70 protein-coding genes (2 of these 70 cut by a window edge) are annotated in these 115,343 nt (G+C 60.0%); 52 read left to right on the top strand and 18 right to left on the bottom strand.

What is annotated here, in order from left to right; genetic code table 11:
* Positions 1–73 carry the 5' end (the start) of an RNA polymerase sigma factor gene (locus Mal15_RS03005; protein WP_147866401.1) on the bottom strand. Its footprint begins 533 nt before the window's first position, so only the first 73 of its 606 coding nucleotides appear in the window; it begins with the start codon at positions 71–73; its stop codon lies beyond the left edge, outside the window.
* Positions 74–448: 375 nt separating this feature from the next.
* Between Mal15_RS03005 and Mal15_RS03000 the strand changes: the two genes are divergently transcribed.
* Both Mal15_RS03000 and Mal15_RS02995 read left to right on the top strand, forming a co-directional pair.
* Complete coding sequence (locus Mal15_RS03000; protein ID WP_147866400.1) at positions 449–2,620, top strand: vWA domain-containing protein; 2,172 nt, start codon at positions 449–451, stop codon at positions 2,618–2,620.
* Complete coding sequence (locus Mal15_RS02995; RefSeq protein ID WP_147866399.1) at positions 2,617–3,468, top strand: hypothetical protein; 852 nt, start codon at positions 2,617–2,619, stop codon at positions 3,466–3,468. The genes Mal15_RS03000 and Mal15_RS02995 overlap by 4 nt, the downstream gene beginning before the upstream one ends.
* Here the strand turns inward: Mal15_RS02995 and Mal15_RS02990 are convergent.
* A complete protein-coding gene (locus Mal15_RS02990; RefSeq protein WP_147866398.1) occupies positions 3,423–4,274 on the bottom strand; it encodes a TlpA family protein disulfide reductase in 852 nt (283 codons plus the stop codon). The two genes, Mal15_RS02995 and Mal15_RS02990, sit on opposite strands and share 46 nt — an antisense overlap.
* Positions 4,275–4,419: 145 nt before the next feature.
* Here Mal15_RS02990 and Mal15_RS02985 point away from each other — a divergent pair, with 145 nt between their 5' ends.
* From Mal15_RS02985 to Mal15_RS02965, 5 genes are all read left to right on the top strand, one after another.
* Positions 4,420–5,058 carry a sigma-70 family RNA polymerase sigma factor gene (locus tag Mal15_RS02985; protein ID WP_147866397.1) on the top strand — a complete coding sequence of 213 codons (639 nt, stop codon included), beginning with the start codon at positions 4,420–4,422 and terminating at the stop codon, positions 5,056–5,058.
* A gap of 129 nt (positions 5,059–5,187) precedes the next feature.
* Complete coding sequence (locus Mal15_RS02980) at positions 5,188–7,374, top strand: serine/threonine-protein kinase (protein ID WP_147866396.1); 2,187 nt, start codon at positions 5,188–5,190, stop codon at positions 7,372–7,374.
* Positions 7,375–7,667: 293 nt separating this feature from the next.
* Positions 7,668–9,857, top strand: a complete 2,190-nt coding sequence (locus Mal15_RS02975) for a sensor histidine kinase (RefSeq protein WP_147866395.1) — start codon at positions 7,668–7,670, stop codon at positions 9,855–9,857.
* Between the two features lie 22 nt (positions 9,858–9,879).
* A complete protein-coding gene (locus tag Mal15_RS02970) occupies positions 9,880–11,919 on the top strand; it encodes a putative bifunctional diguanylate cyclase/phosphodiesterase (protein WP_147866394.1) in 2,040 nt (679 codons plus the stop codon).
* A gap of 229 nt (positions 11,920–12,148) precedes the next feature.
* Positions 12,149–13,534, top strand: coding sequence for a sulfatase (locus Mal15_RS02965; RefSeq protein ID WP_147866393.1), 1,386 nt, complete (start codon positions 12,149–12,151; stop codon positions 13,532–13,534).
* A 482-nt stretch (positions 13,535–14,016) separates the two neighbouring features.
* Here Mal15_RS02965 and Mal15_RS02960 read toward each other — a convergent pair whose 3' ends face one another.
* Both Mal15_RS02960 and Mal15_RS02955 read right to left on the bottom strand, forming a co-directional pair.
* Positions 14,017–14,814, bottom strand: a complete 798-nt coding sequence (locus Mal15_RS02960) for a carbon-nitrogen hydrolase family protein (protein ID WP_147866392.1) — start codon at positions 14,812–14,814, stop codon at positions 14,017–14,019.
* Between the two features lie 1,074 nt (positions 14,815–15,888).
* Positions 15,889–17,322 (bottom strand): IS4 family transposase, encoded by a 1,434-nt coding sequence (locus tag Mal15_RS02955; protein ID WP_147866391.1) that lies wholly within the window; start codon positions 17,320–17,322, stop codon positions 15,889–15,891.
* 835 nt (positions 17,323–18,157) lie between these two features.
* On the opposite strand from Mal15_RS02955, the gene Mal15_RS02950 reads away from it, so the two are divergent.
* The 12 genes from Mal15_RS02950 to Mal15_RS02895 all read left to right on the top strand — a co-directional run bounded on the left by Mal15_RS02950 (position 18,158) and on the right by Mal15_RS02895 (position 39,915).
* Positions 18,158–21,898, top strand: a complete 3,741-nt coding sequence (locus Mal15_RS02950) for a translocation/assembly module TamB domain-containing protein (protein WP_147866390.1) — start codon at positions 18,158–18,160, stop codon at positions 21,896–21,898.
* Between the two features lie 558 nt (positions 21,899–22,456).
* The gene (locus tag Mal15_RS02945; protein WP_147866389.1) at positions 22,457–24,061 is read left to right on the top strand and encodes a protein adenylyltransferase SelO; all 1,605 of its coding nucleotides are present in this window, start codon (positions 22,457–22,459) and stop codon (positions 24,059–24,061) included.
* Between the two features lie 373 nt (positions 24,062–24,434).
* On the top strand, positions 24,435–26,417 hold the full coding sequence (locus tag Mal15_RS02940) for a peptide ABC transporter substrate-binding protein (protein ID WP_147866388.1): 1,983 nt from the start codon (positions 24,435–24,437) through the stop codon (positions 26,415–26,417).
* A gap of 8 nt (positions 26,418–26,425) precedes the next feature.
* Positions 26,426–27,355 (top strand): ABC transporter permease, encoded by a 930-nt coding sequence (locus tag Mal15_RS02935; protein ID WP_147866387.1) that lies wholly within the window; start codon positions 26,426–26,428, stop codon positions 27,353–27,355.
* Positions 27,352–28,578 carry an ABC transporter permease gene (locus tag Mal15_RS02930; RefSeq protein ID WP_233903248.1) on the top strand — a complete coding sequence of 409 codons (1,227 nt, stop codon included), beginning with the start codon at positions 27,352–27,354 and terminating at the stop codon, positions 28,576–28,578. Before Mal15_RS02935 ends, Mal15_RS02930 begins: the two co-directional genes overlap by 4 nt.
* Positions 28,579–28,582: 4 nt before the next feature.
* Complete coding sequence (locus Mal15_RS02925; protein WP_147866385.1) at positions 28,583–29,575, top strand: ABC transporter ATP-binding protein; 993 nt, start codon at positions 28,583–28,585, stop codon at positions 29,573–29,575.
* Positions 29,568–30,572, top strand: a complete 1,005-nt coding sequence (locus Mal15_RS02920) for an ABC transporter ATP-binding protein (protein WP_147866384.1) — start codon at positions 29,568–29,570, stop codon at positions 30,570–30,572. The genes Mal15_RS02925 and Mal15_RS02920 overlap by 8 nt, the downstream gene beginning before the upstream one ends.
* Positions 30,573–30,742: 170 nt before the next feature.
* A complete protein-coding gene (locus tag Mal15_RS02915; RefSeq protein WP_147866383.1) occupies positions 30,743–31,480 on the top strand; it encodes a 3-keto-disaccharide hydrolase in 738 nt (245 codons plus the stop codon).
* Positions 31,481–32,863: 1,383 nt separating this feature from the next.
* Complete coding sequence (locus tag Mal15_RS02910; protein WP_147866382.1) at positions 32,864–34,165, top strand: DUF1559 family PulG-like putative transporter; 1,302 nt, start codon at positions 32,864–32,866, stop codon at positions 34,163–34,165.
* A gap of 59 nt (positions 34,166–34,224) precedes the next feature.
* A complete protein-coding gene (locus Mal15_RS02905; protein ID WP_167546609.1) occupies positions 34,225–35,475 on the top strand; it encodes a hypothetical protein in 1,251 nt (416 codons plus the stop codon).
* A gap of 82 nt (positions 35,476–35,557) precedes the next feature.
* On the top strand, positions 35,558–37,732 hold the full coding sequence (gene pilM / locus Mal15_RS02900; RefSeq protein WP_147866380.1) for a pilus assembly protein PilM: 2,175 nt from the start codon (positions 35,558–35,560) through the stop codon (positions 37,730–37,732).
* Positions 37,733–37,824: 92 nt separating this feature from the next.
* Positions 37,825–39,915 carry a DUF1559 family PulG-like putative transporter gene (locus tag Mal15_RS02895; protein ID WP_167546608.1) on the top strand — a complete coding sequence of 697 codons (2,091 nt, stop codon included), beginning with the start codon at positions 37,825–37,827 and terminating at the stop codon, positions 39,913–39,915.
* Between the two features lie 271 nt (positions 39,916–40,186).
* Here Mal15_RS02895 and Mal15_RS02890 read toward each other — a convergent pair whose 3' ends face one another.
* From Mal15_RS02890 to pgi, 4 genes are all read right to left on the bottom strand, one after another.
* A complete protein-coding gene (locus tag Mal15_RS02890; protein ID WP_147866378.1) occupies positions 40,187–42,040 on the bottom strand; it encodes a tetratricopeptide repeat protein in 1,854 nt (617 codons plus the stop codon).
* 384 nt (positions 42,041–42,424) lie between these two features.
* Positions 42,425–43,453, bottom strand: a complete 1,029-nt coding sequence (gene cydB / locus Mal15_RS02885) for a cytochrome d ubiquinol oxidase subunit II (RefSeq protein WP_147866377.1) — start codon at positions 43,451–43,453, stop codon at positions 42,425–42,427.
* Positions 43,453–44,928, bottom strand: a complete 1,476-nt coding sequence (locus Mal15_RS02880; RefSeq protein WP_147866376.1) for a cytochrome ubiquinol oxidase subunit I — start codon at positions 44,926–44,928, stop codon at positions 43,453–43,455. Before Mal15_RS02880 ends, cydB begins: the two co-directional genes overlap by 1 nt.
* Positions 44,929–45,416: 488 nt before the next feature.
* Complete coding sequence (gene pgi / locus Mal15_RS02875; protein ID WP_147866375.1) at positions 45,417–47,039, bottom strand: glucose-6-phosphate isomerase; 1,623 nt, start codon at positions 47,037–47,039, stop codon at positions 45,417–45,419.
* A 264-nt stretch (positions 47,040–47,303) separates the two neighbouring features.
* Here pgi and Mal15_RS02870 point away from each other — a divergent pair, with 264 nt between their 5' ends.
* The 4 genes from Mal15_RS02870 to Mal15_RS02855 all read left to right on the top strand — a co-directional run bounded on the left by Mal15_RS02870 (position 47,304) and on the right by Mal15_RS02855 (position 52,726).
* Positions 47,304–49,676: a PSD1 and planctomycete cytochrome C domain-containing protein gene (locus Mal15_RS02870; RefSeq protein WP_147866374.1), complete on the top strand. Its 2,373-nt coding sequence runs from the start codon at positions 47,304–47,306 to the stop codon at positions 49,674–49,676.
* Between the two features lie 208 nt (positions 49,677–49,884).
* Positions 49,885–51,303 carry a DUF1501 domain-containing protein gene (locus Mal15_RS02865; protein ID WP_147866373.1) on the top strand — a complete coding sequence of 473 codons (1,419 nt, stop codon included), beginning with the start codon at positions 49,885–49,887 and terminating at the stop codon, positions 51,301–51,303.
* Positions 51,304–51,398: 95 nt separating this feature from the next.
* The gene (gene rplU / locus Mal15_RS02860; RefSeq protein ID WP_147866372.1) at positions 51,399–51,713 is read left to right on the top strand and encodes a 50S ribosomal protein L21; all 315 of its coding nucleotides are present in this window, start codon (positions 51,399–51,401) and stop codon (positions 51,711–51,713) included.
* Positions 51,713–52,726 (top strand): serine/threonine protein kinase, encoded by a 1,014-nt coding sequence (locus tag Mal15_RS02855; RefSeq protein ID WP_147866371.1) that lies wholly within the window; start codon positions 51,713–51,715, stop codon positions 52,724–52,726. Before rplU ends, Mal15_RS02855 begins: the two co-directional genes overlap by 1 nt.
* A 266-nt stretch (positions 52,727–52,992) precedes the next feature.
* Here Mal15_RS02855 and Mal15_RS02850 read toward each other — a convergent pair whose 3' ends face one another.
* Together Mal15_RS02850 and Mal15_RS02845 are read right to left on the bottom strand one after the other, a co-directional pair.
* On the bottom strand, positions 52,993–53,478 hold the full coding sequence (locus tag Mal15_RS02850; RefSeq protein ID WP_147866370.1) for a 6-pyruvoyl trahydropterin synthase family protein: 486 nt from the start codon (positions 53,476–53,478) through the stop codon (positions 52,993–52,995).
* Between the two features lie 94 nt (positions 53,479–53,572).
* On the bottom strand, positions 53,573–55,075 hold the full coding sequence (locus Mal15_RS02845) for a Do family serine endopeptidase (protein ID WP_147866369.1): 1,503 nt from the start codon (positions 55,073–55,075) through the stop codon (positions 53,573–53,575).
* A 429-nt stretch (positions 55,076–55,504) separates the two neighbouring features.
* On the opposite strand from Mal15_RS02845, the gene glgC reads away from it, so the two are divergent.
* Both glgC and Mal15_RS02835 read left to right on the top strand, forming a co-directional pair.
* Positions 55,505–56,785, top strand: a complete 1,281-nt coding sequence (gene glgC, locus Mal15_RS02840; protein ID WP_147866368.1) for a glucose-1-phosphate adenylyltransferase — start codon at positions 55,505–55,507, stop codon at positions 56,783–56,785.
* 360 nt (positions 56,786–57,145) lie between these two features.
* Entirely contained in the window at positions 57,146–58,567 is a 1,422-nt protein-coding gene (locus Mal15_RS02835; protein WP_233903246.1) for a POT family MFS transporter, read from the top strand.
* Between the two features lie 208 nt (positions 58,568–58,775).
* On the opposite strand, the gene Mal15_RS02830 is transcribed toward Mal15_RS02835, so the two are convergent.
* The gene (locus Mal15_RS02830) at positions 58,776–60,446 is read right to left on the bottom strand and encodes a sigma-70 family RNA polymerase sigma factor (protein ID WP_147866367.1); all 1,671 of its coding nucleotides are present in this window, start codon (positions 60,444–60,446) and stop codon (positions 58,776–58,778) included.
* Between the two features lie 879 nt (positions 60,447–61,325).
* Between Mal15_RS02830 and Mal15_RS02825 the strand changes: the two genes are divergently transcribed.
* The 15 genes from Mal15_RS02825 (at position 61,326) to Mal15_RS02755 (ending at position 85,857) form a co-directional block, all read left to right on the top strand.
* Positions 61,326–62,831: a hypothetical protein gene (locus Mal15_RS02825; protein ID WP_147866366.1), complete on the top strand. Its 1,506-nt coding sequence runs from the start codon at positions 61,326–61,328 to the stop codon at positions 62,829–62,831.
* 64 nt (positions 62,832–62,895) lie between these two features.
* Complete coding sequence (locus tag Mal15_RS02820; protein ID WP_147866365.1) at positions 62,896–63,945, top strand: YjbF family lipoprotein; 1,050 nt, start codon at positions 62,896–62,898, stop codon at positions 63,943–63,945.
* Between the two features lie 343 nt (positions 63,946–64,288).
* Positions 64,289–65,119, top strand: coding sequence for a hypothetical protein (locus Mal15_RS02815; protein WP_147866364.1), 831 nt, complete (start codon positions 64,289–64,291; stop codon positions 65,117–65,119).
* 110 nt (positions 65,120–65,229) lie between these two features.
* Entirely contained in the window at positions 65,230–66,831 is a 1,602-nt protein-coding gene (locus tag Mal15_RS02810) for a DUF1549 domain-containing protein (RefSeq protein ID WP_147866363.1), read from the top strand.
* The gene (locus tag Mal15_RS02805) at positions 66,822–68,132 is read left to right on the top strand and encodes a DUF1501 domain-containing protein (protein ID WP_233903245.1); all 1,311 of its coding nucleotides are present in this window, start codon (positions 66,822–66,824) and stop codon (positions 68,130–68,132) included. The genes Mal15_RS02810 and Mal15_RS02805 overlap by 10 nt, the downstream gene beginning before the upstream one ends.
* A 191-nt stretch (positions 68,133–68,323) precedes the next feature.
* A complete protein-coding gene (locus tag Mal15_RS02800) occupies positions 68,324–69,871 on the top strand; it encodes an EF-hand domain-containing protein (protein WP_167546607.1) in 1,548 nt (515 codons plus the stop codon).
* Complete coding sequence (locus Mal15_RS02795; protein WP_147866361.1) at positions 69,868–70,947, top strand: AAA family ATPase; 1,080 nt, start codon at positions 69,868–69,870, stop codon at positions 70,945–70,947. The genes Mal15_RS02800 and Mal15_RS02795 overlap by 4 nt, the downstream gene beginning before the upstream one ends.
* Positions 70,944–71,888 carry a DUF58 domain-containing protein gene (locus Mal15_RS02790; RefSeq protein WP_147866360.1) on the top strand — a complete coding sequence of 315 codons (945 nt, stop codon included), beginning with the start codon at positions 70,944–70,946 and terminating at the stop codon, positions 71,886–71,888. The genes Mal15_RS02795 and Mal15_RS02790 overlap by 4 nt, the downstream gene beginning before the upstream one ends.
* Before the next feature lies 1 nt (position 71,889).
* Positions 71,890–73,959, top strand: coding sequence for a BatA domain-containing protein (locus Mal15_RS02785; RefSeq protein ID WP_147866359.1), 2,070 nt, complete (start codon positions 71,890–71,892; stop codon positions 73,957–73,959).
* Positions 73,956–77,510 carry a DUF4175 family protein gene (locus Mal15_RS02780; protein WP_147866358.1) on the top strand — a complete coding sequence of 1,185 codons (3,555 nt, stop codon included), beginning with the start codon at positions 73,956–73,958 and terminating at the stop codon, positions 77,508–77,510. The genes Mal15_RS02785 and Mal15_RS02780 overlap by 4 nt, the downstream gene beginning before the upstream one ends.
* Positions 77,510–80,119: a glutamine amidotransferase gene (locus Mal15_RS02775; RefSeq protein WP_147866357.1), complete on the top strand. Its 2,610-nt coding sequence runs from the start codon at positions 77,510–77,512 to the stop codon at positions 80,117–80,119. Before Mal15_RS02780 ends, Mal15_RS02775 begins: the two co-directional genes overlap by 1 nt.
* Positions 80,120–80,177: 58 nt before the next feature.
* Positions 80,178–80,561, top strand: coding sequence for a BlaI/MecI/CopY family transcriptional regulator (locus tag Mal15_RS02770; RefSeq protein ID WP_147866356.1), 384 nt, complete (start codon positions 80,178–80,180; stop codon positions 80,559–80,561).
* Positions 80,561–82,591: a M56 family metallopeptidase gene (locus Mal15_RS02765; protein WP_147866355.1), complete on the top strand. Its 2,031-nt coding sequence runs from the start codon at positions 80,561–80,563 to the stop codon at positions 82,589–82,591. Before Mal15_RS02770 ends, Mal15_RS02765 begins: the two co-directional genes overlap by 1 nt.
* Before the next feature lie 103 nt (positions 82,592–82,694).
* A complete protein-coding gene (locus Mal15_RS02760; protein WP_147866354.1) occupies positions 82,695–83,723 on the top strand; it encodes a hypothetical protein in 1,029 nt (342 codons plus the stop codon).
* Between the two features lie 469 nt (positions 83,724–84,192).
* Positions 84,193–85,857, top strand: a complete 1,665-nt coding sequence (locus tag Mal15_RS02755; protein ID WP_147866353.1) for a ThuA domain-containing protein — start codon at positions 84,193–84,195, stop codon at positions 85,855–85,857.
* A gap of 247 nt (positions 85,858–86,104) precedes the next feature.
* Here the strand turns inward: Mal15_RS02755 and Mal15_RS02750 are convergent, their stop codons facing one another.
* From Mal15_RS02750 to Mal15_RS02740, 3 genes are all read right to left on the bottom strand, one after another.
* A complete protein-coding gene (locus Mal15_RS02750; RefSeq protein WP_167546606.1) occupies positions 86,105–89,620 on the bottom strand; it encodes an efflux RND transporter permease subunit in 3,516 nt (1,171 codons plus the stop codon).
* Between the two features lie 5 nt (positions 89,621–89,625).
* On the bottom strand, positions 89,626–90,936 hold the full coding sequence (locus Mal15_RS02745; RefSeq protein WP_167546605.1) for an efflux RND transporter periplasmic adaptor subunit: 1,311 nt from the start codon (positions 90,934–90,936) through the stop codon (positions 89,626–89,628).
* Between the two features lie 417 nt (positions 90,937–91,353).
* Positions 91,354–93,210, bottom strand: coding sequence for a response regulator (locus Mal15_RS02740; protein WP_167546604.1), 1,857 nt, complete (start codon positions 93,208–93,210; stop codon positions 91,354–91,356).
* Positions 93,211–93,725: 515 nt separating this feature from the next.
* On the opposite strand from Mal15_RS02740, the gene Mal15_RS02735 reads away from it, so the two are divergent.
* The 7 genes from Mal15_RS02735 (at position 93,726) to Mal15_RS02705 (ending at position 104,407) form a co-directional block, all read left to right on the top strand.
* A complete protein-coding gene (locus Mal15_RS02735) occupies positions 93,726–95,804 on the top strand; it encodes a TonB-dependent receptor plug domain-containing protein (protein ID WP_147866349.1) in 2,079 nt (692 codons plus the stop codon).
* Positions 95,801–96,400 (top strand): YfiR family protein, encoded by a 600-nt coding sequence (locus Mal15_RS02730; protein ID WP_147866348.1) that lies wholly within the window; start codon positions 95,801–95,803, stop codon positions 96,398–96,400. The genes Mal15_RS02735 and Mal15_RS02730 overlap by 4 nt, the downstream gene beginning before the upstream one ends.
* Positions 96,401–96,405: 5 nt before the next feature.
* Positions 96,406–98,151, top strand: a complete 1,746-nt coding sequence (locus Mal15_RS02725) for an ATP-binding protein (protein WP_147866347.1) — start codon at positions 96,406–96,408, stop codon at positions 98,149–98,151.
* 301 nt (positions 98,152–98,452) lie between these two features.
* Positions 98,453–99,463, top strand: a complete 1,011-nt coding sequence (locus tag Mal15_RS02720; protein WP_147866346.1) for a sugar phosphate isomerase/epimerase family protein — start codon at positions 98,453–98,455, stop codon at positions 99,461–99,463.
* A gap of 38 nt (positions 99,464–99,501) precedes the next feature.
* Positions 99,502–100,914, top strand: coding sequence for a TMEM43 family protein (locus tag Mal15_RS02715; protein WP_147866345.1), 1,413 nt, complete (start codon positions 99,502–99,504; stop codon positions 100,912–100,914).
* Between the two features lie 51 nt (positions 100,915–100,965).
* Positions 100,966–103,122, top strand: coding sequence for a M3 family metallopeptidase (locus Mal15_RS02710; protein WP_147866344.1), 2,157 nt, complete (start codon positions 100,966–100,968; stop codon positions 103,120–103,122).
* Positions 103,123–103,126: 4 nt separating this feature from the next.
* On the top strand, positions 103,127–104,407 hold the full coding sequence (locus tag Mal15_RS02705) for an outer membrane protein assembly factor BamB family protein (protein ID WP_233903244.1): 1,281 nt from the start codon (positions 103,127–103,129) through the stop codon (positions 104,405–104,407).
* A gap of 97 nt (positions 104,408–104,504) precedes the next feature.
* Here Mal15_RS02705 and Mal15_RS02700 read toward each other — a convergent pair whose 3' ends face one another.
* Both Mal15_RS02700 and Mal15_RS02695 read right to left on the bottom strand, forming a co-directional pair.
* Positions 104,505–105,362: a sugar phosphate isomerase/epimerase family protein gene (locus tag Mal15_RS02700; RefSeq protein WP_167546603.1), complete on the bottom strand. Its 858-nt coding sequence runs from the start codon at positions 105,360–105,362 to the stop codon at positions 104,505–104,507.
* Positions 105,363–105,391: 29 nt separating this feature from the next.
* Complete coding sequence (locus tag Mal15_RS02695; RefSeq protein ID WP_147866342.1) at positions 105,392–106,744, bottom strand: Gfo/Idh/MocA family protein; 1,353 nt, start codon at positions 106,742–106,744, stop codon at positions 105,392–105,394.
* Positions 106,745–106,969: 225 nt separating this feature from the next.
* Here Mal15_RS02695 and Mal15_RS02690 point away from each other — a divergent pair, with 225 nt between their 5' ends.
* From Mal15_RS02690 to Mal15_RS02680, 3 genes are all read left to right on the top strand, one after another.
* Positions 106,970–107,518 (top strand): RNA polymerase sigma factor, encoded by a 549-nt coding sequence (locus Mal15_RS02690; RefSeq protein ID WP_167546602.1) that lies wholly within the window; start codon positions 106,970–106,972, stop codon positions 107,516–107,518.
* A 24-nt stretch (positions 107,519–107,542) separates the two neighbouring features.
* A complete protein-coding gene (locus Mal15_RS02685; protein WP_147866340.1) occupies positions 107,543–110,068 on the top strand; it encodes a YfbK domain-containing protein in 2,526 nt (841 codons plus the stop codon).
* Between the two features lie 170 nt (positions 110,069–110,238).
* The gene (locus Mal15_RS02680; RefSeq protein WP_147866339.1) at positions 110,239–111,927 is read left to right on the top strand and encodes an L-lactate permease; all 1,689 of its coding nucleotides are present in this window, start codon (positions 110,239–110,241) and stop codon (positions 111,925–111,927) included.
* 9 nt (positions 111,928–111,936) lie between these two features.
* Here Mal15_RS02680 and Mal15_RS02675 read toward each other — a convergent pair whose 3' ends face one another.
* Positions 111,937–112,512: a hypothetical protein gene (locus Mal15_RS02675; protein WP_147866338.1), complete on the bottom strand. Its 576-nt coding sequence runs from the start codon at positions 112,510–112,512 to the stop codon at positions 111,937–111,939.
* Positions 112,513–112,737: 225 nt separating this feature from the next.
* On the opposite strand from Mal15_RS02675, the gene Mal15_RS02670 reads away from it, so the two are divergent.
* Positions 112,738–113,472, top strand: a complete 735-nt coding sequence (locus Mal15_RS02670) for an ABC transporter ATP-binding protein (protein WP_147866337.1) — start codon at positions 112,738–112,740, stop codon at positions 113,470–113,472.
* A gap of 5 nt (positions 113,473–113,477) precedes the next feature.
* The gene (locus tag Mal15_RS02665; RefSeq protein ID WP_147866336.1) at positions 113,478–115,157 is read left to right on the top strand and encodes a hypothetical protein; all 1,680 of its coding nucleotides are present in this window, start codon (positions 113,478–113,480) and stop codon (positions 115,155–115,157) included.
* A gap of 43 nt (positions 115,158–115,200) precedes the next feature.
* Here the strand turns inward: Mal15_RS02665 and Mal15_RS02660 are convergent, their stop codons facing one another.
* Positions 115,201–115,343 carry the end of an OmpA/MotB family protein gene (locus Mal15_RS02660; RefSeq protein WP_147866335.1) on the bottom strand. The gene runs 724 nt beyond the window's last position, so the window shows 143 of its 867 coding nt (coding positions 725–867); its start codon lies off the right edge, out of view — the gene reads right to left on this strand; the stop codon is at positions 115,201–115,203.

The following is a 115,343-nucleotide window of genomic DNA, read 5'->3' as shown; positions in this document are numbered from 1 at the left end:
CGGTCCAGGCCTGACGATCACGCGGATCGCGGATCCGCATCAACAGGCTCGGTCGTGTGTCAGGAACGGACATTCGGGAAATAGAGTGGGAATGGGGTGGCCGACGCTGTTTTTGAGGGCCGACGCTGTTTTGAGGCACAACTCGGGCGTCTTCACAGAGTCCTACTCACGCGACGGAACCAAATCTGTCATCAAGACGGGCGGTTTTTGTGAAAGATTTCCTTCCCCTGAAGCCATCCTTCGAAGCAAGGGATCGCCGGCCAGCGAGATGGATGTTCAGCATCGCGAGTTAGGGACCGCTCGACCAACCGCATCCGTAGTTTGACAAAGACATTTTGATCCGCCACGCTAGGGGGCCGAGGCGGGCGAGTCGGGTTGTCCTTTTTATCTTATCAATTCGTTTGCCGAGTGACCTGTTTGTTCTGGTGACGGAATCGAGGCACGCGACATGGCTCCTGCTCGGAAACGCTGGCTGACCGACGGACTGGATCTGGACTCGAACTCGCGGGATCCGCTACCGCTGGATTATCCCCCGCAAATTCCCGGGGCGTGTCGTTCGGCTGCCGATTCGGTCGTCTACCGTGGTCCTCCGCCGGTAGCCGATGGTGATTCGCGGTCGGATGATCCGGATCGTCCGCGTGCGTTTCCAATTCCGCTGGATCTCTCGCCACGTCGTCGTGAGTTCGAAAGTCGTGAGAAATCGGCGTGGGTCGGTTCGATCATCGTCCACGCGGCGATCGTGTTGCTGATCGCCTTTCTGATCGCGCCGGCGGACTTCAGCGGCTACACGACGCAAACTTTGGTGATGACACTCAGTGAAGAGCAGCCGGAGATTCCGATCCCGATGATGCTGGTCGACGACGTCGCGTCGGAGGACTCGTCGCTGTTGGCGGAGGTCGAAGAAGATCCGGAGATCGTTAAACCGGTGGAGGTATCACTGGACGTCGCCCGCCCGGTTATCAAACTGGCCGGGATGAAAACCAAGTCCGGTAAATCCGTCGGCAACGTCAGCGGCGGGGCGCGTGGTTCGTTTTTCGGCATCGAAGCGGTCGGACAAGACTTTGTTTATATCGTCGATCGTTCCGGCAGCATGAACGGAGTGCGTTATCGTCGTGCGATCGATGAATTGACGCGGTCGATTCGCGAATTGCGAGAAGACCAGCGTTTCTTCGTGTTGCTGTTCAGCAGTTCCAGCACACCGATGTTCAACGGCGTGCAGTCGATGGACATGATGCAGGCGACCGCCGAGAACAAGGAACGGCTGGAAGACTGGCTGGCGACGATCGGCACCGGCGGCGGAACCAACCCGAATTCGTCCCTGCGAACCGCGCTCCGAATGAATCCGAATGCGGTGTTCATGCTGTCCGACGGCGAGTTTACAGAGACGAAATCCGGCAAGCGTGGCACATTGCTGAAAGCCGGCGGAGACGCGCTCTCGATCGCTCAGGCGTCGGGCACCTCGATCCCGATTCATGCGATCGCGTTTGAAGATCCGCGGAGTTGCAAGAACATGAAAGAATTGGCCGAACTGACCGGCGGCGAATATCGCTTCGTCAACTCGTCCGGCAAAACCCAGCGCGAACTGCTCGCCGATGCGAGAGCCCTGATGGCCGAGCCGAAAAGCAAATCGAGGATGCGTCGGCAAGGTCAACTGAGTCATCAAATCGGATCGATCCAGGTGTCCGAAAAAGCGAAGCAGACCTACGCGGACCTGTTGGTCGACGATTTCGAGGATGCCTACGGCAAGATCGGCGAACCTGACGCGGCCGCTCCCGTTCCGCCATTGAGCGAATTGCTAGAACTCTTAGAAGCACTGGTCAGCAGCGATCCCCGCCGCATCGCGCTCGCGCCTTTGCAAGACAAGGTTGCCGGGGAATTGTCGCGTCGTTTGCACGAGGTGGCGGACACTGCTGAAGTCGAATCCGCCTGTGACGCCATCATCCGATGGCGTGGTTCCCGCGCCGCGACAAGCGTCTTGGACCGTGTTGCCGATCATCTGGCAACATTGAATCACGACGAACCGTCAAAGGCGTTTACCAGACTTCGGTTGATCAAGCGATTGCACCCGCAATCCAAAGCCGTCGACGTCTGCCAAACTCTATGCGATCGAATTCGTGATCAGATCGTCCAACAGAGCAATCAGTTGCTCCAGCGCGGCGATCTGGTGGCCGCGATCCGGATGTTGCGCACGACCAGTTCGGGCGAATTCGATCCGACCGTCCGCTCGTTGACCTATCAAACGCTGCGTGATCTGACGATGAAGCAGTTGGCCGCGGCGCGCGACGCATCGCTAAGCCACAATCGGGAGCTCAAAGATTCGATCAACGCGCAATTGCAGAAAGGATTCGAAAATGATCCGCTGCTTGACCAGTGGCGCAAAGAACGCGTCAGCCGAGAACTCAACGCGCGGCGGATGTTGTTGCAGGTCGGCAACAATCATCGTTACGCGGGGATTAAACAGAAACGACAGCAGCTTCAAGCGATCATCGATCGTTATCCCGAGGCGATCGCGGCAACACAGGCGCAAGCCCAGCTGGATCAATTGCCACGGTGGGAAGCCGCGGTCGAGCAAGAGGAATCGGAGTTGATTCGAATGATGGACGACACGCGACGACGATGACCGAAGCAACGCCACGCAGACCACGGCTGCAACCAAGGTTGCTTTGCGGGGTCGTGTTGATCCATGCGGTCGCCTATTGGGCATTGGTGTTCCAGTGGCAATACGTCGATCAAATTTGGCGAGTGATCGCGTTGGGCATTGTGCTCGGTCAAGGTTCGCTGCTCGCGATGATGGCGATGCTATTCGCCAGATCCATTCCCGTCCGTGTCGCCCTGCCGTTGTCCGCGTCGCTGGGATCTTGGTACGGTCTGGCAAAGATCGCCCAATGGGGATTCGGCGACCCGGGGGCTACGTGGTGGGCCATCGCGATCGCGATTCAAACGATCGTTTGCGTGGCGGGTGCGGAGGTGATGCGAGAGAAAGTCAGGCATCATTTCGCGGCGATTGCAGACGCCGCCGGGACGAGGGAGCCGCCGCTACAGTTTCCGATCCGTTCGCTGATCGCACTGACGACGATGTCGGCGATCGGGTTCGCCGTGATCCGTTATGGGCAGCGGAGTGGTTGGTGGTCGCCCGAATCAATGGACATCGACGAGAACCTGATGATGGCGGTTGTCGGATTGATCCTCGCAGCGGCGGCGCTGATGGTGGTGTTCGGCTTCCTATCGCGAAGGACTCACGTCATCGCCGTACGAATGGCAGCGGTCATCGCGTCGGTGCCGGTGATGGGCTATCTGCTGCACGCCGGAGCGGTCCGTGCGGGATTGAGCGGCGGATCCGATCTCAGGTTAACGATCGTGATGCTGACCGCCCATGTGGCGTGTATCTTGATCACGTGGGTGATCGTCTATCGGTTGCCGCCCTACCCCGCCAGTTTTTCGACGAATGGGATGATGTCTGATTCGTAGGAGAACCCGACCGTGTCACCGGCGTCGACGAATTGTTTGACCAGTTTTCCGTCAGCATCAAAGATCAAGACTGCGGGGATCGACGGAATGTCGACGGTCGCAAACACATCGTCACTGGGAGTGTTGCACAAATAGTTGTCAAATCCCGCCCCCATGGCGTTCAGGAACGCGGTGACCTTTTCCTGGTAGTATTCCGGCGGACGCGATTTCCGCCCGTCGTAGTCCACCGCCACGCCGATGCAGGAAACGTCTCGGGGCATGGATTTGCTCAGCCGGACCAGGCCGGGAAATTCTTTGACGCAGGGTTCGCAGACGGTCGACCAGAGATCGACGACCGTGACCTTGCCGGTCGACTTGGCGTGCGATTCGATCTCCTGCCAGCTGGCGAATTGCAACTGCACGCCGGATTCATTTTCACCGCTGCTGGAAGCCGAATCCTCTGACGGCGGCAGCGCATCCAGGTCGGGCATTTCAATGCCTCCGGCCCCCGGCCCGGTCGGTCCCCCCGGCGCCGTCGAGTCCGCCCCCGGGATTGCTTGATCGGGAAGCTGCATTCCGCCGCCGACGGCATCCGCGGTGGGGGCCGCCGAGGGGGTGGAGGACGCCGATGGGGCGGCCGGCTCGTCGGCGTTTTCCGTCATCGTCGAGTCGGCCGTGCCGCCGATGGCCGGTTCTGGCGTGGGGGCATCGCTCGAATTCCCGCCGCCGCAGCCGACGACCAAGACGGCTGAGAGGATAACAAGAACGCGGGGCAACGTCCGCACCAAGTGGTAAAGCGGCCTTTGATCCGAGGGACACGTGGACATCGTTGAAGTCTGCCGAAGTTTGACGGGGAACGGGTGAAGCGACAAAAAATCGGCGAGCGACACGATCCGCTGGGTTTGGAGTCACCGTTCTTCAGATAAACTGTGTCCGATCCGCCGAGTCCCAACATTGTCCAGAATTCGATAGATGACCGCAACTGATGGAGATATGTCGACGACCGAATTAGTGGTCGCATCCAAAGCGGGCGACAATGCGGCGCTCGGCCAACTGCTCGAGCAATACCGCGGCTACCTGTTGATGTTGGCTCATCGCAACCTGTCCGAACAACTTCGCCGCCGCGTCGATCCGTTCGACATCGTGCAGATCACTTTTTTGGAAGCAAAACGCGACTTGCATTCCTTTCGCGGTGATTCTCCCGGCGAATTCGCCGCGTGGTTGCGCGGGATGTTGAAAAACAACGTGGCCACCGCCGTCACCCGTCACGTGATGACCCAGAAGCGGAGTATCCGGCGCGAAGTCAACGCGGACGCCAAGCAAGGCAATGATTCCGGCGGCGCTCCCTGGATCGCCCAACTACCCGGCAGCACGACCAGCCCGTCCGGCGTCGTGATCAAAGAGGAAACGGCGATCGCGTTGCTCGAAGCGTTGCACCAGTTGCCCGAAACGCAAGCCGAAGCGATTCGGTTGCGCTACATGGAAGGGTTGCCGTTGGCAAAAATCGTCGACCGGATGGGAAAATCCGACACGGCTGTCGCGGGCTTGCTAAAACGAGGTCTGCAAAAATTGCGGACCATCATTGACCCCAAGAACAACCCCTACATGTAAGGCCAGGACACTGTAAGGCCGCCACACTTGGCACGTGCCGACCGGCCCGCGCGCCCCCGGACCGTGGGGATCTGGCCTTTGACTCTGGCCGGTGGGAATCACGCCTTCCTCCTTTCACCAATCTTTTCGATGCCCGTTCCGTCCGAAGCCGACGACCCGATCGACGAAGCGTTCGCAGCCTACCTGCGTTCTTGCGATGAAGGATCGGTCGGATCGCGGGACGAGTTCTTGGCGCAATTCCCCGAGATGGCCGAGGAATTGAGGAGTTTGATGGACGCCGCGGACGCCATCAATCGATTCACCGGGGCGGCCGCCGCCGATTCGGCTGATGTGGTCCAGGGCGGCGCCGCAGCCGACACCGTCGATGTGTTGGTGGCCGGTCCCGACGACTCCGGCGATGACCCGGCGGCGACGTTGCCCGAAGCGCATCGGGCCAAGGGCGACCCCGGTCCGACGCTGCCCTACACCCTGGGCGATTATGAATTGCTGGAGGTGATCGGACGCGGCGGGATGGGCGTCGTGTATCGCGCGACCCAGCGGATGCTCAACCGAACCGTCGCCGTCAAGATGATACGTGGCGGCATGCTGGCGTGTGAAAACGATGTGCGCCGGTTTTACACCGAAGCCCAAGCGGCGGCCCGCTTGCACCATCCCGGCATCGTCCCGGTGTACCAATTCGGTCACGAAGCCGGGCACCATTTCTTTTCGATGGCGCTGATCGAAGGAACCGATCTGCAACGCAAGATCAACGACGGTGAACTGCCGATCGACACCGCAGCACGCTACGTCCGCGACGTGGCACGGGCACTCGAGCACGCCCATCAAAACGATCTGCTGCACCGCGACATCAAGCCGGCAAACATCTTGATCGATCAAAAGGACCGGGTTCACATCACCGACTTTGGTCTGGCAAAGAATCTGGGCAGCGACAGCAGTGTGACCGGCAGCGGCGCGGCGGTGGGCACGCCCAACTACATGGCGCCGGAACAGGCCGGTGGGCACAGTGATCGTGCCACGCGACAAAGCGACGTGTATTCTCTCGGCGCGATTCTGTTCGCTTGTGTCACCGGTCGTCCGCCCCTGGTCGGCGACACGGTGGTGGACACCTTGATGCAGGTGGTTCACGAACCGCCGCCGACGATGCGTGCGTTTCGCAGCAACGTGCCGACCGATTTGGAAACGATTGTCGCCAAATGTCTTGAGAAAGAACCCCGCAAGCGCTATCAGACCGCCGGCGATCTGGCCGAGGACCTGGACGCGTTTCTGGAAGGCCGCCCCATTCTGGCGCGTCCCCGCGGGCGGCTCTTGAAAACCTGGCACTGGGTTTGCGGCGTCCCCCTGGTGGGCGCGCTGATCGGTCGAAAGGTGGTTCGCACCTCGCCGGGGCACCGACGATTCCAAGCCGCGATGCTGCTGCTGTTGGCCCTGTCGCCGTTCTTTTTTGTCATCGGCGCGATGCTTTGGAGCCGCCATATCGAAGCGATGCCGCAACGGGTGGTGTTGGCCGGTGGGCTGAAACAAGGTGTCTACACCGGGATCTCCCAGGCGATCGCCGATCGTTTGCAGCAGTCCGCCGGAGTGGCGGTGCAAGTGATCGAGACCGATGGCTCGTTGGACAATCGCAACCGATTGCTTGATCGTCAGGTCCAGCTGGCACCGATGCAGGCGTCGTCGATCAGCGGCGACGACCTGTGTGTGATCGCCCCGCTGATTTATGAAGCCGCGCATCTGCTCGTCCGCGCGCCCGATCTGGTGCAGCACGACAAACCGCTGAACATGCAAATGCTCGCCGGACGCAAAATCGCCGTCGGCCCCTACGGGAGTGGATCCCGTCGCACCGCGGACATGATCCTCGATTCGCTGAATCTTTCCGGCGATGACACGCCGCGCGAAGTCATCGCGTGGGAAAACTTGCAATCGCCCGACGCACCGGACATCGCCCTGATTTGCATCGGCCGCGGCAGCACGCTCGTTTCGGGTTTGTTGCAACAGCGATGGCGACTGGTCGCCATTCCACAAGGCATCAGCATTACGATGCAGCACCCGACCTTGCGGACGATCACGATCGATCCATCTCATTACCAGAATGCCGACATTCCCGAGGAGGGTTTGGCGACCGTCGGCACCACGGCGTTCCTGGTCACCCGACGTGACGCCCCCTCGGCCCTGGTCCAGACGACGCTGGAGTTGCTTTACCAACCACCGCGGTTGTTTTCCGATTTGATTCCCAGAGAACGCGCCGCCGAATGGCAGGGACTGGATCTCCATCATGCGGCACGACGTTATTTCGAATCGCTGGACACCCCATCGCGTTGACGTGTTGTCGATGGTCCCACGCGACGGGTGAACGCGGCGACACGCAGCGCCCCTCGCTCACGGGTCGAATGAATCAACATGCCGTCGACGGCGGTCGGCCGCCCCCCCGACGGTGCGTGCGACGTCGCCGAATCGTCACAACCTCACGCGATCGGCAAGCCTGCTAACCGTTCCATTCCACAAAACCGGTCTTCACGATTCTCCTCCGGTCGGGTTCGTTGGCGCAGGCGCGTCCAGCTTGATAACGCGAAACCTAGGGTTGGCTAAGTCTTCGGTCCCTAGGAACAAACCGCATGTCGCCGCAACCGCCTTCTCCACACGACGCGTCCACCGCCGAGGATCTCTCAGCGAAGAAGTCGCTCGATCAGTCCGGCGATGTGGCCAACGATCAACGGGATGATTCGGTGGGGTGGACCGACGCGGCCGAACGCCCAGCGGGAATTCAAGGCGAAAGCGAACATTCTCAATCGCTTCGCAGCAAGGTGGTTTTGGCTCTCGCATTGATGCTGGCCGTGGTCGTCGGCATCGATGAAATCGTCCGACAAAAGGTCATCGCGCCGGAATTTGCCAATCTGGAACGCGTCGCTGCACTCAAGGACACCAATCGCGTCCTGTCGGCGATCAACACCGAAGTCGAATTCCTGTCCGAAACGGCATCCCAAGATGCGATCCGAATCGAAACCCATCTTCGCCGATCATCGGCACGCGAATCGATGCAGCAGCTGGCCGCCGAGCTACCAGCGGGACTGCTCGGCCAGGGAAAACGCGTCGAGTGGGCAGCGATCCTCGATCACAGCGGTGAATGGACTTGGCTTTCAACCCGCGAAAGCGACACGGGAAACGCCTCCGAAGACGTGACCGAGACGACTGCATCACCGTCACAGCCGACACCGCCCGATCTGGCACAAATTGTCTTTCCAGGCATCATCCAGCGGATCGGGGCGCAGCGAAATTCGGCCGCCGACTCCAGCGACCTGTCCACCGTGCGCGGGATGACTCGTGGTAGTGACGAGCACTTGTATTTGTTCGCCGCCTTTCCGATTCATCGCAGCACCCTCGGACACTCGCGTCCGTCGGGTGCCGAACCATATTATGTCGTCGGTCGACGATTCGGCGACGCGGTGATGACGGACCTTCAGCAGCGGACCAGTGTCCTGTTTTCGGTCCAGCCGCTTCCCGAAGACGCTTCATTGCAGCAATCGATTGAGGTTGAACCGACCGACAGATCGCTGCTGTGTGTCAATTGGCCGCTGTTGAGCCCGTCCGGTCGCCCACTCGCTGAATTGAAAGTCCGATTGCCGCGAGAGGTCACCAGCCGCAGCAATCGCACCACCGCCTTTGCGCGGTATCTGTCACTATGTGGCGCCTGTGCTTCGCTGCTTTTGCTGTTGCTGCTGCTGCAACGGATCGTGATCGGACGCATCGAACGGATCCGCGAGCACACCGAGCAGATCGCGAGGATCGGATTGATTTCCGAAGAATCCAGTGCACCGGTGCTCCGCGTCGCCGGCCACGACGAGATCGGCCAACTGGCCCAGTCATTCGATCGCATGCGGACGCGTTTGGGAGACGCCCAGCGCCGCCTCTCGGATGCCTCGCACGCGGCCGGGATGAGCCTGGTTGCCGACACCGTGATCCACAACGTCGGAAACGTCCTGACAAACGTCAACAGCCTGATCGAAACCGCGACGCGCCGCGTGGAAGGGTTGCGAATCGAACCGCTGGAAAAACTCGCTGAGCGTCTCCGCGGTGAGGACGTCGACGAAGCCTTGCAAAAAGCGACCCCCGATTATCTGCATCGATTGAGCGCGACGTTGGAGGACGACAAAGACGACTTGGCCGCCCTGCTGCAAACGCTAAACGATAACATCCAGCACATCCATCAAGTGATCCGTGACCAGCGCCGCCATGCCAACCAGCCGATCAAGTGGGTGCACCTGGATGTCAATCGCGTGATTACCGAAGCGGTCCGATGCAGCCAGGCTCGGCTGGAAAAAGACAACGTTCTGGTTGATTTCACCTGCGACGTCGACGCGCGGATCTGGACCGATCGCTCGCTGTTGCTGCAAATCCTGATCAACATCATCACCAATGCCGGCAACGCCACGCAGCACATCCAAAACCGACAGCCGACCCTCGCGATCGATTTGGTCCGCAGGGCGTCGACCGTGCAGATTCGATTTCGTGACAACGGATGCGGGATGGACGAAGCCACCCTGGCACGTGTCTTTGACGCGCACTTCACGACGCGGCAATCCGGCAGCGGATTGGGATTGCACTTTTGCGCGATCGCCATGAAGCGGATCGGCGGGGCGATCCATGCCGAAAGCGACGGGCCCGACCGGGGCGCGACCTTCATCATCGAAGTGCCGGTGAATAAACCATCGTCTCAAAGCGACCCCGATCACGGCAATCCAGACCACTGCAACCAAGATTCAGATCTGGTCAATAGCGCCAACCGATCTCCCGACAGCAAGAACTGACGGGGAATCACGGAGAGAATAAATGACAGATTTCGAAACGGAACGCCGCGTTCTGATCATTGATGACCAATCACAGATTCACGAGACGTTTGCCAGAATCTTTCGCGCCGCGCAACGCAGCGAACACGAATTGGATGATTTCGAAGCGCGATTCTTGTTGGATGACAGCGAACAACCCGAATCGAGGACGACCAGTGCCCCGGTGTTTACGCTCACCCATGCCTACAGCGGCGAGGAAGGCGTCTACGAAGTCCAGAAATCGGTCGACGCGGACGAGCGTTTCTCGGTCGCATTTGTCGACATGCGAATGCCCAAAGGAATGGACGGCTTGGCCACGATCCGGCGGTTGTGGCGGATCGATGCCGATTTACAGGTCGTGATCTGCACCGCGTACAGCGACCATACCTGGGACGACATCGTCCGCACCCTCGGTTACAGCGACCGGTTGTTGTTACTTCGAAAACCCTTCGAACATGACGAGGCGCGTCAACTGGCGTTGGCCCTCAGCGAGAAGTATCGGTTGTCGATCCGCCAACAAGAAAAACTGGAATTGCTGAAAAACGAAGTCAATCGCCGTCGCAAAGCGGAATCAGAGCTGCGTGACATGGCGCATCGTGATGCATTGACGGCGCTTCCCAACCGCCCCTTTCTGATCGAAAAACTGGAACAGGTGCTGGCCAATCAAGGGCCGCGACGGCGGTCCTACGATGCGTTGCTGTTCCTGGATTTGGACAACTTCAAAATCATCAACGACAGCCTGGGACACGAGGCCGGGGATGATCTGTTGAACCAGGTCGCCGCCCGGCTTCAAGAATGTGTCCGCGATCATGACACCGCATCGCGCTGCAGCGATTCGGTCGAAACCCAAGACGACGGCGCCGGCGACGAAACCATCCGTTTGGGCGGCGACGAATTCGTCGTCCTGCTGGAACGCTTGGCCCATCGCGACGACGCCTTGCTGGTCGCCCGTCGTATCGTCCAGCGAATCTGCGAACCCTTTGAACTTGGGGACCGGCTGGTCACCGTCGGCACTAGCGTCGGCGTGGCGTTCATCGATGAATCGTTGACCGACGGCCACGAGGCGCTCCGCAACGCCGACACGGCGATGTACCAGGCCAAAAATTCGGGCAAGGGACAGATCGCAGTGTTCGACCAAACCATGCACGATGCCGTCGTCGCCCGGCACGAACTCGAAGCACAGCTCCGTGTCGCCCTGCGGGAAGAACGATTCGAATTGCGATACCAACCGATCGTGAACCTGAAAACATGCCAGATCCAGGGCGTGGAAGTCTTGTCCCGCTGGCGAGGCGCCGACGGGACCTACGTTCCGCCGAGCGAATTTGTGCCCGTCGCCGAAGAAATCGGTTTGATCAACCACTTCGGCGAATGGGTGCTCGAACGTTCGATGCGAGAATTCAGCGCGATGATGGCGTCGTTCTCCGACGACCAACGCCCCAAGGTCTACCTGGGCGTCAATATCTCGCGACGACAACTCGCCGACCCCTTCTTCATCGACCGACTGCAAGCGATCATCGATCGTACGCGATTCAAGTGGTCGCTGAAATTGGAAATGTCTGAAAACGGTGACTCGCGACACAACGAACGCTCGCTGCAAACGATGCTGGACCTGCACCAGAGCGGTGTCGGGATTCACATCGATGACTTCGGCAAAGGCAACTCGTCGTTGACGTGTTTCCACGACTACCCGATCGAAACCGTGAAAATCGATCGCACCTTTACCGCGTCGATCACCAGTGACCACGGCCACGCGATCATCACCCAGGCGATCGTCCAGCTCGCGCACCACCTGATGGCAAACATCGTCTGCCAGGGCGTCGAGTCGGCCGAACAAGTCAACTTGTTGCAACGCTGGGGGTGTGACCTTGCTCAAGGCTACATCTTTGCACCGCCCCTGGACATCGTCGAATTGGAACGCTTGCTGATCACGCCCGGTGAAAGCGACGGGATCAAAATCTTGAAGTCACTGGCCGCGGCACCGGTGGCGTTGCCCGGCGGTCCGACCACCGGAACGACCGGCGGCATTCAATTGCCGACGCGCTGAATCGTACTTTGTTCAGTTCCGGTCAGACACAGGTGTTCTACCGCAGCTCATTGCTCGGGTTCGTGCCGTAGCGGAAGCCGCCAAGGCTTTTGGCCTCCCGGCACGGCGTCACCGCGCCCGTACGCAGTTTTGGCGAGTTCCGCTACCCGAAACGCGCGGACCCCGCGGCCGTTACAATGACGATCCCGCCGATTCGTCCCACGACACGCCGCTGCCTCTCCCCAAGACCATGATCCCACGACTGTTATTCGCTTGCTTCGTTTTGATTCCCTTCACTGCCGGCACGGCTGTGGCTGATTCTCCCGGCGAGATCAAGAATGTGGTGATGATCGTCGCCGATGACCTGAAAGCAAGCGTGCTGGGGTGCTATGGCGACAACGTTTGTGCCACGCCCCATCTGGATCGTTTGGCCCGTGAGGGGATGGTCTTTCGGCGTGCCTATTGCCAGGGCACGTGGTGTCTGCCGTCGCGGATTTCGTTCATGTTCGGCCGCTATCAAGACAAGCAGAACGTGACGCTCGGCCAGCATTTGCAACGCCACGGGCTTAGCAGCACGCGAGTCGGCAAGATCTTTCACATGCGCGTCCCCGGTGACATCATCGCCGGGACCGACGGCCAAGATCATCCGGAATGCTGGTCCGCGCGCTTCAATTCCCCCGGCCCCGAGGCCCACACACCGGGCGAGTATGCGTGTTTGAACTTGAACGTCGTGACGCGTGATCTGGAAAACCGCCAATCGACCCGCATGCCGCATCGGATGTTCGTCTCGGTCAAGGGCGACGGCGACGGGCGTGAACAACCCGATTACAAATCCGCCAGCAAAGCGATCGAGTTGCTCGAACAACCGCACGATCGCCCCTTCTTCCTGGCCGTCGGACTGGTGCGACCGCATTACCCGATGGTCGCCCCCAGCGATTACTTCGATCCCTACACGATCGATCGCATCAACATGCCCGCCAACTGGCACGACGACACCAGCGACATCCCCAAGCTCGGAATTGCCAACACCAACAACCTGAAGAACTCGATCGGAAAGTATCCCGACAACCAGAAACGGATGTGGGCCGCCTACTACGCCAGTGTCACGTTCATGGATCGTCAAGTCGGACGCATCCTGGATGCCCTGGACGATTCACCGCATCGCGATCAGACCGCAGTGATCTTTACCAGCGACCACGGTTACCACCTCGGGGAACATGGGTTCTGGCAGAAAAGCAACTTGCACGAGGAAGTGATCCGTGTGCCGCTGGTGATTCGCGCCCCCGGAATGCCGTCGGGACAGACCGATTCGATCGCCGAGTTGGTGGATCTGTATCCGACGACCTGCGAGCTTGTCGGGGCGTCCGTCCCGCCGGCTGCCGAGGGGACAAGCCTGGTGCCGGTGCTGGCCGACGCAACCGCAACCGTGAAATCCGCGGCGTTCTCATTCCAAAATGGAATTTCGATTCGTACCTCCCGCTGGCACCTGATGCGCTATCGTGACGGCACGGAGGAACTGTACGACATGGACAACGATCCCGGTGAGACAGAGAACTTGGCCGGCGATGACCGATTCGCCGACGTGCTCACGGCGCTGCGGAAGCGGGTCGATCAGCGAAAGGCCCCCGGCCGATAGCGGCCCGCGAATGGCCCACCAATGCTCCAACGCAAAGCGGTGCCACAGCACAGCCCACGGTCGCGAAACGCACCGTTGATGGTGGATTCCAAGGATCGCCGCGCGTTGCATCCGGTCGGTATGTCTGTTGGTGAAAGAAGAACACCAAACCAGGGAACGACCTGTAGCCCAAAAAACGCGTATTGGGTCGCCGAGACGAAACGCGATAGTAGCCGAATCCGATCAAAAGAGCGGTTCCCGATGACAAGAAATTATTCGACATGACGATTATGGAACGTCCGGCCGAGAAGGGCCAACGGTATGCTGGCACATCGAAGCGAAACGATCGCCGAAAGCGAGGCTTTGTCCCTCAACCCGGCAAGGGTCGAATGTGGTAGCGGAATTCGCCAAGAATTTCGGCTTTTCCCGTGTGGACTGCTGCGAGTCGAAAGCCTTGCCGGCTTCCGCTACGGGTTGAGGGACAATGCCTAGCGGCGAGCCCGTCAAAGCGGTGAGGTCCGGCATCGCGAAGCGAGTAAACCAGTCGCAGCGCTGAGGTCGATGTCGGCCACAAGCAAACCCTCCACTCCGTAAGGTTGAAAGCACTGGACAGACCCATCCGGGCGCACGACGACCGACGTGGTTCCAGACCCGCTGCTCGCGGCGTTGACGGATGCGATATAGCACGTGTTTTCGGCGGCCCGGCAAAGCAGCGACTTCTCGTGGAACGTGTTCGCGGGGTCCGCGAAATCGACGGGGCGGTAACTCCCAGGCTCTGCAACGTGGGCGTGGGGGTGAAACACGACCTGCGCTCCCCGCCGCACGGCCCACCGCACCGTCTCCGGATACCTCCACCCCTCGTGGCAAATCACGACGCCAAAGGTTAACGGGCCTGTTGTGAAAACCCGGCGTCCGGTCCCATACGCGGGATATGTCGGTTCCTCCGAAGGGTCCAGTTGGACCTTGTCCTGCCAACCCAGCACGGTGCCGTCCGGTCCGAAAACACAAGCGGTGATCTGTAGGCCGCGTTCTGTCACGCGCTCGGTGCCCAAGATGACCGAGACATTTGCGTCTCGGGCAGCAGTGGCGATGTCGGCCCAAGCCCGCTGCAGAAACCCGGGATCGGGAGGTGGCAACTTGGTGCCCGGCCATCGATAACCGGGAACGAAGCACTCGGGAAAGCAGACCAAGACGGCTCCCCGTCGCCCTGCCTCGGCGATCGATGTTGTCGCGATCAGGACGGATTCGTCCGGGGTCGCGGACGCTCGAACGTTGGCGAGCGCGATACGGACTGTACTCATTGAAGCGTTCTGCTCAGACATAAGAGAAGGATACCGCGTTACCAGTGGCAGAAAGCATGGGTTAACCGGGCCCGAACGAGGGACCGTGCTTTCACAGTGCGGGTGAATGAGGGCTCCGGTTCAATCCTTTGGTATGCCTGCCCCGCCGACCATCGGCGAACTTCGCTCACTCATTTCGGGGCACACCAGTCACTCTCAAGTATCTTTCGTGCGTGATTTCCCAAGTCGTCGTTTTGTCTTGATTTGCGTTGAAGATTTCCAGCCGCACCGTGGCCTCGCTTCGGCCAGCCATCATGCGGAGACACTCCTGAAGGCTTTTTCCGCGGACACTGATGCCATGGATTTTCGCGATCGTAGCGTCCGGCTTCAAGCCCGCCTTTCCCGCTGGTGATGTTGGCCACACCGTTGTGATTCACGGCAAGCCCGATTCTTCATCCTTGTCCTATGCAAATCCGAGTCCGACTGTCTGGCGAACCCAATTGGTAACATTCTCATGTGTTACCCGAGAATCAACGTGCCAATGTAGATCGAGATGCCAGTCGTAAGAGAGTGCCAGCAATTGTTGACGAAGTATTTCCAACGGACGACGTGGAATCCGCAGGTATCTGAATCAATCATCTTGTTGCCTGACGTCAAGCGATTCGCCATGCCCGCAGCCGGCAAGGTCCTTGGCATCTGTCCAAGACCAACGCCTGGCTCACCGCGCAAGGCGTTTTGAGTTGCAAGAGCGGTAGGCCGAGTTTGCTCACCAACGCTCTACCGCCGTATGCAGACCCGCACGTCCGATCGATCGAGATTCATCTAGTGGGAGAACGGCCTGTGGTCACCGCGCCGGCGCGATCGACCTAGATTCAAAACAAATTCAACTCGCCGACTGCGGTGCACCATCTAGTTCGGGCGGTCAGCCACGACGACAGCTTGAGCCATCTTCGCTGATGGCCAATGCATTCGATTGGAAACACCCTGGGACATTCCACTTCGATGACGCTGCCGTTTTTCTGTACATGCGCAATGAAGCCCGGAGGGCTGGCACAGTGCTTGCCGGTGGTGTCAACCCTCGTTGTTATACACAATTCATTCCCCTGATCTGGTTGCATTTGGACCAAAGCTTCGCCAACAACTACTGATGTCGTAGAGTCGTTCCATGCCGCGCATGACCGTATCGGTGCCAGGTTCGTCATGTCGTGGTCGGTCGATGTAGCCGCCAAGCCGAGCGATCATGCGGACGATCTCCTTCAACGTCGGTGGTTTCTTTGGCGGATCTTTCCCGGTGACGATCTTGTATACCGGCTGCCATTCGTCGGCTACGAATACTGCTTCACAGCTGACGTCTGGACATTGGCGACCGATCCGCACGCTGTAGAACGTTCGCCACGCCAAGATCATCGAAACAGCGAGACAACGCTCGAATCGTTCGATCTTTTCAAACCGCTTTGCTTCGATGCGAGTGCCTGATTTGAGAGTTCGGAAGAATACTTCGATCAACCAGCGAATGCAGTAGTAAGACAACACCAGCTCAATCTCTTCCTTGTTCGAAATCGGCATATTGGTCAGCAACAGCCAACTGATAGGCGTATCCCCTTCAGGCGGATCGATCTCGTGAGCCCAAATCGCGTTGACTTTCGTGGGCCGTAGGTGTCGATCGGGCCGATAGGGGTTCTTCAGTGTCAGCGTCGTTGCACGCACCTCGAGTTCGCATTGGCGTGCCTCTCGCGGTTGATTGCGTGCTCGTTTGTCACAGGCTAACTTGGGTTGGTGCGAACGAATCGTTATCGCTTTGGTGTAGCGTACTTTGCTCGCGGCGAGTTTTTCATGCAGATTTCCTGATGGCCGACCGTGCTGATCAACGATCGAACGGTCATAGCAACTGCGAATAATCCACCAAAAGTTCTTTGGAGAATCGGAATTACACTCGATGACTTCAAAAATGTCCGCTTCGCTGTCAGCCACGCAGACAACTTGCGTTTCGGGGTGCTCGCTAGCGATTAACTGTGCTTCGCGGTGGTTTTCAAGCCATCGCAGAGACTCCTTCTCTTCAATCGGCACTTTCTTTCGATCATCGGCTTTTGACGGACCTTCCTCGCGAGTCCAAAGTTCTGCTGCAACGGTTCCTAAGGGCGTGCCGGTGGGAGTGAACGCCATCAGCGGGTGAAGCAACTCGCCGTAGCGTGAACTGCCATCTAGCGGACCGGCCCCTTCTACTTGCGTGTTAGGTTTCGTCAAATCCAGTTCCGTCGTATCGTGAGCCAAGATGACAACTTCTTGCTCAGCAAGACGCTTATAGCAGGCATCTATATGGGGCGCTAAAATGTCCTCAAAGCAGATCGCATCGTTATCAAAAAGTCGGTAGGCTGCCGTTGTTTCGTTGTGTCCTGCGCCGACTGCAGCAGGAATGCTCTTGCTCGGCAAACCAGCCATGGCGGAGAGCACTTCGGCAAGTCGTTCATTTCGTCTCTTGTCGCCAAGATCCACCGTTTCTAATTCGTCAATCACCCATTGGCTCACCATCGCAAACACTCCGTTGCTAGCTGTCGTGCACCTGAACTCCCTGTGAGCAACAGTTTGAGCGATTTCGCGAATCAATACATCATCAAAAATTTGTGTATAACAACGAGGGCGGACGCCACCGGCAAACACTCTACCGGCCCTCCGGGCCTCAGACACATCACCCGGGTAGCCGGTCCGTTGGATTCAGCAATCACTTTACGGTCGTCATCTCAGGCGTGGGTTTGTCGACTTCGGCCGAGTCGACCGTGCACCTGTCGAACCGTGACTTCAGGAGCGAACAACAGGAAACAGAGGTCTGATGAAATCCCGGTGGCCGCAAGCTCGGGTACTGGCATTAGCGCTCATCGGTGTTCATTAGCGGTGCCAAAACGCCGAAAACACGAACCGCTAATCCAAGCGAATGAACGCTAATCTCGGAACCCGATTCAAGCAGTCGAGAGCGTGAACAATCAATTATTGGTGGTCCGACCGAGGAAAAAAGCACGTATTCCGTGGTTGGACCGCGGAACACCTCCCGCCACCCGATGGCAGGGGCTGGCGGTGTCGCGGTCAAGGTTGGGGCTTCGGGTTCGCGTTGAAGCGGTTCAGACGCGACGGGCCTTGGTGGCGGATGAGGCCATGAATTGGAGGGAAAGAGGGTCAAAAGATGAGCGCGGTGGGGGGAGTGATTTTTTGACCACCCCATTTTTTGCCCCCCATTGCCGCGTCCGCTCCGACACCGCCGACGCTCCGCCGGATTGACCTTGCGCTGGAGCCGCGTTTCTTCGTACCCTCGCCCAAAGCGCTTTTTCGGGAAATGGATTATCTGTGCGGCAGGCACAAGGATGTGACCGTGGTGAGAGACGACTATTTGCTGGATGATCTCGAGCGATCGCAGCTCGACGCCACTCGGCGGCGACGTGCCAATCGCTCCCGACGCTATTATCGAATGCTCTTGCTAGCACTCGGATTTCTCGCCCTGCTCGCGCTCGCCGCCCCCAGCCTGGTCAGCCACACCGGGATCGCGCGCTCCATCCTGGCATCAAACGCCGGGACGTATGGCTGGACCGCATCGGCCGAGTCGATCGATGTCGGCTGGATCACGCCGCTGTCCATCCGAGGATTGAAGCTGACCGGCCAATCGGGCGAAACGATCGTGCAGATCGATCGCGCCGACACCGCGTTGACGGTGATGCAATTGCTGAACCTGAATCCGGCGTCGATCGGCGAAGTGTCACTGCGCGGCGTCGCGCTGGCTTGCAGCGTCGCCGATGGTCGGTCGTCGATCGAGTCGGACTTGGCGACTCTGCTGGAGCCGAGCGATCAACCGCAGACACTGGTCCGTGCGTCGATCCAAATCCAAGACTTCGGTGCCACTGCGACCGATTCGATCACCGGCGACGCCTGGTCGCTGAACCAATCGAATGTGAACGTCAGTCTTGATGGCAACCGGATCACCGCAGAGGTCGCCGGGGTGGTCAATGAACCGGGCGGCAGCGGCGGCGCGATCCAAAGCCAGTTCGTCTGGCAAGACGGCTCGGAGGACCTGTGGAATCTTTCGTTCGATACCGAGTCGTTTCCGCTGTCGGTCGCCAATCTCGTCGCGCGACGATTCGCCGGCGCGGTCGACGGACTGCCACAGCAATTCTCCGGCGACACGACCGGCCGCTTGAAACTGGTCGGTGCCCCCGACGGGGCCGTCAAAGCCAGTTTGGGTGACGTGCGGATTCGCAACCTGAAAACACTCTTCGCGTCGACCGGCGATGCATCCGGGCAAGCAGGGACCGTGCAAAAACAATGGAACAACGAACTGGCGACACTCGACGGCGACGTCGCACTCTCGGGCGGTTGGTTGCTCGGCCAGGGGCTGGAGCTGACCACCGACTTCGCCTCGGCGACACTCGACGGTTCGTTTCCGACCACGATCTCCCTGGTCGGCTCGGACGACAATCCGCTCAGCTGGCTGCAAGCCCTGGACGGTAAAGCGCGCGTCGACGTCGATTTGGCGTCACTGGATCAAGCGCTGCCGGGGCTGATCCCGCTGCGCAGCAACGTCACGTTGGTGTCCGGTCGGGCAAGTGGCATCATCGACAACAGTGCCGCGTCATCTGGATCCGGCAGCGCAGCGACGCGGCGCAGCAATCTGACATTGTCGAGCAACTCGTTGCGCGCCCGCGCCGACGGACGGATCGTGGTGATCGATCCGATCGAATTGTCGGCCACGGTCACCGACGACAAGGGGGCGCTTCGTGCGGAGCGATTCGACGTCAAGAGCTCGTTCGCCAACGCATCGGGATCGGGGACACTGCAAGACGGAACGGCGGAATTGCGAATCGATTTCGGTCGGCTGTACACGATGCTTCGGCCGGTCATCGATCTGTCAGACCTTTCACTCGGCGGGACCGCCGACGCCCAGGTGCGTTGGACCGTCAATCGCACTCCCGATGGACGATCCGACCAGTGGGATCTGATCGGCAACGGCGAAGCGAACAACTTGTTGGTCACCCTGCCCAGCGGACACCGTTTCAAACGCACGATCGTGCAGGGCGACGTGGCGGCCAAAGGGCAATGGAACGGCCGAACGTTGGAGCAGTTGAGCAGCGCCGACGTCGGGATCCGCAGCGGCGGTGTTTCTTTACGCGCCGCATTGCTCTCGCCGGTGTCGCGGCCTGACGCCGATTCGATTTACCCGGTTCGATTGGAGACCGATGGACGGCTGGAGAATCTAAGCGAATCGCTGCGGCCCTGGCTGCCCGACCCTCTTCGCAGCGCCGAGGGCCGATTGACGGGATCGGTAATCGCCAAGGTCAGCCGTTCGGGCGGCTCGCTTTCCAAAGCCGAATTCGTCGTCAGCCAGCCACGCGTCAATTATGACAGCCACTGGTACGTGCAGCAGAGTGTGACGGTCAATTTCAACGGAGTGCTCGACTGGCCGAGCGGCAATTTTGCCTCACAGGAACTGACGGTGCGCGGCGAAGCGTTGTCGTTGGCGGTGCGCGGTGAAGCGAGTCGCGAGAAAACGAACTTGGACATCGCATGGAACGCGGACTTGAAACGGTTGCAAGAAAGCATTGGGGCGACGATCGCACGCGCGGCATCGACCAACGTCGCCCGGCCGATCAGTTACCGGCCGGTCCAGGACAACGCCTACATCGTCAGCGGATTGTCCAGCGGAAAACTGAATCTGACCGGCGGTCCGGTCCAGTGGAACATCGACGCATCGGCCTCTGCGACCAACGTCTCCATTCACTCGCCGTCGGACCAGCGCAACTACCCGCCGGGGACGCCAGCGGGGGCTTACGGCCCGAACCCGCGACCGACGTTCGGCCAAGGTTTCGGAAACACGCAACAGACCCCGACGGGAGATCTGTTGTGGCAGGAACCTCGGCTGAAAGTCGACGGTCGGATGCAATACAACACCGAAACCGGGATCCTCGGGCTGCCGGAACTGCAAATCGCCAGCGACGGCTTTGCGGGCACGTTGACCGGCGAAGTGACGACGAAAGGAGAGGCGTCTTCGGTGCGGCTGTCCGGCCCCTCGCGTTGGAAGATGGACGTCGTGGCCGCGCGGCTGGCCAATTTGTTGGGAACGTCGATCCAGGCCAGTGGCATCCACGAAGCGCCGATCGAATTGCTGTGGTCGACGTCGGCTGCCCAAGACGCGTCCCTGCGGATCAAGGGAGAACTCGGTTGGGACCAATGCGAAGTGGCTGACATCCGTATCGGGGCAACAAAGCTGCCGTTCCAGATGACCGATCAATCGCTCCAGATCAACCGCACCACGTTCCCGATCCTTTCGCTCGGCACGACCAGTTCCGCCGCGACCACCGAAGCGGGCCAAGTCGAATTGGCCGCTCACGTCGATTACACGGCCAGCCCGATGACCGTCCGACTGGCGCCGGGGGCCAAAATCAAGTCGCTGCGGATCACGCCGTCGACCGCCGCGGGATGGTTGAAGTATTTGGCCCCGTTGGCGGCCAACGCGACCAGCATCGACGGGGCGATCGCCGCCGAGTTCGACGACGCGGTGTTGAATGTCGACGATCCCTACGCAAGTGTGGTTCGCGGCCGGATGGACATTCAAACGATGCGACTGGCATCGGGGCCGCTGGCGAATCAGTTGATCCAAGGCGTGGAGCAGATCAAGTCACTGGCACGACTGACCGGTGGGCAAGCCGAACCGGCGAGCGCGAAGACGTTGATCGAGATGCCGCCCCAAAGTGTCGAGTTCAGTTTTGAAAACGGAGTCGCCACCCACCAGCGGATGTATTTCAAAATCGATCGCGCGAATTTGATGACCAGCGGACGCGTGGCCACCGACAGCAGCATCAATCTGGTCGCCCAAGTTCCGCTGGATGCCCGTTGGCTGGGCAGCGATCTGAAAGGCTTGGCCGGTCAGACCTTGACGTTCCCCATCACCGGAACGCTCGATCGCCCCAAGCTGGACGACACCGCGGTCCGCGCCGTGATGACCGAACTGGGCAGCAAGGCCGGCGCCGAAGTGATTCAAAACCGGCTCGACGGGCTGATCCAAAAACAACTCGGTTCGGGGATGGAGCAACTTAATTCAGGGCTGGAAAAAATCCTTGGGTTTTGAGGTGGCACGTGGAGGCAAAACCTTCCCTGGCAGTGGGCTGGCGAAAATCAATGCAACTTGGAACGTTGCGTAGGTTCGGGGACTTTCAACGATTCTGCTGGATCCCTTGATTGCAAATTGCAAACTGTTCATTGCAAATTTCAAATTTGCCGGGAATCGTCGCTCAAATCATTTCGCAATTTGCATTGTTCATTTTGCAATTTTCAATCGTTGCCGGTTCACCAGTTTTCAACGCCACGTACTTTTCATCAGGCCACCCTGGCAGGGAGGGTGTCGCCTCTTAACTTGACGCCGATGGGGTCGGGCGTCGCGCGAAGGGAGTGGCGGACCGTAGGTGGTAAAGAAAACCCACGGATGGCAGAGCGTACCCACGGATGGCCGGCTGGTATTTGTCGCGATGCGATGGGAGCATGGGTTTGCTGGGGACCACCTTCTGGCGAAGGTAGCTACGTTGGCCCTTGAGTGGGCGAAAGTCTTGGCGAGTTCCGCTACGGCCATTTTTCTGTCCTTCTCCACCCACCACCTGCCACAACCTGTCCTCGTCCCTAAACTACAGGCATGTCACAACAACAATGGATTGATGCCTGGGAATCACTGACCTTTGACAACCGCTTCACGCGGCACTTGCCGGCTGATCCGGATCAAACCAATCAGATTCGGCAAGTGCGCGGGGCGTGCTACTCTCGGGTGCTGCCCAAACCGGTCGCGGCGCCGCAGCTGATCGCCCACTCGCGTGAAGTCGCCGAGCAGTTGGGGGTGACGGAGGAGTTACTGCAGTCCCAGCAGTTCGCCGACGTGATGGGGGGCAACGCCGTCCATCCGGCGATGGACCCGTTTGCGATGTGCTATGGCGGGCACCAGTTCGGAAACTGGGCGGGCCAGCTTGGCGATGGCCGCGCGATCAACCTGGGCGAAGTCATCGATGTTCATGGGCGTCATCAGACGTTGCAGCTGAAAGGGGCCGGTCCGACGCCCTACTCGCGTTTCGCCGACGGGCTGGCGGTGTTGCGCAGCAGCGTCCGCGAGTTTCTGTGCAGCGAAGCGATGCACCACCTGGGCGTGCCGACGACTCGGGCGCTCAGTCTGGTCCTGACCGGCGACGCGGTGACCCGCGACATGTTCTACGACGGCAACCCGAAGCAGGAACCCGGCGCGATCGTGTGCCGTGTCGCGCCGTCGTTCGTCCGGCTGGGGAACTTCCAAATCTTCGCCAGCCGGGACGATGTCGACACGCTGCGGCGCCTGGCCGACTTTACGATCCGCCACGACTTTCCCCACTTGGGCGAACCTTCGCCGGATGTCTATGCGGAGTTCTTTGCCGAGGTCTGTCAGCGGACGGCGGAGTTGATGGTGCACTGGATGCGGGTCGGTTTTGTGCACGGCGTGATGAACACCGACAACCTGTCGATCTTGGGGCTGACGATCGACTACGGCCCCTATGGTTGGTTGGAAGATTACGATCCGGGTTGGACACCGAACACAACCGACGCCCAAGGGCGACGTTACCGCTATGGGCACCAACCCCAGGTGGCCCAGTGGAATCTGGCCCAATTCGCCGGATCGCTGTTGCCGCTGGTCGATCAAGACGTCGACGTACTGCAAAAGGGATTGCATCTGTACGTCGAAACCTTTGACGACGGCTGGAATTCGATGATGGCGGCGAAACTGGGTTTGGACAAGTTTCGCGGTGAGTCGGATCAGCGATTGTTCGCAGAGCTGTTGGATGTGTTGCAGATGGCCGAGACCGATATGACGCTGTTCTATCGACGGCTGGCCGATGTGCCGAGTGGGAGCGATCCCGATTCGGTGTGCGAGCGGTTGGGCGAAGCTTACTACCGGCCTGAACAGATCGACGACGAAGTCCGCATGGCGACGGCCGACTGGTTTGCGGGCTACCAAAGTCGGCTCGCGGATACCGGCGTGTCGGATGAAAAACGTCGCCAGCGAATGAACCGCGTCAATCCGCTGTATGTGCTGCGAAACTACTTGGCGCAATTGGCGATCGATCGCAGTGAGCAGGGCGACCATGCGGGGATCGCAGAGCTGCTGGAGGTGCTTCGTCACCCCTATGACGAGCAGCCCGGGCGCGAAGCCTATGCCGAGAAACGTCCCGAGTGGGCTCGGCATCGCGCGGGGTGTTCGATGTTGTCGTGTAGCTCGTAGCCGCTTGCGGAAATCAGGTAGGAAGATTTCGGAGGTAAGAAGATGATGAAATGCACCATCGATTCGATGCAGCGAATCTTCCTACCTCCAAAATTTTCCTACCTCTCTACTTGTCGCGTCGAAGGGGACAGGAGAGGAATGGCAGAATCATACGGGGCAGAATGATGGAATGCCCGTAGGGGACGCCAGACGGCGGATCTCACCTGAACGCTGGTCGAAAGCCTTGGCGGCTTCCGCTACGGATTGGCGTAGTCGTTCATCGGAGCCATTGCGCCGATTGCTCTCCACTCGCTCTCGCACTAAACCGGCCAAACCCGCTAAACTGCCACGGCCAGCTTCGTTCGTTTGTCCTTAACCCAGAAGAGACACGCTCGTGCCCCCGGAAGTTCGCCGTGGATTCGTGATCGTTGCGGGCCTGCTCGCTGTCGCCGCAGTGATCTGGGCCGCGCGAATGGACCATATCCCCCCGGCCGACTTTGCGTTTCAAAACGGCACCGACCCGAGCACGCTGGATCCACACCGGGCCACCGGCCAACCAGAAGGCCGTGTCATTTTCGAGCTGTTCGAGGGTTTGTTGAGGATGCTTCCCGAGGGGGAGCCGGACCCGGAGACGGGCATGCAGCCGTTGACGCCTCAACCGGCGATGGCGGAGCGGTATGAGATCTCCGAGGACGGCAAGACCTTCACGTTTCATCTGCGTGAAGGCATCCGTTGGACCGATGGGACACCGATCACCGCCCATGATTTCGCCTGGTCCTGGCTGCGGATGCTGCACCCGGCGACGGCCTGCGAATACGCTTACTTGATCAGCGAAGTCCGTTTGGCGACCGAATACAACGGTTCGGTCGTCAACATCGGCGACAAAGTGGAAGTCGAACTGTGGGACCGCCCCGGCGAGACACTGACCAGCGAAGCCAACGTCCAGCACTTTCCCCGCGGGACGATGAAGTACGGAACGCTGCGGGGGATCATCAAGCCCGACTCCCCGAAACTGGCCGAGAACGCGACGGACGATCAACGCGAGCAGGCGCAGCTCGATTGGGAGGAACGCTGGATCTATGAGATCGACGTTGCCGATCCGAATGCGGAGGGCGATGGGCAGGCGACGCTCGAGCGGTTTGCGATGTCAGCGGAGGTGGCTGCGAGCGACGAGACAGTCCAGCGGATGCACGGCGTGCTGGTGGATTTCAAACACCACGGGGGCGCCCAAGCGATCGACGACCGAACGTTCGTCGTTCACCTGAACAACTCCGTCCCCTACTTTCTGAATCTGGTCGCCTGGTATCCGCTGTTTCCGGTCAACCAAAACTGCGTCGAAACACATGGCACTCCCTTGTGGACGAAGGCAGAGAACATCGTCACCAACGGTCCGTACAAATTGAAATTCCGCCGCTTGCGTGATCGCATCCGGGCGGAAAAGTTCATGGACTACTGGCGTGCCGATGAAGTCTCCTTTGAAACGATCGACTTCGTGTCGCTGGAAAGCCAGAACACGGCGATGAACATGTACGAGACGGGACAACTGCAGTGGGTCTATGATTTGCCCGCTGCCGTGCTGGAGGAATTGAAGGACCGAGAGGATTTTCACAGCGCGCCCAAATTGTCGATCTATTTCTACAAGCTCAATAACGACGTCCCGCCGCTGGATGACATCCGAGTGCGCCAGGCGATCAGCATGGCGATTGATCGACGTCAAATCGTTGAACAGGTGACCAAGGCGGGTGAGCAACCGGCGTTTACCGTCGTGCCACCGGGCATTGCCGGCTACAAAGGCCCCGAGGGTCTGAAGGGAAGTGTCGAGCAGGCCCAGGCCTTGCTCGCCGAAGCGGGTTTCCCGGGCGGACGCGGTTTTCCCAAGATGTCGTTGATGTACAACACCAGCGAACGGCATCGACCGATCGCCGAAGTGATCCAGCAACAGCTTCAAAATAACCTGAACATCAAGCTGGAACTGAAGAACATGGAATGGGGCAGTTTCGTCGAGACGGTCCAGCAGGAAAAGTACGAGATCGCTCGCTACGGTTGGGTCGGCGACTATCCCGACCCCAACACGTTTTTGGATCTGTGGGTGACCGGCAATCCGCAGAGCAACACCAATTGGAGCAATCCGGAATACGATCGATTGATCAAGGCGGCCAGCAGCGAATTGAATCCGCAGCGGCGGATGGAATTGTTGCGGCAAGCCGAATCGATCCTGTCGACGGAGTTACCGATCATTCCGATCTTCTTTTACACGTCCGCCGAGATGGCCAAGACGAATATCGTGGGGTTTGCACCGTCCGCCCAGGACCTGCACCCGCTGTCGGTCTTGCGTTACCGATCTGACGACGCGGCGCCGGCGCACTCCCAGGACTGACATTCGACATGCGCAATCTGATTGGCTACCTGCTCAAGCGAGCGGCATGGATGATCCTGACGCTGTGGGCCGTTTACACGGTTTCGTTCATCTTGATGCGCAGCGTGCCGGGCAACCCGTTCAGCGGCGAGCGGAGTTTACCGCCGGCGATCGAACGACAACTCAAAGCACGCTACAACCTGGACGCACCGCCGCTACAGCAGTACTGGGATTACTTGGTGGGCATCGTCACCCGGTTCGACTTGGGATGGTGCATGGGGCTGGAAGATTACAGCGTCAACCAGGTCTTGGCCGAAGGGTTTCCGGTGTCGGCGACATTGGCGATCTTTGCGCTGGTGTTTGCGATTCTTTTGGGCGTCACCGCCGGCGTCATCTCGGCGGTCTATCGCCGTACCAAGGCGGACGTCATCTTGATGTTCGCCGCGGTCTTGGGTATCGCGATTCCGAATTTCGTGTTGGCCAGTTTGGCGATCTTGCTGTTCGTTTTCATGATCCAGATCTTTCCGGCCGGCGGCTGGGGAACGCTCCAGCAAATCGCCCTGCCGGCGTTCTGCCTGGGGCTGCCAGTGGCGGCGTACATCGCCCGGCTCAGTCGCACCGGGATGTTAGAGATGCTGACGAAGGATCACGTCCGCACGGCGATCGCCAAGGGATTGCCGCACCGGACAGTCATCCTGCGACACGTCTTGCCGGGCGCCTTGCTGCCGGTGGTGTCGTATCTGGGCCCTGCCGTCGCTCGCGTTCTGACCGGTTCGTTGGTGCTGGAAAAAATCTTTGCCTTGCCCGGCATGGGCAGCCACTTCATCAACGCCGCGACGCAGCGTGATTACACGCTCGCGATGGGCATGGTTTTGACCTACACCGTCATCCTGTTTGTGATGAACACCCTGGTGGACCTTGCCTATGCCATCATCGATCCGAGGGTCAAATTACAGTGAAGTCCGAAGCGGATCGCGAAACTCTGGAACGGATCCTGGCCGAAGCGCGGGAGGTCCACGGCGTGTCGTTGTGGCAAGACGCCTGGAAACGTCTGCGTCGCAATCGCACCGCGATGATCTCGCTTTGGTGCCTGCTGACGCTTTCGGTGCTGGCATTCCTGACGCCGCTGTTGCCGCTGCAAAGTCCGATCGACAAGGATTTGGACAACCGACGTTTTCTGCCGCCGAATTTCAGTTCGGTCGTGATGGGCAGCCGCCCGGGGTTGAAGTTTGCCGGTGGAACGCTGACCGGCGAACTGGCCGAATTCAACGAATCGATCGAATCGTTGCGGGCACAGTTCGCTTCGGACGGTCCCGATCAGCAACGCCAAATCGAGGTCACGATCGCTGACCGCATCGAGGTCGAACACCCCTTCAATCAAATGTGGAACAACCTCGGTCCGGTGGCTTGGTGGATGTGCGAGATGCGGGTGGCGATTTTCGGCGACTACGCGATCCCCAGCTTGTTCGGCACCGACAAACTGGGACGCGACCTGCTGGCCCGCGTCTTCTGGGGCGCTCGCGTTTCGTTGATCGTGGGAATCGTCGCGACGCTGGTCAGTTTGATCATCGGCGTCAGCTATGGCGCGATCGCGGGTTACTTTGGCGGAAATGTCGACGCGGCGATGATGCGGCTGGTCGACATGCTGTACTCCATCCCGTTCATCTTTGTCGTGATCTTTCTGGTCACGTTTCTGGGCGAAGACTCGGTCAAGAAGAAACTGGATTCGGTGGGCATCGACCAGATCACGATCTTTTACATCGTGATCGGTGCGATTTATTGGTTGACGATGTCGCGTGTCGTTCGCGGTCAAGTGATGTCGCTGCGTCATGAACAGTTCGTCGAAGCGGCACGGACGGTCGGTGCGTCGTCGTGGCGGATCGTGTTTCGACATCTGGTGCCAAACGTGTTGGGCGTCGTGATCGTCTATCTGACGTTGACGATCCCCAGCGTGATGTTGTTCGAAGCGTTCTTGTCGTTTTTGGGTCTGGGCGTTTCGCCGCCGGACGTTTCGTGGGGATTGTTGCTGAACGACGGCGTCGAAGCATTGTCGATCGTCAAGGTGTTTTGGTGGGTCGTCGTGTTTCCCGGCGGTGCTTTGGCGGCGACCTTGTTTGCATTGAATTTTCTTGGCGACGGCATCCGTGATGCGCTCGACCCGAGGATGAAGAACCGAGATTGACGCCATGAGTGAATCCCAGCCGCTATTGAAAGTCGACAACTTGCAGGTCAGTTTCAAGACCGACGACGCCCAGGTCCGCGCCGTGCGCGGCGTCTCGTTCGATGTCTATCCGGGCGAAACGGTGGGGCTGGTCGGCGAGAGCGGCAGCGGAAAGAGTGTGACCAATTTGGCCTTGATGGGATTGGTCCCTAAACCGCCGGGCCGCATCGACGGCGGCACGGTCCTTTATCAGGGAAAGGACTTGCTGACGCTGACCGACCAGCAAATGCAATCGATCCGGGGCCGGCGGATCGCGATGATTTTTCAAGATCCGATGACGGCACTCAACCCGCTAATGACGGTCGGACAACAACTGACCGAAATGACGCGGCTGCATTTGGGACTGAGCCGCAAAGAGGCCAATCGCCAGGCGGCCGAGATGTTGGACCTGGTCGGGATCAGCGGCGCGGAGAAGCGGCTGCGCGATTACCCGCATCAGTTCAGCGGCGGGATGCGGCAACGCGTGATGATCGCGATGGCGTTGTCGTGCGAACCCGACCTGTTGATCGCCGACGAACCGACGACGGCGTTGGACGTGACGATCCAGGCCCAGATCTTGGACCTGCTGCGTGACTTGCAACAGCGTCGCGGCACCAGCATTATCATGATCACCCATGACTTGGGCGTCGTCGCAGAGATCTGTCACCGGGTGCTGGTGATGTATGCCGGACGCGTCGTCGAAAAAGCGGACGCCGATGCGTTGTTTGCCGATCCGAAGCATCCCTACACGCAGGGCTTGTTGCGCTCGCTGCCCCGGTTCGATCAAACGGCCGAGACGTTGCAAGCGATCCCCGGCCAACCGCCCGATCTAGGCCATTTGCCCGACGGCTGTTCGTTCCGGCCGCGTTGCCCCGTCGCGATCGACGCGTGCAAGACGCAGGATCCCGCGCTCGTCAATCTGGACGGTCGCCGCGAGGCCGCGTGTCTGGTTGCGCAACAGGAGGCGATCGATGTCTGAAGTCATTCAATCACCCACGCCGCTTCTGTCGGTTCGCGACCTTCGCGTTCATTTCCCGTTCAGCCGCGGTTCGTTCCTCAGCCCACAACGGGGCGTGATTCGCGCCGTTGATGGTCTGTCGTTTGACATCGCCAAGGGCGAAACGTTGGCGCTGGTCGGTGAATCAGGATGTGGCAAATCGACCACCGCTCGGGCGATCATTAATTTGGTGCATCCGACCAGCGGATCGGTTCGGTTGGAAGGCGTCGATATCACGCGGCTGGGCGACCGAGAGATGATGCGGTACCGCCGCGTCGTGCAGATGGTTTTCCAAGACCCGTTCGCATCGCTGAATCCACGGATGACCGTCGGCAGCATCATCGGCGAACCGTTGGCCGTGCACGGATTGGCGTCGGGAAAAGATCGGAAATTGGAAGTGTTGCGGTTGATGGATCTGGTGGGGCTGAACCCGAGATTCCTGAATCGCTACCCGCACGAATTCAGCGGCGGCCAACGCCAGCGGATCGGGATCGCCAGGGCGTTGGCTGTGGAGCCGAAATTGATTCTGTGCGATGAACCGGTCAGTGCCTTGGACGTTTCCATCCAGGCTCAAATCATCAATTTGCTGATGGATCTGCAGCAGCGGTTGGGGCTGTCGTATCTGTTCATCGCGCATGATTTGAGTGTGGTTCGGCACATCGCCACGCGCGTCGGTGTGATGTACCTGGGGCGGTTGGTCGAACTGGGCGAAGCGGAATCGGTGTACGCCAATCCGACGCACCCGTACACCGAGGCGCTGTTATCGGCGGTGCCGATTCCTGATCCGTCCAAGGCCGCATCGCGCCAGCGGATTCGCTTGGAAGGCGAGGTCCCGACGCCAGATCGCGAGCACGTGGGGTGTTCGTTCGCCGATCGCTGCCCCCTGGTCGTCGACAAATGTCGATTCGAGCGGCCGCCGCATGAACAGGTTGAATCAGCGACCGAAGTGCACACGGTGGCGTGCTGGGAACGCGGGTAGGTGGTGGGAAGCGGGGAGGGACAGAAAAATGGAGGGCAGAAAAATGGAGAGAAGGGAAAGTAGAAAAAAAATGTCGGGCCAACCTGAAACCTGAAACGCTGGCACGTCTCGCCTCTCCCGGTCATACTACCGGGCTCGAAAAAAACTCCCTTTCCTACGCGAGACCCATCATGCTTCGCTCTTTCCTGTTTGGCACCTTTTGTTTGGTCGTTTCTGCTTGCGTTGCCGAGTCACCCGCGGAGAGTGCGCCGCCGGAGCCGGACGGCATGAGCGTGCTGTTTGACGGAGAAAACTTGGAGGGTTGGGACGGCGACCCGAGGTTGTGGAGCGTGCGAGAGGGCGTGATTCATGGTGAGACGACCAAGGAGGTTTCCACCAAGGGCAACACGTTCCTGATCTGGAAAGATGAAGTCGCGGATTTTGAGCTCCGATTGTCCTTCCGTTGCACCGCGACGAACAACTCGGGGATCCAGTATCGATCCCAACGCGTGACCTCTGGGCGCGGAGCGTCTAACCAGTGGGTGCTGCGTGGTTATCAGCACGAGATCCGCAACGAAGAAGACCTGCCCAACGTGCCGGGATTCATTTACGACGAAAAGGGATCGCGCGGGCGGATCTGCCTGGTCGGCGAGAAAGCGGTTTGGAACGAAGACGGAAAGCAGGTCCAAGGCGAGCCGCTGATCACGAAAGAGGAGTTCAAGGAGTTGATGAAGGTTGACGATTGGAATGATGTCGTGATCATCGCCAAGGGCAACCACATCCGCCACTACCTCAATGGTCGCTTGGTGTTGGACTTCACCGACAACCACCCGGAGAAATCGTTCGCCAAAGGCATGATCGGATTGCAACTGCACGCCGGTGCACCGATGTGGGCGGAATTCAAGAACATCCGTCTGAAGACCCTGTAGGGGAAGCCGCCAACGGCTTTCGACCTTCCCATCTCCCTCGTTCCAAGGCTCCGCCTTGGAACGCGTTGCCGGTGTGGCTCCTGCCACACACACTGCGTCCGCCCCGAGGCGGAGCCTCGGAGAACTCCCGTCCCCAGGCGGAGCCTGGGAACGAGGCAACACGCGTGACAACAGTCGCCCCCTCGTTCCAAGGCTCCGCCTTGGAACGCACTGCCGGTGTGGCTCCTGCCACACGCACACTGCATTCGACTCGAGGCGGAGCCTCGGAGAACTCCCGTCCCCAGGCGGAGCCTGGGAACGAGGCAACATGCGTGACACCAGCCGCCTCTCCCTCGTTCCAAGGCTCCGCCTTAGAACGCACTGCCGGTGTGGCTCCTGCCACACGCACACGGCGTTCGACTCGAGGCGGAGCCTCGGAGAATACCCGTCCCCAGGCGGAGCCTGGGAACGAGGGAGCACGCGTGACATTAGCCGTCTCTCCCTCGTTCCAAGGCTCCGCCTTGGAACGCACTGCCGGTGTGGCTCCTGCCACACGCACACTGCATTCGACTCGAGGCGGAGCCTCGGAGAACTCCCGTCCCCAGGCGGAGCCTGGGAACGAGGCAACGCGCGTGACAACAGTCGCCCCCTCGTTCCAAGGCTCCGCCTTGGAACGCACTGCCGGTGTGGCTCCTGCCACACACACTACATTCGACTCGAGGCGGAGCCTCGGAGAATCCCCGTCCCCAGGCGGAGCCTGGGAACGAGGCAACGCGCGTGACGCCAGCCGGTTGCCCCTTCTCTTTGTGAAGATTGCGTTAGCGCCGCGTTGCGTTTTGGCGCAGGATTCGTTGCCCGGACCCTGTCATGGCGCGCCGTATGAAGCCGTTGCGGTGTGAATGCGAAGGAACGATGAAGGTTGAAGCAAATGCAGCGGTTTGCGATTGCGGCTGACCGATGGCTCGTTTGAATACGCGTGTCAAAGCGACCGGGTTCGCGGAAAGCGACTTGGGCGGCTGAAGACACGGAGCGAGATTCATCGACTTCTCATCTTCAACCCATCAAGGCTTCGCCGGGATCTGGTTCACTGCTTCTTGTCCACGGCCAACTGATTTTGGTGCGATCCACGATCGGTTTGGCCGCGGAGCGGAAGCTCTGAAATGGAGCGTTTTTCCGGTGGCGTCACCGGGGCTCCCGAACCGCACATGGGCGTGGCGTTCACGCCGTGTATTTGGAGTTTTAAGAAAAAAAGAGAAGCCGGCCAGCAGGTCACGGCCAGACGCGATCACCGCTAAAGATCCCGCGTCGCATGCCGTCAGACCGCCAGCCGACTACTCCGGTTGTTTCCCCATTTTGGGCGGGGGGTGTTTCCCTGTCCATAGAAATCCAAACAAGGAATTCGAAATGTCGCGTATGCGAAAATCAGGTTTCACCCTGATCGAACTGTTGGTGGTCATCGCCATCATCTCCCTGCTGGCCGCGTTGGCGTTGCCGGCTCTGACCAAGGCTCGCGAAGCTGCCCGTCGTACGCAGTGCACGAGCAACCTGCGTCAGTTCGGAATCGGAATGTACACGTTCGCCGAACGTGACCCGCTGGGCCGCATGTGCACCGGTGCCTCGGACTTCGAGCGTGACGGTGACATGGACACCTACGGCTGGGTCGCCGACATGGTCAACAGCGGCTCGGCTTTGCCGGGCGACATGCTGTGCCCCAGCAACCCTGCCAAAGCATTGGAAAAGTTGAATGACCTGCTGGGCATTTCGACGTCCGGAAATGCCGCGACGATTGCACCATCAGCTGGCAACACTGAGGCGCGGATGCGTGAAGGTTCGGGTCGATACCTGATGCAAGTCGGCGGAGCAGCAGGCACGTTCCCCGTGACCGTCCAGCCGCAAAACGTTGAGTACCAAACGCGCCCGGAATTGGTCGGTGCACTGTACGTTGACAAGGGCTACATGACCAACTACGCATCGGGTTACTTCTTGGTTCGCGGTGCACCGGTCACGAACGAAGACGGGCTGAGCCCCCCGGTGGACATCATTGCCAGCCCGGGCGGAGCGTTCAAAGAGCGACTAGGCACCACCGGCCCGCTGCTGGCGGCAACCCTGGACCGCAGTCGTGTTGCGACCCAGAACATCCCGCTGTTGGGTGACGCAGGTCCTGGCGACATCGACGAAGCGGTTCTCGGTGCCGACGTGCCGAATGCCAAGGTCGAACTTCCCAGAGGGATGTTGCTTGCCGAGGCCTTCAACGACGGCCCCGCATACTATAACTCCAGCAACAACCGCATCATCCTGCTCGACGCATCGGTTCAGTTGACCGATCAAATCAATTGCGAACGTGGCCAAGCGACGACGGTTGGTTGCACCGCACCGGTTTCGGCTGGAGTGCGAGGCGATTTCAGCTCCGAGCCTTCGACGCCCGCCGACCCGACCGACAACGCGACTTACCTGCAAGACACCCGCGACTGGTTCGCGATCCACGCCGGTGCTTGCAACGTCCTGATGGGCGACGGTTCGGTCCGGTCGTTCTACGACAACAATGGCGACGGATACCTGAACCCCGGGTTCCCCGTCGACGACACCCAAAGCGACTACTCGAACATCGGCTACACCAACTCGGACGTCGAACTGACTCCGAGCGAGTGCTACAGCGGATTGTTCCTGGATGACGCCATCTTCAAGGGCACCTTCGAAGAGAACTGATCGATTGGTTCTGCCAAGCCTTTACTTGGCGATCCACCTCCATCAATCAGAGGGCCTCCATGGCGATTTCGCCATGGGGGCTATTTCGATTCAATCACCGATTCTTTTATCTGCACGGTATGAACCAGTTTACAAAGCGGTTGCTGATTTTTGCGGCCCTGGTCGTCGGATTCGCTTCGATGGCGGCGGCACTCAGCCAGATGGTCACCTACAAGCCCTGGGGCGTTCCAGATAGCAAACGTGATACGTACGACAAGCTCTTGGCCGCGCAGGAAGAAAATCGCAAACTTCGGCAAGAATACGCCGACAAGCCAAGGCCCCAGGCCAGCACCGTCGTGTCCAGCCATGACTTCGGCTGGATGAATCCCGGCGAGTCGCGAGAGTTTCAGTTCCCCATCCGCAATCTCGGCGCTGTGGAATTGACGCTGCAAGTGCGTGACGTGAGTGACGAGCGGATTTCGGCGACCCTGGCCCGGGAGGCACTGGCCCCCGGAGAAGAAACGTTTTGTGTGGTTTCGCTGACCGCCGGTGCGGAGGCCGAAGGGACGCTGCCGACATCGACCGCAACGATCGTGACCAACGATCCGCTGAAACAGTCGATCGTCCTGGGCGTCGGTGGGAAAATCACTTCCGAGTTGGTGGTCCCGGAAAAAATCAGTTTCGGCCGACACGACATCACCGAAGCGGCGACCGCGGAGTTCTGGATCTACAGCCAACGCAGCGAGCAAATCCAACTGCATGATGTCTCGAGTGATCACTACCAGATCCAGTGGGTTGAACTTCCGCCGGATCCGCCCGCTGCCGAATTGCAAGGGAAATCGGCGACGGCGGCCATTCGTGTCGCGGCGACGATCCAGCCCAAGGACTATGGCAAGTACACCGATTCGCTGAAGTTGACCGTGGGCATGGACGGAATCAAGAAACACGTGGAAGTCGCCTTCGACGGACGTGTGCGTCCGCCGATCGCGTTTTACGGCCCGGAAGTGGACCGTCGCAGCGGCGTCGATTTCGGAACGATCAACCGAGGAACAAAAAAAGAGATCTTTGTGGTGGTTCGTTCTCGCGGTGACAGTTCGCGGCGCATCGAAGTGCTGGACTACGAGCCGAAGGACCTGGAAGTCGAAATGCAACCGCAAAGTACCGAAGGCACGTACCGTCTTCGACTGTGTGTGCCGGCGGATTGTCCGAAGTTGCAATTCAACATGGATTCCCATCGTGGATACGTCTCCATCGGAGACCCCGACGCCGAGGCCTACTCCAATTGGCTACCGATCTATGTCCAAGTCGTCGATGTTGAAAAGAAAAAGTGATTCAGTCATTGGTCCGAGTTCCGGCTCGGTATTTGTCTGAGCAACGTGATCACGTCTCGTATTTATTGAAGATCGTTTCGAAATGTCAGGTTCATCCTTTGTCGACCAAGCGGGAACCATCCCCACCCATCCGCAAAAGTCGGATGTGATCGTTTGTGGCGCGTGTGGCAATCCCAATGCCTCCGGTGGCCAATTTTGTGCCGATTGTGGCCATTCGCTATACGAACCGTGTGCCGAATGCACCAAGCCTGTCTTGCTGTCCCAATCGTTTTGTGGCAAATGTGGCTGCGACCTCGTTGCCGCGCTTGGCAAGCGAAAGAGCGACTTGGAATCCAAAATCGCCGACGCCATCGACGCGGCGAAAGAACGTGATTTCGAACGCTCGCAAGGTTTGCTGGCCTTGGTGACGCGGCAAACGGACTACCGGCTCAAGGATGTGGTTGCCAAAGCCAAAACCGCACAACAGAAAATCGATCTCGTGGCGGAACAGGAATGCGAATCGGCTTCCGATCGGATCGCCGCGGCGCAGCAGGCCTACCAAGCCGGTGATTCGGCGCGGGTGGTCGACTTGCTCGGATCATTGCCACCCAAGCTTTTGACGCCGGAGGCATCGGGCAATCTGGAACGCTCCAAGGCCCGCCTTGAACAACTCGAGCGGGCTCAGGCGTCGCTTCAGGAAGCCTTTCAAAAGCGCGACTGGGCGTCGTCGGGGGTGATTCTTGAGCGGTTGATGGAGCTGCAACCCGACGATGAATCGGTGGCTAAGCTGGCACTCAAGGTGGGAAAGAAATTAATTTCCAAAGCCACGGGTTTGCGCGAGACCCACAAGTATCGTGCGGCATCCGAGTTGCTGCAATGTGTGCCGTCCAATGCGCGCGGCGAAGCCTTCGATCAGCTCAGCGACGTCGTGGATCAAATCGGTTGGTTTGCGAACCAGTTCTCGGCCGAACCCTTTGCCACCGCGACACTCGGACGACTCGCCAAACAGTGGGCCGAAAAATCCGGCGGTGATCCCAGGGCGATCAAAACGCTCAGCCGGATCAGCTCGCGAATCAAAGGTCCCAAATCGTCTTCACGCGAATTGTTCGCGCCGCTGGAAGCAAAATCGGTCAGCTGGGTCGGCGGGCCGGTCGGGATGCTCGCGTTCCCTGAAGGTGTAGACATCGTCGACAACGGTCCGTTGCAATCTGCGCCGGGACAATTCAACGTCGCAATCGGATTGGCCCTCCAAGGTCTCGGCCATGGGAGAATCACCGAGGACTTTTCGCCGAAGAAAGGCTTGCTTCAACGATTGGGACGCAAGAAGTCGAATCGTTGTTGGGGGCTCGATCTGGGGACATCCGGGCTGAAGGCGGTTTGTCTGGAAACGGTGGAGAACGAGCGTCCACGGTTGGTCGAATGCTACAAGTTTGCCTTCAATACGCCGCTGACTCGCACGACGACCGATGCCAACTTGAACGATGCGATCCGTGAAGCGGTCGAAGGATTCCTAGAGCGACACGACGTCGAATCGACACCCGTTTGGGTCAGTTTTCCCGCCCGCGAGTTGGTTTCGCGTTTTGTACGATTGCCTCCGGTCGCTGACAAACAAGCCAAGACGCTGTTCGAGAAAGAGGTCGAATCGCGGATCCCGTTGCCACTGGACGAAGTCGTCCGCGTCAATTGGGTCGCACCGCTGCCGAGCGAAGAGCTGACGTCGACAGGTCGCCCCGCGTTTGTTTCGGCAGCGAAGCAGCAATTTGTCGATCGCTATCTTGAAAACCTGACGGAAGCCGGGTTAACCGTCAGTGGTCTTCAAGCCACACCGATCGCGCTGCTCAATTTTGCGTCGGTGGAATTTGACCCCCTGCTGAATCCCGATCAGGAAGACGACGAAGATGTGGAATCGAAACTGCCCACCGTCGCGTTGGTGGATTGTGGTGCAGAAATGACCATTGTGCTGATGATCAGCTCCGCCTCGTGTTGGTTTTGGTCCTTCGAATCCGGCGGCAACGAGTTCACCCGGTTGGTCTGTCGCGGTACCAAGTTGACGCACAGCGAAGGCGAAAAACTGAAACGCAACCCGGCCGCGATGGAGCATCCGCAGGTCCAATTCGAAACGGTGGAGCAGCGCATGGAGGAGATGCACGGGCGGCTCCGCAAAGTGATCGCCGACGTGGCAGACCAGCATGCCGAATTCGACGTCCAACAGACGTGGTGTTGTGGCGGGGGAACACTCACTCACGGGTGGGTCAAACGAATCTTGTGTGAGAAATGAACAAACCCAAGCGAGAAATTGTTGTGTGTCGTACAGATGGTCGTCTTGATTACCCGATCAAAGTCCTCTTCTGGAGCCTACTACTGGGACTGATGGGCTGTATTCAGGGATGCGGCGAGAGTCAAGAAGACCTGTTCATGAAGCACGCCAAGCGAAGTCGTAGCAACGATGACGCCGAAACAGTCGAGGCGCCGGCGAAAGCAGTCGCGGCGCGTCCGGCGAAACCACAGCCAGAGGAACAACCCAACGTTGCAGTGGCAAAGCCACAACCGCAAGCGGCGACTGCAACTGTTGAATCAGCACCCAAAGGTCCAGAAGTCGATCACACACCTCCTCCGGCCTCCCTCGCCGAAGAGTTGGGCATCCAGCCGATCTCCGAGAGGAAACCCGATGCGGAATTGAGTGTTGCCGAACGGCGACGTCGGTCGGTCGCGAACATGACGAAGATCTATGAAGCGCTCGATGCATACCGCTATCAACACCGCGGCTATTTACCGCGAGCCTTTAGCCTCAGCGCCGGCGGGCTTCCTACGCTTTCGTGGAGAGTTGAGATTCTGCCGTTTTTGGGATACCAGAAACTTTACGAAAAGTTCGACTTCAGCCGTGGCTGGAACGTCTCGCCCAACAAAGAACTGCTCGAGTTCATTCCGGATGAATACGCGTCAGTGGAACGATTTGATACCAAGACGAATTATCTGGTTCCATCTGGCGGAGGGCATCTGTTCGAAGTCGGTTCACAGAGCGATCCGACCCGCATCGACGACGGTTTCGACAACACCTTAATTTTGATTGAGGTCAATGACAGCCAGGCGGTCAATTGGACCGAACCAAAGGACTTTAACCCGCCCGATGTGAACGCCTACGAAAAATACCTGGGGAAACTGCGTGAGGATGGCACGTTCGCCATGTGGGCCAACGGTTTGCCCGTCCTGCTGGCATCGGGCCTGGAGCCGATGCAGATCCGAAAAGCCCTCACCCACAGTGGAGAAGAGGCGTTGCGGGCGGTCGATATTCATCGTGCGATCGCCATCGAAGAGGTCGAGGGGGATCCCGAAACAGATCTGGACGAATCGATGGATCTGCCCGAGACAAGTGAGGTCGCCGGAACCCCCACGCAGGCTCCGCAATTGGCACGCCCCGAGATCCAGGAGGCGGAGTATCAACGCGAGCCCGTTCCCGTTGCAATCGAAATCGCGACCGCTCAGGAAAAACTCCGCATGCTCTTTCGCGACCGAATCGCAGAAGCGAAAAGCAAAGGCGACAAATCGAAACTGGCGGCGGAATTCCTGGCCACCGGTATAGAGATGGATGCCGATGCCGCTGGGGCCTATGTGCTTCAGGAGGCCGCGTTGCGGACGGCCTGCGAAATCGGCGATGACAAAATCTTGATCGAAGCGATCGATCAACGCGTCGCACGATTCGACGTCGATTCCTATCGAGAGAATCTCAATTGGATTCGCGATTTCGGACAATCGACCGCCAGCCGTGACGAAAGTGGCCTCAAAAGCACCACCTTGTTGCAACGCGCCATCCCCGTCATTTTTGCGGGCATTCACGAAGACGAATACATGGAGGCCAGCGCGGTGGCTCGGATCGCCAATCGCTACACATCGAACAGTCGCGATGATGTCATCCCTCGGCTGTTCACGCGGTTGAGAACGCAACTGGGGATCGCCAAACGGGAGTACGACAAGTCGGTCGACTACCTGCAACAGTACCGAAAGAATCCCGAGAACCGCCGTGCCGGGGCGGCCTTCGGTAACTATCTCTGTTTCATCAAGGGCGACTGGGAGAAAGGGATGGATTTGATCGCCCAGGGAGAAGGCAACGACCTCGTCGAAGTCGTGCTGCTGGACCGCCAGGGTGCGGGGTCGGCGCACGAGCAAGTGACACTGGGCGATGCCTGGTGGGAGCTAAGCCGTCGCGGCTCTGGTGCGTATCGACAAGGTGCGCAAGACCGCGCGGTCGCCTGGTACACGCAAGCGCTCGAGCGATTGCCGGATTCGCTCGACCGCATCCATGTCGAAAACCGATTGCAGGAAGCCGAAGCAACCATCGGTCACAGTCCCATCGCATTGTGTCTTCAGCTGGCCGAGGAATTGGGTGTCGACCTCAATCAGAGCCTGACGTCACTTGCCGTCGACGGAAATCGCTCGTTAAGAAGAGACGACGATGACGACTGAACGTCCGGGCTTTGTACCTAAACCCGTAGCGGAAGCCGCCAAGGCTTTCGGCTCGCAGCAGTCCACACGGGAAAAGCCGAAATTCTTGGCGAATTCCGCTACCACATACGCCCCTTGCCGGGTTTAGGGACAAAGCCTAACTGGACAGCGCCACTTTGGCGTAGCTACGCTCGCCAGAGCGTGGGAAACCCCGGGGATCCACCTTCTGGCGAAGGTAGCTACGTTCGACCGGCGATTCACGGTGTTTCTTGAGCAAAGTGGCACTGTCCAGCTAGTCTTTCAGGTTTGTGAGCACTTTTAGGTTTTGCAGGGCGACCACGTGGTCGCCTTGCAATCTCAGCGACGCCTTGTAGCACTCGATCGCTTTTTGATAGTTGCCTTCTCGGGCGTACAGATTGCCGAGATTCGTGTGCGCATCGGGGTTGTCCGGCCAGATCCGCAGCGAAGTTTCAAAATGCTCTCTCGCCTCCCGCGGGGAGCGAGACGAGATCACGCCGCCTAAATTGTTGTGTGCTTCCGCGTAATCGCTCTTCAACCGGATCGCTTCGCGGTAACATGCTTCTGCTCGCGAGGCGTCGGACCGTCGGAGCAAGTTTCCGAGGTTCAGAAACGCCGCAGCAAACGACGGGTCGATTTCGATCACCCTGGCAAAACCGTCGATCGCTTCACGGGTCCTCCCCAGTTTTGCCTTGCACAACGCAACATTGTAGACGGCAACAGGATTACGCACCTGGGTCGAGTTGGTCCCAGCACCGACGGCCGCTTCGGCATGAAGAAGCGCTTCCTGGTATTTCCCCTCATCGATCAACGTCCCCGCCAGATTCGCATGCGCCCAGCTGTTGTCCGGGTCGACGCTTATTACTTGATTCAGCAACGTCTCGGAATCACGCCAGTGACGTGCTTGGAAAACCGACAGCGTGACGAGACCTGCTGTGATCAGCATGCCGGCGGCCAATGATTTTGGGAACGAGATCGAAAACCGGCTGACAAGCTGAAGGCACGCCGCCGCGGCCAACAAAAACAACCCGACATTCGGGACGTACGTGTAACGATCTGCCATCCATTGAATGCCGATGGGAACGATTCCGGAGGTGGGGAACATCGTTCCGATGAACCAAAACCAGCCGACAAACAAAACCGGGACACGGACCTTCTGTCGCCAGGCGTAGATCGAAATCCCGGTCAGGACGGCAGCGGCCAGTAGCGCGATCCCGACCGGAATTCCATCGCGGGGCGGCAACACGCCGACCGTCAGTCCGATCGGCATCACCAAACGCCACAGGTAGATCACGTACGCACAGGGAATCTGTAAGAGCCGATCCCTTAGCGGCACCGCGTCCAACGTCGCAACCGCGCCCGTGCTTTCCTGGGCGGACAAGGCGATGAAGAAGAACACCAGACTCAACAGAAACAGCGGGGACTTCTCGAGCACGCTCCGCGTCAAGGAGATTGGTTTGGGGGCGTCTCCGGCGTTCTCGGCCGACAGCATCGGATCGGATGGTTCGTTCTCGCCGCCCCCGCGGAATCGGATCCGGTAGAGCGGCCAGACGTCCAGCAGCATCATTGCGAAGGGGAACGTCAGCAACGAAGGTTTGGACATCAGCCCCGCCGTCATGCACAGAAACACGGCGACCATCCGCAGCGGACTCGATCGCCGTGCGTAGTGACCATAGGCCAGCATCCCGAGCATCCAAAACAGGGTGCTGAGCGTACCCTTGCGTTCGGCGACCCAGGCCACCGATTCGACGTTCAGCGGGTGGACGCAGAACAGCACGACAACCGCCGCCGCCATTACGTCTCGCAGCCCCAATGTTTTGAGCGCGATAAACAAGACCACCACCGACAGCGAGTGCAGGATCACATTGGTCAGGTGAAACCCGAACGGGCCGTTGCCGTACAGCTGGGAATCCAGTTGGAAGGACCACCACAGAAGCGGGTGCCAATTGCCCATTCGTGTCGTGGTCAATGCCCAGGTCACATCGGAGGCGTTGATCCCGTTTTGGACGTTAAGGTTGCGGCTGACATATTCCGCATCATCAAACGCGACGAACTGAAAACCGGTTGCCTGCAGGTAGATGACCAGCGACAACGCAATCAGGCAGGCGGGGATGGTGTAGCGATTCAAGGTTGGGGTGCGGGGCTACTGTATCAACGGCGGGCCGCGTCGTTTGACTGGACCACGATGCTGCCCCCTCATCCCCAGCCCTTCTCCCCCGCAAGGCCGGGGGAGAAGGGAGCCAGGACCGACTTGAGCTTTTTACGCTCTTTAAGAATGAGAGGGGATTTAGAAATGCCACCTAAAAAAACCATCGTTCACCAACGGTCAAGCCACACCGCAGCGATTCACCAAACCTTCATGTTCCGACAGGCCACCTAGCTGGACAGCGCCATCTTTGACGTAGCTACGCTCGCCAGAGCGTGGAAAACCCCGGGGATCCACCTTCTGGCGAAGGTAGCTACGATTGACCGGCGATTCACAATGTTTCTTGTGCAAAGTGGCGCGGGCCGCTTAGTAGCTGTTCGAATCCAGTTGCACCTTGCCGCGGAAGATCCAGTAGATCGTGATCGTGTAGCTGGCCACGCAGGGCATGCCGATCATGGCGATCCATAGCATCGTGATCAGTGTTTGATGGCTGCTGCGCGCGTTTTCCAGCGTCACGCTGTAGGCCGGATCGATCGTCGAAAGCACGAAGTTGGGGAAGATCGCGACGCTGAACAACGACGCCAGCGCCGCGATGACCATCGACGACGTGAAGAACGCATAACCGGGTTTACCCAGATGCATCGCGCGCGGGATGTTCAACACCGCCAATGCGTTCAGCACCGGAACGATCCACAGCCAGGGGTGTCGCGAAAGGGTCTCGGTCGCGTGTGGGACATGGACCCAGGTCGCCAGTGTGACCGCGGCGTACAGGAATGCAAAACAATAGAACAGCGGCAGGATCCGGCTCCGCACCCGTTGTTGCAATTCGTCTTCGGTCTTGAGGAACAAATAGATCGCCCCGTGCAGCGCGAACAGGGACACGGTCAACGCCCCGACCAGCAGCGGGTACCAATACAGCTGGTCCAATAATCCGCCCTGGTACTGGAACATCGGACCGACCTGCATGCCGCCCATCACGTTGCCGCCGGCGATCCCCAAGAGTGCCGCCGCGGTGATCGACGATAGAAAGAACCCGGCGTCCCAGAACCGCCGCCATGCCGGCGAGTGCACTTTGGAGCGAAATTCCAAACTGACCGCGCGGCCGATCAAACAGGTCAGCAACAGATGAAACGCGGCGTAGAAGCTGCTGAACACTGTGGCATAAGCGTTCGGAAACGCGGCGAACAATGCGCCGCCGAAGGTCACCAGCCAGACTTCGTTTCCGTCCCATAGCGGCCCGATCGAGTTCATCACCAACCGTCGCTCGCGATCGGTCTTGGCGATGAACGGATGCAGGATGCCGACGCCCAGGTCGAACCCGTCCAGGATCGCGTAACCGGTCAGCAGGACGCCCAACAGAAAGAACCAAACCAGGGTGATCGTGTCATAACTCATCAGCCCGCTTCATCCTCCATCAGCCCGCCGCCACGCCCGGTGCCGCCGTGGGCGATCCGCTCGGACATCTTTGATGCGGCCCGATCTCGTTTTCGTTTGGCAAGCTCGTCCATGGTTTCCGGGCCGTGTTGAATCTTGCTATTGAGCACAAAGATCCAGACGGCAAACAACAGTGAATAGATGACGGCGAACATCACGATCGAGCTGAGCACCTGCTGGGCGGTGACCGATTCGCTGAGCCCGTCCTTGGTTCTCAATCCCATCATCTCCACGCCGTCTTGGATCGACGGGTGCACGATCCAGGGTTGCCGTCCGACTTCGGCGGTGATCCAGCCAGCCTGGTTGGCCGTCATCGCCGCCAGCGGCATCAGCACGATCGCCCACATCAGCCAGCAATGGTGCTGGTACGTTTTCCGGTACCACGTCCAACACGCCAGCCCCGCGGCAACGATCATCATCGTGCCCAGGCTGACCATCAGGTGGAACATTTGAAACGGCAACCAAACCGGCGGGCGATCGGATTCGGGGATTTGATCCATTCCCGGAACCGGTTTGCGGGGATCGTTGTAGACCATCAAACTGAGCAACCAGGGCACGCGGACCCCGAAGTGGACCGTTTCGTTTTCGGCGTCCGGCCATCCGAATAAATACAATCCCGTCGGCTGGTCGGTGGTTTCAAAATGCGCCTCCATCGCCGCCAGCTTGGCCGGTTGGGTTTCGACCAATTTCTGCGCCGAGTCGTGTCCGGTGATCGCGGCAAGCAAGGTAAACACCAGCGCGCTGGGCAGGGCGATCGAAAGACAACGCCGCGCGACCTCTTCATGCCGCTGTTTCAACAGATAGAACGAGCACACCGAAGCGACGAAGAAGGCGCCCAGCACCAAGGCCCCGATCAGCGTATGCGTCAAGCGGTCCACCGACGACGGGTTAAAGACCATCGCCCAGAAATCGGTGACTTCGGCTCTCGGGACGCTTTCCCCTTGGATCTCTTGCCAAACGATGTGGTATCCCGCCGGCGTTTGCTGCCAACTGTTGGCGATCACGATCCAGACGGCGCTGAACACCGACCCCAGAAACACCATCAACGTGCTGAACAGGTGCATCTTCGGGCCGACGCGATCCCAGCCGAACACCAAGATGGCCAGAAACCCGCTCTCCAAAAAAAACGCAAAAATGCCTTCGGCGGCCAGCGCGGATCCGAAGACGTCACCGACGAACCGCGAATAGGCCGCCCAATTCGTCCCGAACTCGAACTCCATCACGATCCCGGTCGCGACACCCATCGCAAAATTCACCGCGAAGACGCGGGTCCAGAACCGTGCCGCCGATTCCCACGCCGGGTGACCGGTGCGGACGTACGCCAATTCACACAGGAACAGCTGCAGCCCCAGCCCGATCGAAAGCGGCGGGAACAGATAGTGGAACATGATCGTTCCGGCAAACTGCAGCCGACTGAGTAGTTCGACGTCCATCATGTTGAAGATTGAAGCACGTGAAGGATTGCGACGATTGAATGATAGACGTCTGCAATCCCCACGGGCAGCCGGTCAATTGTCGCACGTCCTCAGTCGCCGTCCTCTTGCGAGGTCGATTGTATAAGTGAGCGACTTTTTGGTTAGTACCGCTCAGTGGTGATCATCGATCTTCTTTGTTAGCCCAGAAGGCTGTTTTACTTTGCTGCGGAATTCATTCCGCAGCACTTGCCCAAAGGGCATGCACATCCATAGCCTGGGGTCAGGGAACGAGCGCAGCGGAGTGACCGCAACCCCAGGCTAAGTTGTAGATCGCCGTTGGCGAACCGAGCGTAGTGATCTTTGATGACACACGGAACAAAAGCAACTGAATCCATCAGTAATACATATCGACGGTCAGAGGGAGAAAATATAGATGAGGTGCCAAGGCTTGCTTTGTCGCGCCCGCGCCGAGTTCGGAGAACACGGCGACATTCGGAGCGCACGGTCATTTACTTCAGCGAACGATAACGCTCGATCAGCGTGTTGGTGCTGCTGTCGTGATCCAGCGGGGCGTCGGCGGACTCGAGTTCGGGGACGATCTTTTTGGCCAGCACCTTGCCCAGCTCGACGCCCCATTGATCGAACGGGTTGACCTGCCAGATTGCGCCTTGGGTGAACACGCTGTGTTCATACAGTGCGACCAGTTTGCCGAGCACGGTCGGTGTCAGTTTTTCAATCAGCAGCGTGTTGGACGGGCGGTTGCCTTCGAACACGCGGTGCGGGGCGAGCTCCTCGGACGTGCCTTCGGCCAAGACCTCGTCACGCGTCTTGCCCATCGCCAGCGCCTCGCCTTGGGCGAACACGTTCGCGGTCAACTTGTCGTGGTGGTCACCGATCGGGTTGAGCGACTTGGCAAAGGCGATGAAGTCACAGGGGATCAAGTGCGTGCCTTGGTGGATCAACTGATAGAACGAGTGTTGGCCATTGGTTCCCGGTTCGCCCCAATAGATCGGGCTGGTGTCGTAATCGACGCGCTGGCCGGCAAGCGTGACCGACTTGCCGTTGCTTTCCATCGTCAACTGTTGCAAGTAGGCCGGGAAGCGTTTCAGGTATTGATCGTAGGGCAGGACCGCAGTGGTTTGGGCGCCGAAGAAATCGGTGTACCAGACGGTCAGCAATCCCAGGATCACCGGCAGGTTTTCTTCCAGCGGCGCGGAGCGGTAGTGTTGGTCCATCTCGTGAAAACCCGCGAGCATCTCGCGGAACTGATCCGGCCCGAGCGCCAGCATGGTGGAAAGCCCGATCGCGGAGTCCATCGAATAGCGTCCACCGACCCAGTCCCAGAACCCGAACATGTTGTCGGTGTCGATCCCGAAGGCGGCCACTTGTTCGGCGTTGGTCGAGAGTGCGACGAAGTGTTTGGCGACGGCCGCATCGTCGCCGCCGAGTTGTTCCAACAGCCAGCCGCGCGCGGTGTGCGCGTTGGTCATCGTTTCTTGCGTGGTGAACGTCTTCGATGCGATGATGAACAACGTTTCGGCGGCATCCAAGTCGCGTGTCGCTTCGGCAAAATCGGTGCCGTCGACGTTGGAAACGAACCGCAGCGTCAGATCGCGATTGGTGTAGTGGCGCAGCGCTTCGTAGGCCATCACCGGCCCCAGGTCCGACCCGCCGATCCCGACGTTGACGATGTTGCGGATCCGCCGGCCCGTGTGCCCGGTCCATTTTCCGCTGGTGATCGAATCACAAAACGCGGCCATCTTGTCCAAGACCGCGTGGACGTCGGGGACGACGTTTTTGCCGTCCAGCTCGATCGTCGCGTCTCGCGGCGCCCGCAGTGCGGTGTGCAACACCGCGCGGTCCTCGGTCGTGTTGATCTTTTCGCCACTCATCATCGCTTCGATCCGCTCTTGCAAACCCGACGCCTTGGCGAGTTCGATCAACAGCGAAACGGTGTCACCGTCGATGCGATTCTTTGAATAATCCAAGTACAACCCGACCGCTTCGAGCGAGAAGGTTTTGCCGCGCAGGGGGTCAGCGGCAAACAACTCCCGCAAATGCTTCGACTTGATCTGCTCGTAGTGGGCGTTCAAGTTTTTCCAAGCGGCCTTTGTGGTCAGACTATCTGTCATGGTGGTGGTGGATCGGATCGAGGGGTCGGGTGTGAAGACGCCGGAAGCGGCAGTTTAGCGGTTGGGGGGTAATGTTCCAGGTTGGTGGTTTTCAGTTTCAGGTTTCAGGTTTCAGGTTTCAGGTTTTCCGCGAATTTGTGTTGCCGGATGTGTTGCGGGTAAAATGGCGATCTCCCCACCTTTCCCTTCCCCCCGCAAGATTGCTTCGTGATCGCGACCTCTTTTCCCATTCAGACCCTTTCGCTTGCCGCGACGGTTACTTTGATGCCCTTGGGTATGACCGTGGCGGGCGAGCGGCCGTTGTCGTTCAACCGTGATGTGCGACCGATCCTGAGCGACAAGTGCTTTTTCTGCCATGGCCCCGACGACACGCATCGGGCGGCCGATCTGCGACTGGACCAACCCGAAGCCGCTTATGAATACGCGATCCAGCCGGGCGAGGCCGACCAAAGTGAGTTGATCGCACGGATTGTGGATCCCGATCCCGATGTCCAAATGCCACCCCCGGAGACCGGGAAACGCGTCACCGAGGCGGAGCTGGCGGTTTTGCGACGCTGGATCGACGCGGGGGCTCCCTACGAGGCCTATTGGGCGTACGTCAAACCGGATCGTGTCGCATTGCCAGAGGCCGCGTTTGATGCCCCCGACGCATTGCCCCGCGGCGCCGAGCCCGATGCGGGAAGCATCGATCGGCTGGTGCGAGCCGAAGTGGCCCGCAGCCCACTTCAACCGGCACCGCGTGCCTCGCGGCGCGATCAGCTGCGTCGACTCTACTTTGACTTGACCGGGCTTCCCCCCAGCTATGATCAGATCGCGGACTTCATCGCCGATCAACGGCCCGACGCTTACGCGCGCCGCGTCGATGCGTTGCTCGCGTCGCCACGATTCGGCGAACGATTTGCCCAGTACTGGTTGGACCTGGTCCGCTTTGCCGACACGGTCGGCTATCACGGCGACCAGGTTCACAACATCGCGCCGTACCGCGACTACGTGATCGATGCGATCAATGACAACATGCCGCTGGATCGATTCAGCCGCGAACAGCTCGCCGGGGACTTGCTGGAGAATCCGACGATCGAGCAACAGATCGCCAGCGGGTACAACCGGCTGCTGCAAACGACGCACGAGGGCGGGCTGCAGCCGAAAGAGTATTTGGCGATCTATGCGGCCGACCGTGTGCGAAACTTTTCCGCGGTCTGGATGGCCGCGACGATGGGATGCGCGCAGTGCCATGACCACAAGTACGACCCCTACACGGCCAAAGACTTTTATTCGCTGGCCGCGTTCTTTGCCGATGTCGATGAAGAAAAACACTTCACCAACGGCACCAACGCGCTGCCGACGCGAAGGGAACCGGAGATCGATGTGCTGGGGCGAACCGATCGGATGCGGTTGGCCGACCTGGATGCCGCAATCCGAGCCGCGCAGTCGGAATCGGATTCCGATCCGGAGCGAATGAAGTCGCTGGAAAAGGAACGCGATTCAGTTTTGGCGCGAAAACAGCGGACGATGATCACCAAAGCGATCGAGCCGCGGACCGTGCGTTTCTTGCCCCGCGGAAACTGGCTGGACGACAGCGGCGACGTCATGCAACCGGCCGTCCCGGAGTTCCTGGGTGACATCGCTGCGTTCGCCGACTTACCCGAGGGTCAGCGGGCGACGCGGTTGGACCTGGCGAATTGGTTGTTTGATGTCGACCACGGCATCGGCGGATTGACCGCACGGGTGTTTGCCAATCGATTGTGGTACCTGTACAGCGGCCGCGGGATCAGCCCCACGCTGGGCGATTTCGGCGGCCAGGGCCGACCGCCGACGAACCCGGATTTGCTGGATCATCTGGCCGGTGTGCTGATTCGAACCGGTTGGGACCTGAAGGCCACCGTGCGGCAGATCGTGACCAGCGAAACGTATCGCCAAGCGGTGGTGATGGACGACGCCCGGCGCACGCAGGATCCCTACAACGACCTGGCGGCGTCACAGTCCGGGCATCGGCTGCCGGCAGAAACGGTGCGTGATGCCGTGCTGGAGATGTCCGAGTTGTTGGACCATCAGGTCGGCGGGCGAAGCGTTCGGCCCTACCAGCCGGAAGGTTATTATCGACATTTGAATTTCCCTCGACGAATCTACTCGAACGACCGCGGGCGAATGCTATGGCGACGCGGGCTGTACACCCATTGGCAGCGTCAATTCCTGCATCCGACACTGAAGGCACTCGACGCACCGAGCCGCGAAGAATGCACCGCCGCACGGTCACGCAGCAACACGCCGCTGGAAGCGCTGGCACTGTTGAACGATCCGACGTTTGTGATTGCCGCGAAAGCCTTTGCCGCCAGGGTGCTGCGCGAGAGCGGGACGGCGGAGTCATCGGCCGCAGCGATCGAAACAAGAATCGACACGGCAATGCGAATCGCGATCGGCCGCGATGCCAGTGACCTGGAACGTGAAACGCTGGCGAGTTTGCTGGAGAGTGAAATCGGACGTTTCGAAAACGATCCCGCGGCGAGTGAGGCGTTCCTGGCAACGCCGAGCGACGTTTCAATTGCGTGGCCAGCCGAAGCGTCCGACGCCGAACGTGCAGCCTGGTCCAGCGTCGCACGAGCCGTCCTGAATTTGCATGAAACCCTGTACCGGCCGTGACGCTTTTTTCCAATTCGATTTTGGGGTAGCGGAACTCGCCAAGAGTTTCGCACGCGTCGTGCGAATCGCCGATCAAACGTAGCTACCTTCGCCAGAAGGTGGATCTCGGACGTCTTCCACGCTCTGGCGAGCGTAGCTACGTCAATGCAGCGTCGATCAAATTACATCCCCGCCCGCCCACCGCAACCACCAACCAACTCGCCCTCCCATGACAAACGAACTGAAACGAAGAACGTTCCTGGCCAAGAGTGGCCTGTCCCTGGGCGCGGCGTCCTTTGCGAACTTGCTGGCGCGTGAATCAGCGGCCAAAACGTCGCCGGGTTTGCCGCCGGGGGTGGGCGGATTGCCGCATTTCCCGCCGCGGATCAAACGCGTGATCTTCTTGTGCATGGCCGGCGGTCCGTCACATCTGGAGACGTTCGACGAGAAACCGGAACTGGCGCGGCTGCACGATTCTCCGATGCCCACTTCGTTCACCGACGGACAGCCGATCGCACAGCTCGCCGGGAAACAGTTGAAAGTCCAGGGGCCGATGACCACGTTTCGGCGCTGTGGCGACAGCGGCCAAACGATCAGCGACTTTTTGCCCTACCACCAAAAGATGGCCGATGATCTGTGCATCCTGAAGTCGATGGTCACCGAACAGATCAACCATGACCCCGCGCACACGTTCATGAACACCGGCACGGCGATCAGCGGGCGGCCGTCGATGGGATCTTGGGTCACCTATGGGCTGGGCAGCGAGTGCGATGATTTGCCGGGGTTTGTCGTCATGACCAGCGTCGGCGGTCGCAATCCGCAACCGATCGCGTCGCGGCAGTGGGCATCGGGGTTTCTGCCCAGCCGGTATCAGGGCGTGGAGTTCAACAGCACGGGGGTTCCGGTTCACTACGTCGATCCACCGCCGGGGGTCGGCAGCGTCGGCCAGCGATCGGTCGTCGACGCGATCGCCGCGATCAACCAAGACCGCTTTGCCCGCCACCCGGACCCGGAGATCCGAACGCGACTGTCGACCTACGAGATCGCTTTCCAGATGCAATCCTCGGTTCCGGACTTGGTCGACATGTCCGACGAGCCACAGCACATTCTGGACATGTACGGCGCCAAGCCGGGAGACGGATCCTTCGCCAGCAACTGTCTGCTGGCGCGGCGGCTGGCCAAACGCGGCGTGCGGTTCATCCAGCTGTACCATCGCGGCTGGGATCACCACGGCGACCTGGAGCGTTACATGAATATCTGCTGCAAATTGACCGATCAGCCGACCTGGGCATTGATCCAGGACTTGAAGCAGCGGGGAATGCTGGACGAGACGCTGGTGATCTGGGGCGGGGAGTTTGGCCGAACACCGATGTATCAGGGCAAGGGCGGCCCCGGGCGAGACCACCACATCAAGGGGTTTTCGATGTGGATGGCCGGCGGGGGCGTCAAACCGGGGATCAGCTACGGGGCGACCGACGAACTGGGCTACCACGCCACCGAAAATGTCGTCCACGTGCGAGATTTGCACGCGACGATGCTACATTTACTGGGGATCCAGCATGCCCGGTTCAGCTACCCGTTCCAGGGGCTGGACATGAAGCTGACGGGGGTGGAAAAGGCGCGGGTGGTGAAGGAGGTGCTGAGCTGACTTTTTTAGCCCTATACGCCTCCGATGCCGGTCGATACACTCTGGGGCCCGAATTCGCATAACCCATTGAATTTTGACGAAGTTAGACCAAAGAAATGTACGCCATTATCGTTGACGGTGGACGTCAGTACAAAGTTGAGCCCGGAATGGAAGTCGATCTGGACTACCGGGAAACGCCCGCTGGTGAGAGTTTGACGTTTGAGAAAGTGCTTGCGGTTCAAGGCGAATCGGGATTGAAGCTCGGCTCCCCGACCGTCGACGGCGCGAGCGTGACCGCGTCGGTGATGGGCCCCAAGCAAGGCAAGAAGATTTACGTCCAAAAATTCCGCCGGCGTAAGCACAGCAAGAGCCGCATCGGGCACCGTCAGCTGTTCACGCGGGTCAAGATCACGGACATCGCGGGCGTCTGATGCCTTTCAACCGGCTCTCCGATTACGAGCTGGGGGACATTCTGGGCGTGGGAACCGTCGGCACGATCTACCGTGCGACGGAAAAGGAGACTGGGCAAAGCGTTGCGCTGAAAAAGCTGCACCCCAAAGTCAGCCAGAACACCCTGATCCGGGCGCGCTTCAAACGCGAGATGATGATTCTCGAGAAGCTGCGCCACCCCAGCATCGTCCAATACTTTGGCGGAGGCCGTGTCGATGAGGACCAAGGGCTGTTCTATGCCATGGAAGTGGTCTCAGGCGGTACGGTCGCCGACCTGCTGAGCTTCGGTGGCCCGTTGCCGTGGACGGTGGTGGTCGAGATCACCCGCCAGATCTGCAGTGCCCTGCAATGCGCCCACAACATCGGGATCGTCCATCGCGATCTGAAGCCCAGCAATCTATTCCTGACCCCCGAAGGCGAGGTCAAGCTGGGAGATTTTGGGATCGCGCGCGATCTGACGGCCGGCGATTTGACGTCGGCCGGCATCACCGTCGGGACGCACGCTTACATGGCGCCCGAGCAGATTCGGGGCGAGCAGTCCGTTTCGGGCAAGGCTGACCTGTACGCACTCGGTTGTTGCATGTTCGAGATGCTGACCGGGCGCAAGGTGTTTTTGAGCGACGATTACGCCAAGCTGTTTGACCAGCATCTTAAGAGCAAGCCGCCCTCGGTGCGGGACTTTTCCGACTGCCCCGAAGCGATCGACAAGGTGATTCAGCAACTGCTGGCCAAGTCGCCCGACGAGCGGCCGTTCAACGCCCGCCGCGTCCAGGCGATGATGATGGAAGCGGCTCGGAGCTACAACTCGGGAGAAAAAGCGGGCGATCCCGACAACCCCGTCTTTGAAGCCGGCAGAAACGAGCTGGTTCGTCGCATTCGCGCTCGGCTCGACCCGATGGAAAACACGGTCAGCGGGCCACGATTGGCCATCGCCGTCGCCGTCCTGGCGGCAATCATCATCGGGCTGATCGTCGTTTCGATGCAATCGGGCTAGGGAGAGGTCGCGTCGTTCAGAAATCAAAGGCCCAGTGGCAGGAGAGCCCGCCAGCGGCCTGTTGATTTATCCCGATCACAAACTGAGCCGTAGGCGCGAGCCTCGGGCCTTGCAAGTCTTGAAGGGCAATCCAAGGCCCGCGGCTAGCGCCGTCGGCTCATAGAGTAGCTGGCATCCGGCTCTCGCCAAACGGCTGATTAAATCAGCAGGCCGCGAAGGTATTCGGGCTAGGCCGAAACTCTTGGCGAGTTCCGCTACTGGCCCCCCTACCCCACGTCGTCGCCGACGGCCATCGCCGCATATGTCGTCGTTTCCCCGCCGGCGGGGTCCAGCGACGCTTCAGCATACGATTCGTCGGTTTCCCAGATCCTGACCTGGCAGGCGTGGGCTCCGGTCCCTTCCAAGACCTCCGGGCACATCTCCTCCAGCAAGTACTTCGCCATGTTCTCCGCCGTCGGGTTGTACGGCATCACAAAGAACCGGCAGGGCTTGACCAACTCCAGGGCCTGACGCGCGTTGGCGTCATCCTGATGGATCAAGAAGCTGTGGTCCCAGTGCTCGTCGATCCAACCTTTGACCTGCTTCTTGAGCACGGAGAAGTCCAGGATGCGACCGACGTCGTCCTGGGCGTCACCCTGGACGAAGAAGTCGGCGACGTAGTTGTGGCCGTGGAAGTGCTCGCATTTCCCGCCATGGCCGAACAACCGGTGTCCGGCGCAAAACTTGATGCGGCGCATGATGGTCAAAGCCATGGGAATCTCGCGAAGGGATGACTGGGGGGGATGCTGGCGGACAGGACGGTTAGAAACTAACGCAACAGAAAAGTCTTACAAGGCGTCAACCATTCTATTCTCGCACGACCATCAACAGCATTTGGTTGCCGCGACGGATCGTCACTCGGCAGGGCTGCTGTTGGCGTTTGTACTCCTCAAGGATCACCTCCAACTGGCGTGCCGACGAAAGCGGAAGCCCTCCGGCGGTCTGGATCACATCGCCCACCTCCAGTCCGTCGCGCTCGGCAATACTGCCGTCTTTGATGCCGGTGATGATCAGCCCGTCTTCCAGGTTTTGGTAGCCATACTTCCTGGCGGTTGCCTCGGTGACCGGAACCAATTCGGCGCCCATCACTTCTCCGGAGCCGAATTGGGCCATCACCTCCTCCGTACGTTCTTTCAAATCGACACGGACTTGCAAGGCTTTCCCGCCGCGGTCCAGATCCAACAGCATTTGGGCTCCCGGCGGTCGACTTGCGACATAGTTTCGCATTTGTGCGTGCGTCTTCATCGGACGCCCGTCGATCGCGGTAACGACGTCCCCGGGCTGGATACCTGCCTGGTCGGCCGGCATGCCTTCGAGCACCGATTCGATCAGCACGCCACGGGTGGTCTTCAAATCGTAGCCTTCGATCGTTTTCTCATTGACGGGGCCTAAGCTGGCGCCCAGGAACCCGCGGCGGACCGTGCCGTTTTCGATAATGGAGTTCAGGACCGGGCCGGCCAGGGAAACCGGGATGGCAAATCCGATGCCCGCACTCGAACCGCTGCGGGACATGATGGCGGTGTTGATCCCGACCAGTTCGCCGCGCAGGTTTACCAGCGGACCGCCGGAGTTGCCGGGATTGATCGCCGCGTCGGTTTGCAGAAAGTCCTCGAAACCCGCGCCGTCGCCGATGATCCCGCGGATCCGGTTCTTGCCGCTGATGATGCCCGCGGTGACGGTTTGATCCAGACCAAAGGGGCTGCCGATCGCGACGACCCAGTCGCCGACTTGGATCGCATCGGAGTTGCCCAGCTGGGCGGGCTTGAGATCGTCACGATCCACTTTGACGACGGCCAAGTCGGTTTGCGGGTCGGTGCCGATGATTCGGCCGGCAGCCTTTTTCCCGTCGGAAAACTCCACCTCCAATTCATCGGCACCTTCAACGACGTGGTTGTTGGTCAAAATGTAGCCGTCGCTGCGGACGATCACGCCGCTGCCCATGCCGCTTTCTTCGCGTCGTTGCGGTTGGCCTTCGGGGATATTGAAAAACTGTTCAAAGCCCGGTGGCAGTCGTTGCCCGCGAACAATCTGTGTCGCTTTGGTGTTGATGCTGACCACGCTCGGCCGCATCAAGTTGGCGACGTTGCGAAACGCGGTCGAAAGGTCCTGGGCGGCGCCAAGGTTTTGTCCCGGCAGCGGAGTGGCTTGGCCGAACTGCCCTGCGGCGGGGACGGATTGCCCCACAACGGCGTCTTGGGCACCGGGATCATTTCGCATGAATCCGGGCATCGTCATCACCGCACCGGTGACGAGCGACCCCAGGATCATTGCGCCGAGGGCACCACTAATATGTTTCCAAGTGTTGGGCATCGTTTGGACTCCCTTTGTTGATTGTAGAAACTTCCGCCTTGGTGACATTTTTACACGTCCAGCCGCGTCGATCCGATTCGCTTGCCGCCGCCGGTCGCTTGTTGATCGTCAAGCCACCGTGCGTGACCGCGTCTGCAACAGCATCGCGGGCTGACAACTTGGCAGGGGAAAACGTGTCGGTAGCAAACATCAGGCCAATCGCAAATCGCGGAGGCCATTCCGGCGATATCCGCTTTTTTGGGCGGTTAATTTGCCGTTTACCGCTGCGTCTGGTCTGGTAGATTTGTTACGTTATTGATTATTGCTGTTTTGGGAGCGGGGCCGCCGGCAGCAAGCCGAGCGTCCAGCGGGAGACTGATTCCGGCTCCAATTGATTGGCAACGATTTACTGGCCGACGCGTCCCCTTTTCTCGGGCGGTTCGGCTGACCATGGAACGGGTGGCTTGTATGCGTGATACTTTGACGGTGATTTTGGCCGGTGGTCGGGGTTCGAGGCTGGAGCCCCTGACACGAGACCGGGCCAAGCCCGCCGTGCCATTTGGTGGTCTGTACCGGATCATCGATTTTGTGCTCAGCAATTGCCTGAACAGCGACATGCGACGGCTGTTGTTGCTGACGCAGTACAAGGCGCAATCGCTGGATCGGCACATCAATCTGGCCTGGCGAACGTACTTCTGTCGTGAGCTCGGTGAATTCATCGATGTCGTTCCGCCCCAACAACGGATCGCGGGCAATTGGTATTCGGGGACCGCCGACGCCGTCTATCAAAACATCTATGCGATCGAGCGCGAGCAACCCGAGCACATCGTTGTGCTGGCCGGCGACCACATCTACAAGATGAATTATGGACCGATGGTCGATCACCATCGCAAGCTGGATGCCGACATCACGATCGGGGCGCTGCGTGTGCCGGTCGATGAGGCGCGCCAGTTCGGCGTGATGCAAACCGACCTGGACGGCCGCGTGATCGGGTTCCAGGAAAAACCGGACCACCCGGTCCCGACCCCGGAAGACCCGGAGTATTGCCTGGCGTCGATGGGGATTTACGTGTTCAACGCACGCTTCTTGTACGAGCAGTTGTGCGCCGACGCGACGCGGATGGATAGCGACCACGATTTCGGCAAAAACATCATCCCCGGAGCGATCGATTCGCACCTAGTGTGCGCGTTTCCGTTCTTGGACGAAAACCGAAAATCCGATGCCTACTGGCGTGACGTCGGCACGATCGACGCCTATTACGAAGCGACGATGGATCTGATCAGCATCGATCCGCAACTGAACCTGTATGACAAGCACTGGCCGGTGCGAGCATTTCAACCGATGTTGCCGCCGCCCAAGTTTGTCTTCGGCAGCGAAGGTGTTTCGACCCGTCGCGGTTCGGCGATGGATTCGCTGGTTTGTCAGGGTGCGATCATCAGCGGAGGCAGCGTCGCCCGCAGCGTGATCGGGCCAGGCGTGCGGATCAACAGCTACTCATCGGTCGAAGACAGCATTCTATTTGATGACGTGAACGTCGGTCGTCGCAGTCGCCTGCGGCGTGTGATCGTCGACAAAGGCGTTTCGATTCCGCCGGAAACGGAGATCGGGTTTGACCGCGCCGCCGACGAGCAGCGTGGATTCAAGGTGACCGACAGCGGACTGGTCGTGATCAGCCGGGGCGAATTGATTCAGCCGCACTGCCCGGCCGAGGCCGCTGCGGCGGGCCATTAAGGGGGGCATCCAGCTTGCGGGCAGGGGCGAAATGCAAAAAAGCTGATCGATCCAGCCGATTCGGCAGGGCGTGATCAGCGCTTGATTGCACGACATCCGTTCTAGATCGTCGCGCGGAGTCCCACGGACGTGTGGCTGTACGACGTCCTTTCTAGGTCGTCGCGCGGAGTCCCACGGACGACAGCCCGGAAGGGCTGTCGTACTCATAAGACCGATCCTCCGACGCTGGCGGTCCCTAAGGGGCGCCAACCGGTCAAAACGCGGGGGACGTTGGCAAACCTCCGTTGTGACAATTCGGCCGGTCAGCGATGATGTGCGTCAAAGCGAACGATTCCTTTCACGCAACCATGGCGAAGCATCGTGCCCTACACCCCGCCCAGCGAAGCGTCTGATTCGAACACGTCAGCGGACAATCCCCAGGGCTGGCAGACCACGCCCTACCCGATCACCACGATGCCGCCGGGGATCCCCTACATCGTCGGCAACGAAGCGGCCGAACGTTTCAGCTTCTACGGCATGAAGGCGATTCTGACCGTCTTCATGACGCAGTATCTGCTCGGCAGCGGCGGCAGTGTCGACCCGATGAACGACAACGATGCCAAGTTCTGGGTCCACACCTTTGTCATGGCCGCCTACTTCACGCCGCTACTGGGGGCGTTCGTCGCCGACTGGTTGTTCGGAAAGTACAAAACCATCCTCTACCTGTCGGTGCTGTACTGCTTTGGTCACCTCGCATTGGCACTCAACGAGACGCGGATCGGGCTGGCCGTCGGGCTCAGCTTGATCGCGCTGGGCACCGGTGCGATCAAGCCCTGTGTGTCGGCCCATGTCGGTGACCAGTTCGGCACCAAAAACTCGCATTTGCTGAGCAAGGTGTTCGGCTGGTTCTACGTCGCGATCAACCTGGGTGCGTTCGCGTCGACGTTGCTGACGCCTTGGTTGTTGGACCGCTACGGATCGCAAATCGCCTTCGGCGTGCCGGGCATCTTGATGGCCGTTGCAACGCTCTTGTTCTGGATGGGGCGAAACAGATTCGTCCACATTCCGCCCCGCGGCCCCCAAGTGTTCCGCGATGCGTTTACCGGTGAAGGCGGCCGGGCGTTGTTGCGGTTGGCCCCGATCTACATCCTGGTTGCGGTGTTTTGGAGCCTGTTCGACCAAACGGCCAGCGCCTGGGTTTTACAGGCCGAGAATATGGATCGCACCGTGATGGGTGTCGAATTGCTTTCGAGTCAGATCCAGGCGGCCAATCCGTTCCTAATTCTGATCCTGGTGCCGCTGTTTAGTTACGCCGTCTACCCGGCGATCAGCAAAGTCTTTCCGCTGACGCCGCTCCGCAAGATCACGATCGGAATGTTCGTCACCGTCTTCGCGTTCTCGCTGAGCGCCCTGATCGAGACGTCGATTCAAAACGGAGGGACGCCGAACATCTCATGGCAGGTGTTGGCCTACATCCTTTTGACGGCCGCCGAAGTGATGGTGTCCATCACGTGCCTGGAGTTCAGTTACACCCAAGCCCCCAACAGCATGAAGAGCATCGTGATGAGCTTCTACATGTTGTCGGTGTCATTGGGGAACTTCATCACCGCCGGCGTGAACGCGGTCATCAGCAATGCCGACGGCACGTCCAAATTACCCGGCGCGTCCTACTACTGGTTCTTCACCGGGTTGATGTTGGTCGCCGCGGTGATCTTCATCGGCGTCGCACTGACCTACCGCGGCAAACAATACATTCAAGAATCCGAAGTCGAAGCCGAATCGGAAGCGGAAGGGACCGCGTAGGTTCAGCGCTCCGACACCAACGTGCGCGCCCCCATCATTGTCGCCCTGAATCATTCTGCCATCCGTCTCCTGGCTCCCGCCGACGTGCGAGGGCACCGCGGCGGAGTAGGGGGGCAGGAAGATTTTGGAGGTAGGAAAATGGGGCAGGTGCCGAATGGCCAGCGAAAGCCTTGGCGGCTTCCGCTACGATTTTCCGACAGGACAGGCCTTACTGATCGAAATCGATTTCGATGTTGTTTTCGCTGGCGGCCGTTCGCAGCTTGGCCAGCGCCCGGGCTTCGAGTTGGCGGACGCGTTCTTTGGTCACGCCCATCTCCTCCCCGACCTCTTTCAACGTCAGCGGCTCGCTGCCGCGCTCGAGTCCGAATCGGGCCGAGATGATCTTCTGCTCGCGTTCATCCAAACGATTCAGAATCCGTGACAGTTCGCGTTTCCGGGTCCGCTGTGCGGATTCTTCGACGTAGGGGTCGACCCGGTCGTCTTGTCGCGCCAAGAACAGTTCTTCGGTGGTCGTTCGGAACCGGTCTCGGTGCTTGAATTCGTTGGGGATGGTGCGGGCAAAGTTCTTCATGATCGCCCAGGAGGCGTACGTGCTGAACTTGTTGCCCCGCGAGTAGTCGAATTTTTCGACCGCACGGATCAGCGACATGTTCCCGTCGCTGACCAGTGAGAAGAAATCGTCGGTACCGGCCAGGTGGCGTTTTGCGATCGAGACGACCAGCCGCAAGTTGGCCTGGACGATTCGATTTTTGACTTTAACCGCCTGCTCGTACAACGCTTCGATCTCATTCATCACGGCCGACTTGCCGGCCGCCTCGGTCCCGATCGTTTCCCGCAAGCGACTGGCCTTGTGCTTCAGGTAGTTCATCTTGCGGAACAGGTGGTATTCCTGTTCACGGGTCAGCAGCGGTACGTCATACAACGAGGCGAGGTAGCTGGGCAAATCATTGGGCACGCGAACTTTGCGTGGGGCGCTGGCCGGTTCGGGTTCAGCCCCCAAGTACTCCGCTTCACGCGACGTGACCTCGAAGTCTTCGTTGTAGATGTAATCCAGCGGCAGTTCCATGATCCGTTGCCGTCTCATTTCGACCAGGATCCGCTGGATGCTGTTTCGCGTTCGCTTGAACCGTCGGCACAATTGCGGAACGGAAACTCCGCCAAGGTACTGATTGAAGATCGACCGCTTGTCGTCGTCGGACAGGACGCCACGGTGGTTGGGGAAGATCGCGATCGACTTATTATCGGCGTCGAAATTCTTGAGCGTGTAGCGGATGGTTTCGGCGCTGCGGCCCATCTGCTCGGACAGCAAACGCGTGACATCAGCCAGTGCCGCACCGCCTTCGACGAGCTGCCGGGCGCGTTCGATGATCTCGCTCTTTTCGTCCTCGGTCAGCTGGCTGAACCGTTCGCCACGTTGAATCTTGGCTTTGTTGCGGGCGACGAACTGTTCCACGCTGCTGTTGAGGAATCCGACGCGTTTGCGACCGCCGAACAACAATCGACGGCTGACCAAGCCGGCTTCGCGCCAGCGGCTGATCGTTTTCGTCGAGACGTTGAACTGGCGACTCAGGTCTTGAACGGTATGGACCTGTTCGGCGATCTCTTCGACCGACAGATCCGCCAATTCGCTGAGGTCCTCGATCAGCAGGCGTAAATCGTGCGCCAGGTCAGCCGACGCAATATTATGTCGCCCCGGACGATCGGAGCGATAATTGGTGATTCGGAAACACAAGAAGTCGTAGGCGTATTCTCGGTCTTCTTCGATTTCGCTGAGTAGTGTTTCTGCAGCGGCAGCCTGCTCAATCAATTTGGTCTTTTGATTGAAGCGAAGTTGATCTCGAAGGTCCTTGATCTTGGTATCGCGGTAATTGTCGTGCATCAGTGTGGTCTCCCAGCGCTATTGGCATAGACTGGCCAAACGTCCCTGCAATCCCGGCGGATCGCCCAGTCCAATTGCCTCGGTTGCCCGGGGTCACCTGTCTCCTCCAGGTGATTTTGGTCGCTTGGCCTGGGATGAATGTCGCGAGTTGCACGACACCTTTGGTCCGACCTGATGGCCGGACGCCCCAAATCAAGTTCCCCGTCGACTCCATGTCGACCGAAATGACAGTCGCAAGGCAACATCCGTTAAAAACGGTGCCGCCCACATCTGCGGATGCCTGTAGGACGAGAGCCTCCGCCGCACGGTTCACTCCGCTCGAATGAGTTTCTAGCAATCCACTCGTTACTTGGGCAAAAAACCCGTCGTTTGGAGAGATTTTTTTTACAATTCGAGCTCGATCAGCGTGGCAGCGGTTGCCTGTGTCCGGGACACCTTGTAGGAAATTTGGGGCCAATTCTGCAGGAATTTGTCACGAAATTCTCGAATTTCGAACACAAACCCTTCCCCAGAAACGACTTATAGATTTTGAGTCGTTTTCGTCGCGTCATCGATTTTTCCGGCACTGCCTGCGTTGCGTGTAAAAATTTCAGTCAGACTGCACAAAAGGCAGTCTCGCATTGCGACATGTCGTCCAAGAACCGACTTTGCGGAACACGACGACTGCACGCTTCGGGGGCCCCGGAACTGACCCCTGAATCGCCTCGGCCGCTCGAATTCAGCTGAACCGGCCCCGCCGGCACGGTCGATCAATAGCGACACAAGCGGTCTCCAACGCGCGATCCCTCGATGCACGTTCCCCCGTGTGATGCACGCCCGTGTGGAGCGTGCCCGCTGTGTGATGCGAGGTTCCGGTCAGCCCCCGAAATGGACTTTCAGATGCCCACCCACGACGCCACTTCGAATCGCCGTGCCTTCCTTGCCAGCTCGCTTGCGGTCGCATCGGCGTCGATTACGTCCTCGGCCCGGGCGGCAATCGTTTCGGCCGAATCAGCCAGCGTGGTCGCGGCCGTCCACGATTTGATGCGCGTTCGAATCGAAATCGACGTCAAAGGAAACGTCCGGGTTTCGGACAACGCGCTTGCGTCCAAAGAGACTCGGCAGACGTTTCCGATCAAATCCGAGGCGGTCTTGGATTATGAAGAACGCTATTTGAAGCCCAAGGATGCCACCGAATCGTCGGAGATCGTTGCGGCGGAGCGGTACTATCACACCGCGACCAATCAGAGCGTGCTGAACAAAACGTCGACCGACCAGGATTTGCGAGAGTCGATGCGGCACGCGATCGTGCGTCGCGAGTCGCTGCCAGAAACGATCTATTCAGCCGACAGCTTCTTCACCCATGGCGAGCTTTCACTGTTGAAATCGCCGGTCTCCAGCGTCTCGGTCAACCGCTTTTTGCCTGGCGAAAGCGTGATCCAAGGCGACCGCTACGAGCTTGATTCCGACGCCCTGTGTTCGGTCTTGAATTTGACGTCGGTCGACAGCGGGCGTGTGGAAAGCGAGGTGACCGAAGTTTCGGCCGACACCGTGCGTTTCAAACTCGAAGGTGACATCGAAGGATCCGTCGACGGCGTCGGCACACGGCTTCGATTGATCGGAAAAATGACCTTCGACCGTCGAGAGAAGACCTGCACATGGCTGGCATTGGCGATTCACGAAACCCGTGAAATCAGCCGTGCCGTGCCAGGGTTTGATGTCTCGGCCACCATCCGGATGGTCCGCCGACCGATGCCCCAACCGGTGGCACTGCCGGCCCAGCCGGCCGTGATCGACTTTGACCGATCGCCGCCCGGAGAGCGGCTGTATGTCGAACTTCAGAGTCGACAGCTGGGTGTCGGGGCGATGATGGACCGAAAATGGCGGATGATCAGCGACGCCCCCGGTTCGGCGGTGATGCGAATGATCGACAATGAACTCAGCATCGCTCAGTGCAACCTGCGGCCGTTGGTCCAGCTGCCCGAAGGCAAGCAGTGGACGGTGGAGGCGTTCGAGGCGGCCGTCCGCCAGACGCTGGGCGATAAACTGACGCAGGTGATCGAGGGGGACCAGCGGGTCAGCGCCCAGGGATTACGTGTTTTGCGCGTCGTCGCCGACGGAGAAACCCAGGGTGTGCCGATTCGATGGATTATGATGCACTTCTCCGATGACGACGGAAACCGAGTTCAAGCGACGTTCACGATGTCCGCCGACAAGGTGGAAGCCTTTGCCGGCAACGACGCCCAATTGGCCGACTCCCTGCGATTCCTGGAAAAAGCGGACATCCATGACGGGAAACCGGGCGACGAGAAATCGCTGGCCGGGGAGACCGACGCCCAACCGGAGATCGCCGGCCGCTCCGCGCCGCACGATGCCGAAACAACCAGTTCAAGTGATCTGAGGTAGGCGAGCCGTTGCCGCCACCACATCCACCCGCTAACGAGATTCTTTCTCTGACCGAGTTCCTAACATGACCCTTGCTCAAAATCATATGACGCCCGCGCAAAAGAACCCGCGGAGTGCGGCGGTGCTGTTGGGACTGATGTTGGTCTGCCTGGCGTCGGTTCGCTGCCATCAAGCGGCTGCCCAAGACGCCGGCGAGGTGAAGGATCCCTCGACCGAGCAACAAACGCAGTTCGCCCCCGGCGTGGTGACCGTCATCCCGGGCGATGCCAGCCCCGAGGAGACTTTTGACGGACCGCTGACGCTGAAGACGTTTCTGAGTGCCCACCCCGAATTGGAATGGAAAGCACCGACGTTTGAAGACGGCGCCCCGCACTTCGATCCCCGCTCGCGAACGCTGGTCGAGATGGCCAAGCAGGTCGTGATGCGACGCGAGATCTATAGCTTGGAATTCTCCTTCAAACCGCTGCGACAAATGTACGTCGATGTCCCTGTCGGGGGCGGCAAGCTGCAACGCAAATTGGTTTGGTACATGGTCTATCGCGTGCGGTACCGCGGCAGCGACCTGCGACCGGCGGCCGATGAAGTGGGCGGGTCGAAACTCTACCAGCGGCTTGAAGAGATCTCCTACGAGTCGCGGCGGTTCTTCCCGTTGGTGACGTTGAGAGACCATGTCAGCGGCCAAGAGTACCTCGACCGTATCATCCCCAGCGCAAAACGCGTGATCGCCGCTCGCGAGCAGATCACCGCGCCGCTTTACAACAGCGTCGAAATCACCCGCCAGCGGATCCCGCTTTCGACCGACGAGAGTGCTCCGGGGGTGTGGGGCGTGCTGACCTGGATGGATGTCAATCCGAGCGTCGACTACCTGTCGTTGTATGTTTCAGGATTGACCAACGCCTTCCAGCAGGACGGCGAAGGTGAAGAAGCGCCGTATCGCCGCAAAGCGCTGCAACTGAATTTCTTCCGACCCGGCGATGCGATGAACCAAACCGAGGACTTGATTCGCTTCGGAATGCCCTCGTTCGACGATCCCGAAGAACAGGCCTACGTTCTGGATAAGTACGGCATGGCCGATCCGTTGAATTACCGCTGGGTTTTTCGCTCGGTCAAATGATCGCGTGAGCCGAAACACCGATCGGTCTTTCGGTCACAAACTGAGCCGTCGGCGCTAGCCTCGGGCCTCACAAGTCTCGAAGGGCAATCCGCGGCTCGCGCCGTCGGCTCACAGAGTAGACGGCATGGAACGCGAGCCTACGGGCCCATCGCTGAGGTAAGCAATGCTGAACTTGGCGGGATTGGGCTAAAGCCTGAACAGCATCACGCAGGACCGCTCGATGCACCCCTCGCCTTTTGCTCGATGGCGGGAGGACCAAAAAAGTTGACAGCCGTGCCGCGGGCTGCCACATTAGACAATGCTTCTAATTTTGCATTGTTCTCTTTTGCGAATTCTCCGCCCCATGAATCGCTCTCAAACTTTGTGTGTGTTTTTGGCCGGCGCGATTCTGCTGCTGTGCGCCCCCGCAACCGTCACCGCCCAGGACACTCAAGAGAAAAAGCCCGACGAATTCAAAAACCGATTTTTTGAGATGGCGGGACAGATTTCGATCGCACCGGCGGGGCGATCGCAGGATCCGTTTGTGCTGCACCGCCAACCGGCACTCAGCTGGAGCAATCCCGCGCGGCAGACCACTGCCGGGGCGATGTTCTTGTGGACCGCGTCCGGGCGGCCCCAGGTCGCGCTCTGCCTGTACCCCAACGGCGAGCACATCATCGATCTTGAATTCCAATCGCTGTCCGATCAGTCACTGACCGCCGATAATGACGGCCAACTGGTGTGGCAGCCTGGCGAACCCGGCATCCGCTGGCAATTGTTGGAGGGCGCTCCCTCACCGGCCCGATCGCCATTGCTGCGACGACGGCAAATGCGAGTCTTAGCTCGAAATTTCACCTCGCGACTGGTGCCGCCGGAAAAGAATCCGATCGAACTGCGTCTGCTCGACACGCCGGTCTATCGTTACGAACTGGATGAAAAGGCGGCCGTGAAGATCGACGAAGGCGAAGCCGAATTGATCGACGGCGCGGTGTTTACCTTCGTCCAGGGCACCGATCCGGAAGTGCTGTTGTTACTGGAGGCCGTCAAAGTCGGCGACCGTCAGGTGTGGCAATACGCGCTGGCCCGCATGAGCATCGTTCCCACGCAAGTCCGTCACGGTGACGCGATCGTGTGGGAGACGAACTGGGCGATTCAGCGGCCGGGCACGCCTTATTACGTCTACCGATCGTTTTAATTATCAAATTGACTTGACAACTTTAGACCCCATGTCTAAACTGGCAGGTGTTCCGGCAAAGCGATCGCGCCGCTGGCGTGATCGCACCTCACGGGTGAAAGGGCCATTCAATGAACAAGCTAGCTGGACAGCGCCACTTTGACGTAGCGACGCGTGCACGGCGGTTGGCGGTATTTCCGAACGAAAGTCACGTTGTCCGGCTCGTCGTATTCGCGACATTCCTATTGGCCGTCGCGGCGTTGCGACCGAGTCCCGCATCGGCGGACTCCCAGGGCGACGAGCTGTCGCGGTGGATCGACCAGCGGGGCGAACGGGTCTGGGGCGAGCCGCCGGAGAAGTGTGATGACCTGACCTTTGTCAGACGCGTCTACCTGGATCTGGTCGGGCGCGTGCCCAGCGTTTCGGAGATCCGCGATTTTCGCACGCTCGGTGAAGATCGTCGCGACTTGCTGGTGAACGAACTGGTCTTCGGCGAAGGGCCGCGCCGCGAGACGTACACACGGCTTTCGGCGTCCAGCTTGGCGCGTCATTGGCGTCAGATCTTGGTTCCGCCGGGCACGGTGGTCAACGGTTCGGTCCAGGGCCTGGAAACATGGCTGGCCGATGCGTTCCGGGAGGGCAAGCCGTACGACGAGATGATGCGCGAGATCGCGCAGATTCAGTCATCGGCTTCTGCGGGCGGGTATTACCAGTTGGTCGGCGGCACGCCGGAAAATTACGCGGGCAATCTATCGCGGGTGATGCTGGGCGTGCGATTGGATTGCGCGCAGTGTCACGACCATCCCTTCACGGATTGGAAGCAGCATGATTTCTGGGGGCTGGCGGCGTTCTACAGCGACATGAGCCCGGCGGGGGGCGATCCGGACGGATCACGCCCGACGGGCAAGAGCGGTGAAATCCGATTCGAAGGGCAGACCTATGCGGCAAAGTTCCTGTGGCAGGACGACACCATCGAAGACGCGTCGCGGGCGCCGCGAGTCCGCCTGGCCCGTTGGATGACGTCGCCCGAGAACCCGAATTTTGCGGCAACCGCGGTCAACCGGTTCTGGCAACTGTTGGTCGGCCGCGGGCTGTACGCCGATATCGAGAACTTGGACCTGGCCAGCCCCGACGAACGCGAGTTTCTGGATGATCTGGGAAAGAGATTCGCCGAGGACGGCTTTCATGTTCAGCGGCTGATCGCGGCGATCTGTAAAACGAACTGGTATGCTGCACGCGTGATGTCGGAGTCCGGATCCGCAGAGACTTTTCGGCGGGAATTGAAAGTGATCAGTCCCGAGCAGGTGTTTGATTCGTTGGAGCAGTCGCTTCATTTGCCGATCAGCCGGATCGATCCGGCGGCCCCCCGCTGGACCGGCGCCCGCCTCCAGATGGTCAACCGGCTCGGCGAAGCGATCGGCGAGACGCCGGAAGATTATGCGTCGGGGATCCCGCAAGCATTGATGATGATGAACGGACCGGTCACCTCCGACGCGATCGACTTGGACCGCAGTCGGCTGTTGCGTGCGGTGGTCGAATCGCCGTTCTTTGACGAGGACAAGCGGATCGAAACACTTTACCTGGCGGTGCTGACGCGCGAGCCGTCGGATGCGGAAAAACAATCGCTGACCGAGTACTTGGACAACAAGCCGGACGAAACGATGCGCCGCAAAGCGTTCGGCGAAATCCTGTGGGCGCTTCTCAACAGCCCGGAGTTTGTGTTATGTCGATGACGCGACCTTTCGAAACGTTTTCACGACGCGATCTGTTTCGCATCGCCGCCGCATCGGTGGGTGGGATCAGTTGTTCGCCGTGGTTGCCCAAGCTGGCGATGGCGGCCGGAACAAAACGTCCGCCCAAGGCATGCATCTTGTTGTGGATGGCCGGCGGGCCGAGCCAAATGGAGACGCTGGACCCCAAACCGGGGCACCGCAACGGCGGCCCCACCCAAGCGATCTCGACCGCCGTGCCGGGGATCGAGCTGAGCCAAAATCTGCCGGGGCTGGCGACGCAGATGAAGGATGTCGCACTGGTGCGTTCGATGAAGACACGCGAAGGGGATCACGGCCGAGCGACACAGTTGATGATGACGGGCTATCGCCCGATGGGCGGCATGACCGACTATCCCGTGTTCGGTTCGTTGATCTCGCACCGGCTCAAACCGGCCGGATCTCCGCTGCCCGGGTTCGTTTCGATCGCGCCGTTTCGATTCGGCAATCTGGGATCCGGTTTTCTCGGTCCCGACCATTCGCCCCTGGTCGTCTCCGGAGCCAGCAACGACCCCAACACCCGCGCCAATTTGACGGTCGAAAACCTGGACGTCGCCGGCGGAAACCCCGACGCGCTGTCCGAACGCCAAGGGTTGTTGGAGATGTTGCGTCGGGGTTCGCCCCAATCGTCTGCGGCCGCTCTCAAGCACGCGTCGGTGTACGACCAGGCGATGCGGATGGTGGAAACGCGTGGCGAGGGGGCGTTCGATCTGGATGAGGAGAAAACGGAATTGCGTGACGCCTATGGTCGCAATCGTTTCGGCCAGGGCTGTCTGCTGGCGCGTCGGCTGGTCGAGCGCGGCGTGCCGTTTGTCGAGGTCTCGCTCGACGCGGCCGGTCAAGGTTCTTGGGACTCCCACGTCGACAATTTCAGCACCGTCAGTTCGATGTGCGAAGTCCTGGATCCGGCCTGGACGACCCTGATGAGTGATCTGCGGGATCGTGGCATGCTGGAATCGACGCTGGTGGTCTGGATGGGCGAATTCGGACGCACCCCGCGGATCAACCCCAACCGGGGACGCGACCATTTCCCGGATGCCTGGAGCGTGGCGTTGGGCGGCGGTGCGATCGCCGGCGGCCAAGTCTATGGCAAGACCTCGGCCGACGGCATGGAGGTCAGCGACAACCCGGTTTCGGCAAGCGACCTGTACGCCACCATGCTCGAAGCACTCGGCATCGATTCAAGCGGCGACAACGCGATGGGCAACCGGCCGATCCCGTTGGTCGACGAAGGCGGAACACCGATTCGGGAGTTGCTCGGATGAGAGGTAACGGGTTGAGGCAGCAAACAAAACGGCGGCCATCGGTTCGTCGCTGCCGTCGCCAGACGGCGGGCCGACCACGCTTTGGCCAACGTCGTTGCGGCGGTGCATGCCGACCACGCTCTGGCGAGCGTCGCTACATCGGTGCGCAGCGTTCGGCATGGGTGCTTGCCATACTGTTTTTCCCGGTCACCTTGACAGCGAAAGACAGCGCCCCCGCGGATCCTGCCACCGGTGTGCATGACATGTTGCTGCTGCTGCCCGACGGGCCGCTGCATTTGCGGATCCGAATCACCAGCGACGGGAAATCGTTGGAACAAACACGGCAAGACTACCTCACCCGGCTGGTCACCATGCTGGACACGGACATGGACGGAAAGGTCAGCCGCGGCGAAACGAGTAATCATCCGTTGTTCACCACGTCGCGACGGTTTGAAGGCAACAAGTTTCTCGCCTCGCTGCGCAGCAAGCGTCCGTTCACCGATCAGGAACTGGCGTTGGCAGTCGACCGGGCGGCCGGCCAGCTGGTCACCTATCGTCAAAACAATGCGTTGGCCGAGCAGGACCTGAGCGTGTTTAACGTGTTGGATCAAGACCAGTCGGGGTTGATCGATCGCCGCGAGATGCGGTTGGCTGCGTCCGGCATCGCCGCCCGCGACATCGACTTTGACCAGTGCATCACGTTTGACGAATTTTTGAATGAATCGACCGACATGCTGAACGGCGTGATCGTCAATGCCATCGATCAGGAACCGCCGGGATCGGTGCACGCCGAGTTGCTCCGCAACGCGGCTGAGCCGATCTTGCCGGCGCGTTTGGTGCGTCGTTACGACCGCGACCGCGATGCGCACTTGACGGCCGAAGAGCTGGGTTGGAAAGAGCAACGGATCGCGGGACTGGACAGCGATGGCAACGGGCGGTTGAGCATGCAAGAGTTGTCCGGCATCGCGTCGATGAAGCCGGATCTGGCGTTGAGTGTTGATTTGAACGACACCAGCGGAAAAGCGATGACGGTGCTGGATCATTCGGACGACAACGCGATCACCGCCCGCGACGACTTGGTCCGCATCAAACGGGATTCGATGTCGTTGGGAGTCAGCTATCGATACCGCGACCCGATGGCCGAAGCGATTTCCAACGCGTCGGACGCCTTCAACGCCATCGACGTCGACGCCAACGGCTATTTGGACCGGGACGAAATCGTCGAACACCAGCGGTTCGAACGGTACCTGTTTGACGCGATGGACAAAGACGGTGACGACCGTGTGTTTGCCGATGAAATGATGGATTACGTCAAAGAGTACACCGAACCGGCGTCGACATCCTGCCAGGTCACGTTGCTGGACACGGGCAACGGGTTCTTTCAATTATTGGACGTCAACGCCGACGGACGAATTTCGATTCGCGAACTACGTGCTTGTGAATCGACGTTGATGCAAGTCGCCGGTGACCAGCCCCAGATCAATCCGTCACGGATGACCGCCTCCTATCGCATCGAAATCAAACGCGGCGGGGTCAGCCTGTTCGGTCGTGTCGATCGCCCTTCGGCCGAAACGCCGGAGGCGCTGTTGGCACCGCCCAGCGGTCCGATCTGGTTCCAGCGAATGGACCGCAACGGAGACGGTGACCTGACCTGGGACGAATTCCTGGGACCGCGAGACGTCTTTCACCAATTAGATCAAGATCGGGACGACCTGATCGACAAAGCCGAAGCCTCCAACGCAGACAAGCTAGCCGGATGAGTACCACAACTGACAACGCGTCATCGCCCCAGGGTTCCCAGACTTCGCCGTCAAGCAACGGCCAATTGCTCGACCAGGTGGACAAGCTGCGCGAATCCCGCCGACAGCTTCGCGAGGAAGTCGGCAAGGTCATCGTCGGCCAACAGGATGTCGTCGATCTGTTGCTGCTGGGGCTGCTTTGCCGCGGCCACGTGCTGTTGCACGGCGTGCCCGGGTTGGGCAAGACGCTGATGGCGCGGACGTTGTCGTCGACTTTGGATTTGAAATTCAAACGCGTCCAGTTCACGCCGGATTTGATGCCCTCGGACATCACCGGCACGGATGTGATCGAAGAACAAGAAGGTGGCGGCGGTCACCAGTTGAAATTCGTCCCGGGGCCGATCTTCACTAATTTTCTGTTGGCCGACGAAGTCAACCGGACGCCGCCCAAGACGCAAGCCGCCTTGTTGCAGGCGATGCAGGAACACGAGGTTTCGGTCGGCAACACGACCTATCAGTTGGACCCGCCGTTTTTCGTGGTGGCCACACAAAACCCGATCGAGATGGAAGGCACGTACCCGCTGCCCGAAGCCCAGGTCGATCGATTCATGTTCAACATCCGCGTCCGCTATCCAACGATCCAGGAAGAAGCGGACATCATCCGCGGCACGACGGGAACCGAAACGTTTCAGCCGTCGGCGGTGCTGTCGTCCGCCGACTTGCTGAAGTTGCAAGAGATCGTCCGCAGCGTGCCGGTATCGGACGACGTCATCATGTACGCGGCCAGGTTGGTGGCGGCGACGCGGCCCCAGGCCAGTGACCGCGTCGCGATCGCCACCGGGCAGGACGTCGAAATGGTGCGGAAGTACGTGACCTATGGTGCCAGCCCGCGGGCCGGCCAGGCGTTGGTCTTGGCCGGCAAGGCGCGGGCGGTCTTGGAAGGCCGGTACCACGTCGATTTTGCAGACATCGCGGCGCTGGCCCATCCGGTGCTGCGACACCGATTGGTGCTGAACTTCCACGGCCGCGCCGACAACGTGGATTCGGATGACGTGATCGATGCGCTGCTGGATGCCGTCAAGGAGGACGTCTTTTGATCGCATCGCCCCCATCTGACCGATCACCGGGCCGTTCCTCCGGCGCCGCGGCGAACTCTCCCGACTGGCTCAAGCCGGACGAGCTGGCGCGTCTCAGTTCGATCGAACTGCGAGCCCGCGGCGTGGTGGAAGGGTTTCTGCAAGGCCTGCATCGCAGCCCCTTTATCGGTTACAGCGTCGAATTTTCTTCGCACCGCCGCTACGGACCCGGCGACGATTTGCGGCACGTCAATTGGAAACTGTTCGCCCGCCAGCGGAAGCTGTACGTCAAGGAATTTGACGCCGAAACCAACCTCAATTTGTACTTGTTTGTCGACGCCAGTCGGTCGATGCAGTGCAAGGTCGACGGGGCGATGACCAAGCACGAGTATGCGGCCACGCTTGCCGCCGCCTTTGCCGCATTGGCGATCAAACAGCGTGACGCGGTCGCCCTGGGCTTGTTCGACGACGGCGTCCGCCACTACATGGACCCGTCGGCCAAACCCGGTCGCTGGGAAGACTGTTTGAGCCTGTTGTCGACCACGCCGGAAGCCAAGGTCACGGCGCTCTCGAAGTCATTGGAACAGGCCGCGGCGCTGGCCCGGCACCGCGGCGTGGTCGTGATCCTGAGCGATCTGGTCGACGGCGACGTCGAAGGCATCAAGAAGGGGCTGCAGCAATTGCGGCACCGCGGGCACGAGGTGATCGTGTTCCACTTGCTGGATCCCTTCGAACGGCATCTGGCCGACAGCGGACGTTACCGCGTGCTGGACATGGAAAGCCCCGCCGAATTGACGACGAACATGGAAAGTATCCGCGCCGATTATTTGAACAAAATTCAGCAGTGGTGCGATCAACTGGATGACGCCTGTTTGTACCAGGGCGTCGACCGTATCGAGCTGACCACCGATCAACCGCCGACCGCGGCGCTGGTCGATTACCTGGTGAAACGAACGACCTGACATGAACTTCATTCAAACCGGATTCCTGATCGGCGGTCTGGCCGTCGCGATCCCAGTGCTGGTGCATCTGCTCAGCCGCTGGCAGGTCCGCCGTGTGGAGTTGGGGACGATGCGTTTCTTGCAAGAGGTGATGCAAGACGGCGCCCAACGCCGCAAGATCCGGCGTTGGTTGTTATTGGCAACCCGGATGGCCTCGATCGCCGCATTGGTGTTGCTGTTCGCCCGCCCGTATTTACCCGAATCGATTCGTCGCGACGGTGATCGATTGCGTGTGATCCTGATCGATCGATCGGCCAGCATGACGATGCCCGGCCAAGGCGGGCGATTGATCGATGATGCGGTGGCCCAAGCCACCGACATTGCCGCCGAACTGGGGACCGACGCGACCGTCCTGTGGGGCTGGTTCGATTCCGACGTCGAACCGTTCGAGGGCAATCCGGCCCGAGTCACTGCGCCTCGCAATGTCGTCGGGGACACGAACTATTTGGCGGCGCTCCGCTGGGCACGCGACCGCATCGCGGCAAATCCCGACGCGATCGCCGACGTCGTCCTGCTGTCGGACCTTCAACAGTCCGGTCTTGCCTCCGATGCCCTGGAATCGGCTTCGCTGGATATGCCCAAGCATGTGCCGGTGCGTGTCGTGGATGTCGGACGACCGGCGGCCAATAACCTTGCGATTCAATCGGTCACGACCGCGTCCAAGCGACTCTCGCCCCTGCGCGATGCGATCACCAACGTCACGCTGTTCAACTTCGGCACCTTGCCGATGGAAGAGGTCCCGATGACGGCCACCGCGACCAACGGCCGACGTAGCGTGCGGTTGAAAAAGTCGATCAATCTGCCCGGCGGCCAGGCTCAAGAGTTGTCCTTCGATTTCGGCAAACTTGAACCGGGACTCTGGCAGGTGACCATGCAATTGGATGTCGAAGACGACTTGGCGATCGACAATCGTCGCATGACGGCATTCGAGATCGCCGAGCCCGCGCCGGTGGTGGTGATCGACAGTGGATCGCGTGACGGTCAGCGTCTGGCCGAAAGTTATTACGTCACCGCGGCACTGCGCCAGACCAGCGACCCCGCTGAGATGTCATCGGAGGACGACCAAACCGGACCGCAGCGGTCGGGGCGGTTTGATCCCCGAACCGTGTTCTTGTTCGACGACGTGTTGCCGGAGATCCACCCCTCGCGTACCGAGCTTGTGGTGGTAACGGATTGCGGATCGGTCCCCGCACAAACGATCGAACGGTTGGAATCCTACGTGACCGCCGGCGGCAAGCTGCTGGTGTTCGCAGGCGACGGAGGTGAATCCGGTGCGTCAGCCTACACCGCGTGGCAACAGTCCGGATTGGCACCGGGACAGATTCACAAGCCGGTGCGCAGCGGCGCGATGCCATTTCGAATCACGTCGTTGGAAGCATCCAGTTCGATGTTGGCACCGTTCGGCGACCCGCAAACCGGAGACCTCAGCCGTCTGTCGTTCGATCAAATCTTGCGGATCGATCCGGCAAGCGAAACCAAAGTGCTGGCACGTTTTGAAGGTGATCGACCGGCGCTGACGCGGCACCGCGTCGGTCAAGGCGAGATCGCATGGTTTCTGTCCAGTGCCGATGACAGTTGGGGCAATTGGCCGACCAGCCCGTTGTACTTGCCGCTGGTACATCAGATGGCAGCCGACTTGTTGCAACTGACCGGCGAAGGAAAGATTCGCTACCGCACCGTCGGCGATGACCGCGACGTTTCGGTTGCACAAACCGCAGCCGCGACGGATCTGCGAACCGTTTCGGCGCGTTCGGGCGATGTGAAGCCGGTCACGTTTGAGAACGTGGGTTTCGAGCAGTCCGGCGGCGCGCTTTACGTCGTCAATTCGACGGCCAAGGAATCCGACCCGACGCGGGTTGCGGCCGACCAATTTGCCCAGCACTTTCAAATCACCCCCGCCGATCCGGGTTCCGCCGAACCGACCGAGACCGTGCAGGGCGAGTATCGACATGAATTGTGGCCCTGGTTTGCCGCCGCGGCCGTCGTCTTGTTAGTCGCCGAGTTTTCTCTTGCCAATCGGACATCCGCATGAACGCTCCCGATGTTGCCTATCAAGTTGCACGGCAATTCACGGCACTGCGCCGACGCTACCTCGCCGTCCGTCTTGCGACCGCGACGGTCGCCGTGGCGTGTTTTCTGCTGGCCGTTTGGGTGCTGGTGGGATTGATCGATTATCGCTGGGAATGGAACCAGCGTTGGCGGACGACCACCATGGCGACGGCAGTGGTGATCGCCGGCGGGTGGCTGCTGTGGCGAGCGGTTTCGCTATTTCAACAGACTCGGCAAAAGACGTTTGCGGCGATCGTCGAGCGATCGTTCGAGGATTTCGGGCAACGGATCCGTACCGTGCTCGATACCGTCGGCGGTCGCGTGCAGGGTCCCGAAGAGATGTTGACCGCGCTTGGGAACCAAACACTCGGTCGTTGGGAATCCGCGTCGCCGGCGCGTCTGGTCCCCGTCCGTACGCTCGTTTCGGTGGCAATCGCCACCGCGGCGATCGGGGCGGTTTTGATCGGTTTGGTCGGCGTCGGTGGCGATTGGCGACTGGCGATCCTGCGAGCGATCGGAATCGACCGCCCTTACACCAGTTTGAAGGTCACCCCGGGCGACATCACGCTGTTGGAAGGAACACCGGTCAACGTATCGGTGGATCTGGTCGGGCGGACCAACCGCGACGTGTTGCTGCGTTACCGCGAACTCCGCCCTGCTGCCGATGAAGGCACCGAAACCGAAGCGGACGGCGAGCTGGAAGCACTGGATCCCGAGTGGATCGAGAGCGAAATCTTGGCTGATGATGAACATGCTGGCACCGAGCGACGAAAAACATTTCGTACCAACCTGGGTAAAGCGACTTGGCCGATCGAATACCAGTTCGTCTCCAGCGGACAGATCACCTCAGTTCATCGAATCGACGTCCAACCGCTGATCGAAACCGAAAGAATCGAAATCGCCGTCCAGCCGCCGGAATACACCGGTTTGCAGACCCGCGTGTTCTCCAAACCCGACCTGACGGTGTTGGAACGATCCGAGGTCACGGTCTCGATCGAGCTGAACCATCCGCTCCAAGAAGCGACGTTGGAGGTTGGTCCCAAGACGTCGCAGCTTTCCGCGACCCCGCTCGAATCGCCCCAAGACCGGAAGCGTTGGGCGTTCACCTTGCCGGCCGACGAAACGTTGCGTTGGCGGTTCTCCGGCTCCGGCGTCGACGGGACGCCCATGGAACCGGTGACCGGTCGGCTGGGCATCCGTCGCGATGCCGCACCGACGATCAGTTGGCGGGAACCGAGCGATGAAATCAAGGTGCACACCTTGGCCGAGGTGCCGTTGGGGGTCCAGGTCTCCGATGACTACGGGATCATCGAGGCCGGGATCGCGTTCCAGCTCGGTGGTGACGACGAATACGTGTTGACCGACTGGGCTCCCGAAACCGGCGTTGACGAATCGTCCGCGATGGCAGGCGAAAAGACGCGTTTGGCGTTGGCCGAGTTGTTGCCGCTGGAATCGTTGGCGTTGTCCGAACGTGATTACATCGCCTACTACGCCTATGCCCTGGACAATCGCCCCTGGGGAAACCATCGCAGCGAATCGGACGTGCGGTACATCGACATTCGACCGCTGCGTCAGTTCTATCAAGAGATCGATCCGCCCGGCGGAAATGACGGCGCGGGGTCACGCGTGCTGGTTCGATTGGACGAGATCATTCGGCGAGAACGCTTCGTGATCAACCGGACGCGAAAATTGATTCGCGGCGGAACCGAGATCGCGTCCCAACTGGGAACGATCGATCGTCTGGTGGAAAACCAAAGCGAATTGGCGGATTTGACCCGCTTCCTGGCGGAGTTCTTTATCTCGCGAGGGAACGACGACGTCGAAGCACTCAGCCAAGCCGAGGCCGCGATGCTGCAAGCGGCCGACTCCTTGGCCGTCGGATCACTCGATCTGGCGCTGGTGCAAGAAGAAGAAGCCCTCCGTTCACTCGCCGAAGCACGACGCACGCTGGAGATCGTGTTGACCAAGCGGATGACGATCTCCCAGCAACAGGCGCTGCGAAGGCTGGCCCGTCAATTGCAACAGAAGCTGCGTCGTGACCGCCCGGAAACCGAGCGTGAATTGGCCGATTCGCTGAAACAGATCGCCCGCCAGCAACGCCAATTGGCAATGAATGCCAGATCGGCGGCTTCGTCGTCATCTTCGGCGTCCGGTGGACAGGGCAAACCCTCCGAGGGCGCCATGGACAACGAAACCGATTCGCCACCGGGCCAAGCGGAGTCTGCCGGGGAAAACGAACCGGGCGAGAACGAACCGAGCGAGGCCGGAGCGGAATCGGACGCGACGAACGAGCAGTCAAGCGAAGACGCCAATGAGGAATCAAGCGACGCCCCGAATGATGGCACAAACGAGGACGCCGACGATGAGGCGATGCCCGCCCCCGAAGACTCGCTGTACGAGCAACAAATCGAACTGTTGGAACGCCTCGACGCGATCCGCGAGCCACTGGCCGAACGTTTGGCTCGGTCGGAGCTGATGACCCAGCGGATGGATGATGCCCAGGCCGCGATGGATGATTTAGCCACACAAGCTCGCGAAGGAGAACTGGATGCCTTGGCCGACCGGGGACTGACCGTCAGCGACCAGATCGACGAGTTGGGGTTGCAGTTGGAAGCGTTGTCGGCTGCCGAACCGGTCACACGTGTTTCTTCGCTGCGTGATCTGACTAGCGGGATGGCCGGCATGGAGCATCAACTTGCGACCAGCGATCAGCAACCCCCACGCTCCAGTGCCGGCGCGGAAGCGGAGTCGGCCCCGAGCGATGACGAGACGCTGCGACGATTGGCACAGCGGATGGCCGCCCGCAGCGAAACGTTGGGCGAAGTCATCGCATCGCAAGCCGACATCGGTGACATCGAGATGAGCGAAGTCAACGATCAGCTTGAGAACTTTGTCGAAGAAACCAAGTTCTTGGACCAGTTGGACGAGACCCGATTCGCTGCCGAGCAGATCCAAGACGCCAAATCGGCCACGGACGAAAAGGTCGCCTCCGATGCAATGGAACGAGCGGTCGAATACGCCGAAGCGGCAACCCGTCTTGAACGTCTGTACCAACAGCTCGTCACGCCACGACTGGCCCGACTGCGACGGATGGAGCAGCAAGCCAATCAGATCGCCAATCAAGCATCAGGGGGCGGCGGAGACGAGGATCCAGAAACGGAGCGGGCGGTGCGTGCACTGAAGCAAGAGTTGCAAGAGGAATCGCTGCGAGAGCTTGCAGAGATGCTCGGTGGCAACCAAACGCAAGAAGAAGACGAGACGCAAACGACCGCAACCGGCCAGGCGATGGCCCGCGCTTCACGAGCATCCGGCGGCTTGGCCATCCGTGAAACCAATTCCGTTTCCAACCGCGCACGATTGGTCGCCGCCGAGCTTCGCGAGCGGATCCAACAAGTCATCTTGCTGGAGATTGCGGTCGACCGTCAGACACCGATCCCATCGGAGTATCGCGGTGCGGTCGACGGGTACTTCAAAACGCTCGCGACGGGCAATCCCTCGGAAATGGATGGCTCGGCCCCGGGAGGAACGCAGTGATGGGCGCATCGATTCTTGCCGCCACGTACTTTTCGTGGACGTCACCGCTTTCGACCCGAGGGTGGATCGCGTTGGCGGCGGCATGTCTATTGGCCTGGTTCGTCCTGCGGGTGTTCTGGGGGCGGTCGCTTGTCAGTGGCCGGACCGGGTTGATCGTGATTCGCGCCGCCGCGGTCGCCGTCTTGATCGCAATCCTGTTGGGGCCGACCGTGATCGACGAACAGGCCGGTGAAACGACACGACCGTCGATGATCTATTTGTTCGATGGTTCGCAAAGCATGCAGTTGGGCGGCGAAATCAGCCGCTGGGAACAAGCGATTCGGTTTGTCGGCGAGGCGCAAAAGAGTGCCGGTGGAGGGTATTCGGGCGATGTCCAAGCGTTTCGGTTCGGCCACCGCTTGTCACCCCTGGTCAAGTCACCCGACACGTCGGGGCAATCCGCCGACGCGGGAGGATTGAATCAGTCCCTGCTTTCGGGCGATGGGGCACTGCTTTCGGGCGATGGGGCACTGCTTTCGGGCGATGGGGCACTGCTCGCCGGCGATGGACGCGGGCTGAAGGATTTGGACATCACGTTGGTTTCCGAATCCGGGATCGGACAATCGGCCGATGCGATCCCCGGTCCGGAAGCATCCGATTCACGTTTGGCCGATGCGCTGCGTCAATTGATGCCACAGGTCAGCGCCAAGTCGTCGGCAGGAGTCGTGTTGCTGTCCGATGGGCGGGTGCGAGCGTCGGAATCGGTCGAACGTCTCTCGGAGCTGTTCGGCAAATCCGACGTGCCGATTCATGTCGTTCCGATCGGACAAGCCGGGGGATCGGGAGACATCGCGATCGTCTCGTTGGTCGTACCCTCGCGAGTGAGGAAGTACACCGAAAACGAGTTGCAGGTGTTTTTGCGGAGCTTCGGATACGCCGGTCAACCAACAACGGTGCGCATCCGACGCAAGGGCGACGAGGGTAACGAGTTGGCGTCGCTTCCGATCACGCTTTCCGGCGGTGCACAGTCCGCATCGTTGACGTTTCGCGTCGACGAACGCGCCGAGGACCTGGTGGTTTCGGTCGACCCGGTCGACGGCGAGCTAACCCGACGGAACAACCTGGTCGAAACGCGGGTGGAGATCGATCGCACCAAGGTCCGGGTGCTGTGTCTACAGAACAGCCAATCATCGACCGGGACACAATCGTTGCTCAGTCAGTTTCTACCGTTCGGCGGCGGGTCACCGTCGACGACGACGTCGACCGTTTCGATTCAGTCGGCGTTGCAAGCGGACGAAGACGTCGAATGCACGACGCTGATCAGTCTGGGCGGCCAATCGCTGAGACGACTTTCCGCGGACGGTTCCAGTCAAACGACCGGCGGATTTCCACGCACCCGTGCCGAGCTGTTCGCCTATGACTGCGTGATCTTCAGCGATGTCACGCCGGCGGTGTTGGACGAGGAACAACAGCAGTGGTTGACGCAGTGGATCGACGGCCGTGGTGGGGGGCTGATCGTGACCGGTGCGTCATCGCTCGCGGCCGGCGGCTGGCAAGACTCGCCGATCGCGCCGCTGTTGCCGGTGACGCTGGAATCGGCGGCCGCCGCGTTCCCCGTTCCCACCGCCGTTGAAGTGACGGTCCCCAATCATCCGGTCTGGCGACTGAGGATCGAAAAACGACTCAACGATCAACTGCTGCAAGCGCTGCCGGATCTGGCGATCGGGGAGGCGAATCTGGTGGTCAAAGCCAACGCGACGGTGCTGGCCCAGCGCCGTGACGATCGGGCGCCGGTGATGATCGTCCAGCGCGCCGGGCGGGGTCGCGTTCTCGTTTCCAACGCTTCGTTGTCGGGGTCTGCTCTGGAGCAACTCTCACAGACCTGGGGGGCCCAACCGGAACGCGTGGCGGGAAAACTTTGGCGGAATCTGGTCTACTGGGCCACCGAAGAATCGTCCACGGGCCGCCGCCGATTGGTCGTCCAGTCCAACCAACGCTTTTACCGACCGGGACAGCGGCTGTCGATCCGCGCAACCGCCTATGACGAAGCGGCGCGTCGATCACAGCAGTATCGGATCTGGGCCATGTTCGAACCCGAATCGCTGGACGACATGTCGCTTTATTCTCCCGTGTTGTGGCCCGACAACGTCGTCCGCGAAAGTGGCGAAGTCGCGCCACGGATCGCCTGGGGCGAAGAGTTACCGCTGAAGTCGAACCCGGAATCCGGCGACTACCAGATGGACTTGATGCTCAGCGAAACGGCGACCGCCGGCGACAGCGGGATGCGAATTGAACTGACCGCGTACGAGGGGGCGGAAACCGAATCCTCATTTAACCACGGCACCCAAGTTGACAGCACGTCACTGGCGATCCAGATTCTGAGCGATCCGTTCGAACAACAAAATCCGCTGCCCAACCAGGAATTGATGGCCCGCGTGGCGGCGGTTTCCGGCGGTCAGGTGCTCGACCACCCCGAACAATTGGGCCAGTTGCTGCGTGGCCGCAAAGAATTTCGCGGACCGCCGACCATTGACGCGTCCCCGGCATGGAATCGTACGTGGCTTTGGCTAGGCTTAATCGGTCTGCTATCGACCGAATGGGTTTGGCGGCGAATTTCGGGCCTGGCATGAGAGACCTTCACTTTCCGATCGCTCAGTGGATTGGGCGATCCTGACCGACAAAGAAACAATGGCAAAACCTTCGAAAGATGTAACGGCCGCCGAACTGGCGATCCTGGAAAAGCTGTGGGAGCATGAACGCGCGACGCTGAAGCAGCTGTCTAAATGGCTTTACGGGGCCGAAACCCCGTCGGATATCGCGACGGTCCAAAAGTTAATCTCACGGCTGGAAACCAAGGGCTGTGTCGCCCGTGATCGCGATTGCTGGCCGCACCAGTTTCAAGCCGCGATCGACCGGGATCACTTGATCTCGCATCGATTGCAGGCGACCGCCGACGAACTGTGTGACGGAACGATGTCGACGTTGCTGACGCACCTGGTCAAATCCGCCAAGTTCAATTCGCGTCAACGCAAACGTCTCCGCAAGATCCTTGATGATTTGGATGCCGAGTGATGACGATCGCGGAAGTGATCATCGGTAACCTTTGCCTGGCGTCGTTGATCGGCGTGCTGGCATGCATCGTCGGTCGCTGCGGCCGCCGAGCGGTGCTGGCCCATGCGCTGTGGATCATGTTCTTCGCCAAACTGGTCACGCCGCCGATCGTTTCCGTACCGCTGCCCATCCCCTCCTTCACCACCGACCCGGCGGCATCTCCCGTCGCGATTGCGTCGGCCCCCCAATCGGAAACGCGCCGCCATTCTTCAAGTGGATCAACACCGGATTCAGCCGTCTCGCGCGAGCGTACGGGCCATGAGGCGGAGAACGCGGGGCTCGACCGACAGGCCTCCGACGATCTGGTCGCCGCGACAGCCGTCCCGGCCGCCTCTCGTCCGGAGCGGGACGTTTCCTCCGCCAGGTTTGCTTGGCTGAATTCGAATTGCTTGATGTGCCTGGCGTGCGCCATCTGGATGGGCGGTTTCCTGGCATTGGTCGTTCACGGCATCCTTCGTTTGGTTCGTTTCCGCAAATTGATCGGCCAGTGCGGGCAGGAAGACGCGGAAGCGACCGAGACGGTGCGCGAAATTGTCCGGCGTGAGAGCCGCTGGCGAATCGACCGACGGACACCGCGCGTCGTCCGTGTCTCCGTCCACGTTTCACCGATGCTGTTCGGTTTTGCGACGCGACCGATCATCGTGTGCCCCGAACAGTTGTGGCAATCGCTGTCGCCGGCGGATCGCAAATCGTTTTTGGCGCACGAGACCGCGCACTTTCTGCGTCGCGATCATTGGGTGCGTTGGCTGGAATGGTCGGTCTCGGCGGTCTATTGGTGGTTCCCCGGCGTGTATTTCGCCCAAAAGCAACTCGAACGCCACGAGGAGGCGTGCTGTGACGCCAGGGCCGTCAAAATCCTGGGGACCAAACCGCGGCAATACGCCGAAGCGTTGTTGCGTGTGGTGGACTTCATCAGCGATCACCAAGCCGGGTTGCCCAAGTTTGCCAGTGGGATGCAGCCGACCGCAACGTTAGAAGAACGGCTGCGATTGTTGATGCGGAATGAGTTGGACCAATCCTATTCACACCTCCATACCTGGGGCAGCGGACTCGCATGTGCGGCGATTTGGATGGTCCACCCCGACGTCTATTCCTTTCAACTGCCGCGCGATCATGATCGCCAGCGGGAGGTGATCGCCGAGCGTGAACGCATCGCGCCGCTGCCGAGCCTCGAATCCGACATGCCGATCCAAGAGTGGGACGAAGCGGAATTGCCGGCCGCGCCGAGCGGATTCTGGAACGCCACTCCGATTCGTCATTGGGGCGAATTCTCGTTTGGCGTCTCGGGCTACCGCTTCACCGCGATCGCCGGAGAGGGGTTTGCCATCGACCGATCCGCGGACGATCCGCTCGTCTTTGACCAGCGGAACTTGACAGCTATCGCGGAGATCCCGGCCAGCGGGCGGGTCATCATCGGCGACGCCGCCGGGAATGTTCGGTTGTGGGACTTGAAGGCCGGGATGCCGGTTTCATTGCTCGGCCGGCATACGGCCGACGTGACCAGCTTGGCGGTCACACCCGACGGCGGCGTCTATTCGGCCGATTCGGCGGGAGCGGTGATCCGTTGGGAATTGCAATCCGGCCGGACGCTGGCCCGCTGGAATGGCAAGTCTCAATTGCCGGATTCACGCCCCGATGCGGTCGCCGTCCAGTCCATCCGTTCGTCGATCGATGGGCAATGGATCGCGGTGCTGTGTGGTGACTGGCGGCAAACGTCGACTCCGAAAACACTTCATCTGCTCGACAGCCAAACGCTGACCGAGCAGGCAAGCATGGAACTGGCGCCGCAGACCGCCGTGGTGTTGGCCGATCCTCGCGGCGATTGGTTCGCCGTCAGTTGGAGCGGCAGCGTTCGTCCGCTGGACGATTCCCAGCCGATCCGACAGGTGAAAAAGGATCACGTTTCAGCCCTCATTTTGTCTCAACATGCGGTGCTGGATGTAAACGAGTCTGGCGATCAACCATCCCCATCGATCATCACGTCCCGATGAACAAGACACAGTGGGATAGGCTTCCAGCCTGTCACCGATTCGATCGACAGGCTGGAAGCCTATCCCACTTGAGCGTCCCCATCCCCGCCCCCGAGTTGTTGCGATGAACTATCGAGAATTGTTTCGGCTGATGCTCGTGCTCGGTTGTAGCGTCTTGCCGGCCGTTCCGATTGCCGCCCAAGAGTCGTCGGAATCCTCGACCGGGATTGATTCATCGCGGTCGGTCGCCCGACGCATGCTGGTTTGTTGCGGTTTGCCCGGTGACGACCTCCATCGCGAACAAATGACAGCGGCACTCGAAAGCTTCATCGGAACATCGCAATCCGTGCTCGGCGTGCCCCCGAATCAATTGACGGTCCTGGCCGGTGATGAAACGATGCAGGCGGAACTTCAGCCGATGCATGCGGAGATCGGAATCTGCACGCGCGAGACACTCGAAGCCGCGTTCGCTCAGGCAGCCCAAACCTTAAAACCCGCCGATGCGTTTTGGGTCGTGATGATCGGGCATTCGCATCCCTACGGCGCCGAAAGTCAATTCAATGTTTCCGGCCGTGATTTCAACCAAAGTGACTTCGCAAAAGCGGCAGCGGGTATCGAGTGCCGTGAACAAGTTTTCTGGTTGACTCAACCGCTGAGCGGATTCTGGATCAAACCGCTATCACGTCCCGGACGCATCATCCTGACCGCGACCGAAGCCGACCTGGAATTCACCGCGACCGAAATGCCGTATGCGCTGGCGGCGGTGTTAGACGGTAGCGGTGAAGCCCAATCGCTCGAAGACGTCGACGGGGACGGATCGCTTTCGCTGTTGGATCTGTACCTTGCGACGAACCTTGAAATCACCGCACGGTTTCGTTCCATCGATCGATTGCAGACCGAACATGCCCAACTGGACGACAACGGAGACGGCCGCGGCAGCGAGGTGCAAACCCCTTACTTGCCCGTCGAGGAGGAAGAGGAGGATGACGAAGACGAGGACGGCGAAGAGGAGGAGACGGATGAGGATCAAGCCGAACCGTCCGAGCAGGATGCGGCCCAGCAGGCTGCGATCGCCAAGCCGCCGTTGATCCAAAGCCGCAACCTGGACGGGTTTCGAAGCCGCTATGTCTTGCTGCAGTCATCATCAAAGTAGCAAGCGACCGGGGGCATTTCGTCCAATGCCACCTACGTTATGAGCCGACGGCGCTAGCCGCGGGCCTTGGATTGTCCTTCGAGTCTTGTAAGGCCCGAGGCTATCGCCTACGGCTCAGTTTGTGATCGAAAGTAGGTGGCATTGGGCGTTTCGCCATCATTCTGCCATCCCTCTCCTAAGTAGGAAGATTTTTGGGTAGGAAAATCACCTGTATAGAAATGGATCGTGCATTTCATCATTTTCTTACCTCCGAAATTTTCCTACCCGACTCCCGACTCCCGACTCCCGACTCCCGACTCCCGACTCCCGACTCCCGACTCCCGACTCCCGGCCTGGCCTGGCCTGGCCTGGCCTGTTCTGGTGCCAATTCCCCTGGACCGCTCCCACGTCCCGCACTTCGGAAGGTTATTCTAAAGCTTCGGTGTGCCTGCACCGGTGTGCTCCTTCCCTCCCCGCCTAAACACTCGCCATGATCTCCCGCCCCTTCACCCTCTGGGTGCTATTTGTGACCGGATTCTGCTTCGGAGGTGTTGCAACACCGGCAGCCTTCGCCCAGACGTTGGATCTGAATCTCCGCTACCAGGAACCGACTGCCGAAGGATCGTCGCGCTACCATCGGCTGGTGCGAAGCGAACGCTGGGACGCGGCGGGTACGGCCGTCATCGTCTGCGACATGTGGGACAGCCATCACTGCGTCAACGCGGTCCGGCGCGTGACGCAATTGGCGCCGCGGATCGATCGGTTTTGTGACACGCTGCGGGAGCAAGGCGTGACGATCATCCATGCACCCAGCAGTTGCATGAAGGCGTACGAAGACCATCCGGCGCGAGGGAGAGCGATGGCGGTTCCGCAGGCGCCGACGCTGCCCGACGACATCGCCAGCTGGTGCAACCAGATCCCCAGCGAAGAGGCCGCCGCCTATCCGATCGATCAATCCGCCGGCGGCGAAGACGACGATGCCCAGGAGCACCGCCAGTGGGCGGACCGTTTGGTCGCGATCGGACGGAACCCGCGTGCACCCTGGCAACGCCAAGTCGATACGATCACGATTGACGATCAACAAGACTTTATCAGCGACAGCGGCACGGAAATCTGGAGCATCCTTTCCGACCGAGGGATCGACAATGTCATCTTGGTCGGTGTCCACACCAACATGTGCGTGCTGGGGCGACCCTTCGGCTTGCGACGACTCGCATCGGCGGGCAAAAACGTGGTGCTCGCCCGCGACCTGACCGACACGATGTACGACCCTCGGGCATGGCCGTATGCGAGTCACTTTACCGGCACGGATTTGATCGTCGACCACATCGAACGCCATGTCTGCCCGACAATCTCCAGCGACCAGGTGCTCGGCGGTCGGGCATTTCGCTTTGCCGACGATCATCGTGTCCGGCTACTGATGTTGATTGCCGAGAATGAGTATCAAACCAACGAGACGCTTCCCACGTTCGCGGCGAAACACTTGTCGCAACATTTCAGTGTTCACGTCGCCTGGGGCAGCGAGACCGATCGGAACAAGATTGTGGCCCTGGGCGATCTGGCCGATGCCGATGCCTTGTTGGTGAGCGTTCGTCGACGTGCTTTGCCGGAGCGAGACCTTTTGCTGATCCAAAAATTCGTTCGGCAGGGAAAGCCCGTGATCGGCATCCGCACCGCCAGCCACGCGTTTTCGCTGCGTGGGAAACAGCCGCCGGCGGGAAACGCGGTTTGGGAATCATTCGACGGCGACGTGTTCGGCGGAAGCTACACCAACCATTACGGAAACAACTTGAAATCCACGCTGCAGTTGCCTGCCGATGCGGCCGAGGATCCGATCGTTTCGGCCAGCGGTGCGGCTGGCATCCTCCCCGGCGGTTCGCTGTACAAGACGGCGCCGCTGCTGCCAGGTGCACAGATTTTGATGCAAGGAATCGTCGACGGCCAGCCGCCGCAGCCGGTCGCGTGGACATTTATCCGCAACGACGGCGGTCGTTCGTTTTACACGTCGCTGGGGCATGCCGACGATTTCGCGCAAGCCCAATTCGAAGCCTTGCTTTCGGCCGGCATCCACTGGGCTTGCGGGTTGGCGCCACACACGTTGGCGGAAGTGAAAGCACAGAACAAACGTTATGCCGCCGGCGCGGGGAAACAGTAGCGGACGACGCGAGGAGTCCGCGCAGTTCGCAATCCGAATGGCACGGGCCGACGTGTTGGTGTCTAGCCTTTAGGCCAATTCCGCTAGGTTAAGGCCGAGGGAGAAGCCCGGACGCTGGCGCGAACCGGCTGATGTCGGACGATGATCAGCCGTTTGGCGCGAGCCTACGGGCCCTCCCCGCAGGAAACAACGGTTAACTTAGCGGTATTGGCCTGAAGCCTGTACACCAACACGCATGCCCGAGCCATTATTGACAGGCTGGAATGCGATCCCACGACTCACCGGGCAGGTGCATCGATTCGGGCGACAGCTTCAGTGCGGTGCGGAGGTCCATCAACAACACAAAGACGACGGGCACAAGCACCAGTGTGAAACAGGTCGACACGATCATTCCGCCCAAGAAGACGACGCCCAAACCGCGATACAGCTCGCTCCCGGCTCCCGGGAACACGACCAACGGCAACAGCCCCAGCACCGTCGTCAACGTCGTGATGCAAATCGGACGAATCCGCGTGCGGACACTCATCGGCACCGCTTCGATCGGCGCGAGGTGCTCTTCGCGCATGTGCACCAGAGATTGGTGGACGATCAAGATCGCGTTATTGACCACGGTGCCGATCAAGATGATGAAGCCCAGCATCGTCAGCACATCCAGCGATTGGGGGACGAAAAAGTTCAGCATCCACAATCCGACGATGCCGCCGACGGCTCCCAACGGCACGCTGAAGATGACCACAAAGGGGTACAGCCAGGATTCGAACAGCGCGGCCATCAACAGGTACGTGATCACGACGGCCATCAGAATATTGAAACGCAGTGCGTCCCAAGCTTGGCGCAATTTATCGGCGGTGCCTGACAGCGCCACAAAGTACTCGTTGCCGATCGTGCCCTCGTCGACCAGCGGCGCGACGATCTGGCCGCTGACCAGTTCCATCGCCGCTTCCAACGGCATGTCATCCGGCGGACTGACCTCGACGGTGATCGACCGCAATCGTTCACGCCGTTGAATCTGTTCGGGTCCGCTGCCATATTGCATTTGAGCCACGGCCATCAACGGCACGACTTCACCGTCACCGGTCGCCAGCGGCAGCGACATCAACGCTTGCGGGTCGGCATTGCGTCCGGTCGGTCCCTTGATCGTCATGTCGATCTTGTCGCCGCCGACGTAGTAGTCGCCGGCATAAGCGCCGTCGACCATCGCGTCGGCGACGTACCCCAGCGACGTCGTGTCGATGCCCATTTCCGACGCCGCCAACAACTTGGGCCGGAGATGGATCTCGGGGCTGGACAACTCCAGACTCGGCTGGGCCGTCGCTTGGGCGTCGGGCATCAACCGTTCGACGTCATCGAGCACGCGTCCGGCGATGACGACCAATTGCTCCAGTTCGGGACCGGAGATTTCGACATCGATGGTTCTGCCGCCGGACATGCCGCGTCCGAACAAGCTGGACTGGGACGCCATCACGCGAATCCCCGGCAAATCTGCGCCGGCCTTGCGAATCAATGGCACCAGCTCCGACGCCCGCTCGGCATCCCGGGCGCGAAACCCCATGAACAGGCTGCGTTCGCGGATCGAACAGAAGTAATAATCCAACACCGGTGCGTCGGATCCGTCGACCGGACCACTGCCTTCATCGACATCCCAAAGCGGCCGCAACCGGTCTTCGACGATCGCCCCGATGTCGGAAAGTTCGTCCAAGTTATAGCCGGCGGGAATCGAAAACCGCGCGAACACGAAATTGCGATTCCCCGTCGGCAGGTACTCGACCTTCGGCCACAACAGATAGCTCAGTCCGACGGAGATTCCCGTCATCACCAAAACGACTGCAACGGAGCGCAATCGCGACCGCAGCACCCAGGTGTTCAGACCGACGACCGAACCGACCAACAACCCCGCGGCACCGCGGACCACCCGCTCGAACCAGCCCTCTGAATCGCCATTGCGATGCGTGTCTACATCGGTGTCGCCGGCGGCCGGCTGCGATTCATTCCCGCCACCGCGACGGGCGAACAATCGTGAGGCGGCCGTGGGGATCACGGTAAAAGAAACCAGCATCGAAAACGCGATGCCACAACTGATCGCCAACGCGATGTCTCGAAACAACTGCCCTGCGGTGGCCTGAACAAAAATCACCGGCAGGAACACGGCGATCGTCGTCAATGTTGACGCGATGATCGCGCCGGCGACTTCGCCGGCACCACGCGACGATGCCACAAACGCATTCTCCCCGGACTGCTTCCGCCGCGTGATGTTCTCCAGCACCACGACCGCGTTGTCGACCAGCATCCCGACGGCGAACGCCATCCCTGCGAGTGAAATGACGTTCAATGATCGGCCCAACAGCGTCATGCACAGAAACGCCCCGGCGATACTGATCGGGATTGCCACCGCAGCGACCAGGGCCCCGCGTGCGATCCGGTAGCCGAGCACAAAAATCAACAACACCGTGCCGACGTAAAACCAGGGCGACACATACACCGACGCGACGGCGGTCGCTGCGATCGCCACGCTGGCCAAAACGGTCGCACGGCTGAAGTGCAAGAACAACATCAAGATGATGATCGTCGCGGCGCTTCCGATCAGCATGTTTTGCACCACCAGCGAAATCGCCGATTCGATGTACTCGGTCTCGTCGTAGTACTGAAACAACTCCAATCCTTCGCGCGCGAGCACCCCTTGGTTCAATTCGCGATTGGCAACTCGCAGCCCCTTCATCACCTCCATCACGTTCGCGCCGCTGACCCGGCCGACGCTCAAACTGATGCTTTCGGTACCATAGCGTCGGGCGATACTTTCGCGGTCCTTGTAACCCAGCTTGACCTCCGCGACGTCACCGACATAGACCCGTGTGTTGCCATCGGAGACCAACAATTGTTGTTTGACTTGTTCGGGATCGCGAAACTGGCCCAGTGTTCGAATCACCCAGGTCCGTTTGCCTTGGAAGAAATCACCGGCGGTCGTGTCGCTGTTTTGCCGATTGAGCGCCTCGCGGACTTGGCGGATCGTGATCTGCCGCGCCGCCAGTTTTGCCGGGTCGACGATCACCTGCAGTTCTTCTTCGCGGCCGCCGCGCGTCTCGGCGTTGGAAACCCCCGGCACGCGCTCCAGTCTTGCTTCGACAAAGTCTTCGGAAAGCTTGCGGAGCTTTTCCAGATCCACCGGCGGTGGGCTGAGCGCTTCCAGCGCCGGGTGCGCCGCGAGGTGTTCGTTCAAACAGTTCTGCAAACGAAACACGCGGAGGGCGGAATTGCTGGCCAAGCGTGCCGGTTCCAGCAGTTCGGCGATCTCGGGGTGGGCCGCCTGGAATTCGGCGATCGCTTGGCCGGTCGGCGGCCGGGGCGTCAGTGCGAACCGCGCGATCGGTTGGGCACTTAAGTCGGCCGCTTCGATCACCGGTTCACTGGCATCCAGCGGATACTCACGCACTTGTTGTAGACGTGTGTTGACCCGCGCCAGTGCGTCATCGATGTTGGTGCCGATCTCAAATTCCAGCGTGACTTCGGCCGAGGAAACACGACAGCTGGACGATAGTTTGACCAGCCCTTCGACGCCCTGCAGCTGCTCCTCCTGCTCGAGCACGATTTCGCGTTCGATTTCTTGGGGACTGGCCCCCGGCCATCGAGTTTCGATGGTCAGCACTGGGTTTTGGACTTCCGGAACGAGTTGCTTTGGGATCAACCCCAGCGACAGCGTGCCGAACATCGCGGCAAGAATCGCGCCGACGTAGACCTTCACCGGGTTTCGAATCAGGATTTCAAACACGTCACTCAACCGTCCGAGACGGTGACCTCCACAGACTGTCCGGCCGCCAAACGTTCGTTGCCCCGCGTGACGACGATGGCGTCGGCCGGCAGATCACCGCGGACCGAAATCCAATCTCCTTGCGCGACGCCCAGCTTGACCGGCACTTTGCGGACGACGGCCGCCTGTTTCGGTTGCTCCGCTGTGGAGGCGGCGGCACGATCGGCATCGACGACGAACACCGACTGTTGCTGGCCGTCCAGGACGATCGCATCGGTCGGCACGAACGTCAGCTCGACTTCCGGCCCGATCGGCAAATCCATCCGCACGACCATCCCGGACATCAGCATCGGGATCCCGTTGTCGATTCGGTTTTTGATCCGCACCAACACCGGGAACGTTCGCGCCCGCGTGTCGGCGGCGGGCACGATGCGTTCGAGTTGCCCGAGCAGTAATTCGCCCGGCCGCGCGTCGAATTCCACATGGATCGTTTGCCCCGGACGCAGCGAAACCACTTGGGCGGCCGGGACAGCGACTTCGACGCGGACGGTGTCCAGTTCGATCAAGTCGACGACCGGATCGCCGGCGGTGATCCAAGCGCCCGCTTCGGTGTACTCGGCCGTGACGTAACCGTCGAAAGGTGCGATCAGCGTGTGCTTGTTGAGCCGGTCTTCGAGCAGGCGAACTTGTTCGCGTTGCAGATCCACACGCGCCTGGGCCTGGGCGACTTGCTCGACCCGCGGCCCGGCGACCAATCGGGCATGGGCGATGGTCGCCGCCTGCAACAACTGCTGCGACGAATTCGCCTCCGCCGTCGCCACGTCCAGTTCTTCGACCGAGGCGGCTTTGGATCGCACCAGTTTGGACAGCCGTTCCAGCTGGCTGGCCGACCGACGCGCGATCGCACCGGCGGCTTCCATCCTGGCCTTGGCTTCGGCGATGTCTTCCTGTCGTGATCCGGATTCCAACTCGGCGAGTTGCTGTTGGACCAAACGCAATTCCGCTTTGGCGGCGGCAAGTTCGATTTGAATCACATCGGTCTGTAAATCCGCCACGGCATCGCCGGCGGCAAGCCGATCGCCGCGTTTGGCGTGCAAGGTGCGCAATCGCCCCGGCAACGAATAACCGATCGTGGTGGTCCGACTGGGCGTCACCGTGCCCAACAGCTGATAGGCCGACTTGGCCTGCCCCGTGCGGACGCGGCACGCCATCACCGGCTGAAGGTTTTCTGGTTCGGACGGCCCGGGAATCTGGGCGGGCACCCCATCGACAATCAACAACGTGACTGCCAACGTGCCGCACCACAGGGCGCGACGGACAAATGGCGATTTGGACATGAACAGCATCCGAATCGCGCCGCTGAAAAACAGGGCCGATTCATCGGTAAGGTGGGAGAGGGGTGGGAGTCGGAATCCGGGAGGCGTCCCTATCCTACTTCAACGCCCCACCGCTCACCACACGATCACCGATAAAAGGGGCGGACGCGACGAGCCAAAGTCACCCACCCATGAACCCGAAGATCGCATGGGAACGCAGCACCAATAGTGTGCCGCAGCTTTATCTTCGCGTGCGGCGGACCGTCGCCGCCCTCTCCGAGGTCGGCGCGGGGCGAAGTTTCGCTTTTTCGCGTACGCTCCGAGTTCGGAGAACACGGCGACCGTCGCAGCTCGGTTTTCCGGTAGTGGACGAGGCGACGAGTCCATTCGGGTTGCATTGCGAGGACTCCTCGCGTCGTCCACTACCGTTCACACGACTCACACCGTCGTCGCCGAATTAACGTCTCTGCGTTCTTGAAGCAGTCTCTGGTGCTCGTCCAGGATCTCGCGGACCGACGAAAGCAGATGGTCGGGGGTGAAGGGCTTGTGAACGACCGGATAGCCGGGCGGGACTTCACCCTTTTGAGCGACTTCGGGGTCATGGCCTGTACAGAACAACAGCGGCAGATTCGGATTGCTCTCTGCGATGCGGGTGCACGCTTCGCGCCCGGTCATGTTGGGCATCATGACATCCAGGATGGCCAGATCGATCTGGCCGGCCAATTGTTCGACACGGTCGACGGCTTCTTGTCCATCGCTGGCCAACACCACGTCGTATCCGGCGTGTTGCAGGATCCGCTTGCTGACTTGTCGCAACAGTTCTTCGTCGTCGGCGACCAAGATCGTTCCGAAGCTGCCGCTGTCGTCCATAGTTCGGTCGGCGACCGGTCGCACTTGCTCCTTCTCTTTCGCAGTCGTCTTGACCGCGGGCAATAAGATTCGAAACGTCGTGCCCACACCGACTTCGGATTCGACCTCGATGTGCCCTTGGTGCTGTTTCACCAACCCGTAGACCATCGCCATTCCCAGCCCTGTTCCCGACCCGACTTCCTTGGTCGTGAAGAAAGGCTCAAAGATCCGCTCCAACACGTTCGGTGGCATTCCGCTGCCGGTATCAGAAATTGAAATCCGAACGAACGGCCCGGGTTTGAGCACCTCGTCTTTGCGACAATACGCTTCATCCAGATCCACCGGTTCGGTCGACAACGTCAGCTCGCCGGTACCGTCCATCGCGTCGCGTGAATTGATACAACAATTCAGCAGCGCTTGCTGCAGTTCGACCGAATCGGCATGCACGATCACCGAGTGGGGATGCAGGTTTTGGCGAAGCGTGATCCGAGACCCCAGTAGCGGCTTGGCCAGGGCAACCAATTCGGCGATCACATCATTGACGTTGATATCCACACAGCACAGCGGTTTGCGGCGACTGAAGCCGAGCAATTGACGCGTCAATGAACTGGCGCGCTCCCCGGCCTTGAGGATGCATTTCAGATCTTGGTGCAACGGTTCGCCCGCCTGGGTGGAGTCGATTCCGAATTGCGCATAGGAAAGAATGATCTGCAACAGATTGTTGAACTCATGCGCGATCCCGCCGGCCAACATCCCGACCGCTTCCAGTTTTTGGGATTCACGCAGCTGTTTTTCTTTTTCCAGCAACAGTTGCTGCGCCAGTTCCCGTTGCTTCATCTCGCGACGAAGCTCGTTCGTCTTCGCGGCAACGGTTTCTTCCAGGTCGGCGACGGTGTTTCGGGACGCTTCGGTCAGCTTTCTTTTTTTGGTCATCGCCGCCGCGATCTGAGAAACCTCTGCGGCGTCGAAGGGTTTTCGCAGAATCAGCAACTGGTCGCTGTGGCCGAGTTCCTCGACGATTTCCGACCAGGAATAATCCGAGAACGCGGTGCAAATCAGAACTTGCAGATCGGGATCGGCCTTCCACAGGTGACGGATCGTCTCCACGCCGTCCCAGCCCGGGGGCATCCGCATGTCGACGAACGCCGTGCTGAAGGGACGCCCCTCTTCGATCGCCTCGCACACCATCCGGTATCCGTCTTCACCTTGATAGGCGGATGCCAATTCGTACGACCGGGACGCCCTGGCCTGGCGCGAGGAAGTGCCGAACAGGGAGACTTCCAGTGAGTCCAATTCCGAATCACCGCCGGAATCGTCACACAAAATCTTGCGAAAGTCATCGTGAATCGCGGTGTTGTCATCGATGATGATGATTCGCGACCGTGGGGGCTCGTCGACGAGTTGTCCGCCGCTGGTCCTGGTGCTCGTCCTAGATGCGTCATCCATCATTGTTTCTGGGTCGTCCTTCGGTGCGCGGCTCGATCGTCAGATCACAAATCGTCTTCCGTTCGTCGCCAATGTCTCTTGTTGCCCCAAACCTTCGCTTGTGATCAGCACAAGACGATCGATCGCAGGATAGATCTGATCGAAATGTTTCAATCTGAGGGACAACCGGCACTCCCGATCCGCATACTTAACACGCCCTTCGGGGCGGATAAGGTTGTGGATGACCGTAAAGATCATTAAATCATTGGAATTGATGCTCCGTGCATTCGACAACATGAATGGGCGGGGGAATGTACGTCCACGTCTCAGGCACGAGCGTGCCGAACACGAGCTAGCAAACGCCAGCGCGAGCGGGAACGCCCTGTTCGTCAGCAGGTCGCTGAGTCGCGATAGAAAGTGGGCATCGAAATCGGGGTGGCGCGGTGAACGCAGACTGTCATGGCGTCCGAGAGGGCGACCGAGCGATCGAAACGCGAGGGAGAACGGCGGCACGGTTCATAGTGCTCCCGTTCGCGGTGTTCACTGTCGCAGCGATTCTGGTCGGCGCGGGCACCACCGGGCACGCCCAGCAGACGGCCGCACCCGGCGTGGGGGCCGACATCGCCCCTCCGTTGGCCGACGAAGACCACGCGACCGACGGTTCCGATGCCGCGGACGATGACGAGAGTTTCGACAGCGAACTCGATTCCCTGTTGGAACAAGACCTCGGTGCGTTGCGGCGGACGTCGGTGGCCCCATCGCTGGAGGTCGAAGTCACGTCGGTCTCGCGTCAAAAGAGCACGATCGGCCGATCGCCGGCGGCCGTGTTCGTGATCACGAACGAGATGATTCGTCGCAGCGGGTACCAGTCGATCCCCGAAGTGCTTCGTTTGGCCCCAGGGCTGCAGGTGTCACGGATCGATGGCAACAAGTGGAGCATCAGCAGCCGCGGCGAGTCGGGGCGGTTCAGCGACAAGCTGCTGGTTCAGATCGACGGTCGCACCGTCTACAACCCGCTGTTCGCCGGGGTGTTGTGGGATGTCCAAGACGTGCTGCTGGAAGACGTGTTGCGGATCGAAGTCATCCGCGGCCCCGGAGCGACGGTGTGGGGCGCCAATGCCGTCAACGGTGTCATCAACATCCTGACCAAGCCCAGTTCCCAGACCCACGGCAGCTATGCGATCGCCGGTGCGGGAACGTTGGAACAAGGGTTCGTCGGCGGACGATTGGGCGGCCGAACCGAATCGGGAGTCGATTATCGGGTCTGGGGCAAGTGGTACCAGCGCGACGAAATGGATTTGGTCGGCGGCACGCCGTACGACGCGACCGAACAGGCACGGTTGGGTTTCCGCACCGATTGGACCGCGCCCTCGGATGATCAAGTCAGCTTTCAAGGCCAGTACTACAACGGCCAGTCGGACAGTTTGTCCGATCGCGACTTTGCCGGACGCCTGCGGTTCGATCAACCGGTCGCCGGGGGCAACCTGTTAACGCGTTGGACGAGAAAACACTCGAGGGATCACGAATCGTCGTTGCAACTGTACTACGACCGATTCGATCGCAAAGCCTACGGGTTTAACCAGCAAACGAACATCTTTGATTTGGATTTCCAAAGCCATTTCCGCTACCGATGTGATCACGCCATCATCTGGGGAGCCGGCTACCGCGCCATTTTTGACAAATTGACCAACAACGACCCGGTGCCCTACATCGCCGCAGACCCTCAGCAACGCACGGTGCAACGATTCAGCGCGTTCATTCAAGATGAAATGACGTTGCTCGAAGACGTGTTGTACTTCACGCTCGGATCAAAATTTTCGCACAACACGTTCAGCAACTTCGAACTCCAGCCGAGCGCGCGGTTGCTGTGGCTGCCCAGCGAATCGGACGCGGCGTGGTGCGCGATCTCACGCGCCGTCCGCACACCGTCGCGTCTGTCGGCCGACGGGCAATTGATTGTCAATCAGCCGACACCGCTGGGTAACTTTCCGTTAATGCTTTTCACAGACGGCGACTTGGGGGCGGAAAACTTGGTAGCCTATGAAGTGGGATATCGGCAACAGACCAACGAGTACCTTTCGTGGGACGCGACGGCCTATTTCCACGACTATGACAAATTGCATGCGCTGCGTCTGAATTTCCCGACTGTCGGTGTTCCGTTTTTGGACATCTCGGATACCGCGTCGGCCGATGGTTACGGCTTTGAGCTTTCCGCGACCGCTCAGCTGACCGGGTGTTGGACGGTTCGAGGCTGGTACGCGTTTCAGCGGATTCAGTTTGATGAACCGCCGCCGTCGGTCCCAGGCACGGCCGGCAAGTCGGACGCGTTGCCACGCAATCAAGTTTCGCTCACCAATTCCTTCGACCTTCGTCGCGGTTGCCAATTGGATCTGATCACCCGCTATGTCGACAGTCTGCCGGCCGAAGCAACGCCGTCGTATCTGGCGGTCGACACACGTTTGGGTTGGAACCTCGGACGCCATCTTTCCGCCTCGATCGTCGGGCGAAACCTGTTTGACCGGCGACACTACGAGTTCGGCCCCAATCTGTTCACCGGCGACGTTCCGACCGAAGTGCCGCGAAGCGTTCATGCGTACGTGGAGTGGCGACGATGAACATGAACGACAATCCATCCCGGCGTCACGTTCGGCGATCGGTCACGCGACCGATCCGATTGGCCGTTGCTCTGTTGGTGATGACCGGTCTTGTGGGCGCCCCGACGGCACGGGCCGATGTCGGCGTCGCGACCGAGCAGAAAGTGAAGGTCGCCTACCTGTATAACTTTTTGCGTTACGTGCGTTGGCCCGAGACGGCGCACACCGATGCATCGTCGCCGATGGTGATCGGAATCATCGACGGTGATCCCCACGCTCGATTGATCAATCAGGTCGCGGCGAAGAAAAAGGCCCGCGGCCGGTCAATCGTCGTTCGACAATTCGATTCCGTCGGCGTGATCCAGGCTTGCCACCTGGTCTTTCTGCATGCGGGAATCGCGTCGGCAGACGAAGCCGAGGCGATCCGGCGGACCGAACAACAGAAATCGCTGTTGATTTGCGAGTCCGCCGAGGCATCCCGACGCGGCGTTCCGATCCGCTTCTTTACCGATCGCGACGGAACGATCGGGCTGAGGATCAACATCGATGCGATGGCCCGACGCGGTCTCCAGGCCGACGCCAAATTGCTGAACATCGCGACCATCGAGCGGGACTAGCGCCAATGGGAATCACCAACAAACGATTTCGCGACGTTTCGGTGCGAACGAAACTGACGTTCCTGGCGGCCACGGCGATCACGTTGGCGGTCACGGTCGCCTGTGTCATCTTTGTCGTCCTGGACGTCCGCCGCATTTCGGCATCCAAAGCCACGCAGCTGACGGCGATCGCCGAAACGCTTAGCACCAACAGCACGGCGGCGATCGCGTTCGGACAACAAGATGCCGCCGAAGAGTTGTTGGCGGCCGTCAAGCGACGCCCGACGATCACCACCGCATGCATCTTGGATTCCGACCAAAACCTGTTTGCGATCTATCGCCGCGGCGGTGTGGATCATCACAGCGCCGATCGATCGCTGCCGAGCGGCCGATCGATCGCCGGCGGGGCTCGCTACAGCGACGACGGTTTTCTGGAAGTGGCGGTGCCGATCATCGACGATGGAAATCGGCTGGGCACGTTGATCTTGCGGGAAACCACCGCCGACCTGAAACAGGCGCGGCGGTCCCACCTGCTGGCCGCCGCCGTCGTGCTGGCCCTTTCAATCATCATCGGCGTGTTCGCCATCTCCCACCTTCAAGAATCGGTGACCGCCCCCATCCTGCGACTGGCATCGACGGCCAAAAAGATCTCCCAGAGCGACGACTGCAGCATCCGAGTCTATCACGATGGAGAAGATGAAATCGGGGTCTTGTACCGACAATTCAATGACATGCTCGATCGTGTCCAGTCCCGTGAAAAAGCGGTGATCCAAGCCAGCAAGCGGCTGAAGGAACTGAACCAGGATCTGGAACAGCGCGTCGAAAACCGGACCCGCGAACTCGAATCATCCAACACCGCCCTGCAAAACCAAGTCGAAGCCCGGGATCACGCCACGAAACAGCTGCAGGAAACTCACGCGCAACTCCTGGAAGTCTCCCGGCGTGCCGGAATGGCCGACATCGCCAACGGCGTGCTGCACAACATCGGCAACGTTCTGAACAGTTTGAACATCAGCGCCAATCTGATCGACCAACGCGTTCGAAATATCAAATTGGCCAGTGTCGAAAAAGCCGTCCAGCTGCTGACGCAGAATGAAGACGACCTGGCCGAATTCCTGCTGGAAACGGACCAGGGAAAGATCTTGCCACGATATCTGGGCAAGCTGTCCGAGAGCATGCGTGACGACCAACGCTCCATCTTGGACGAGGTCGTTTCTTTGGCGTCCAACGTCGAACACATCAAAGACATCGTCCGCGCCCAACAATCCCACGCCGGCGCCTTCGGTGTGACCGAACAGTTGCAACCCGAATCGCTGTTCGAAGACGCGATCCGTTTCGTTCACGATTCTTTCTCCAAACACGACGTCAAACTGGTGCGTGAGTACGATCCGGTCGCGGTGATCGAAATCGAAAAGGCCAAGGCGATCCAAATCATCGTCAACCTGGTCAAAAATGCCAAGGAATCGGTGCTGGAACACGATTCGGACACCAAACGCGTGACGCTGCGGCTGCGGCAAGACGGCGACGAGGTCTGGTTCCAGGTCCGTGACAGCGGAATCGGAATTGCCCCCGACCGGATCACGACGATCTTCTCCAACGGCTTCACGACCAAAAAAGACGGACACGGTTTCGGGCTGCACGCGTCGGCGATCGCGGCCGTCGAAATGGGCGGCCGGCTGATGGTCCACAGCGATGGGATCGGAAAGGGAGCCACGTTCACGTTGGTCCTGCCGGTTTCGCTCCGCAGCCCGGGCAAAGCGTTTGCCGGTTAGGGCAGAGGCGAAATGCGACGAATCCAAATGATCTGGCCGATCGGGTAAGAGATGGTCGGTGGATGGGTGTACGACGTCCTTTCTAGGTCGTCGCGCTAAAGCCCCACGGGCGACGGCCCGGAAGGGCCATCGTACGCCAAGAAAAGCATCGCCTTAAGCTGGACGGTCCCTCAAGGCTAGACAGCAACACGGACGCCCGTACCATTCGGGGCAGGGTCGATGGCTCTGCGTTTCGCAATACGCTAAAACAGCACTGTCACCTTGGCGATCCGCACGATACCGGCGATGAGCAACCGATCCGATGAATCAGCCCCCTCTTTCAAACCGTGACCAAACACCCTCCGGCCGCGACCGAACACGTTCCGGCCCCTCGCCACGATTCGGTCGCCGGCAAGCGATCGCCGGAGCGCTAGCCGCCCCGCTGGCGGCCGGCGTGCTGGCTCCGAAAGCACCGGCGGCCGAAACCACCGCTCGGTCACCGCGAGGCAACCGGATCGCCGTTTCCACGTATTCCTACTGGCGGTATCGCGACGACAGCAAACTGACGATCGAGCAGTGCATCGACTTGGCGGCCGAGACCGGATTCGACGGCGTGGAAATCCTGCACGTGCAAATGGAAGACGAATCCAATGCCACGCTGCAACGGATCAAACAACGCGCCTTTCGGGGCGGATTGGACCTGTGCGGGTTTTCGACGCATCAATCCTTCGTCTATCCCGACGCCGCCAAACGCGAAGAAAACGTCCGCCACACCATCCACTGTATCGAACTGGCCTACGCGTTGGGCATTCCGACGATCCGCGTGAACACCGGTCGCTGGGGAACGTCCAAGGACTTTGACACGCTGATGGCCAACAAAGGCATCGAGCCGCGACTGGAGGGGTATAGCGACGACGACGGGTTTGCTTGGGTCCGAGAGGGACTGGAAAAGTGCCTGCCGACGGCGGAAAAGTGCGGTGTCGTCCTGGGGCTGGAAAACCATTGGGGGCTCGGCCGAACCGCCGCGGGCGTCTTGCGTCTGATCAACGAGATCGACTCGCCCTGGTTAAAAGCGACCTTGGACACGGGCAACTTCTTGGAAGACCAGTACGCCCAATACGAACAACTCGCTCCCGAAGCGGTCTTCGTCCAAGCCAAGACCTACTTCGGCGGTGGAACCTGGTACACGCTGGAGATCGACTACGACCGAGTGGCAAAGATCTTGGCGGCGGTCGACTACCGGGGATACATCTCGCTGGAATTCGAAGGCAAGGAATCGCACGCGACCGCGATCCCCAAAAGCCTTGAAACGCTGCGCAAGGCGTTCGCTTGATTCCCCACGATTGCCTTTCCGTCTAAGCGAGAATCCCAATGGGTACGCACGTCACCGAAGAATCGTGGTTCGGCCGCATCGGCAAAGCGTTCGTGGGCATCCTGTTCGGAGGCCTGCTGACGATCGTTTCCGTTCCGCTATTGTTTTGGAATGAAGGCCGCGCGGTCCGCACCGCCAAGGGATTGAAGGAAGGTGCCAAGGTCGTCGTCGACATCCAGCCCGATTCGGTCGACTCGACAAACGATGGAAAGTTTGTCCACACGTCCGGGCAAGTCCAAACCGATGACGTCCTCCGCGACGACGAGTTTGCCATCGAGTACAACGGAGTCCGATTGACACGCCACGTCGAGATGTACCAGTGGAACGAAAACGAACAGACCAGCAAAGAGAAAAAGCTGGGCGGAGGAACGCGGACGACCACGACATACACCTACGAGAAAGACTGGTTCCCCGGGTTGATCGATTCGAGCGGTTTTGACGAAGCACAGTCGCACCGGAACCCGACCGAGTTCGTCTTTGCCGACCGGACCTACCAGGCCAAAAACGTTTCTCTGGGCCGATTCCGGTTACCCGATTCCCTGGTCGCGATGATCGGCGGAGAAGACGCGTTGGAACTCGGCCCGGCGAATCTTCCCGAAGATTTGCGGGACCGCTCGGTAATTCGCAATGACGGTCCGGAGGGCGGATCGCGGATCTATGTCTTTTCCAACCCGCCGCCGGCGAAACAGACGACGCCCACGCCCGCCGCCGCGGCGGAATTAACGCTCACGGCGCCGGACCAATCGCGATCGACCGACGGCGATCGCCCCGAACCGGTCAATGGGCCCGAACCGGTCAATGGGCCATCCGAATCCGTTGATGGGCCCTCCGAATCCGTTGATGGGCCCTCCGAATCCGTTGATGGGCCCTCCGAATCCTCGCAAGAACGAGCGGACACGTCGACACCGCAAATCGGTGACGTCCGCGTCTGGTTCACCGCCACGCCGGCGCAAACGGTCAGTTTGCTCAGCCAACAGACCGGCGACTCGTTCCAGCCCTTCCAGACGCATTACGGAACGACGATCAACGTGCTGAAGGTCGGAGTCCACAGCGCCGCCGAAATGATCGCTCAAGAAGAAGCGGCCAACCGCATGCTGACGTGGTTCCTGCGAGTGGCGGGAACCGGCATGATGTTCTTTGGCCTGATGTTGGTGCTGCGACCGCTGGTCGTTCTGGCTGACGTGTTGCCGATCGCAGGGTCGTTGGTCGGATTCGGGACCGCGATCGTCGCCGGCTTGCTGACGATCGCCGGGGCGATGACCGTCATCGGAATCGCCTGGGTCTTTTATCGGCCCTTGTTGGGGATCACCTTGCTGGTCATCGCCGGTGGTGCGATCTTCATCATCGTTCGGCGCGGCCGATCGAAACGCGCGAAGCAACCCGACACCCTCACCCACGCCGATTTGGCTTGATCCGCTCAGATTTGGCTTGATCAAAGACGCCCCCTCTCAACCCATCGCCCAATGAAATACTCATCGATCGCCACCCTTTCGTTCGGCATCTTGATGTTGAACCTCGGCTTGCTGCAGGCCCAAGAAAACGCGAACACGACAACGACGGAGCAAAAGAAGATGAATGATTCGGTCTTATTAAAGCCGTGGACGGGGCCTTATGGAGGCGTGCCGCCGTGGGACCTGGTGCGTAGCGAGGAGTTCATCGCCGCGTTTGAGACGGCGATCGAACGAGCGGCGGCCGAAATCGATCAGATCGCGACCAACCCCGAACCGGCGACGTTCGAAAACACCATCGTCGCGATGGAACAGGCCGGCCAAGCACTCGACCGCCTGGACGCCATCTTCGGCGTTCATTCCTCCAACCTAAATCTTGGCCCGATCCCGGACATCGAACGCGTCGTCGCGCCCAAGCTGGCCGCCCACTCGGACAGCATTTATCAGAACAGCGACCTGTTTGAGCGACTGGAGACGATTTACGAGAGCGACGCCAAGAAATCGATGACCGTCGCGCAAGTCCGCTTGATCGATGAACTTTACAAGACCTTCGTCCGCCGCGGCGCGAAACTGTCCTCCGGCGACAAAGCCCGACTGACTCGAATCAATGCCGATCTGGCGCGGTTGTTCACCGATTTCAGCCAAAACGTCCTGGAAGACGAAAAACGCTTCGTAACCTGGGTCGAAAAGGAATCCGATTTGGCCGGATTACCCGAGAGCGTGGTGGCGTCGATGAAACGCGCCGCCGAAGAACGCGGCCAACCCGATCAATGGGCGGTGACCAACACGCGATCTTCCATGGACCCGTTCCTGACGTACAGCCAAAACCGACCGCTTCGTGAGCAGGTCTGGCGGACCTACTACAACCGCTGTGACAACGGCGACGAGCACGACAACAACGGCATCATCACCGAAATCCTGGCACTCCGCCGCGAGCGGGCCAAACTGCTCGGCTATCCGACCCACGCCCATTGGCGGCTGGAACCGACGATGGCCAAGACCCCCGAAGCCACATTTGCGCTGATGGACCAGGTCTGGCCCAAAGCGGTCGCCCGTGTCGCCGAAGAGGTCGCCGACATGCAAAAGATTGCCGACGCCGAAGCATCCGACGCTGCAGACAAAATCACGATCCAGCCCTGGGACTACCGCTTCTATGCCGAAAAGGTCCGCAAGGCGAAGTACGACTTGGACCTGGGCGAGGTCAAACCGTACCTGCAGATGGAAAGGCTGCGTGAAGGGATGTTCTGGGTCGCCGGCGAATTGTTCGGGTTTTCGTTCACGCCGGCTGAAGACGTTCCCGTGTTTCACCCCGACGTCCGCGTCTGGGAGGTGACCGGTCGCGATGGGCAGCACGTCGGGTTGTGGTACTTTGACCCGTACGCCCGTGCGGGGAAACGCAGCGGCGCGTGGATGACCGCCTACCGTGTCCAACAAAACATGGGCGAGGCGAAGACGCCGATCGTTTCCAACAATTCCAATTTCATCCCGGGCGGCAAAGGCGAAACCGTGCTGATTTCCTGGGACGATGCCGTCACACTGTTCCACGAATTCGGCCACGCCCTCCACGGTCTCAGCTCGCAAGTGAATTATCCCTCGCAAGCCGGGACATCGGTCGCCCGTGACTACGTCGAGTTTCCATCGCAATTGCTGGAACACTGGCTGGATACCCCCGAGGTGTTGCGGAAGTACTGCGTGCATCACGAAACCGGCCAACCGCTGCCGCAATCGTTGATCGACAAGATCAAGAAGGCGTCGACGTTCAACCAGGGATTCGCCACGGTCGAATACCTTGCCAGTGCCATCGTCGACATGAAGCTTCACACCAGTGACCAAGATCGCATCGACCCCGACGCGTTCGAACGAGAAACGCTGAAAGCAATCGGGATGCCCGATGAATTGCCGATGCGACACCGAACGCCCCACTTCGCCCACATCTTCAGCAGCGACAGCTACTCGGCCGGCTACTACAGTTACCTGTGGGCCGACGCCTTGACCGCCGATGCGGCCGAAGCGTTTGAAGACGCCGGATCGTTCTACGATCCAGAGCTTTGCAAGAGCCTCGATGAGAACGTTTTTTCCGTCGGCGACACGATCGACCCGGCGGAGGGTTTTCGACGCTTTCGGGGACGTGACGTCGACACGTCGGCCTTGATGCGCAAACGTGGGTTTTGATGCGATGATGCTTGCCCCAACACGCTACCGATTGGTCGTCTTGCTGCTCGTCTTATTTGGCGGCTGCATCGCCACAACCACCTGCACTGCCGAGGACTGGACGGAGTTCCGTGGGCCCGGAGGACACGGTCACTCGGACGCCGCCACCCTGCCGCTGACCTGGAGCGAGACCGAAAATATCGCGTGGAAAACCCCGATCGCCGGCGACGGTTGGTCCTCGCCAGTCGTCACAGGGGGCACGATCTTTTTGACCACCGCGACCGCGATCGAGGATGGTGCGGACAAGGCGCGATCGTTGCACGCGCTGTGCATCGATGCCGACGGCGGACAGATCCTGTGGGACCGGGAAGTCTTTCGCCAATCCGGCGAAAACATCCAGATGCACAAGAAGAACAGCCACGCCAGCGCGACGCCGGTGCTCCGCGATGATCGTTTGTATGTCCACTTCGGCCCCTCCGGAACGGCTTGCTTGACGACCGACGGGGAGGTCGTTTGGAAGACACAGACGCTGACGTTCAAACCCGTCCACGGCAACGGCGGTTCACCTGTACTCTGCGACGACACGTTGATCGTCACCTGCGATGGTGGCGACCAGCAATTCGTCGCCGGCATCTCCGCGACGACCGGCGACGTCGTTTGGAAAACCGACCGGCGGGCCGACGTCCGAAAAGGGTTTTCGTTCAGCACGCCCACGTTGATCGAAGTCGACGGTCAAATGCAAGCGGTCTGTCCGGGCAGCGGCGCCGTGGTCGCTTACGACTGCGAGACCGGTCGCGAGCTGTGGCATGTCGACTACGGCGAAGGCTACTCCGTCGTTCCACGCCCGGTTTACGCCAACGGACTCGTTTTCGTCAGCAGCGGCTACGACTCCGCATCGCTGTATGCGATCGATCCGACCGGACGCGGTGATGTGACCGAGTCGCACGTCCGCTGGACGATGGACAAGGGCGTCCCCAAGACGCCGTCGATGCTGGCCGTCGGTGACGAACTTTATTTCGTCGATGACGCAGGCGTCGCTTCGTGCGTCGATGCCGCGACCGGCCAACTGCATTGGAAAAAGCGGCTGGGCGGCAAGTATTCCGCGTCACCGTTTTATGGCGGTGGTCGGATCTATTTCCAAAGCGAAACGGGAACGACGACGGTGATCGCTCCAGGAAAGAAATACAGTGAATTGGCGGTCAACGATCTCGGCGACGATGATCGGACGTTCGCTTCATTTGCGGTCGTCGATGACGCGATCCTGCTGAGAAGTGAAACACAGCTGTATCGCATCGAAACCGAGTAGGTCACGCGATCGATAGGACCAATAGGACAGATGTGACCAATAAGTCCTATGTGTCCTATTGGTCCCATTGCACGATCGTTGCCCCGGCGGGATAGCTTCAAGCCAGATCCAACACGCGGTCCATCTGTGCGGCGATTTCCGCCAGCCGAGCCCGATCGCCGCCCTTGACCTCGGCGGTCGCCCAGCCTTGGTAGTCGATCTTTGTCAGCTCGCTGCGGACCTTGTCCCACTCGATGCTGCCCTCACCGAGCGGTTTGCGGAACCCTTCCCGCATGCCTTCGTTCATCGCAACGCCCAGGTCATACTCTTTGATGTCCAACTTTTTGGCTCTCCGGCCGATCACTTCCAGCCAATGCTGAGGCCATCCCCAGCGGACGACGTTGCCGACGTCAAAATAGATCCCGACCATCGGACTGTCGAATGAATCGACGAATCGTGCCATCCCCATCGGCTCGATCAAGTACGACGCCCAGACGTTTTCGCACAAGATCATCACGCCCTGTTTTTCGGCTTGATCGACCGCACTCCGGATGATCTGCTTGGTCTCCTCATGATTCCGCAGGTAACTGATCTTGCGATCGTACCGAACTACGTGCAAGACCGAGGTCGCCCCCAACGACTTGGCCTGATCGATCGCGCCGACCAAGTCAGGGTTGCTGGAATGGATCACTCCATGAATCGGCAACCCGGTGGATTCACTGGCCTGGGCATAAGATCGAACCAACGCCTCATTTTCTTTGCCGAGCTTGACGCGTGTTTCAACGCCGTCGAATCCGAGGTCACGGATCATGCGGAACTTGTCTAACACCGAAGCATCGCCGGTCGCCATGTGAAGCTTGACGGCCTTTTTGATCTTGCCGGTGAATTCGCCGGCCGATGCGTTGGAGGCTACCGTGGACGTGGCTGCCGCTGCGGCGGAAAAGGCGGCAGACTTGAGAAGAGTTCGGCGATACATGGTGGTTTCCTGGAGAAGGGACTTCGGCGTCACGACAACGACCAACCGGCGCGCGGTTGGCGGCGAATGAACGGATCGGCTTCCGGGCATCCGATGCACTTCATCGTTTCGCGATCCCAGGTGATTTTTTTGCCGACGCGGAAGGCGACGTTGCCCAGGTGATTGGCTTCGGTCAGGGGACCGGCATAACTGAACGGGCTGCCGGTTTCGCCGCCGTCTAAACAGGCGGCGACCCATTCTTCGTGGTGACCGGACGAATCGGGGATGAACGGATCGGGATAAACGAAGTCCTCGAAATCCGACTCGGGCAACAACAGATGCTTGCGGTAATCGGACAACAACATGCCTTTGGAACCGACGAACAGCACGCCGCTGTTCCACTTTGGGATCTCCCCGCGTTCCCAAATCTCCGGCTTGTGTGTCCCCTGATACCAAGTCAATTTCACCGGCCCTCGATCGCCGCGTCGGCCGTACTGATATTCGGCCGACATCGACGCCGGTGCGATCTCCGGATGTGGCTCCGGTCCAAAGGCTTCGACGGTTTGCGGCGCGTCCAACTGCAGCGCCCAAAACGGCAGGTCGTTCCAGTGGCTGCCCAGGTCGGACATCGTGCCGTTGCCAAAATCCCACCAGCGGTACCAGTTCGGGCCGGGAAAATAGACCTGGTGAAACGGCCTTTCCGGCGCCGGTCCCAACCAGAGGTCCCAATCCAGATAGCTCGGCGGCGTCATCCCGGTTTTCGGCCTGGCATCGACAAACAGTCGATCGTTCTTTTGGGCGTCGGCTTCGGACTGCAATCCCCAGGCGCGGCCGACCCAGACGTGGGCTTCGTGAACGTCACCGATCGCCCCGGATTGAATCAACTCCACCACGCGGCGGTAGTTGGCGCCGGCGTGAATCTGGGTTCCCATTTGCGTCACGACGCCCGCCCGCTCGGCGGCTTCGGTCACCGCGCGGGTTTCGGCAATGTTGTAGGCGAGTGGTTTTTCACAGTAGACGTGTTTTCCCAATTGCAGCGCCGGCATCGTGGCGTAGGCGTGCATGTGCTCGGTCGTGCTGACCACCGCCGCATCGATCTCTTTCCCGACGGCGTCATAAAGTTTGCGGAAGTCGCGGAATTTGCGTGCCGCGGGAAATTGCTTGGCGGTGTTTTCCAGGAAGCGATTGTCGACGTCACAGATCGCCACGACATCGATGCGTCCGGTTCCCGTGATCGCCTTCAAGTTGCTCGCGCCGCGTCCTCCCACGCCGATGAACGCCACCTTCAATCGATCATTGGCCGCAGCACGCACGCATCGCGGGGCCAGGGTGACCGATGTGGCGGCCGCAGCGGCCACGGCAGCATGGTGGACAAGAAACCGACGACGATCGATGACAGGCATGGCGATGGACCCGGCAAATGGGGGGAGGATAGTGGGCGTAAAAACGCTGGCGGGGAGGAGAAAAGTGTAACCGCTTGGCACACGGGACGTCGAATTCGGGCCAAAATTCAACTTTCTGGGCTTCTCGTCACTTCAAAACGAGTTTTTTTCTAAGGGCGTCGCGGTCCGATCGTTTTCCACTGTGCACGGACGAGCATCCTTCTGCTTGCGCGGGTAATGAACCAGTTGAATCACCAATGCGATTCGTCGGGCGACCAGGCCGATCCCGATCGGCTGAGCGATCAAGCGTGGCTGACCGAAGTGTTCCGAGAGAACGAATTGCCGATGATGGGTTATGCGACACAGTTATTGGGCGATCGCGACCGCGCCAGCGACGTCGTTCAGGACACGTTCGTTCGACTGTGCCGACAACCGCGCCAGCAGGTCCAAGATCGAGTCCGGCAATGGCTCTTTCGAGTCTGTCGTAATCGTGCACTGGACATCCTGAAGAAGGAAAGCCGAATGAAGACGCTCGATGATGCAAGCGCCGCACGTCAAGTCAGCCGAGACGCCGGCCCGCAATCCGTCGTCGAAATGGCCGAACGACACGAAAACGCGCAAAGTCTGCTGGCCACGTTGCCGGCAAAACAGCAAGAGGTCATCCGGCTGAAGATTCACGGGGATTTAAGCTACCGCGAAATCAGCGAGTTGACGGGGCTGAGCGTCGGCAACGTCGGCTACCTGTTGAGCACGGGATTGAAATTGATTCGCAACCGACTCGCCGCCGCTGAATGACACATCATCCTGGGAATCCGAATCATGGCATCCGAACCGACCGACCAATACGAAAGGATCGAAGAGCGCGCGACCGCGTTTGTCTTCGGTGAATTGGAACGCGAGGAGGCGACCGAGTTCATGAAGTTGATGGACGCATCGCCGGAGGTGCGAGCCATCGTCGCGTCGGTACGCGACGCCGTCGGAGCGGTTAAAGCTGAATTCGCGTCCGAGACCGTCGGTGTCAATCCATTCGATCGCCGACGAATCGAAAACGCCATCCAAGCTCCCCACCCCGAGCCACCGCCGGTCACGGCCGGCGGTACGGATTCGTCCACACGACTTTGGGTGGCCGGCTTGGCCGTCGCGGCCACGTTGTTGCTGATTTCCGGGTTGACGTTGCCGGCTCTCAATCGAGTCATCACCGCGAATACCGATACCCAACAGCTGCAAGATCGAATCAGCCAGATTGAATCCGAAAACCAGCGTCTGGTCGCTGCGAAACGTTCTGTCGAGATGGAATTGGCCGCCGTCCGCGCGACACTGGCCACCAACACCGCGACAGCGCAATTGAAAGGATCGAGTAACGGCGCACCGGAAAGCGTCCCGCCGGCCGAACCCGAAACCGGCACGCTGGCGACGTCTGATCCCAAGACGACAAGCGGCGATCAGACGGACAACGATGCGTCGGCCATGCAGCCCGCCCTTGCAGCCGATTCACAAGGCGACTCGACGGCAGCACCGCCCGACAAAACCCCTGATCCGGTTGTACCGCAGAGTGTTGTCCCCCAGAGTGTTGCAACGCAGGGCGACGCTGCGAATCTCGTGCAATCCGATGCCGCCGCAAACGACAACACCGACGACGCGGTCGCGACCGGATCCGACGCCCCTCGACAAGAATCGCCACAGCCAAATAGCCCGGCCGAACCCAACGGCCCGGCGCGTTCGATTCAAATGAATCCGCTGTTGGCACAGCCGGTCGCGCCGCCCTATCGCCGTCGCCCGCCGCGGGCGATGAACTTCGGGGCAAACGATCCCGTGAACATCGCCGGCCGCACGCAGGAAGACGAGATGATGATGGGGGCGATGACCGGAGCCGGCCAAGGCGGTGCCGGGCCACCGATGCCGCGGGATGATGGAGATCGATTCGCGCCGATCGCCGAAAATCCCTTCATGCGGGTCGCCAGCGCGCCGCTTTCGACGTTTCCGATGGACGTCGACCCCACTGCTTACGCCAAGTTGCGAATCAACTTGAACCAGTACAACCAATGGCCCGCTCCCGAATCCGTCCGGGTCGAAGAGTGGGTCAACTACTTCGACTACCATTACGCGCCCCCACAAGACGACTCTCCGTTTGCCGCGGCGATGGAAATCGCCCCCTGCCCCTGGAATCCGCAACATCGGCTGGCCCGAATCGGGATCAAGGCAAAGGTGCCTGACCTGGATCGTCCTCCCAGCAATCTGGTGTTCCTGGTGGACGTTTCCGGGTCGATGAACCGTCCCAACAAAATGCCGCTGGTGGTCGATGGCATCAAAACGTTGGTCGATCGACTCGGTGAAAAGGATTCCGTCGCAATCGTGGTCTACGCGGGAGCAGCCGGCATCGTGCTCGATTCAACCTCGGGCGATCGCAAAAAGGTCATTGTCGATTCACTGGATCGCCTGCGTACGGGTGGATCCACCGACGACGGCCGCGGCATCCAACTGGCCTACGACATCGCCCGCGAGCACTTCATCAGCGGCGGCATCAATCGAGTCATCGTGTGCAGCGACGGCGATTTCAACGTCGGCCTGACCGACACCGATGAACTGGTGAATCTGGCACAGCAACACGCCGCCGACAAAATCTTCCTGACCGTGCTGGGATTCGGCATCGACAACCGCAACGACGCAGTAACCGAACAGATCATCAACAAAGCCAACGGCAACTCGGTACTGGTCAACAGCCAAGACGATGCGCGGAAGGTCCTGGTCGATCAGATTCAGGGCAGTCTGGTGACGGTTGCCAAAGACGTCCGACTGCAGGTGGAGTTCAATCCGATGGAAGTCGAATCATATCGCTTGATCGGCGAAGAGAATCGCTTCGTGGCCGCGGAAGATGTAGCGGATGGCAACAAAGAATCCGGCGAGATCGGGGCGGGGCACACCGTGACAGCGCTGTATGAGGTTGTGCCCCGTCGGAAACTTCCAGACGGCGGTGTGACCGCGGGGCCGACGACGACGGGAGACCTGAAGTACCAACATCCGGTTCGCTTGCGGGAGCAAGCTGCCAGCGGCGAACTGTTGACGTTGACGATTTTCTATCAACCGCCGACGGGAGGCCAGGGCCGCCAGATCGAATTTGCCGCTAAAGATGGCGGCAAGGCGTTCCATGAAACCGACCGCGATTTCCAATTCGCCGCCGGCGTGGCCGCCTTCGCAATGCTGCTTCGAGACTCCCCGCACAAAGGCAGCTGCGACCTGGACATGGTCGAAGAAATCGCCACCTCCGGCGCGATCGATGATCGTTCGGGTTATCGCGACGAGTTCGTCTTACTCGTCCAACAGGCGAAACGGTTGGCAGTAGAATGATGCGTGTCGTGCTGCAGATGCAGTACCGGCGTTGCAACCGCGGCTCCATCCGGGGAAGATGAACCCCATCCAGGGCAGTCGGCGAAAATCATGAACTTGTGTAGATATCAACGCTCTGCCAGGGAGGACGACGCAGAGAATTTTCTCCACACGCAACATGACGATCGCCCATGGAAACCATCGCCCCGCTGCTCGCGTTCACGCCGATTCTTGTCGTTGCGGTCTTACTGGTCGCCTTGCGGATGCCGGCTTCCCGGGCGATGCCGATTGCGTACGTCAGCGTTGTGGTGTTGGCGTACTTTGTTTGGAAACTGGACACGGCGACGATTGCCGCGGCGTCGGTCAATGGATTGGTGGTCACCGCGCAGTTGCTGTTCATCATTTTCGGTGCGATCCTGTTGCTCAACACGCTCAGCGAGAGCGGTGGGCTGGCGGTGATCCGGCGGGGATTCACGGACATCACTCCGGATCGTCGTGTGCAAGTCATCTTGATCGCGTGGTTGTTCGGGTCGTTCATCGAAGGCAGCGCCGGGTTTGGGACTCCCGCTGCGGTCTGCGTGCCGCTGTTGGTCGGGCTGGGGTTTCCCGCCAAATCGGCGGTCGTCAGCGGGATGTTGATCCAGTGCACGCCGGTGTCGTTTGGTGCGGTGGGCACGCCGATTCTGATCGGCGTCAAGAATGGGCTTAGCGGCAGCGAATCGGTCCTCGCTTATGCCCGAGATGAACTCGCAGCGGGCGACGACATCTGGTCCACGTTGTTGCCGTTGGTCGGTGGACGGGTGGCGCTGGTCCACATGATTTGCGGGACGTTGATTCCGCTGTTTGTGGTTGTCGTGATGACACGCTTTTTCGGGGCCAACCGCTCATGGCGTGAAGGGTTTCGCATTTGGCCCTTTGCCCTGTTCGCGTCGCTATCGATGACGATCCCGTCGACGATCATCGCCAACACGTTGGGGCCGGAATTCCCGTCGCTGATCGGGGCGTTGGTGGGATTATCGTTGACGGTTCCGCTGGCCCGACGGGGCTGGCTGGTGCCGCGCGAGCCGGCGTGGGATTTTCCCGAGGCGTCCACCTGGCCGGACGACTGGAATGGCAACGTCGACATTCGGCTGAAGGACGCCGGACACGGGTTGTCCATCATGCGGTCATGGGTGCCCTATTTGTTGATCGCGGTGATGCTGGTGCTGACACGATTGCCGTGGATTCCGCTCGGCCAGTGGCTCAAATCGGTCACCATTCCCGCCGATGCGACGCTGATGGAGAATCTTTTCGGATCGGCGATCAGCATCAAACCCGTCGCGCCGCTGTATCTGCCGGGCGCCCTGTTTGTGCTGGTCTGCTTGCTGACGATTCCATTGCACCGGATGAGCAAGCGGGCGGTGGTCGATGCGACGACGCGGTCGCTGCGGATGGTCGTTTCGGCGTCGCTGGCGTTGGTCTTTGCGGTCCCGATGGTTCAGTTATTTATCAACAGTGATGGCGGCGCCGCGGGGTATGATTCGATGCCCAAGGTGCTTGCCGGCGGGGTTTCGTCGCTGGTCGGAGGAGCCTGGCCGTTGTTGTCGCCACTGGTCGGCGGGCTGGGCGCCTTTGTCGCCGGCAGCAACACGATCAGCAACATGATGTTTTCGCTGTTCCAGTTCCAAGTCGGCCAAAACATCGCCGCCGACCCGATCTGGGTCGTCGCGTTGCAAGCGGTCGGCGGCGCGGCTGGCAACACGATTTGCGTTCACAACGTGGTCGCCGCCTGTGCCGTCGTGGGGCTGGTCGGCCGCGAAGGCGATATCATCCGGATCACCGCGTTGGTGTTTCTGTACTACGTCGCGGTAGCGGGAATCATCGGGATGATCGTGGCTTAGTCTCCCACATCACGCGACGAGGGCTCGCGCGAAGTCTTGATAGCGACCGCCGGCAAATGCGGCCTCTTTGGGAATGAAAAGAAACAGGTCTCGATCGACCACCACGATCATCCCTTTCCGCGTTCGTATCGGACGCGATTGATTCAAGGGCACCGAAAACACGCCTTGGGGTCCGGACCACCCGAGCACACGATCTTTGACGACCACTGAAAGTCCCGCACCATCCACGATGCCGTGTGATGCGAGTTCTGCCCTGACCGTCTTGCGGACCGAGAGGATCAAGCTCAGGTAGACGACCGTCGCCAGCCCCATCACCGCGAGTTCACGCAGCACCAGGGGAAACGGGGTTGGCCCCACCGCTGCTGCGGTCGGCAGCGGAAGCGACGACAAATCAACCGCAACCAGAAGCGACAACGCGATCATGACGAAGGATGCCAACGTCAATCGACCGCCACATCGATAGAGCAAGAATTTTGACTCGGCAAACCGCAGTTGCCGGGCCGTGACCAGGAACTCCGCCGCTGCCGCATCTGTCTCGTCACCGGTGCTGTGAGTCTCGACCGGGGCGCGATAGGGATTCGTCATTGGGATTCAAGCCGGGCGACTCGGCGGGGATCATCTGCGGGTCGCCCCTCGATTTGCTGCTTCATCGGTAGGTTCTCGTCCATCCGCTCTGCCTTCCCAAGATCTGCCGTCCCAAGATCTGCCTTCCCAAGATTCGAGCATTCGTCTCTGCCGACACATCGCCCAAGCGTAACCTAACCTTTCAGCAGCCTGTATGCCCACGCCCCCTAAAAACTGCAAAACCCGATGCTCCGCTGCCACGAGCTCCGCAAACTGTACGAAGACCATTTGGCCGTCGACGGGGTTTCTTTTTCGCTGGATCCCGGAAACATTGGCGGTTTGGTGGGTCCCAACGGGGCCGGGAAAACCACCACGATGCGCTGTCTGGCCGGATTAATCCCTGCGACCGACGGCAACCTGTGCGTCGCGGGGTGCGACCTGTCCGGCGGTGACCCGAAGACGCTGATGGAACTAAAACGGCGGCTGGCCTATGTCCCCGATGACCCGCCGTTGTTTGATGACTTGACCGTTGCGCAACACCTGGAGTTCATCGGGCGGATTTATGAAGTTCCGAACCATCGGTCAAAAGCGTCCGAGTTGCTCGAATACTTTCAGCTAGGTGACAAGATCAACAGCGGCGCGACGACGCTGTCGCGGGGCATGCGACAAAAATTGGCGATTTGCTGTGCCTATCTGTATGACCCGGCCGTGTTGCTGTTGGACGAACCGATGACGGGGCTCGATCCGCCGGGCATCCGCCGGCTGCTGGAATCGATCAAACAGCGTGCCGCCGCGGGCGCAACGATCATCATTTCCAGCCACCTGCTGGCGATGATCCAGGACGTGTGCACGCATCTGATCGTCATGCAGCACGGCAAACTGCAGTACTTCGGTGACGTCGACCAACTGCGTGCGGAATTCCCCGGCGCCCAATCTCTCGAACAAGCCTACTTCGAAGCGACCGCCGCGATGGCCGTTTGATTCCCATGTCGTCTCCCCACAAACACCTGAGCTGGCTGACGTTGCGACGCAGCCTTTTTCGACTCCGACGTGCCGCCGATCGCATGCGCTCTCCACGGCGGATCGTGGCGTCGGCGATCGCCGTGATCTTTCTGTGCGTCTACGTCTTGAACGGCTTCCTGATCTTGGCGTCGCGACGGACCGCGGACCCCGAATCGTTGCGGCTGTGGCTGTCCGGCGGGATGGTGCTGTATCTGATCTATCACGCGGTGCGTTGTGTGTGGACGGAAAAGCAGGTCGACATGGAATACACCGACGCGGAAAAGCTGTGGCTCGGCGGCGCTCCGCTGAAACGGTCGACGGTGGCGGGGTACAAAGTCAACACGGTGTTCTTCTCCGCGCTGTTGAAGACGTTCTTCCTGGTCATTGCGCTCGCGCCCGACGTGCAGCACGCGGGCCTGCTGGCGACCGGTGTCTTTGCCGCACTGGTCCTGCTGGAAACGGTGCGAATGATTTGGCAACGTCTGGTCAGCGGGCTGTCGCGCCGTCACCTGATCGGGGCTCGTGTGGCGCTCTCGGCGATCGCGTTTGCGGCGATTCTGCAGTTCTTTGGACAATTGGCCGCGATCACGCCGAGTGGGTCGCAGCCGGGGGTCTACGTGTTGAACAGTTTTCGCGCGATCGGAGGCATCGCATCGTGTGACGCCGTTCAATGGATGGCGATCGGCTGGCGTCCGGCCGCCTTGCTGGCAACGACCGTCGACATCACCAGCCACACCGCGGTGCAAATGTTGGCGTCGGTGATGCTGGTGCCGTTTGCGATCTTCACGCTCGTTCGCGTGGATGGCTGGGCCGCATCGGCGATCCTCGATCGCGAGAAAGCACGGTTGCGTTCGGGGGACTTTCGAGGGCCTTCATCGGACCCTGCTGAACGTGCCGGCGAGCTGACCGAAGATCGGTTGGCCGATCGCATCGAAGCCCTCCTGCCGCGGCGGATGGGAGACTCGGTCGCGTTGGTTTGGCGACAGGCACTTTCGATCCGCCGCTATTACGGAACCATCCTGTTCAGTTTCCTGGTCCCGACACTGCTCTGTCTGTCACCGCTGCTGACCGGTCGGATGGGAAACCAATGGGCGTTTGTCATCGCCGGAATCGCACTGTGCACGATGCTGCTCGCTCCGCCTGCGCTGCGATTGGATTTCCGACGCGATCTGAAGCGGATGCTGCTGTTGCGGTCCTTGCCGCTGCGGCCGATCCAGGCGGTGCTGGGGCAGTTGACGTTACCGATCTTGATCACCGTTACCTTTCAATGGACGACGCTGGCGATCGCGGCGTCGGTCTGCGGCCCTGGCTGGCCACAACTGATCGGCTGGGGCGGCATGTTATCGGCGCTGGCGGTGTTTACATTCGCGACCGAAAACGCATTGTTTCTGGCCTACCCGCACCACGAACACGCCCAGGGGTTCGGCATGGTGGTGCGAGCCAACGTGATGTTTCTGGGCAAGGCGACGCTGATTGCCGCTGCGGTCGGAGCGTTGTTGGTTTGGGTTTCGATCTGCCAATCGCTGTTTAGCGATCCGTTGTCGGTTCCCGTGTACGTCACCGGCGCCGTCGCGGCCACGTGGAGTTTGGCGGTCGGTGCGATGATGGTGACCGCCTGGTGCTGGCGTCGCTTCGACATCTCCGCCGATCTCCCGCCGGAGTAGGGAGTTGGGAGTTGGGAGTTCCAGGTTCCAACTTGAAACTTGACTAAAAAGTTTCCGGGTAGATGACCAGTTCGATGCGTCGGTTGGCCGCCCGACCGGCCGCCGAGGCGTTGGGTTGCAGGGGACGGTTGGCGCCTTGAGCGACGATAAAGAACTGTCCCAGCGGCATGCCGGCGCGGCGGGTCA

Source organism: Stieleria maiorica, from assembly GCF_008035925.1.
Classification (GTDB): Bacteria; Planctomycetota; Planctomycetia; order Pirellulales; family Pirellulaceae; genus Stieleria; species Stieleria maiorica.
Note: the sequence above shows the minus strand (reverse complement) of the source record. Positions and strands in the feature narration are given on the sequence as shown.

Bases quoted from the DNA above. Each gene is read 5' to 3' on its own strand.
- Mal15_RS03000 (WP_147866400.1), top strand. From the start codon at position 449: ATGGCTCCTGCTCGGAAACGCTGGCTGACCGACGGACTGGATCTGGAC.
- Mal15_RS02995 (WP_147866399.1), top strand. From the start codon at position 2,617: ATGACCGAAGCAACGCCACGCAGACCACGGCTGCAACCAAGGTTGCTT.
- Mal15_RS02990 (WP_147866398.1), bottom strand. From the start codon at position 4,274: ATGTCCACGTGTCCCTCGGATCAAAGGCCGCTTTACCACTTGGTGCGG.
- Mal15_RS02985 (WP_147866397.1), top strand. From the start codon at position 4,420: ATGACCGCAACTGATGGAGATATGTCGACGACCGAATTAGTGGTCGCA.
- Mal15_RS02980 (WP_147866396.1), top strand. From the start codon at position 5,188: ATGCCCGTTCCGTCCGAAGCCGACGACCCGATCGACGAAGCGTTCGCA.
- Mal15_RS02975 (WP_147866395.1), top strand. From the start codon at position 7,668: ATGTCGCCGCAACCGCCTTCTCCACACGACGCGTCCACCGCCGAGGAT.
- Mal15_RS02970 (WP_147866394.1), top strand. From the start codon at position 9,880: ATGACAGATTTCGAAACGGAACGCCGCGTTCTGATCATTGATGACCAA.
- Mal15_RS02965 (WP_147866393.1), top strand. From the start codon at position 12,149: ATGATCCCACGACTGTTATTCGCTTGCTTCGTTTTGATTCCCTTCACT.
- Mal15_RS02960 (WP_147866392.1), bottom strand. From the start codon at position 14,814: ATGAGTACAGTCCGTATCGCGCTCGCCAACGTTCGAGCGTCCGCGACC.
- Mal15_RS02955 (WP_147866391.1), bottom strand. From the start codon at position 17,322: ATGGTGAGCCAATGGGTGATTGACGAATTAGAAACGGTGGATCTTGGC.
- Mal15_RS02945 (WP_147866389.1), top strand. From the start codon at position 22,457: ATGTCACAACAACAATGGATTGATGCCTGGGAATCACTGACCTTTGAC.
- Mal15_RS02935 (WP_147866387.1), top strand. From the start codon at position 26,426: ATGCGCAATCTGATTGGCTACCTGCTCAAGCGAGCGGCATGGATGATC.
- Mal15_RS02925 (WP_147866385.1), top strand. From the start codon at position 28,583: ATGAGTGAATCCCAGCCGCTATTGAAAGTCGACAACTTGCAGGTCAGT.
- Mal15_RS02920 (WP_147866384.1), top strand. From the start codon at position 29,568: ATGTCTGAAGTCATTCAATCACCCACGCCGCTTCTGTCGGTTCGCGAC.
- Mal15_RS02915 (WP_147866383.1), top strand. From the start codon at position 30,743: ATGCTTCGCTCTTTCCTGTTTGGCACCTTTTGTTTGGTCGTTTCTGCT.
- Mal15_RS02910 (WP_147866382.1), top strand. From the start codon at position 32,864: ATGTCGCGTATGCGAAAATCAGGTTTCACCCTGATCGAACTGTTGGTG.
- Mal15_RS02905 (WP_167546609.1), top strand. From the start codon at position 34,225: ATGGCGATTTCGCCATGGGGGCTATTTCGATTCAATCACCGATTCTTT.
- pilM (WP_147866380.1), top strand. From the start codon at position 35,558: ATGTCAGGTTCATCCTTTGTCGACCAAGCGGGAACCATCCCCACCCAT.
- Mal15_RS02895 (WP_167546608.1), top strand. From the start codon at position 37,825: ATGGGCTGTATTCAGGGATGCGGCGAGAGTCAAGAAGACCTGTTCATG.
- cydB (WP_147866377.1), bottom strand. From the start codon at position 43,453: ATGAGTTATGACACGATCACCCTGGTTTGGTTCTTTCTGTTGGGCGTC.
- Mal15_RS02880 (WP_147866376.1), bottom strand. From the start codon at position 44,928: ATGATGGACGTCGAACTACTCAGTCGGCTGCAGTTTGCCGGAACGATC.
- pgi (WP_147866375.1), bottom strand. From the start codon at position 47,039: ATGACAGATAGTCTGACCACAAAGGCCGCTTGGAAAAACTTGAACGCC.
- Mal15_RS02870 (WP_147866374.1), top strand. From the start codon at position 47,304: ATGCCCTTGGGTATGACCGTGGCGGGCGAGCGGCCGTTGTCGTTCAAC.
- Mal15_RS02865 (WP_147866373.1), top strand. From the start codon at position 49,885: ATGACAAACGAACTGAAACGAAGAACGTTCCTGGCCAAGAGTGGCCTG.
- rplU (WP_147866372.1), top strand. From the start codon at position 51,399: ATGTACGCCATTATCGTTGACGGTGGACGTCAGTACAAAGTTGAGCCC.
- Mal15_RS02855 (WP_147866371.1), top strand. From the start codon at position 51,713: ATGCCTTTCAACCGGCTCTCCGATTACGAGCTGGGGGACATTCTGGGC.
- Mal15_RS02850 (WP_147866370.1), bottom strand. From the start codon at position 53,478: ATGGCTTTGACCATCATGCGCCGCATCAAGTTTTGCGCCGGACACCGG.
- Mal15_RS02845 (WP_147866369.1), bottom strand. From the start codon at position 55,075: ATGCCCAACACTTGGAAACATATTAGTGGTGCCCTCGGCGCAATGATC.
- glgC (WP_147866368.1), top strand. From the start codon at position 55,505: ATGGAACGGGTGGCTTGTATGCGTGATACTTTGACGGTGATTTTGGCC.
- Mal15_RS02830 (WP_147866367.1), bottom strand. From the start codon at position 60,446: ATGCACGACAATTACCGCGATACCAAGATCAAGGACCTTCGAGATCAA.
- Mal15_RS02825 (WP_147866366.1), top strand. From the start codon at position 61,326: ATGCCCACCCACGACGCCACTTCGAATCGCCGTGCCTTCCTTGCCAGC.
- Mal15_RS02820 (WP_147866365.1), top strand. From the start codon at position 62,896: ATGACCCTTGCTCAAAATCATATGACGCCCGCGCAAAAGAACCCGCGG.
- Mal15_RS02815 (WP_147866364.1), top strand. From the start codon at position 64,289: ATGAATCGCTCTCAAACTTTGTGTGTGTTTTTGGCCGGCGCGATTCTG.
- Mal15_RS02810 (WP_147866363.1), top strand. From the start codon at position 65,230: ATGAACAAGCTAGCTGGACAGCGCCACTTTGACGTAGCGACGCGTGCA.
- Mal15_RS02805 (WP_233903245.1), top strand. From the start codon at position 66,822: ATGTCGATGACGCGACCTTTCGAAACGTTTTCACGACGCGATCTGTTT.
- Mal15_RS02795 (WP_147866361.1), top strand. From the start codon at position 69,868: ATGAGTACCACAACTGACAACGCGTCATCGCCCCAGGGTTCCCAGACT.
- Mal15_RS02785 (WP_147866359.1), top strand. From the start codon at position 71,890: ATGAACTTCATTCAAACCGGATTCCTGATCGGCGGTCTGGCCGTCGCG.
- Mal15_RS02780 (WP_147866358.1), top strand. From the start codon at position 73,956: ATGAACGCTCCCGATGTTGCCTATCAAGTTGCACGGCAATTCACGGCA.
- Mal15_RS02775 (WP_147866357.1), top strand. From the start codon at position 77,510: ATGGGCGCATCGATTCTTGCCGCCACGTACTTTTCGTGGACGTCACCG.
- Mal15_RS02770 (WP_147866356.1), top strand. From the start codon at position 80,178: ATGGCAAAACCTTCGAAAGATGTAACGGCCGCCGAACTGGCGATCCTG.
- Mal15_RS02765 (WP_147866355.1), top strand. From the start codon at position 80,561: ATGACGATCGCGGAAGTGATCATCGGTAACCTTTGCCTGGCGTCGTTG.
- Mal15_RS02760 (WP_147866354.1), top strand. From the start codon at position 82,695: ATGAACTATCGAGAATTGTTTCGGCTGATGCTCGTGCTCGGTTGTAGC.
- Mal15_RS02755 (WP_147866353.1), top strand. From the start codon at position 84,193: ATGATCTCCCGCCCCTTCACCCTCTGGGTGCTATTTGTGACCGGATTC.
- Mal15_RS02745 (WP_167546605.1), bottom strand. From the start codon at position 90,936: ATGTCCAAATCGCCATTTGTCCGTCGCGCCCTGTGGTGCGGCACGTTG.
- Mal15_RS02740 (WP_167546604.1), bottom strand. From the start codon at position 93,210: ATGGATGACGCATCTAGGACGAGCACCAGGACCAGCGGCGGACAACTC.
- Mal15_RS02730 (WP_147866348.1), top strand. From the start codon at position 95,801: ATGAACATGAACGACAATCCATCCCGGCGTCACGTTCGGCGATCGGTC.
- Mal15_RS02725 (WP_147866347.1), top strand. From the start codon at position 96,406: ATGGGAATCACCAACAAACGATTTCGCGACGTTTCGGTGCGAACGAAA.
- Mal15_RS02720 (WP_147866346.1), top strand. From the start codon at position 98,453: ATGAATCAGCCCCCTCTTTCAAACCGTGACCAAACACCCTCCGGCCGC.
- Mal15_RS02715 (WP_147866345.1), top strand. From the start codon at position 99,502: ATGGGTACGCACGTCACCGAAGAATCGTGGTTCGGCCGCATCGGCAAA.
- Mal15_RS02710 (WP_147866344.1), top strand. From the start codon at position 100,966: ATGAAATACTCATCGATCGCCACCCTTTCGTTCGGCATCTTGATGTTG.
- Mal15_RS02705 (WP_233903244.1), top strand. From the start codon at position 103,127: ATGATGCTTGCCCCAACACGCTACCGATTGGTCGTCTTGCTGCTCGTC.
- Mal15_RS02700 (WP_167546603.1), bottom strand. From the start codon at position 105,362: ATGTATCGCCGAACTCTTCTCAAGTCTGCCGCCTTTTCCGCCGCAGCG.
- Mal15_RS02695 (WP_147866342.1), bottom strand. From the start codon at position 106,744: ATGCCTGTCATCGATCGTCGTCGGTTTCTTGTCCACCATGCTGCCGTG.
- Mal15_RS02685 (WP_147866340.1), top strand. From the start codon at position 107,543: ATGGCATCCGAACCGACCGACCAATACGAAAGGATCGAAGAGCGCGCG.
- Mal15_RS02680 (WP_147866339.1), top strand. From the start codon at position 110,239: ATGGAAACCATCGCCCCGCTGCTCGCGTTCACGCCGATTCTTGTCGTT.
- Mal15_RS02675 (WP_147866338.1), bottom strand. From the start codon at position 112,512: ATGACGAATCCCTATCGCGCCCCGGTCGAGACTCACAGCACCGGTGAC.
- Mal15_RS02670 (WP_147866337.1), top strand. From the start codon at position 112,738: ATGCTCCGCTGCCACGAGCTCCGCAAACTGTACGAAGACCATTTGGCC.
- Mal15_RS02665 (WP_147866336.1), top strand. From the start codon at position 113,478: ATGTCGTCTCCCCACAAACACCTGAGCTGGCTGACGTTGCGACGCAGC.